The organism is Rehaibacterium terrae (genome assembly GCF_014202935.1).
Classification (GTDB): Bacteria; Pseudomonadota; Gammaproteobacteria; order Xanthomonadales; family Xanthomonadaceae; genus Rehaibacterium; species Rehaibacterium terrae.
Genome location: NZ_JACHHX010000003.1, coordinates 114,118 through 226,780, shown reverse-complemented (window position 1 = coordinate 226,780; position 112,663 = coordinate 114,118). Strand labels below are relative to the sequence as shown.

Below are 112,663 nucleotides of genomic sequence, written 5' to 3'. Positions count from 1 at the left end.
TGGCGTCATCCACCAGCAGACCCAGCGCAAGCACCAGCGCGCCGAGCGAGATCTTGTGCAGGCCGATGCCGAAGTGGTGCATGCCGGCGAAGGTCATCGCCAGCACCAGCGGGATCGTCACCGCCACCACCAGCCCGGTGCGAAAACCCAGCGAGAAGAAGCTCACCAGCAGCACGATCGCCACCGCCTCGGCCAGCACCTTGACGAACTCGCCGACCGAGGCGCGCACGGCGCGTGGCTGATCGGCCACCTTGTGCAGGCTCATGCCGACCGGCAGCGTCTCCTGCAGGCGCGCGAACTCGGCCTCCAGCCGCTTTCCGAGCTGGAGGATGTTGCCGCCGTCGCGCATCGCCACCGCGATCCCGATGGCGTCCTCGCCCATGAAGCGCATGCGCGGCGCCGGCGGGTCGGAAAAGCCGCGTCGCACCTCGGCCACGTCGCCGATGCGGAAATCGCGGCCGGCCACACGGATCGGGAACTCGCCGATCGCCTCCACCGACTCGAACCGGCCCGATACCCGCAAGTGCACGCGGTCGGTGGGTGTCTCGAAGAAGCCGGCCGGCAGCACCGCGTTCTGCTCGTCGAGCGCGCGCTGCACCTCGGCCAGCGGCACGCCGAGCGTCGCCAGCTTGGTGTTCGACAGCTCGATCCAGATTTTTTCTTCCTGCAGGCCGATCAGCTCGACCTTGCCCACGTCCGGCACCCGCTGCAGCTCCAGCTGCAGGCGCTCGGCGTAGTCCTTCATGGTGGCGTAGTCGAAGCCGTCCGCCGTCAGCGCGTAGATGTTGCCGAAGGTGTCGCCGAACTCGTCGTTGAAGAACGGACCCACCACGCCCGGCGGCAGCGTGTGGCGGATGTCGCCGACCTTCTTGCGGATCTGGTACCACAGATCGGGCAGATCCTTCGAAGTCAGCGAATCCTTCGCCACGAAGATCACCTGCGACTCGCCCGGCCGCGAATAGGCGCGGATGAACTCGTAGCGCCCGGTCTCCATCAGCTTCTTCTCGATGCGCTCGGTGACCTGGCGCGCCACTTCTTCCGCGCTGGCGCCCGGCCACAGCGTGCGGACGACCATCGCCTTGAAGGTGAACGGCGGGTCCTCGCTCCGCCCCAGATGCAGGTAGGAGTAAACCCCGGTGACCGCCAGCAGCAGCATGGCGTAGAGCACCAGGCCGCGGTTGCGCAGCGACCACTCGGACAGGTTGAAGCGTTCCATCACGCGGACCTCAGGGCTGACCGGCGACGAGGGCGACCTCACGGTTCTCGCGGTCCACCGGCCTGACCTGCTGGCCTTCGCGCAGCAGATGGACGCCGGCCGCCACGATCCAGTCACCCGGTTCCAGACCGGCGCGCACCGGCACCCGGTCCTCACCGTAGGGACCGAGGTCGACGGCCACCCGCCGTACGCGCCTACTGGCCGGATCCACCCGCCACACGAACGGCGCGCCATCCTCGGCATGGATGGCCGACAGCGGCACCGTCAACTCGACCTGGCCGTTGCGTGCGACATACACCCGCGCACTCTGGCCGAGCTCGACCGCCGCGTCGGCGGTGAAGGCCACCCGCGCGGCGAAGGTGCGCGACTGCGGGTCGGCCGCCGGCGCCAGCTCGCGCAGCGTGCCGGGGAAGCGCTCGTTCTCGCGCGACCACAACACCACCGTCACCGGCAGGCCGATGGCGAACTGCCCGACCCGTTGTTCGGGCAGGCTGATCACCACCTCACGCTCGCCGTCCTGCGCCAGCACGAACACCGTCTGACCCGCCGCCACCACCTGTCCGGCCTCGACCAGGCGCTGCGCGATGACGCCGTCGGCTGGTGCGGCCAGTCGCGTGTAACCGGCCTGGTTTCGCGCCACCTCGTACTGCGCGCGCGTCTGCTCGACCCTCGCCTGGGCGGCGCGAAACGCGTTGTCGCGGGCCTCGAACAGCGAGCGGCTGACCAGCTGCTGCCCGACCAAAGCCAGGTAGCGCTCGCGCTCGGCGCGGGCAAGTTCCAGATCGGCTTCGGCCGCATCGAGCTGGGCCCGCGCGGCCTCCACCTGCAGGCGCGCATCTTCCGGGTCCAGCTCGGCCAAGACCTGACCGGCACGCACGCGGTCGCCCACCTCGACGTGACGGCGCGCCACCTTGCCGCCGATGCGGAAGGCCAGCGCCGGCTCGTGGCGGGCACGCACCTCGCCGGCGAAGGACTCGAACGCCGCGGCCGTCGGCACGGGCTGCACGACCATCGCCGGCCGCACCGGCTCGACTTCGCCGTTGCCGTTGCCGCAGGCGGCCAGCAGCAGGCCCAGCGCCATCGCCGCGCCCGCGTGGAGCGGATGTCTGGACATCGGGATTTCCTCGCGTTCCGCACGGAACTGAAATTGAACCGCCGGGTATAGTATAATTACAAGACCAGACAGTCCACTATTTGCCTGCCACGGAACAGTGATGCCCAAGCCACGTGCCAAACCCGCCGGGCCCGGCCGCCCCAAGGACCTGGAGAAGCGCCAGGCCATCCTCGACGCCGCCAAGCGCCTGTTCCCCCGCCACGGCTACGACGGCATCACCATGGACGCGATCGCCACCGAGGCCGGCGTCTCCAAGCTCACCGTCTACAGCCACTTCACCGACAAGGACACCCTGTTCACCGAGGCGGTGAAGGCCAAGTGCGAGGAGATGCTGCCGCACGCGGTGTTCGAGCTCGGCCCGGATGCCGGCCCGATCCGCGAGGTGCTGCTGACCATCGCCCGCCGCTTCCACCGCCTGGTGACCAGCGACGAGGCGGTACGCCTGCACCGGATCATGGCCGCGCAGGCGCCGGACAGCCCCAAGCTGGCCAAGCTGTTCTACGAGGCCGGCCCGCGCCGCACCCTGGCCGAATTCGAGGCCCTGCTGCGCCATGCCCACGATGCCGGCGCCCTCGACGTGCCCGACCCGGTTCGCTCGGCCGAGCATTTCTTTTGCCTGATCAAGGGCCTAAACCATCTGCGCGTGCTGATCGGTTGCTGCGAACCGCTGTCGGCGGAAGCGGCCGAGGCACACCTGCACAGCGTGGTCGACCTGTTCGTGCGGGCGCACGCGCCGGCCGGCAACCGCCGCTGACGCAACCATGGCGTGCCCGCCGGCATCCGGAGGCCACGCCGTCGAGAGCCAAGGAAAGACTGTCCCGCCAGCCCCCGTTCCATGCCGTCGCCCGATGCCTAGACTCGCTCCCGTCCTTCGCCGCCCGTCCCGCCCCCTGGCCGATGGTCACGATGACCTCCGGCACTACGGCGGCGTACGGGGCCTGACGGAAGCTTCGCTTTCCCGTGCCGGCTCCCGGACGTAAACTCTTGCGTCTTTTCGCATCAAGGATTTGCGCCAGATGGCAATCGATTTCGAGCAGGCCCGTCACGCCATGATCGAGCAGCAGGTGCGGCCCTGGGAGGTGCTGGACCCGCGCGTGCTTGAGACCCTGTCCGTGGTCAAGCGCGAGGACTACGTGCCACCGCGCTACCGCAAGCTTGCCTTCGCAGACCTGGCACTGCCGCTGGAGCATGGCGAGTTCATGATGAAGCCGGTGGTCGAAGGCCGCATGCTGCAGGCGCTCGATCTCGCCCCCGAGGACGACGTGCTGGAGATCGGCACCGGCTCGGGCTTCATCACCGCCTGTCTGGCGCGGCTGGCGCGCGCGGTGACCAGCATCGACATCCACGCCGACTTCGTCGAACGTGCGCGCCAGCGGCTGCTCGCCGACGGCATCACCAACGTGCGGCTGGAGACGGCCGACGCGCTGGCGTACGACCCCAGCCACCAGTTCGACGCGGTCTGTGTGACTGGAGCGGTGGCCGAAATTCCGCCCCGCTTCCTCGAATGGGTGCGGCCGGAAGGCCGGCTGTTCGTCGTGCGCGGCCACTCGCCGGTGCAGGAGGCCGTGCGCCTGGTGCGCCATGGCGAGCGCTGGGCGGAAGAGAGCCTGTTCGAAACCGACCTCCCCTACCTGCAGGGTGCCGCGCCAGTGAAGCGCTTCACCCTCTGATCCCGCTGACGAAAGGAACCCGCATGCGCTTCCGCCTCCGCCCCCTCAGCCTCGCCATCCTGCTGGGCACCGTCGCCGGCACCGCCGGCGCGGCCGACCTGATGCAGGCCTACGACCTCGCCCGCCAGAGCGACCCGCAGCTGGCCGCCGCCGAGAGCCAGATGCTGTCGCAGCGCGAAGGCGTGAACATCTCGCGCGCCAGTCTGCTGCCGCAGATCGACGGTGAAGCCAGCCTCTCCGACTTCGAGGGCGACAGCAGCGGCATCAGTGCCCGTCCCAATCCCGACGGCACGGTCGGCTTCGGCCCCAGCAGCGGCAGCAGCGACGACCGCACCCGCAGCTACACGCTGACCCTGCGGCAGTCGATCTACAACCACGGCAACTACACCGGCCTGCGCGCCAGCCGCGCCCGCGCCGACCGCGCCGCCGCCGACTACGAGGCCGCCAACCACGCGCTGATGGTTCGCGTCGCCGAGGCCTACTTCAACGTGCTCACCGCGATCGAGACGCTGGCCTCGGCCCGCGCCGAGGAGCGCGCCGTCAAGCGCCAGCTCGACCAGGCCGAAAAGCGCCTTGAAGTCGGCCTGTCGCCGATCACCGACGTGCACGAGGCACGCGCCCGCCACGACAGCGCCCGTGCCGCCGCGATCTCCGCCGAAACCGCCCTGGACGACGCCCGCGAGGCGCTGGCCGAGATCACCGGCCGCGCCCTGTACGGCCTCAAGGGCCTGGGGCCGGACTTCCGGCCGACCGCGCCGACGCCGGAAGACGCCGAAGCCTGGGTGAAGCTGGCACTCGGCCAGAATCCGGCGCTGCGCTCGCGCCTGCTGGCGCTGCAGGCTGCCGACCACGACATCGGCACCGCCCGCGCCGGCCATCTGCCGACACTCAGCGCCTCGGTGCGCCGCTTCGACACCGCGACCTGGGGCGAGACCACCTCGAACACCGTGACCTTCCCCTCCACCAGCGCGCGCGACAACACCACCGTCGGCCTGACCCTGACCGTGCCGCTGTTCGCCGGCGGCGCCACCCAGGCCCGGGTGCGCCAGGCGATCCACAGCCGCGACGCGATCGCCGACCAGTACGAGCAGGAGCAGCGCGCGGTGATCCGCCAGACCCGCAACGCCTACCGCTCGCTGCTGGCCGGCCTGAGCGAGATCGACGCCCGCCAGCAGGCGCTGGTGTCGGCGCGCAGCGCGCTGGAGGCCACCGAGGCCGGCTTCGAGGTCGGCACCCGCACCATCGTCGACGTGCTGATCAGCCAGCAGCAGCTCTACCAGGCGCAGCGCGAATACGCCCGCGCCCGTCACGGCTTCCTGGTCAACGGGCTGCGCCTGAAGCAGGCCGCCGGCAACATCGAGATCGGCGACGTGCAGTCGGTGAACCGCCTGCTGGTGGCCGACGCCGAAGCCGCACTGGACACCGTCACCGAGTAAGCCGCCGCGGCCCGCCGCCCGCGCCTCAGCGGGCGGCGGGGAACACGTTCTCGATCAGCGCCAGCGTGCGCGCCAGCGCGCCGCGCTCGTGCTCGACCACACGCCGCCCGGCCTCGCCCATCGCCTGCCGCACGCCCGGCTCGCCGAGCAGCCGGATCAGTTCCCGCGCCAGCGCATCGGCATCCTCCACCGCATGCAGCGCGCCCTCGCGGGCCAGCATCGCGGTCGCCTCGGCAAAATTGAAGGTGTGCGGGCCGACCAGCGCCGGCACGCCCAGCGCCGCCGGCTCCATCACGTTGTGACCGCCGATCGCCTGCAGGCTGCCGCCGACGAAGGCGACGTCCGAGACGGCGTAGAAGTTCATCAGGTCGCCGAGCGTGTCGATCACGAAGCACTGCGTGTCCGGCCGTGGCAATTCGTCCTGGCTGCGGCAGGCGGTGACCAGGCCGGCGCTGCGCGCCGCTTCGATCACCTGCGCGAAACGCTCGGGATGGCGCGGCGCCCACAGCAGCAGCGCGTCGGGGAAGTGCTGGCGCACCCGCGCGTGGGCGCGCAGCACCAGCGGCTCTTCCTGCTCGTGGGTGCTGGCCGCCACCCAGACCGGCCGGTACGCGCCCCAGACGCTGCGCCAGGCCGCCGCCGCCGCCTCCAGCCCCTCGGGCACGCCCTGGTGGTACTTGAGGTTGCCGACCACGTGCAGCCGCGCCGGGTCGGCGCCGAGCGCGATCAACCGCTGCGCATCCGGCGCCGACTGCGCCGCGACCAGCGCCGCGCTGCGGATCGCCTCGCGCACCAGCGGGCGGACCGGCCCGTAACCGCGCAGCGACTTCTCGCTCAGGCGCGCGTTCGCCACCACCACCGGAATGCCGCGCAGCCGGCAGGCGTGGAACAGGTTCGGCCAGATCTCGGTCTCCATGATCACCGCCAGCGCCGGCCGCACGCGGTCGAGGAAGCGGTTCACCGGCCCGTGCAGGTCGTAGGGCAGATAGACGTGGAAGACCGAGTCGCCCCACAGCCTGCGTACCCGCGCCGAGCCGGTGGGGGTGATCGAGGTGACCACGATGCGCCGCTCCGGGTACCGTTCGCGCAGCGCCGCCAGCAGCGGCGCGGCGGCGTTGGTCTCGCCGACCGAGACCGCGTGCACCCAGATCGTGTCGCGCAGGCCGTGGTCGGGAAAGCGGCCGAAGCGCTCGCCCCAGCGGGCGAGGTAGTCGCGCTGGTCGAGGCCGCGCAACGCCAGGCGCAGCAGCATCAGCGGCATCAACAGCCGCAGCACCAGGGAGTAGAAGGCGCGCAGCAGGCGCAGGCCGAGGGGTTCTTGCATCGGCGAAGGATAGCCGCCGGCGACGATGCGAGGAACGGCGTGACTCGGGACTGGGGATAAGCGCATCGAAGCCTCGTCATCCAGGGCAGGCCGGAGTCCATGTCGGTCCTGGCTCCGGAGACATCCCCGGAATGGCTCCCGGCTCGCACCGGTGCGCCCGCTCACGCATCGCCGCATGGCCCCACACTGATCCGGCGCGCGGAACCCCTACAATGCCGCGATGGCATCGTCGTCCTCATCCCTGCCACCGCCCCCCCTGTCTCCCCGCCATTGGCCGACCTGGTTCGGCATCGGCCTGCTGTGGCTGCTCGCGCGCCTGCCCTGGCCGCTGCAGCGTGGCCTCGGGCATGCCTTGGGCGCGCTGCTGCACGCCGTGGCCGGCACGCGCCGCCGCGCCGCCGCGCGCAATCTGGAGGTGTGCTTCCCCGAGCTCGATGCGCAGGCCCGCGCGAGGCTGTTGCGCGAGCACTTCGCCGCGCTCGGCGTCGGCCTGTTCGAGTTCGCCCGCGCCTGGTGGGGCTCGGTGACGCCGATGCGGCGCACGGTGCGCATCGAGGGACTGGAAAACCTGGAAGCCGCCCGCGCCGGCGGCCGCGGCATGCTGCTGGTGTCCGGCCACTTCACCACCCTGGAGCTCTGCGGCCGGCTGCTCTGCGACCACGTGCCGCTGGCCGGCATGTACCGGCGGCACGACTCCCCGGCGATGGAGTGGGCGGTCAAGCGCGGCCGGTTGCGCTACGCCAGCGCCATGTTCACCAAGGACGAGCTGCGCGCCAGCGTGCGCCACCTCAAGCAGGGCGGCCTGCTGTGGTACGCGCCCGACCAGGACATGCAGGGCAAGGACACCGTGTTCGCGCCGTTCTTCGGCATCCCGGCCTCGACCATCACCGCCACCCATCAGCTCGCGCGGCTGACCGGCGCGGCGGTGGTGCCGTTCTTCCACCGCCGCCAGGGCGGACGCTACCTCCTGCGCATCGCGCCGGCCCTGGCGGACTTCCCCTCCGACGACCCGGTCGCCGACACCGCCCGCGTCAACGCCGCCATCGAGGCGATGGCACGCGAGGCGCCGGCGCAATACCTGTGGGTGCATCGCCGCTTCAAACGGCGGCCGCCGGGCGCGGCGCCGGTGTACTGATCAGCGCCGCGCCAGCAGCGCGCCGGCGTAAAGCCCGGCCAGCAGCAGCACCGTGCCGCCCCAGAAGGTCGAATACACCGCCAGGTGGGTGTTGAGCGGGAACAGCACCAGCACCAGCGCCAGCGCCGGCGCACGGGCGCGGGCGCGCGCCGCCGCCTCCGCGCGCCGCCACGCGCGCAGGCCGAAGGCGATGCCGGCGAACCACAGCGCCAGGCCGAGCAGGCCGGTCTCGGCCGCCACCTCCAGCAGCCACTGGTGCGCGTGCAGCGCCTCGCCCTCGCCCCAGGCCTGTTCGACATGGGGCGCGTAATCGGGATAGGCGACGCGATACCCGCGCACGCCGACGCCGTTGACCGGGTAATCGGCCAGCATCCGCAGCGCCGCCTCCCAGATCACCAGCCGCCCGGACAGCGCGTGGTCGAGGCCGCCGGCCGCGCCGTCGAACACGGCGGCGGTACGCTCCAGGCGCTCCGCCAGGCGCTCGGAGAACAGCGCGCCGGCGCCGACCGCCAACACGGCTGCCACCGCGCCGCCGAGCAGCACGCCGCGCAGGCCGAAGATCCGCCAGCCGGTCGCCGACAGCGCCAGCGCCAGCATCAGCCAGCCCGCACGCGCGCCGGCCAGCATCACCACCACGATCAGCGCGAGCGCGGCGGCACTCCAGCCCAGGCGGCCGTAACGCGCATGCGCGGCGTACAGCGTGAACGGCGACAGCGCCGCCAGCACCAGCCCGAGCTTGGGATTGTGCGCGCCGAAAATGCCGGTCAGGCGCACGCTGGATTCGCCGCCGAGACTGAAGCCGGTCACCGCCTGCACCAGCCCGTCGAGGCACCACAGCGTGGCGATCGCCGCCAGTCCGGAGAATGTCAGCCGGCGCAGGCGCGGCGTCGCCACCGCCAGCGCCGCCAGCCACAGGAACGGCAGGTAGCGCAGATCGACGATCACCTCGTGCCAGGCGCGGCGCGCGTCGAGCGCATCGACGGCCGAGAACAGCTGCGGCAGCCAGTAGGCGAGGAAGAACAGGCTGCACAGCGCCATCGCCTCCGGCGCGAGCGCAGCGCGGCGGGAAGCCAGCGCCAGCAACGCAGCCAGCCCGCCGAGCACCAGCACCGCCTCGGCCGGAGCACCGGTCGGCCACAACGCCACGAAGGCGAGCAGCGTCCAGGCCGGCCAGCGCGGCGCGTGTTCAGCCGGCGAGGCGTTCATACAGTTCGAGCGTGGCGCGCTGCATGGCCGCGAGCGTATACGGAATCGCCGCCGGCGGGGACGGCGGCGCGGCCAGCAGCGTCCGCGCCCGCGCGTGCAGGGCCGCCGCATCGCCCGGCGCCACGGCGCCGGCGGGATACAGCTCGCCCAGCAGCTCGCCGACACCGCCGTGCGCCCAGCCCAGCACCGGCCGGCCGCTCGCCAGCGCTTCGACCACGGTGCGCCCGAACGCCTCCGGCTTGGCGGAGAGCTGCAGCACCAGGTCGCTGACCGCATAGGCTTCGCGGATGTCGCTGCGCGGCGCGTCGATCGCCAGCGCGTCGTCCACGCCGAGCCGGCGCGCCTGCGCCCGCAGCTGGTCGAGGTAACGCTCGCGTCCCGCCTCGCGCGCCCCCAGCAGCCACAGCCGTGCGTCGATGCCCGCACCGCGCAGCGCGGCCAGCAGCGCGATCGCCTCGGCATGGCCCTTCAGCCGCGTGCCGCGCGCCGGCAACAGCAGCAGGCGGCCGCCCTGAAGCTGCGGGAACTCGGCGCGTAAGCGCGCCAGCCACTCCGCCTCGGGCGTGAAGCCACGCGGAAACTCGGCCGGATCGATGCCGCGCGGGATCACACACAGCCGCGCCGGGTCGGTGTCGGGATAGTGGCGCAACAGGTACTCGCGCACCGTCCGCGACACGCAGATCACGCGCTCGCCGCGCGCCATGATGCGGCTGTAGCGCGAAGGCGAATTCAGCCCGTGCACGGTGGTGAGGAAATGCGGACGACGCCCGCGCATGCCGTGCACGGCCAGCCAGGCCAGCCAGGCCGGCAGCCGCGAACGGGCGTGGACGATGTCCGGCGCCAGGTCGCCGAACAGCCGCCGCAGCGTGCGCACATGGCGCAGCGTGAGCAGCGACTTGCGGCCGATATCGAGCCTGACGTGCTCGCTGCCGCCCGCCTCCAGTGCGGCCTGCAGCCGGCCACCGGCGGAAACGACGATGGAACGGTGCCCGGCCGCGACCAGCGCGGCGGCGATCTCGAGGGTGGAGCGCTCGACGCCGCCGGACTCCAGCGCCGGCAGCAGCTGCATGACGGTGAGCCGGCGCACGCGCGGGGCGCCCGTGGCCGGTCAGTCCTTCAGCACGTACTGCGCGCCGCAGTACGGGCAGGTGCTGCGCCCGTCCTCGGCCTCGATCGGCAGGTAGACGCGCGGATGCGAGTTCCACAGCGCCATCGACGGCATCGGGCAGCTCAGCGGCAGGTCGGCGCGGGAGACCTCGTACACGCGCTCGGCGTTGGCCTGGCGGAGGCTGGAATCGGTCTGCGTCATGACGGCGACGGGTCTTCGGAAACGGGAGGCGGATTATAGCGCCGGGGCGGGGATCCGAGGCTCCGGACGGCGGCGGGAGGAGGTGGCCTGGCGGGCGTATCGTGCCCACTGGCCGCCAGCTCCACCCGTGCCGCAGGCGGCGACCGGAAACGCCGCGCCTCTGCCGCTCGCGGCCGGCGCCGCTCCCGGGGACCCGGGCATCGGCTGCACCCGCCGGCAGCCTTGGCCGTCGGGCCGTCGGGCCGTCGGTCTCCGGCAGACGATCGCGTCTTCCCGCCATGACCTTGGGCGGGCCTTGTGGCCGCCATCGTCCGCCCCCACTGAAGGATCTCATGCCAGCGGAGGCCCCATGCGCGACACCTTCCACGCCACCACCATCGTCTCGGTCCGCCGCAACGGCCGCGTCGTCGTCGCCGGCGACGGCCAGGTCACGCTCGGCAACACGGTGATGAAGGGCAATGCCCGCAAGGTGCGCCGCCTCGCCGACGGCAAGGTGCTGGCCGGCTTCGCCGGCGCCGCCGCCGATGCCTTCACCCTGTTCGAACTGTTCGAGGCCGAGCTGAACAAGCATGGCGGCCAGCTGGTGCGGGCCGCGGTGGAGCTGGCCAAGCAGTGGCGCACCGACCGCCGGCTGGGCAAGCTCGAAGCGCTGCTGGCGGTGGCCGACCGCGACACTTCGCTGATCGTCTCCGGCAACGGCGACATCATCGAGCCCGAGGACGGCCTGATCGCCATCGGCTCCGGCGGCCCGTTCGCGCTCAGCGCGGCGCGCGCCCTGCTCGGCCACACTTCGCTCGAAGCCCGCGCCGTCGCCGAGGAAGCGCTCAAGATCGCCGGCAGCATCTGCATCTACACCAACACCAACATCACGGTCGAAGAGTTGTGATGTCCCGCAGCGATGAAGGCAGGGCAGGCCCGCCTCTCGCTTCATCCCGCTCTTCCCGCTCCCGGCTCCCGGTGTCCCATTCCCGTCCGCGACCATGAACATGACCCCACGAGAGATCGTCCAGGAGCTCGACAAGTACATCGTCGGGCAGAACGCCGCCAAGCGCGCGGTCGCCATCGCGCTGCGCAACCGCTGGCGCCGCATGCAGCTCGACCCGGCCATGCGCGACGAGGTGATGCCGAAGAACATCCTGATGATCGGCCCCACCGGCGTGGGCAAGACCGAGATCGCGCGCCGCCTGGCGGCGCTGGCCAACGCACCGTTCGTCAAGGTCGAGGCCACCCGCTTCACCGAGGTCGGCTACGTCGGCAAGGACGTCGAGCAGATCATCCGCGACCTGGCCGACTCGGCGGTCAAGATGTTCCGCGAGCAGGCCAAGGCGCGGGTGCGCACCCAGGCCGAGGAGCGCGCCGAGGACCGCATCCTCGATGCGTTGCTGCCCAAGCGGCGTGGTCCTGGCTTCATCCGCGAGATCGAGCAGGACGGCGGCGACACCGAGACCCGCGCCAAGCTCCGCCGCGCGCTGCGCGCCGGCGAGCTCGACGAACGCGAGATCGAGCTGGAGTTCTCGCTCAGCGTCGGCGTCGACATCATGGCCCCGCCCGGCATGGAGGAGATGGGCCAGCAGCTCAGGCAGCTGTTCTCGCAGATCGGCGGACAGAAGTCGCAGACCCGCACGCTGGCGATCCGTGCCGCACGTCCGCTGCTGATCGAGGAGGAGGCCGCCAGGCTGGTCAACGAGGACGAGATCCGGCAGCAGGCCCTGGAAGCCTGCGAGCAGAACGGCATCGTCTTCATCGACGAGATCGACAAGGTCGCCAAGCGCGGCGAGGGCGTCGGCGCCGACGTCTCGCGCGAGGGCGTGCAGCGCGACCTGCTGCCGCTGGTGGAGGGCTCGGTGGTCAGCACCAAGTACGGCAGCGTGCGCACCGACCACATCCTGTTCATCGCCTCCGGCGCCTTCCATCTGGCCAAGCCGTCCGACCTGATCCCGGAGCTGCAGGGCCGCTTCCCGATCCGTGTCGAGCTGGGTGCGCTCGGCCGCGAGGATTTCGTGCGCATCCTCACCGAGCCGCACAACGCGCTGACCAGGCAGTACGTGGCCTTGCTGGGCACCGAGGGCGTCGGACTGGAATTCACCGCCGACGCCATCGAACGCATCGCCGAGATCGCGTTCCAGGTCAACGAGCGCCAGGAGAACATCGGCGCGCGACGCCTGCACACCGTGCTCGAGCGGCTGCTCGACGAACTCTCCTACGTCGCGCCCGACCGCAGCGGCGACCAGGTGACCATCGACGCCGCCTATGTCGACCGGCACCTCGGCGGCCTGGTGCAGGACGTCGATCTGTCGCGCTACATCCTCTGACCCGCCACCCCTGTGGGAGCGGCCTGGGTCGCGGCCGGAAGGCGGGGCACAGGTGAAGACGGGCGCGGCGAGGGAGAGCACGGGACTCGACGAGCCGGCATTTTTCCTCGTTTCTCACTCCTCTTCACTCACTCCTCAGGTTTTCCCGGTCACGGCTGAAGCCGCCCACCGCACAAGGCTCCGACATGACTGCGCCACACCCCACCGCCATCACCCTGCATCGCGCCTCGCACGTGCTGGAGGTCGCCTTCGACGACGGCGCGGTGTTCCGCCTGCCCTGCGAATACCTGCGGGTGGAGTCGCCCAGCGCCGAGGTGCAGGGCCACGGCCCCGGGCAGAAGGTGCTGGTGGCCGGCAAACGCGACGTCAACATCGCCGCCATCGAGCCGGTCGGCCACTACGCGGTGCTGCTGCGCTTCGACGACGGCCACGCCAGCGGCATCTACAGCTGGCAGACCCTGTACACGCTCGGCCGCGAGTACGACACGCGCTGGGCTGGCTACCTGAAGGCACTGCAGGCCGCGGGCCTGTCGCGTGATCCCTGAGCACGGCCGGGCCGCGCCGGCCGGTGCGATAATCGCGGCATGAACGCCAACGCCCCCCACACCGACCGCCGCGCCGACCGCCACGCCGACGGCCACGCCACCGACACCACCCACTTCGGCTTCCGCGAGGTGCCGGTCGCCGAGAAGCAGAGGCTGGTCGGCCAGGTGTTCAGCTCGGTCGCGCGCAGCTACGACCTGATGAACGACCTGATGTCGTTCGGCATCCACCGGCTGTGGAAGCGTTACTTCGTCGCCACCGCCGGCGTGCGCCGCGGCGACCGGGTACTCGACCTCGCCGGCGGCACCGGCGACATCGCCGCACTGCTGCACGAACGCGTCGGCGACACCGGCGAGGTGGTGCTGGGCGACATCAACGGCGACATGCTGCGGGTCGGCCGCGACCGGCTCACCGACCGCGGCCTGGTGCGCGGACTGCATTACGTGCAGCTCAACGCCGAGGCGCTGCCGTTCCCCGACGGCCATTTCGACACGGTCACCATCGCCTTCGGCCTGCGCAACGTCACCGACAAGCAGGCCGCGCTGGGCGAGATGCAGCGCGTGCTCAAGGTCGGCGGCCGCGCGTTGGTGCTGGAGTTCTCCGAGGTGAGGCCGGCCTGGTTCCGGCCGATCTACGACTTCCACTCCTTCCAGGTGCTGCCGCGCCTGGGCCGGCTGTTCGCCGGCGACGCCGACAGCTACCGCTACCTCGCCGAATCGATCCGCCGGCATCCGCCGCAGGATGCGCTCAAGGCGATGATGGAGCGGGCCGGCTTCTCCCGCTGCGGCTACCGCAACCTGTCCGGCGGCATCGTCGCGATCCACAGCGGCTGCAAGGCCTGAGCAACCGCCTTGGCCGCCGGGAGCGTCCCCGGAGGTGACCGCCGACCGCTTCTCTCCCGGCGCTCTCGGTTAGACTCGGCAGCGCCGCGTCCATGGAAAACCGATCATGCGTCAGTTGCTCGCGACCGCCTTCCTCGCCGCCAGCCTCGCCGCCGCGCCGGTGTCCGCCGAGCGCCGCAGCGACGAACACAGCTACGCCGAGCCGGACAAGGTCCGGATTGCCGACATCGGCCTGAACCTGCGCATCGACTTCGAGCAGCGGGTGCTGCGCGGCCGTGCCGACCTGCGGCTGGACTGGCAGGATCCGAAGCACCGCCAGCTGGTGCTCGACACCCGCGACCTCAACATCGAGCGCGTGCTCGGCAAGTCCGGCGATGGCGGCTGGCGCCGGCTCGACTTCGAACTGGCCGAGGCCGATCCGGTCTTCGGCAGCAAGCTCACCATCCGCATGGCGCGCCAGTACGAGCTGGTGCGCGTGCGCTACCGCACCTCGCCGGAGGCCTCCGGCCTGCAGTGGCTGACACCGGAAATGACCGCCGGCAAACAGCACCCCTTCATGTTCAGCCAGTCGCAGGCGATCCACGCCCGCAGCTGGGTGCCCTTGCAGGACACGCCCTCGGTTCGCTTCACCTACAGCGCCCGCATCAGCACGCCACCGCAGCTGATGGCGTTGATGAGCGCCGACAACGATCCCAACGCGGCGCGCACGGGCGACTACGTGTTCCGCATGCCGCAGCCGATCCCTTCCTACCTGCTGGCGATCGCCGCCGGCGACCTGGTGTTCCGGCCGATCAGCGCGCGCGCCGGTGTCTGGGCCGAACCGGTCATGGTGGAGGCCGCGGCGGACGAGTTCGCCGATACCGAGCGGATGATCCAGGTCGCCGAATCGCTCTACGGCCCCTACCGCTGGGAGCGCTACGACCTGCTGATCCTGCCGCCGAGCTTCCCGTTCGGCGGCATGGAGAACCCGCGCCTGAGCTTCATCACCCCGACGGTGATCGTCGGCGACCGCTCGCTCACCGGCCTGATCGCCCACGAGCTGGCGCACAGCTGGTCGGGCAACCTGGTCACCAATGCGAGCTGGAAGGACATCTGGCTCAACGAGGGTTTCACCACGTACGTCGAGAACCGCATCGTCGAAGCGGTGTACGGCGTCGAGCGCGCCCGGATGGAACGGGTCATCCGCCGCACCGGTCTGCTGGCCGAGCTGCAACGGCTGGAGCCCGCGCAACAGCTGCTGGTGCTGGCACCGATGCCGGGCGAGGACCCGGACGAGGCGCTGTCCTCGGTGCCCTATGCCAAGGGCGCGTGGTTCCTGGAGTTCCTGGAGCAGCGCTTCGGCCGCGAGCTGTTCGATCCGTTCCTGCGCGGCTGGTTCGATGCCCATGCCTTCCGCAGCGTGACCAGCGACGACTTCATCGCCTACCTGCGCGAGCACCTGATCAAGAAGAAGCCGCGGGCCGTCACCGAGGCCGAGCTGCAGGCCTGGCTGCACCAGCCCGGCGTGCCCGAGTCGGCGCCGGACACCGTCAGCGAACGCTTCGCGGCCATCGACCGCGCCCGCGCGCGCTGGCTCGAGGGCCGCCTCGCGGCGCGCGAGATCGCCACCGGCGACTGGTCCAGCCTGGAGTGGGTGCACTTCCTCGAAGGGCTGCCGGAGACCCTGCCGGCCAACCAGCTGATCGAACTGGACGAGGCGTTCCGCTTCACCAACACCGCCAACGGCGAGATCGCCATGCGCTGGTACCCACTGACCGTGCGCAGCGGGTACTTCGAAGCGCGGCCGGCGATCGCCGCCTTCCTGAAGAAGATCGGCCGCCGCAAGCTGATCATGCCGATCTACGAGGCGCTGGCGCAGTCGCCGGAGGGGCTGGAGTTCGCCCGCCAGGTGTTCGCCGAGGCGCGGCCGGGCTACCACCCGATCACCACCGGCGCGGTCGAAGCGCTGTTCGCCCGTGCCGCGCAGGCACTGTCGGAGTGAGCCGGTGCGCCGGCGCGCGGGCCGTCTCCTGCTCGCCGGCGCCGGCGTCCTGCTTGCGGCGGGCCTGCTCGTCGCCCTGCTGCGGCCGGAGTGGCTGCTGGAAGGCGAATACGCCCGCCTGCGCTGGCTGGCCGGCGCGCAGGAGAAGACCCTCCACGCCGCCGGCCATCGCTGGGCCTACCTCGAAAGCGGCCGGGCCGACGCACCGCTGATCGTGCTGGTGCACGGCTTCACCGGGCTCAAGGAGGGCTGGCTGCCGCTGATGCGCGAGCTGCAGGACGAATACCGCCTGATCGCGCCCGACCTGCCCGGCTGGAACGAGAGCGAACGCCAGCCCGGCGCCGACTACGGCGTCGAGGCACAGGCCGAGCGCCTGGCCGACTTCCTCGCCGCGCTGGACGCCCCGACCGCGCTGCTGGTCGGGCATTCGATGGGCGGCTTCACCGCCGGCCTGACCGCCGCCGCACACCCCGGGCGCGTCCCGAAGCTGGTGCTGATGTCGGCCGCCGGCGTGCGCTTCGAGATCAACGATTTCGCCCGCCAGGTGCTCGCCGGCGAGCACCCCTTCGCCGTCACCGACCGCGCCTCGCTGCACCGCTACCTGGCGCTGATCTTCAGCGATCCGCCGTTCGTGCCGTGGCCGGTCGACGAAGCGCTGGCGCGACGCCGCCGCGCCAGTCTCGAGTTCGAGCGCGAGGTGCTCGACCGCACCCACCGCGAGCCGCAGGCTTTCCTGCTCGAGACGCGGCTGCATGCGCTGACCATGCCGACCCTGCTGCTGTGGTGCCGTGACGACCGCGTGATCGACGTCAGTGCGGCGGACGTGTTCGCCGCCGGCCTGCCGCACAGCCAGACGGTGATCCTCGAAGGCTGCGGACACATGCCGCCGATGGAGCGGCCGGGCGAGGTGGCCGACGCACTGCGCCGGTTCGCGGGCGGAGCGCGCTGAGCGCGGGTGCTCGCTACCGCCCGGACGGTCGTGTCCGGGCGAATCCTGACGCGGTGGTCGTGCAGGGGGCGGTTCGTCGCGAACGCGCCGGCCTTCGGGTCGAGACAACGCCGATCGAGTCGCGCTGCCGCGCGTGATGGATGGCGTGTTGGGCCGCTGCGTGTCGCGCAGCGGCCGGACAAGTCCAGGATGGACTTGTCCAGACCTTGCCCGATGCCTCCGTCAGCCTGCCGGCGACCGGCCACTCGCGCGCGTTGCCCGCAAGGACGGCATCGACATGCCGCGTCAGGGCAGGAACATGCCGCAGCCGTCGAAGCGCTCCTCGCCGACGCGCAGTTCGACGCGGGTCTCGAAGGCCTCGCCGCTCATCGTGTCGTGGCAGGTTTCGCGGTGGATGCGCAACTCGACCGCCAGGCCATCGGCCATGCCGCGGTAACCGAAGCTGCGGTTGCCATCCTCATCGAAGGCTGTGCTCCGCGGCAGCGTCAGGCGGCGCTCGCCATAGTCGAGCAGCAGGCGGATGGCGGGCGCGTCGCCGCGTGCGACTTCGGCTAGCCAGCCGGGCTCCTGGCCGATGGCGCGGAAGCCGGGTGCCGGGTCCGCGGACGTGGGCCCGCCGTCTCGCGGCGCCGCGCCGTCCTGCGAGGCGGGCGAACAGGCGGCGGCGGACAACGCGACCAGGGCGGTCGCGGCGATGGCGCGCATGGCGGGCTCCCTCGGACTGGCGTGTCGCGGGCCAGTCTCGGAACGCGGCCATGAATCGCGGGTGAGCGTGGCCACGCGACCGGCAACGAAAACGGCGCCCGGAGGCGCCGTTTTCGCGTCATCGCGATGGCGCGATCAGTTCGCGCCGGCGTCTCGCATCGACGCCTCGCGGGCGGCGCGGAAGGGGTTGCCCTCGTACCACTCGGGCCAGCGGTCGGAGGTCACGAGCTCGCGGCCGACCTGATAGAGCGCGTCGAGGTCGTCGACGATGCCGCGCAGGTCCCAGTTCGGGTCGAAGTGGTCGCCGGGCTTGTGGTAGCGGTTGGCGGTGTAGTCGCGCACCAGCTCCATGCCGTACTCGCGGCCGTGCTCGCGGTGGTCGACGCCGCCCTTGGCGTAGAGCGAGGGCACGCCGGCCTTGGCGAAGTTGAAGTGGTCGGAGCGGAAATACATGCCGACTTCCGGCTGGCTCTCCTCGACCAGCACGCGACCCTGCGCGGCGGCGATCGGCGCGAGGATGTCCTCCAGCTCCGAGCTGCCCTTGCCGACCACGACGAAATCGCGGGTCGGGCCGATCGGCTGGATGGCATCGATGTTGATCGTGGCCACGGTCTTGTGCAGCGGGATCACCGGATTGGAGGCGTAGTACTTGGAGCCGAGCAGGCCGGACTCCTCCAGTGTCACCGCCAGGAACAGCACCGAGCGCTCCGGCGCCGGCTGGGTGGCGAACATCTCGGCGATCTCCAGGATGCCGGCCACGCCGGTGGCGTTGTCCACCGCGCCGTTGAAGATGCGGTCGCCGACGCCGCCGAAGCTGCGGCCCAGGTGGTCCCAGTGCGCCATGTAGATGACAACCTCGTCCGGGCGGGTGCGGCCGGGCAGCAGGCCGAGCACGTTGTTCGACACCGCCTCGCGGGTGCTGCTGCGCAGCGTGGTGCTGATCGCGGCGTTCAGCGGCACGGACTTGAAACCGCGCTGCGTGGCAGCCTGGTACTGCGCCCGCAGATCGAGACCGGCATGGGCGAACAGCGCCTGTGCCACCTCCTGGGTGATCCAGCCCTGCAGCGGGAGGCGCGGCTCGGGATCGACGCTGGTCGGCAGATCGAACTGCGGGCCGGTCCAGCTGTTCTCGACCACGCCCCAGCCGTAACCGGCGCCGGCGTCGTCGTGGACGATCAGCGCGCCGGTGGCGCCCTGGCGCGCGGCCTCCTCGAACTTGTAGGTCCAGCGGCCGTAGTAGGTCATGCGGCGGCCTTCGAACAGGCTCTCGTCGCCGGTGTGGAAGCCGGGGTCGTTGACGAACATGACCACCGTCTTGCCCTTGACGTCGAGGCCCTCGTAATCGTTCCAGCCCAGCTCCGGCGCATGCACACCGTAGCCGACGAAGACCAGCTCGCTGTGGTCGAGCACCACCTCCGGCTGCCCGGTACGGGTGCCGATCACCATCTCCTTGCCGAACACCAGCGCGCGGGCCTCGTCACCCAGGTGCAGGGTCAGCGAGGTGTCCGGTGCGGCGGTGGTTTCCACCATCGGCACCGCCTGCAGCCAGCTGTCGCCGTTGCCGGGCTGCAGGCCCAGGCGCTCGAAGTGGCCCTGGATGTACTCGATCGTCTTGCGCTCGCCGGGGCCGCCCGGGGCGCGGCCCTCGAACTCGTCGGAGGCCAGGGTCTGCACGTGGGCGGCGAAATCCTCGGCCGAGATCTCCGGGCCGAAGCTGTGGTCGGTGACCGGCGGTGGCGCCACGTGCGATACCGCGGGCGCCTCGGCGGCCGGCGGCGGCGCGTCTTCTTTCGAGCAGCCGGCCAGCGCGAGGCTGGCGACGGCGAGGGCGAGCAGGCTGCGTTGCATGATCCGGGGGTCTCCAGCGCGGACGTGGGAACCCCGGATTCTATCCACAACCCGCGGCCGCGGGCGCGGGACTTATGGCATATCGCCGGAGAAGCGGCGCGGGCTGGCGCCGCTGACGTTGCCGATCTTAGCGGTTTCGTGGACGAACAGCTCGACCTCGCGCTCGAACACCAGCTCGCCGAGCACGCTGGCGCCGGGGCCGATCACGATGCGCGGGTCGCGCGACTGGCCGCCGAACAGGTTCCAGCGGAAGCCGCTGCCGCTCGGCTTGCGCACCGTCAGCCCGCCACGCACGGTCGAGCCGGTGCCGACCGTGACATCGCCGTTGACGGTTTCCAGTCCGCCACCGACCTCGGTCGCCTCCATCTCGATGCGGCCATTGACGGTGCGCACCTCGCCGTCGACGCGGCTGTTGCGGTCGATCCGCACGCCGCCGTTGACGGTGGCGACATTGCCGGCGACCTGCACGCGCTCGCCCAGGCGGATGCCGCCGTTGACCGTCTCCAGCGCGCCGGCCTGGGCCTCGTCGTCGACGGTGATGCCGCCATTGACGGTCTCGGCCGAACGCACGACCGCGCCGGCGCGGATGCGGATGCCGCCGTTGACGGTGTCCAGCTTGCCGTAGTGCTTTCCGGCCTCGGCGGTGATGGCGCCGTTCAAGCGACTGATGTTCTCCTGGGCGGCGACGCTGCCACAGGCGACGGTCAGGGCCAGGGCGAGCAGGATGCGTTTCATCGGGTGTCCCTCCGGGTGGTGGTGGCGGTCCGGAACTTCGATGCCGACGTCACGGCGACGGTTTAAACGGCTCCGATACAATCCTTTTTTTCGACTTCACCGGCCCGTGCCGGAAGACCCGGATGACCGTGACCCGACCCAAGCCCGTGCTGCTGCTGATCCTGGATGGCTGGGGCCATCGCGAGGATCCCACCGACAACGCCATCGCTCAGGCCGATCCGCCACACTGGCGGCGCCTGCTGGCCGACTGCCCGCACACGCTGGTGCACACCGAAGGCCGGTTCGTCGGCCTGCCGGACGGGCAGATGGGCAATTCCGAAGTCGGCCACATGAACATCGGCGCCGGCCGCATCGTCTACCAGGACCTCACCCGCATCGACGCGGCGATCGAGGACGGCAGCTTCTTCGCCAACGCCGAGCTGGTCGCCGCCTGCGAGGCGGCGAAGCGGGCCGGCGGCACCCTGCATCTGTTCGGCCTGCTCTCGCCCGGCGGCGTGCACAGCCACGAGGCGCACATCCTCGCGATGCTGGAACTGGCGAAGCGGCAGGGCGTCGAGCGCGTCGCCGTGCACGCCTTCCTCGACGGCCGCGACATGCCGCCGCGCTCGGCCGGGCCCAGCCTGCGCGCCTTGCAGGCCAAGTGCGAGGAACTGGGCAACGCCCGCATCGCCAGCGTCATCGGCCGCTACTACGCGATGGACCGCGACCAGCGCTGGGACCGCGTCGAGGCCGCCTATCGCGCCATCGCCGAGGGCGAGGCCGAGTTCGCCGCCACCGATGCGCTGGCCGCGCTCGATGCCGCCTACGCCCGCGGCGAGAACGACGAATTCGTCAAGCCGACCGTGATCGCCGGCGGCGCGCCGATGCGCGACGGCGACGCGGTGGTGTTCATGAACTTCCGCGCCGACCGCGCACGGCAGATGACGGCAGCGTTCGTGAAGCCGGACTTCGACGGCTTCGCCCGCCCGCGCCCGATCGCGCTGTCCCGCTTCGTCTGCCTGACCGAGTATGACGCGAAGCTGCCGGCGCCGGTCGCCTTCCCGCCCGAGGATCTGCGCAACACGCTCGGCGACGTGCTCGCGGCGCACGGCCTGACCCAGCTGCGCATCGCCGAGACCGAGAAATACGCGCACGTCACCTTCTTCTTCTCCGGCGGCCGCGAGCGGCAGCTGCCTGGCGAGGAGCGCATCCTGGTGCCCAGCCCCAAGGTCGCCACCTACGACCTGAAGCCGGAGATGAGCTGTCCGGAAGTGACCGCGAAGCTGGTCGAGGCGATCCGCGCGCGGCGTTTCGACTTCATCGTCTGCAACATCGCCAACCCCGACATGGTCGGCCACAGCGGCGACATGCAGGCGGCGATCCGCGCGGTGCGCGCCGTGGACGACGCGCTGGGACAACTGCGCGCCGCGATCGAGGCGGTCGGCGGCGAGATGCTGGTCACCGCCGACCACGGCAACATCGAGATGATGCGCGACCCCGCCACCGGCCAGCCGCACACCGCCCACACCGTCGGCCCGGTGCCGTTCGTCTACCTCGGCCGCCCCGCCACGCTGCGCGCCGGCGGCGCACTGCGCGACATCGCCCCCACCGTGCTGCACCTGCTCGGCCTGCCCAAGCCGGCGGAGATGACGGGCGAGTCGCTGGTGGTGTTGGAGTGAAGCCGGGACTCGGGAATCGGAAATCGGAAGAAGCGTGCAGCCTGTCCCGCAAGGCCCCACCCCAGGGCCGGAGGCATGACGCACCCCTGCCAGCCGCCAGACCGGCTTTCGCCGCGATGACGAGTCTGTGATGCTCTTTCCCGCTTCCCGACTGCCGCCCCCCTGACATGACCCCTCGCCGCGTCCTGCTCGTCCTGCTGCTCGCCCTGCACGGCCTCCCGGCCGCCGGGGCGCAGGACCCCGCGCAGCGCAAGCGTCAGGAAACCGAAGCCGCGCAGAAACTCGAACAGGTACGCACGCAGATCCGCACGCTCACCCAGCAGCAACGCCAACTCGAGGGCGAACGCGGTGAGGCGGCGCGCGCGGTGCGCGAGGCCGACCAGCAGGTCGGCGCGGCGGCGCGCGCGTTGCGCCAGACCGAGGCCGGCATCGCCACCCGGGAGGCCGAACTGGCCAGGCTCGAGCGCGACAAGGCGACGCTCGAACAGCGCCTGTCCAGCCAGCGCGAGACGCTGGCGGCGCTCATGCGCTCGGCCTATGCGCTCGGCCGCCACGAGCAGCTCAAACTGCTGCTGGCGCAGGACCGGGTCGCCGACCTCGCCCGCGTGATGGCCTATCACCGGTACCTGCAGGCCGACCGCAGCGAACGCATCCGCGGTCTGCTCGACGAACTGCAGGCGCTGGCCGACCTGGCGAAGCAGGTCGAGGACAAGCGCGCCGATCTGCTCGCCACCCGCGACGCGCAGCAGCGCCAGCTGGCCGAGCTGGAGGACCAGCGCGCGCAGCGCCGCGCGCTCGTGGCCGAACTCGACGCCCGCCACAAGGACTCCGCTGCCCGCATCGCCGCGCTCGGCCGCGACGAGAAGGCGCTGGTGCAGCTGCTCGAACGCCTGCGCGACGCGCTCGCCGACGTGCCGCGCCAGATCGAGGACGGCCGCCCCTTCGCCCAGCGCCGCGGCACGCTGCCGTGGCCGCTGTCCGGTGCGCTGCTGACCGGCTTCGGCGGCAAACTGCCGGACGGCCGTGCCTCGGAAGGCTGGCTGATCGCCGGCACCGCCGGCGCCGAGGTGCGGGCGATTTCGCACGGCCGGGTCGCCTTCGCCGACTGGCTCAAGGGCTACGGCCTGATCGTGATCGTCGACCACGGCGACGGCTGGATGAGCCTGTACGCCCACAACGACGCCCTGCTCCGCGATGCCGGCGACTGGGTGCGCGCCGGCGACCCGCTCGCCAGCGTCGGCAGCTCCGGCGGCCAGGGCCGTGCCGCGCTGTACTTCGAGCTGCGCCAGAACAGCAAGCCGGTGGACCCGCGCAACTGGCTGCAGCGGCGGTAGGGCCGGGAGCCGGAAACCGGGGACCGGGATGACGGGACTGTGATGCTTTTTCCCGAATCCCGGCCTGCGTCTGGCATCCCCCGGACCCGCGCCACATAATCGACCGCATGAACAAACGCGCGCTCTGCCTGCTGCTCCCGCTGTCCTTCCCCGCGCCCGCCCTGGCCCAGGAGCCGCCGGAGATGGCGCCGCCGGCCGAGGCCGTGCCGCTGGAGGAAATCAAGCGCTACGTGTCGGTGTTCCGCACCGTCAAGCAGGCCTATGTCGACGAGGTCAGCGACGAGCGGTTGATGCAGGCGGCGATCCGTGGCCTGCTCACCGATCTCGACCCGCACAGCGCCTACCTCGACGCCGAGCAGACCCAGAGCCTGAACGAGGCAGCCACCGGCGCCTACGACGGCATCGGCCTGGAGCTGGTGCAGCAGCCCGACCGCAGCCTGCTGGTGATCGCGCCGATCGACGACACCCCGGCGGCGCGCGCCGGGATGCGCCCCGGCGACATCATCACCGCCATCGATGGCCGCCCGATCGAGGCCGACAGCGTCGAAGCCGCCGTCGCCATCCTGCGCGGCGAGCCCGGCACCACGGTCACCCTGACCGTACTGCGCGAGGGCCAGCCCGCACCGCTGGACGTGGCGGTGACGCGCGAGACCATCCGCATCACCAGCGTCCGTGCCCGCCTGCTCGAACCCGGCTACGGCTATCTGCGCATCAGCACCTTCCAGAGCGACACCGGCCCGGATCTGCGCAAGCGCCTGCGCGAGCTCGCCAAGAACGCGCCGTTGCACGGCCTGGTGCTCGACCTGCGCAGCAACCCGGGCGGCCTGCTCAACGCCGCCATCGAGGCCGCGGATGCCTTCCTCGACACCGGCGTGATCGTTTCCACCAAGGGCCGCCTGCCGTTCTCGGCCAGCGAGTTCAGGGCCACCCCGGGCGACCTGCTGGCCGGTGCGCCGATCGTGGCATTGATCGACAGCGGCACCGCCTCGGCCGCGGAAGTGCTCGCCGGCGCCCTGCGCGACCACCGCCGCGCGCTGGTGATGGGCAGCCGCAGCTTCGGCAAGGGCTCGGTGCAGACCGTGCTGCCGCTGGACAACGGCGACTCGATCAAGCTCACCACCGCGCGCTATTACACCCCCAGCGGCCGCTCGATCCAGGCCGCCGGCATCAAGCCCGACATCGTCCTGGCCGACGACTACGAGCGCCGCGCCGACACCCGCCCGCCCAGCCTGCGCGAGCGCGACCTGCCCGGCCACCTGCGCGGTGACGAGGAGGACAGCGTCCCGGCGGACGATGCGGGCGGCGAGGAGGTCGATTTTGCGGTCCGCGAGGCGCTGAACGTGCTCAAGGGTCTGAACGTGTTCGGCGCCCGCGATCCGGCACGGACCGGGGCGCAATGAACGCGCCGGGGCGCCACTGCCCGCCGGCTTGATCGAAGTCAAAAACGGGCGCGGCATCCGCGCCTAGAGTGCACTCGCAGCGACAGGTGCGGTGGCCCAGCCACCGCCAACGCGCGTGCATGCGCCGGGCAACGCGGCGGGGCGGCATGCGCACGCAACGGGCCAAGGCATCACGGGTCGTGGCCGATGGGGAGCGCGCCATGCGAGCCAGCATTTCACGGTTATGGCGATGGTTGCGGCGGCCGAGCGCCGGTGTCGCGGCGGGTACGCTGCTGGGGGCGGGCTTCATCGCGGCGATCGTCTTCGCGGCCGGGTTCACCGGCTTCGTCGAATACACCAACACGATGCCATTCTGCACCTCGTGCCACGAGATGCGCGAGTTCGTGTACGCCGAGTACCGCGAGTCGCCGCATTACCGCAACAACAGCGGCGTGAGCGCCACCTGCGCCGACTGCCATGTGCCGCGCGCCTTCGTTCCCAAGCTGGCACGCAAGATCAAGGCCACCTTCGTCGAAGTGCCGAGCCACCTGCTTGGCCGCATCGACACCCCGGAAAAATTCGAGGCGCACCGCGGCCGCTTGGCCGAGTCGGTCTGGGCGGCGATGAAGGCCAACGACTCGCGCGAATGCCGCGCCTGTCACGACCCCATGCAGATGACGCTGGAGACACAGAAACCACGCGCCCGCGCCAGGCACCTGGACGCGCAGGTCAGTGGCGAAACCTGTATCGACTGCCATCAGGGCATCGCCCACAAGCTCCCCGCCCGGCCCGAAGCGGCGGAGGAAGAAGACTTCACCCTTTGAAACGGCGGCGGCCCGGCCCGCGCGGAGGTGGACCCATGAACCGACAGGCACACGACATCCCGACCACGCACCTGCCCCACGCCGGCGCCTGGTTGCTGCTCCTGCTGGCTGCGTTGCCGGCGCAGGCGGTCGACTGGAGCCGGGTGCCCGAGCGCGAGCTGGTGCTGTTCTACCCCGGTCAGGCTTCATGGGAGTGGGTGTTGACCGAGCGCGACCACAGCGGCGGGCCGAAATTACGCGAGGGCCGCAGCTGCCGCAGCTGCCACGAAGGCGAGGAGCGCGACATCGGCGCCTCCATCGTCGGCGGCGGTGCGCTCGAACCGGCGCCGATCCCCGGCAAGGCCGGCAGCCTTGCCCTGCGGGTGAAGACCGCGCACGACGGCGAACGGCTGTACTTCCACCTGCGATGGAAAGCCGGCCCACCGCTGGCGAAAAAGCTCGACCCGGACGTGGCCAGCCGCGTCACCGTGATGCTCGACGACGGCAGCGTGCGCGAGGCCGGCCGCGCCGGCTGCTGGGGCAGCTGCCACGACGACGCCATGGGCATGGCCAGCGCGCCGACAGGCGGGCGCATCCAGAAATATCTCGGCGCCTCGCGGGTGCGGCTGACCCGCCAGGGCGGCGGCGAGAACCTCAAGCCGGACGCGGAACTCGAGCAGCTCATCGACCAGGGCGTGTTCCTGGAATATTGGCAGGCCAAGCTCAACCCGGGCCAGGCGGCGCAGGCGGTCGGCGCCTACATCCTCGAGCGGCGCCGCATGGATCCGCAGACGCCGGTGCGTGCCGACGCCAGCTTCGCCGATGGCGAGTGGACGGTGCTGCTCAGCCGGCCGCTCAAGGCCGTGGCGCGTGGGCAGAAGACGCTGGAACCGGGCAAGACCTACATGGTCGCGTTCGCCGTCCACGACGGCCATGCCGACCACCGCCACCACTACGTCTCGTTCGAGCACAGCCTGACGCTCGACGGCGGCAACGCCGACTTCGTCGCCGGCAAGCGCTGACCGGCGAAGCGGACCACCGGGGAGAAGCCCATGGACACATCGACGCGATCCGCCCACCTGCTGCTGCTCGCCCTGGCGCTGTGGCTGGCGCCCGCGCTGGCGCAGCCGCCGGTCCACGCGGAAAAGGAGGGCTTCCGCACCTGCACCCGCTGCCACGACGAGGCCGACGAGTACCCGGTGCTGTCGATCCTGAAGTCGCCGCACGCGGTGATGGCCGACCCGCGCACGCCGTTCGCCGACCAGGCCTGCGTGAGCTGCCACGGCCCCAGCGAGGCGCACATGCGTCCGCCACGCGATGGCCAGCGTGCGGCGCCGGACGTGCTGTTCCAGGGCGCGCAGTCGCATACCGCGGCCGGCAACCAGGTCTGCCTGCAATGCCACGAGGGCAGCGCGCGGATGCACTGGCAGGGCAGCGCGCACGACTTCGCGGACTTGAGCTGCAGCTCCTGCCACACCATCCACACCGGCGCCGACCCGGTGCTGGCCAAGGCCACCCAGGCCGACGTCTGCTACGCCTGCCACAAGACCCAGCGCGCCGAGATGCTGCGGCCGTTCTCGCATCCGGTGCACGAGGGCAAGGTCGCGTGCAGCGACTGCCACAACCCGCACGGCGGAAGCGGCCCGACCCTGCTGGCCGCCACCACCGTCAACGAAACCTGCTACACCTGCCACGCCGAGAAACGCGGCCCGTTCCTGTGGGAACACGCGCCGGTGCGCGAGGACTGCACCATCTGCCACCGCCCGCACGGCGCGGTGCATCCGGCCATGCTCAAGACGCGCGGGCCGTTCCTGTGCCAGCAGTGCCACCTGGCGCAGATGCATCCAAGCACCGCTTACAGCGGCACCGGCCTGCCGGGCACCGCCACCCCCTCCGGTGCCCAGCAACTGCTCGGCAAGAACTGCCTGAACTGCCATTCGCAGGTGCACGGCAGCAACCACCCGTCCGGCCCGCGCATCACGCGCTGACCGGCGCCCCACTCCGCGTCGAGGTGCGCCATGACCGCCAGAACGCTCCCACACCGCCCGCTGCTGCTGCGATCGGCGATCGCCGTCGCCCTGCTGACGCCGGCCCTCGCGCTGGCGCAGGAGGACGAATTCACGCTCGACGAGCCCACCACGTCGCCGCCCGACGCCGAGCAGCTCGCCGAGCTGACGCAGATCCGCAACACGCTCGAATTCGGCCTCGGCTACATCAGCGACGACGCCGTCCGCTTCGGCCGCCGGCGCGGCTTCGACGAACAGGGCGGCTACGGTGTGCTGCGGCTGGAGTATCTGCGTCGCGGCCCGCATGACGGGGCGAGCGCCGACTACGTGCGCGTGCGCGCCGACGACCTCGGCCTGCGCTCGCGCGAGGCGCGGGTGGAGTTCGGCCGCCAGGGCGACTACCGCGTGCGCATCGACTACGACCAGATGCCGACCCGTCGCGGCACGGTCAAGACGCCGTTCACCGGCATCGGCGGCAACACCCTCACCCTGCCGGCCGGCTGGGTCGCCGGTGCCAACACCGCCGCAATGACGCGGCTGCTGCCGAACCTGGGCGAGATCGAGCTGGAGGTGGAGCGCCGCCGCGTCGGCCTGGGCCTGGCCAAACTGCTGCCGGGCCGCTGGGAACTGACCGCAGGCATCCGCCACGAGGAGCGCGACGGCCTCAAGAGCCTGGGCGGCGTGATCGGCAACAGCGGCGGCAATCCGCGCGCCGCACTGCTGCCCGAGCCGATCGACCACCGCACCCGCGAATTCGACGCTGCCGCCCGCTACGCCGGCCGCAAGACCCAGTTCGAGCTGCGCTACCACCTGTCCGGGTTCGACAACGCCAACACCGCGCTGACCTGGCAGAACCCGTTCGCACAGATCGCCGGCTGGGCGCCGGGCGTGGGTTATCCGGGCGGGCAGGGACGGGCCGCGCTGCCGCCCGACAACCGCTTCCACCAGGCCAGCGCGCTGGGCGGCTGGAATGTTTCCGCGCGCACCCGCGTCACCGCCGACATCGCCCTCGGGCGCATGACCCAGAACGATCCCTTCCTGCCCTACACCGTCAACCCCGTACTGGCCGCCAGTATCGTGCAGCCCTTGCCGCGCGCCTCGCTCGACGGCCGCATCGACACCACCGTGGCCAACCTGCGCATCAGCTCGCGCCCGCACCCGCGGCTGCACTGGGCCGCCAGCTACCGCTACGACGACCGCGACAACCGCACCCCGCGCGACGAATACGTCTACATCGGCGGCGACTCGCAGAACCAGGACGCGTCCGCCACCAGCAGCCGGCGCCGCTTCAACGAGCCGGCCAGCTTCCGCGAACAGCGCCTGCGGGTGGAGGCCGGCTGGCGCATCGACGGCCGCACCCGGCTGTCGGGCGCGATCGAACGGCGCCAGACCAACCGCACCTACTCGGTGCGCGAGCGCGCCGACGAGGATCTGTTCTCGCTCTCGCTGCAGCGCGGCTTCGGCGAGCGCGTCGATGCCTCGCTGACGCTGTCGCGCGCCGACCGCAGCGGCTCGACCTACCACGGCAGCGAGCCGTTCCTGTCCGGCTACGCGCCGGCCTACACCGCCACCGTTCCCGGCCAATGGGACAACCCGCCCGGCCTGCGCCGCTGGTATCTGGCCGACCGCGAGCGCGAGCGCGCGCAGTTGCGGGTGAACTTCACCCCGACCCCGCGCTGGACCTTCGGCCTGGACGGCAGCTGGGCCGACGAGGACTACACGCGCTCGGAGCTCGGCCTGACCGCCGCCCGCGCCCGCGCGCTGACGCTGGATGCCGCCTTCGTGCCGGCCGAGGCGCTGTCCTTCCACGGCTTCTACAGCCGCGAGACCTTCGACTTCGACCAGACCGGCGCCAGCATCCGCACCGCCACCCGCTTGGCCGACGCCGTCGACCCGGCGCGGCGCTGGCGCGCCCGCCATCGCGACGAAGTCGACAGCGCCGGACTCGGCGTCGCCTTCAAGCCGCGTCCGGCCCGCTACCAGCTCGGCGCCGACCTGCTCTACGCCCGCTCCGACAACGCCATCGATCTGACCGCGGGCAGCGCGCTCAACGTTGCCGCGCTGCCGCCCAACACCACCCGGCTGGACTCGCTGAGCCTGCACGGCGGCTTGCGGCTGCAGGGCGACTGGTCGGTGCGCCTGCGCTACTGGTACGAGCGCTACCGCTCGACCGACTGGGCGCTGGACGGCGTCGCCGCCAACCAGCTCGCCAACGTGATCCTGCTGGCCGAGGACAGCCCCGACTACCGCGCCCACGTGGTCGCGGTGTCGCTGGTCTACCGGTTCTGATGCACGGTGTGCGCACGACGGGTCGGGGCGTACCGCCTCCGGCTTGGGATTCGCCGCCCCCGCCCCGATAATCGGAGCCATGACCATCCGCTCCGACAACCCCGGGCACGGCTTCCAGTTCCCCGGCACCTTCGAGATCAGCGCCATGGGCGCGGTCGAGGGCGAGCTGCACCTGCTCGTCCCCGCCCGCCTGCAGGCGGCCGGCCTGACCGTGCTGGAGGAGACCATGCGCATCCGCCCCTCCGCCAAGGGCAACTACGTCTCGGTGACGGTGAGCTTCGTGGCCCAGAGCCGCGAGGATTACGACGCCGCCCACGGCGCCCTGCGCGCCTGTCCGGAGGTCAGGTGGACGCTGTGACCGGACGCGCCTGGCGCGTCCGCGAGCTCGGCCGCCAGCCCTACGAGCCGGTCTGGCGCGCGATGCAGCGGCTCACCGACGCCCGCGGCGCGGACACCCCGGACGAACTGTGGCTGGTCGAGCACGACCCGGTCTTCACCCTCGGCCAGGCCGGGAAGATGGAGCACGTGCTGGCACCGGGCGAGATCCCGGTGATCCCGGTCGATCGCGGCGGCCAGGTGACCTACCACGGCCCCGGCCAGCTGGTCGCCTACCCGCTGCTGGATCTGCGCCGGCTCGGCCTCGGTGTGCGCGAGCTGGTCGAGCGCATCGAGCAGGCCGTCATCGACGTGCTGGCCGACTGGAACATCGCCGCCCACCGCAAGGACGGCGCCCCCGGCGTGTACGTCAATGGCGCCAAGGTGATGGCGCTGGGCCTGCGGGTGCGGCGGGGCTGCACCTTCCACGGCCTGGCCTTCAACATCGCCATGGATCTGGAGCCGTTCCGGCGCATCAACCCCTGCGGCTACCAGGGCCTGCAGGTGACCTCGGTGCTAGACTTGGGCGGCCCATCGGGCCTGGACGCGGTCAAGCCGCCGCTGGTCGCGGCATTGTCGCGCCAGCTCGGCCTGACGCCGGAATGGACACCGGAGCTCCCCGACCTGGCCGCCGCCTGATTTCCCCTGCAGGAGCGGCGTGAGCCGCGCCCGCACACCACGACGCCGCCCTCATGACCGACACCGCCGCCATCAAGTCCATTCCGCTGCAGATCGTCGACACCGGCGGCGCCGGTCCGCTCGAGGCGGGCCGCAAGCAGCTCGGCGAGGACAAGATCGCCCGCAGCCCGGTCAAGTTCGACCAGAACGCGCCGGTGCTGCGCAAGCCGAGCTGGATCCGCGTGCGCATCCCGTCCGGCAATGCGGTGCAGAAGCTCAAGGCCAAGCTGCGCGAGAACCGGCTGGTGACGGTCTGCGAGGAGGCGAGCTGCCCCAACATCCACGAGTGCTTCGGCCACGGCACCGCCACCTTCATGATCCTCGGCGAGGTCTGCACCCGCCGCTGCTCGTTCTGCGACGTCGCCCACGGCCGGCCCAAGCCGCCCGACCCCGGCGAGCCCGAGAGCCTGGCGCGCACCGTCGCCGACATGGGCCTGAAGTACGTCGTCATCACCTCGGTCGACCGTGACGACCTGCGCGACGGTGGCGCCCAGCACTTCGTCGACTGCATCACCCGGGTGCGCGCGCTGAGTCCCGGCACCAAGATCGAGATCCTCACGCCCGACTTCCGCGGCAAGGGCCGCATGGACCGGGCGCTGGAGATCCTCGCGGCCGCCCCGCCGGACGTGTTCAACCACAACATCGAGACCGTCCAGCCGCTGTATCCGAACGTGCGGCCGGGTGCCGACTACCGGTGGTCGCTGACCCTGCTGCAGCGCTTCAAGGCGCAGCACCCGGCGATCCCGACCAAGTCCGGCATCATGCTCGGCCTGGGCGAGACCTTCGAGCAGGTGGCCGAAGCGCTGCGCGACCTGCGCGCCCACGACGTCGACATGGTCACCATCGGCCAGTACCTGCAGCCGACGCCACACCACCACCCGGTGATGCGCTACTGGACCCCGGACGAATTCGCCGCGCTGGAGAAGCTCGGCTACGAACTCGGCTTCAGCCACGTCGCCTCCGGCCCGATGGTGCGCTCGTCCTACCACGCCGACCGGATGGCGGCGGAAGCGGGCGTCACGGGCTGAGAAGCCAGGGCTCGGGGCTCATCCCGGCTTTGCCGGGATGAGCCGCATCGGAGGCCTGCCGCTTGCGTGCCAGGCGGCCGTTTTTCCGGGTCCCGTGCCCCGAATCGCAGCTTTCCCGACGATTCAGCCATCGGCGCCGGAATGCGGCATAGTGGACGCGGGCGGTTACGTCTGGCACAGGCCCGGTCCGGACCCGCGGCGCAAGCTGACGGCCCGAACTCCGCGCCCCGTCCGGGATCGAAGGTTTCGGCCGTCATGGCCGCGAGGAAAGTACCGATGTTCAAGCGTCTTGGTTTGCTGCTGCTGGTCGCCCTGCTGCCGTTCACGATGGCGGCACAGAGCGGCCCCGGCCCCTCCGCCGACGTCGGGCTGGCGCCGACCGCCGACCAGGCAGGCGCGGCGCGGCTGGTCTACGGCCTGCTCAGCGACAGCCGCTACCACTACAAGCCGCGCCCACTCGATGACGCCCTCTCGGCCGAGATCCACAAGCGCTACCTCGACGCGCTCGACGGCGAGCGGCTGTTCTTCCTGGCCGAGGACATTCAGAAGTTCGACGTCTGGCGCACCCGCCTGGACGACGCCATCCGCGCCGGCAACCTGCAGCCGGCGTTCGACATCTTCAACGTCTACGTGCAGCGCGTCGGCGAGCGCGTCGCCCACGCCCGCGCGCTGGTCGGGAAGGACTTCGACTTCGGCAAGGACGAAACCTGGCGCCTGGATCGCAAGGACCAGCCCTGGGCCGCCGACCGCGCCGAGCTCGACGAGCTGTGGCGGCAGTACGTCAAGAACGACGTGCTGCGCCTGAAGCTGGCCGGACGCAAGGACGAGGAGATCCGCAAGACCCTGGACAAGCGCTACGCCAACCTCGAGTCACGGATCCGCCAGCTCAAGTCCGAGGACGTGTTCCAGACCTTCATGAACGCCTATGCGACGGCCATCGAGCCGCACACCGGCTACATGACCCCGCGCACCTCGGAGAACTTCAACATCTCCATGCGGCTGTCGCTGGAAGGCATCGGCGCGGTGCTGCAGCGGCAGGACGAGTTCATCGTCATCCGCTCGATCGTGCCGGGCGGCCCGGCGGCGATGAGCGGCAAGGTCAAGCCCGGCGACCGCATCGTCGCGGTCGGCCAGGGCCGCTCCGGCCCGATGACCGACGTGGTCGGCTGGCGCGTCGACGACGTGGTCGACCTGATCCGCGGCCCGAAGGACAGCGTGGTACGCCTCGAACTGCTGCCGGCCGAGGCCGGCCTCGACGGCAAGCACGAGCAGGTCGCCATCGTGCGCGACAAGATCAAGCTGGAGGAGCAGGCCGCCAAGCGCTCGATCCTCACCATCGACACCGGGGATGGCCAGCGCCGCATCGGCGTGATCACCCTGCCGACCTTCTACCAGGACTTCGACGCCCGCCGCCGCAACGACCCCGACTACACCTCGGCCACCCGCGACGTCGCCCGCCTGCTCGCCGAGCTGAAGGCCGAGCGGGTCGACGGCGTGGTCATGGACCTGCGCAACAACGGCGGCGGCTCGCTCAACGAGGCGATCGAGCTGACCGGCCTGTTCATCGACTCCGGCCCGGTGGTGCAGGTGCGCGAAGCCGGCGGCCGGGTCAGCGTCGAGTCCGACCGCAGCGGCGGCGTGGCCTGGGACGGCCCGCTGGCGGTGCTGACCAACCGCGCCTCGGCCTCGGCCTCGGAGATCTTCGCCGCCGCCATCCAGGACTACGGCCGCGGCCTGATCATCGGCGAGCAGACCTTCGGCAAGGGCACCGTGCAGAACCTGATCGACCTGGACCGCTGGCCGCGCAACGAGACCCCGCGCTTCGGCCAGGTGCGGCTGACGGTGGCGCAGTTCTTCCGGCCCACCGGCGGCAGCACACAGCACAAGGGCGTGCTGCCGGACATCCAGTTCCCGGTCACCCTCGACGCCAGCGAGTACGGCGAGAGCAGTTACGACAACGCGCTGCCGTGGACGAAGATCGCGCCCGTGCCACACCCGCGCCTGGGTGACTTCGGGCCGCTGCTGCCGCTGCTCGCCGAGCGCCACGAGGCGCGTGTGGCCGAGGACCCTGAATTCCAGTGGTGGCGCGAGGACGTGGCCGAGTACCGTGCCCAGCGTGCCCGCAAGGAGATCTCGCTGAACATCGACGTGCGCCGCGCCGAGCGCGAGCGCATCGAGGCCCGCCGCAGGGCGCGCGAGGAGGCGCGCAAGGCGCTGGGCATCGACGCCCCCAGCCTGGCCCGCAGCAGCGACGACGGCTTGCAGGCCGACGAGCGCGACGTCGCTGCCGACGCCGCCGCCGAACGCGAGGAGGAGCGCCGCCCCGACGCCCTGCTGCGCGAGTCGGCCGCGATCCTCGCCGACGCCATCGAGCTGCTCAGCCGCGACCACCAGCTGGCCAGCCGCGTGCACGCCCACGTGCAGGCCGAGCGGCGCGGCTTCGCCTGGGTCGATTGACGGCCCGGAATCGGGCGTCGGAAATCGCTGGGGAGCATCCTGGCGCCGCCGTCCGCAGGCAGGCCGACCGCTGCGGGTGCGGCCATGGCGGCGATGGCCGTTGCCGCAGCGGCGACCGCGGCCCGGGGCGCAAAACGCGGATAGTCGCCCCACCTGCCGCCGGCTAAGGTGACCGCATGTCCCAGGCCGCAGCCCACCTCAGCAACGATCCCGTCGAGCAGGCCCGCCGCCTGCTCGACCGCGACGACCACAGCCTGCAGCAGCTCGCCGATGCCATCGGCATCGGCCCGCACGCGCTGCTGCGCCGCTTCCGCGCCCGCTTCGGCCTCACGCCGGCCGAATACCGCGCCCAGCGCCGCCTGCAGGCGTTCAAGCGCGGACTGCGCGCAGGCGCCGACGTCACCACCGCGCTCTACGACGCCGGCTTCGGCTCGCCCAGCCGGATCTACGAGAACGGCGCGGCCAGGCTCGGCATGACACCCGCCCGCTACCGCCGCGGCGGCGAAGGCGAGACGCTCCGCTGGACCGTGATCGACACCCGCCTCGGCCGCGCCCTGGTCGCGGTGACCGCGCGCGGCGTCTGCGCGGTGTCCTTGGGCGAGGACGAGACCACGCTGGAGGCGGAACTGCGCGCCGAATTCCCGCACGCCACGCTCGAGCGCGTCGACGCCGGCGCCGACGAGTTCGTCGCCCCGCGCGTGCGCGCGGTCGCCGAGGCCCTGCAGGGTCGCCGCCTGCACGGGCAGCTGCCGCTGGAGGTCGTCGGCAGCGCCTTCCAGCACAAGGTCTGGCAGGCGCTGATGCGCATTCCACCCGGCCAGACGCGCAGCTACGGCGAGATCGCCGCCGCCATCGGCGCGCCGCGCGCGGTGCGCGCCGTCGCCCGCGCCTGCGCGCAGAACCGTCTGGCCGTGCTGGTGCCCTGCCACCGGGTGATCCGCGGCGACGGCAGCCTCGGCGGCTACCGCTGGGGCTTGCCGCGCAAGCAGGCCCTGCTCGCCGCCGAAAAGGCCGACGTGTAGGGCCATGGTCGTGTGGGAGCGGCCCTGGCCGCGATTGCGGCCCGGTGGTTCGCGCAACGCCGCCATGGCGACTGCCACAGCGGTGGCCGCAGCGACCCTGAAGCCCGCCCTGTTGCAGAACGACATGGTCGGCGGCCGGAGGCTGAGCCGAGAAGCGGGAAGCGGGGAAAGCGCCGGGCGTGGACGCGCCAATGCTCTCTCTGACTTCCCACTCCTCTCGACTCACTCCGCGTTTCCGGGGCGCGGCCGCAGCCGCGCCTGCAGTGGCGACACGGCTTGTCCGCATATCGCCGCTTTCCGTCCGCCGGATTGCGCCCGCCGCGACCTAGAATGCGCGTCCGGCGCGTTCCCCCAACGCCCAGCCCACGAGCCCGCGCATGTCCGTCGTCGTCCCGGCCGTTCCCCGGCCCGCCTCCACTGCCGCCGTCGTCTCCGCACTGCTGGCGGTGTATCTGATCTGGGGTTCGACCTACCTCGGCATCCGCTTCGGGCTGGAGGGTTTTCCGCCGCTGCTGATGGCCGGACTGCGCTTTCTCGCCGCCGGGCTGGCCTTCTACGCGCTGCTGCGCTGGCGCGGCTACGCCGCGCCGACCCGCGCACAGTGGAAGAACCTCGCGGTGATGGGCTTCCTGATGATGCTGATGGGCAACGGCCTGGTCTGCGTCGCCCAGCAGGAGGTGTCCTCCGGCCTGGCCGCGATCGCGGTCGCCAGCCTGCCGCTGTGGGCCGGGCTGTTCGGCTGGCTCAAGGGCCGCCATCCCAGCCGCGGCGAGTGGCTGGGCCTGGGCGTCGGCTTCGCCGGCGTGCTCTGGCTCAACGCCGGCAGCGACCTGAGCGCGTCGCCGCGCGGCGCCATCGCCCTGCTGGCGGCGCCGGCCGCCTGGGCCTGGGGTTCGATCTGGAGCCGCGACCGCGATCTGCCGACCGCCTTCATGAGCACCGCCGGGCAGATGCTGACCGGCGGCGTGCTGCTGGTCGCGCTCGGCTGGACGCTTGGCGAGCGCATCGTCGAATGGCCCGCCACCCGCCCGCTGCTGGCGGTGGGCTACCTGGCGGTGTTCGGCTCGATCGTCGCCTACAGCGCCTACGTGTGGCTGCTCGATCACGTGCGCCCGGCGCTGGCCACCAGCTACGCCTACGTCAACCCGCCGGTGGCGGTGCTGCTCGGCGCGCTGCTGGCCGGCGAGCGCTTCGGCGTGCATGCCATCGGCGCGATGGCGGTGATCCTCGCCGGCGTCGCCATCGTCATGCTGTCGCGGGCGAAGCGCTGAGGCGCGCGAGGCGACGCATCACAGCGAGCGCAGCGCGGTGGTCACCGGCAGGCGGGCGGCGCGCAGCGCCGGCATCAGGCCGCCGAGGAAACCGATGCCGAGCGCCCAGACCAGGCCCTGCAGCACCAGCCCCGGCGTCACCGCGAAGTTGAAGGCGACCTGGGTGAAGCCGCCGCCCAGCGTGGACACCGAGTAGCCGTTGAACAGGCCGTAGGCGATGCCGGCGCCGAGCAGGCCGCCGACCAGCGACAGCACCATGGCTTCGGCCATCACCGAGGCCACCACCGGCAGCCGGCCGAAGCCGAGCGCGCGCAGCGTGCCGATCTCCACCGTGCGTGCCGACACCGCCGAATACATCGTGTTGAGCGCGCCGAACAGCGCACCCACCGCCATGATCGCGGCGACGATGCCGGTGAGGAAGCCGATCTGCCGGGTCAGCCCGGCCGCCTGCGCGCCGAAGTAGTCACGCTCGCGGAACACGTCGACGTTGAGCTGCGGGTCGGTGGTCAGGCGCCGCTTGAGCGGCTCGAAGGCGTCGATGTCGGTGAGCTGCACCAGCACCGAGGACACCCCGGTGCGGTTGAAGGCCGACTGCGCGGTCTGGGTGTCGGTCCAAAGCTCCGAATCGTGCGCGTCGCCGCTTTCGAAGATGCCGACGATGCGCCAGTCCGAGCCGCGGAAGCGCAGCTCGCGGCCGACTTCCAGTCCCTCGAACTGTTCATGGGCGCCACGGCCGACGATGATCTCGCGCAGGCCGGGGCGGAAACGCCGGCCTTCCAGCAGGCGCACCTCCGGGCGCAGCACGAAACCGTTCGGCTCGACCCCGCGCAGGGTGATGTTGGCGCCGGTGCGCTGGCCGCGGCGCGGCACCTCGGTGATGACGATGATCTCGCCCGAGGCCAGCGGCAACCCGTCCGCGCCGCGCGCCACCGCCGGATCGTACTTGACCTGCGTCCACGCGGCGCGGTCGAGGAAGCTCGACAGCTCGGCATTGGCGCCGCCGCGCAGGATCACCACGCGGTCGTCACGACCGGTGGCGGTGAGCGTTTTCTGCAGCCCGGTGGACATCGACAGCATCGCCACCAGCACGCCGACCACGCCGCCGATACCGATCACGATCACCAGCGAGGCGCCCAGGCGCTGCGGAATGCTGAGCAGGTTCATCCAGACGATCTCGCGGACCTGGCGGAAGGTGCTCATGCCTGTACTCCCTCGTCGCCGTGCTTGCGGAAAGACGTGCGCATCGCTATCGCCCCGCCAGCGCATCGACGATCTTCAGCCGCATCGCGTGCAGCGCCGGCGGCAGGCCGACGGCGACGGCCAGCGCGACGGTGCTGACCGCGGCGAACAGCCAGACCTCGCCGCCCAGCCGCACCGCCGCGTATTCGGCCGGCAGCAGGCCGAGCGCGACCTTCGCCAGCAGCATGCCCGCCAGCGCGCCCAGCGCGCACAGCAGCAGCGCCTCGGCCAGCACCAGCGCCAGCACGGTGCGATCGGTGAAGCCCAGGCACTTGAGCACCGCCAGCTCGGGCACGCGCTCGCGCACCGCCTGGCTCATGGTGTAGCCGGTGAGGATCAGGATGGTGAAGAACACCGCCCCGGAAATCGCGTTGACGATGAAGCCGATGTCGCCGAGCTGGCGCAGGAAGCCGAGCTGGAATTCCTGCTCGGTCTGGGTCTTGGTCTCGTCGGGGGTGTTCTCGAAGCGGGCGTCGATGGCGGCGGCGACACGCTCGGACTCGGCCGGATCGGCCACCCGCACCACGTACACCCCGGCCAGGCCCTTGCCGCCGCTGCGCGCCTCGTCGAAGTAGGCGTAGTTGAGGTACATCAGGTTGGCGCGGTCCTGCCACTCGCGGTCGCGGCCGTCGAAGATGCCGACCAGCTTCCACTCCCAGACCCGGCTGCCGCCGCTGCGGGTCCAGATGAAGCTGGTCAGCGGGATGATGTCGCCGACCCTCCAGCCGTGCTTCTCGGCGAGGATGCGGCCGGCGATGGCGCCGTTGGCGGTGGAGATGAAGGCGCGCTTCTCGTCCTCGCCCAGCACCCACTCCGGGTAGGTGTCGAACAGCCGCTGCGGGTTGACCGCGAACTGCGGGAAGAAGTTGCGCGGATCCTGATAGACGCCGCCGAAGAACTGCGAGTGACCGACCCGCGACACACCGGGAATCGCCTCGATCTGCGGCAGCATCCGGATCGGCAGCGGCTGGGTGAAGCTGCTGCGCGCCTGCACGATCAGCCGGTCGGCGCCGAGGAAGTCGGCACCGCCGGCCAACACCGCGTTGACCGCCTGCAGCAGCCCGATCAGCAGAAAGGCCGTGGCCAGCGACAGCAGGGTGAACAGCGTGCGGGTCTTGCGGCGGAACAGGGCAGCCCAGATCAGAGGGAAGTATTTCATCCGCGTCTCTCCGGCGATGGCCCGTGGCCTGGCACGGCCGCAGCGGCTCCCGTCACGGCAGTCGACCGCCGTGGCAGGCGCAGGTTCCGCATCGGCTCAATGGGCCGGCACATCCACCAGCGTGCCCTTGTCCAGATGCACCACGCGGTTGGCATACTCGGCGGCCTTGGGGTCGTGGGTGACCATGACGATGGTCTTGCCGAAGCGGCGGTTGAGCGCCTGCAGCAGGGTGAGCACCTCGTCGGCGGTCTTGCGGTCGAGGTCGCCGGTGGGTTCGTCGCAGATCAGCAGGCGCGGGTCGGAGACCAGCGCGCGGGCGATGGCCACCCGCTGCTGCTGGCCGCCGGACAACTCGCTGGGCTTGTGCTCGGCGCGATCCTCCAGCCCGACCAGCGCCAGCGCCAGCGCGGCGCGCCGGCGGCGCTCGGCGGCGCCCATGTCGGTGAGCAGCAGCGGCAGCTCGACGTTCTTCTGCGCGGTCAGCACCGGCATCAGGTTGTAGCTCTGGAAGATGAAGCCGACCGTGTCGGCGCGCCAGCGCGCCAGCGCCTCGCCGTGGAGCCGGTCGATGCGCTCGCCGGCCACCACCAGCTCGCCGGTGGTGGGCGTGTCCAGTCCGCCGATCAGGTTGAGCAGGGTGGTCTTGCCCGAACCGGACGGCCCCATCAGCGCGACGAAATCGCCGTCGGGGATGTCCAGGTCGATGCCGTGCAGCACCTCGATCCGCTGCTGGCCACGCAGGTAGGTCTTGGTCAGGCCGCGGATGCGGACCAACACCGCGTCGGTGCCCGGCGAGCCGTTACGGGTATCCATCGCCATCGCGCTCAGGGCGACTTCGGCCGCACGCGGTCACCGTCGCCCAGCCGCGCCGGCGGCGACAGCACCACCTGCTCGCCGGCCGCCAGCCCCGCCGTGACGAAGCGGTCGTTGTCGCGTGTTTCCGCCACCGTCACCGCACGCTCGACCGCACGGCCGTCGATCACCACGAAGGCGACACTGCGGCCATCGCGGGTGACGATGGCGCGACCCGGCACCCACGCGCCCTGCGGCGCCGGCGCGTCGTCGGCGCGCGGCTCGGCGAGGAAGCTCACCCGCACGCCCATGTCCGGGACGATGCGCGGATCGCTGATCTTCAGCGCGATGCGCACGCGCACCGTCGCCTTGCTGCGGTCGGCGGCGGGGATGATGGCGATCACCTCGGCCGGAATCCGCCAGTCCGGGTAGGCGTTGAGCACCGCCTCCACCGGCTGGCCGGCGCGCACGCGGCCGATATAGGCCTCGTTGACGTCCACCTGCACTTCCAGCGAGTCCATGTCGACGATGGTGCCGATGCCGGTGCGGGTGAAGCCGCCGCCGGCCGAGATCGGCGAGATCATCTCGCCCGGTTGCGCCGCCTTCTCGATCACCACGCCGGCGAACGGCGCGCGGACGATGGTGTTCTCCACGCCGATCTCGGCGATCCGCAGCGCGTTCTCGGCGCTGGCGATCTGCCGCTGCACCGACACCCGGCGCGCGGCCAGCGCGTCGCGCTCGGCCTGGGCCTGGTCGAGCGCAGCCTGGCTGGTCAGCCGTTGCGCGAACAGCGCGCGCTGCCGCTGCAGCGTGCGCTCGGCCAGATCCAGGTTCGCCTGCACCTCGGTGAGCTGGGCGCGGGCGGCGGCCAGCTGCGCCGCCGAGAGCGCACGCTGCGCCTGCGCATCGACGTCGTCCAGGCGCGCCAGCACCTGGCCCTCGTCCACGCGCATGCCTTCCTCGATCAGCACCTCGGCGACCTTGCCGGTGATCTTGGCGGAGACGGTGGCCTGCCGGCGCGCGGTGACGTAGCCGCTGGCATCGAGCACCGAGGCGCTGGCCGGGTCGTCGGCCGGGCGCGCGGCAGTGGTTTCGACCTCGACCGGCCGGGTCGCGTCCAGCACCATCCACACCAGCAGCAGCGCAATCACGGCGCCGGCGATCCACGGCCAGCGGCGGCGCTTGCGCGGAGCGCCCTGACGACGCTCGATGCGCAGTTCCTTCAGGAGTTCTTCGGCGCGATCCATGGGGGCTCTCGGTGGTTGGCGGAGTTCGGGGTGGTTGTGGGACTCGGGAAAGAGCATCACAGCTTCGTCATCCTGGCGAAAGCCGGAATGACGGTGGGGAAGGATTCGCATCACCTCGCCGGTCATGGGTGCCTTGGAGACCCGGCTCGACGCTTTTCCCGGGTCCCGGGTCCCGGGTCCCCGGCCCCGGATTCCGGGGCCCGGCCCGATCCTCATCCTGCCCCCGCGCCGCCAGCCGCCCCAGTGGCCGCCGTCAGCGCGACGGCATGACGATCCTCACCCACCGCTCAAGGGCGCAAAGCGTGAGCGCAGCAGCGCGAAGGCGGCGCGAAGGCCCTGCGCTTCGCCGCCGGCTGGCCGGCCGGGACGATCGCTGTCGTTCCACGCATACACGTCCAGGTGCGCCCAGGGCAGATCCGGCGGCACGAAGCGGTCGAGGTAGAGCGCGGCGGTGATCGAGCCGGCCATGCGCGATCCGCCCGCGTTGGCCAGGTCGGCGACGTTGCTCTTGAGATAGCTGAGGTACGGCCGCCACAGCGGCATCCGCCACAGCGGGTCGCGGGCGGCCTCGGCCGCCGCCAGCCAGTCGCGCGCCAGCGCCTCGTCATTGGCGTACAGCGCCGGCAAGTCGGGGCCGAGGGCGATGCGCGCGGCGCCGGTGAGGGTGGCGAAATCGAGCAGCAGCGCGGGCGATTTCTCGGCCGCGTAGGTGAGCGCGTCGCACAGCACCACGCGGCCCTCAGCATCGGTGTTGTCGATCTCGACGCTCAGGCCCTTGCGGGTGGCGATCACCTCGCCGGGGCGGTAGGCGTTGCCGGCGATGGCGTTCTCGACCGCGGGAATCAGCAGGGTCAGCCGCACCGGCAGCTTGCGCATCATCACCAGCTTGGCCAGCGCCAGCGCGTGGGCGGCGCCGCCCATGTCCTTCTTCATGTTGCGCATGCCGTCGGCGGGCTTGATGTCGAGGCCGCCGGTGTCGAAGCACACGCCCTTGCCGACGATGGCGACGTGCGGATGCGACGGGTCGCCCCAGGTCAGCTCGATCAGCCGCGGCGCGCGATGGCTGGCGCGGCCGACGGCGTGGATGGCGGGGAAGTTCCCGGCCAGCAGCGCGTCGCCGACGACGGCGTGCATCTGCCCGCCGTAGAGTTCGGCGAGGCGGCGCGCCTCCTGTTCGAGCTGCTCGGGACCCATGTGCTCGCTGGGCGTGTTGACCAGGTCGCGCACCAGCACGCTGGCGCGCAGCAGCGCGGCGGCCTCGTCGTGGGCGGCGTCGCGCGGCGGCAGCGCCAGCCGCGCCGGCGCGCGGCCGGCGCGGCGGTAACGGTCGAAGCGGTAAGCGCCCAGGCCCCAGCCGAGCAGCGCGTCGCCCGCCGCGATGCGCAGGCCGCGCTGGGCGTCGAGCCGGTACAGCCCTTCGGGCAGCAGCATCGGCGCGTGGGCCAGCGCGAACGGATCGGCGGCGTCGGCGATGCCGATCAGCGCGTACAGCGGCACGCCGCCGTCGCCGGGTACCAGCAGCACGGTGCCGGGCTCGGCGCGGAAGCCGTTGGCCGCCACCCAGTGCCGCACCGCCTCCGGTTCGCCGCCGAGGAAGCTGTCGAGGGCGGCGCCGTCGAGCGCGATCACCGGGACGGCGGCGTCGAACGGGTCGGCGGGGGCGAAGCAGGGTGGCAGGTTCATCGGTGGGTCACTCCGGGGCAGGGGCGTCCGCCTCCAGCCAGTCGGCCAGGGCGGCGAGGTCGGAAAATTCCAGGTGCGGGCGCGCGCCGGGATGGACCCACGGCGCGCCATGGCGGTTGATCCAGCAGGCCGACAGGCCGGCGCCGATGGCGCCGACGACATCCATGTGCGGGTCGTCGCCGACGTGCAGCACCGCATGCGCCGGCTCGCCCAGACGCGCGCAGGCGGCGTGGAAGATGCAGGGCGAGGGCTTGGCCGCGCCATGCTCGCGGGCGCTGAGCTGGAACACGAAATGCGCGTCCAGGCCGATCCGCGCCAGCTCGGCATTGCCGTTGCTCAGCGCGGCGATGGGGACACGTCGGGCGATGCGGCGCAGCGCGTCGAGCGCGTCGTCGTAGAGCTCGACCTCGTGGCGGGCGGCGAAGTAGGCGGCGAACGCCGCGTCGGCCAGGGCGGGGTCGTCGCCGGCGGCCTCCAGCGCGAGCGCCAGCGACAGCCGGCGCTGCGCCGAGTAGTCATGCGCCAGCTGCGGGTTGTCGCGGGCGACGCGGTCGCGCAGTTCGCGCATCGCCGGCACCGGCCAGCGCGCGGCGGTGCGCGGCGCATGCGCGCGCAGCCAGGCGTCGAGCGCAGCTTCGGCGCGGGCGATCGCCGGGCCGATCGGCCACAGCGTGTCGTCGAGATCCAGGGTGATGGCGCGGGGGCGGTGAGGCACGCGGCAATGGTAACGCGCGCACGCCGCGCGTCAGTCCTCCATCACCTGCGCCCAGCCCTGCCAGCCGTCGATGCGGGCGGAGACGATCTTGAAGGTCACCAGCATCGGCACCGCCAGCAGCAGCCCGGCCACCCCCCACAGCCAGCCCCACAGCATCAGCCACAACAGCAGGATCAGCGGCGAGATCGCCATGCGCCGCCCCAGCACGATCGGGGTCACCAGCTGGCTCTCGACCAGATTGATCGCGAGGTAGGCCGCCGGCACCAGCAGGGCCTGGCCGAGCTCCTTGAAGGCGACCATGCCGACCAGGGTGAGCGCGATGGTGCCGACCAGCGGACCGAAGTAGGGCGCATAGTTGAGCAGGCCGACCACGGTGCCCCAGAGCAGCGCGTCGCCCGGCTTCAGCCCCAGCCCCCACAGCGCGGCGGCCGTGGCGGCGCCGAGGCCGATGTTGATCACGGTGATGGTGAGCACGTAGCGTGAGACCTCGCTCTCGATGGTGCGCAGGATCTCCACCGTCACCCGCTGCTTGGCGCGGTCGGGCAGCAGGGTGATCGCGCGCCGCTGCAGGTTCTCGCCGTAGAGCAGGAAGAAATAGGCCAGCAGCACGATGGCGCCGACGCTGGCGAGCGTGATCGGCGTACCCGACAACACCGACCACAGCCCGCTCGGCGCCGGCTCGACGATCTGCACCGGGCTGGGCGCCTGCGGCGCCTGGCCGGCGAGTTGGCTCAGCGATTCGGAGGCGGCGCGGTTGGCCTCCTCGAAGGGCTTGGTCAGGGCGCGCAGCTTGGGGGCGTGCTGGCGGATCTCGCTGGGCGCCTGTCGCACCCACTCGGCGGCGGGGCGCACCAGCACGCTGGCCAGCAGCACGGCGGCGGCGACGCCGCCGACCACCACCCCCAGCGCGCCCAACCAGCGCGGGATCCACAGCTTCTGCAGGCCGCGCACGATCGGGTTGGCGATCAGGCCGAGGAACATCGCCAGCACGATCGGAATCAGCAGACTGCTGGCCGCCCAGGCGGTGTACAGCAGCGCCAGCACCAGCAGCGTGCCCGCCAGCGCGCCGGGCTGGCGGGGACCCGCTGCCGGCGCGGGCGCCTGCCCACTCATCGGGCGCCCCCGGCAGTTGCCTTCGCGGCCGGCTCGGCGGCCGGCTCGGCGGCTGGCTCGGCGGCTGCCTTGGCCGCCCACAGCGGCGCCAGCGCGGGCATGCCGACGGCCAGCAGACGCAGCAGCTGGGTGAGCAAGTCGATGCCGCGGTCGAGCCCGGCCTTCAGCTCCGGCTGTTTCAGCGCCGGGGCGAGTTTGCCGCCGAGGTAGCCCAGCAGCAGCCCGGCGACGACGATGCGTCCCGGCGTGGCGGCGGCCAGGCTGCTGTCGCGCAGCACCTCCCAGCGCGCGCGCAGTGCGGCATGACTGAGCTCGACGCTGGCCTCGGCGGCGCGTACCGCGGCGAGCTGGCGCCGCAGGCTCATGGCGGCTCTCCGCCCAACCGCGCCAACTGCCGGCGGGTCGCCGCGAAGCTGGCGAGCCGGAACACCGCGCGCGCGCGCCAGCCGAGCAGCACGGTCAGCGCCAGCCCGAGCAGTGCGGCGAGCAGCAGCGCCCACGGCCAGTCCAGGCCGGCGCGCTGCACGGCGACCGCGAAGACGGCCAGGAGGTAGAGCAGCGTGGCCAGTGCGGCGACCATCGCCAGCACGCCGAGCACCAGCGCGCGCGGAACGGCTGCCCGGGCGAGGCCCAGCTCGGCGGCGGCGAGCGCCTTCAGCGCCGCGGCGGTGTCGGCGGCGGCGCGCGCGGCATCGCCGCCTTCCTCGTACAGGCGGCGGGCGGCTTCGCCGAGCGCGAGCGCCTCGGCGGCGGCATCCTCCTGCGGGCGCGCGGCCTCCTGCTCCGGCGCGGCCGTCACCATCAGCGGCGTCCGATGCGCGAGAGCAGGAAGCCGGCGGCGAAGGCGACGCCGAAGGCGGCCAGCGGGCGTTCGCGGATCAGCGCTTCGGCGCTGGCCAGGAATTCGCGGCCCTTGCCGAGCGCAGCCTCGAGCTTCTCGTCGGCCGCCTCGCGCGCCTCCTGCGCGGCGGCGCGGCCGGCCTTGCGGGCCTCCTCCAACTCCTCGCGCACCGCTTCGCCGCCGGCACGCAGTTCGTCGCGCGCGGCCTCGGCGGCGTGCCGGGCGCTGGTGCCGGCCAGGCTGGCGGCCTGTCGCAGGTGTTCGCCGGATTCCTTCAGATGGGCCTTGGCGGCGGCGGCATGGTCGCCGGCATTGGCGGACTCCACATTGGGCCGGGTGGTTTCGCTCATGGCGGTCACTCCCTGGGGACGATGGGCCTCCCAGTCTACGCTCCGGGCGCGAACCCGGCGTGTCGGCCGGCCGCACCCCGGAACCGGGCCGGCCGGCGCATGCCGTCTCGGCCGGTGAGACCGCGGCCCGGCAGGCTGTCTGCGTTCGCCCGCAAGGAGACGCCGCCATGCCGAGACTGCAGCCCACCCCACGCATCCTCGCCCCCGACCCGCGCCTCGCCCGCGCGCTGTGGCAATGGCTCGCGCTCGGCGCGCTGCTGCTCGTGCTGTTCCCCGCCGCGCGCGGCTACAGCGCCGCCGTCGGCTGGCTGCCGTTCTGGCTGCTGGTCGCGCCGGGCGTCTCGCTGTGCGTGCTGTACCGCCATCGTCTGCGCGATCGGCTGGCGGCGGCGCGGTCCCGGTTCCTCGTCCCCGGGTCGCGCCGTCGCCGCCTTCTCCGGCGCGGCCAGGCGCGGCGGGTCGGTGCCGGCCAGGCGCGCCGAACGCCGTTGCGCGCGGCGTGAGGCCGCGGTCGCGGGAACCAGGGGCCTGCGGAAACGGCCCTGACCGCGGCCGGCGCGTCCGCCAGCCACCATGGCCACGCCCGGCACCGCGGCCGCGATGGCAGGGAAAACCGCAGGCCGGGGAAGATCCGGGCCCGTGCCGCCATCCCCGCGACTTCGGGCCTCTGGAAGCAAATGCACAGGACTCGGCCGCTTCGCGGCCACGCCATCGCTGCACCCGGCCCCGCTTTCGCGGCAATGGCGGGCGCAGGCGGGCTTGTCCGCAGGCTCCCCGGTCAATCGTGGATGCCGAGCCGCTTGCGCTCCAGCCGGCGCAGGAACTCCTCCATGATCCGCCGGTACAGGTCCTCGCCGAGGTAGGCGTCCTCGACGCCGGCGTCGATGCTGGGGTTGTCGTTGACCTCGATGAGGGCGACGCGGTCCTTCATCGCCTTGATGTCGACGCCGTACAGGCCGTCGCCGATGGCGTTGCAGGCGCGCACCGCCAGCTTGACCACCTCGCCCGGCGCCTCGCGCACCGGCAGGGTCTTGAAGCCGCCCGACTTGGCCGCGCCCTTGGCGCTCCGGGCCGAGTGGTCGTAGATCTGCCAGTGCCCGCGCGACATGAAGTACTGGCAGGCGTACAGCGGCTGGCCGTCGAGCACGCCGATGCGCCAGTCGAATTCGGTGTAGAGGTATTCCTGCGCCAGCAGCAGCGCGGTGTGGTCGAACAGCTCGGCGGCGGCGGCCTTGAGCTGCTCGGGCGTCTCCACCTTGTGGATGCCGCGCGAGAAGCTGCCGTCCGGGATCTTCAGCACGATCGGGAAGCCCAGCAGTTCGGGCAGTGCGGCGAGCCGCTTCGCGTCGTCGCGGAACACCACCTCGGTGCGCGGCGTCGGCAGCTTCTTCGACTTCAGCAGGTCGTGCAGGTAGATCTTGTTGGTGCAGCGCAGGATCGAGGTCGGGTCGTCGATCACCACCATGTCCTCGCGCTCGGCACGGTGCGCGAAGCGGTAGGTGTGGTTGTCCAGCGCCGTGGTCTCGCGGATGAACAGGCCGTCGTACTCGGCCAGCCGCGCGAAGTCGTTGCGGGTGATCGGATCGACCTCGATGCCAAGCTCCTTGCCGGCCTCGATGAACTGCCTGAGCGCGCGCTTGTTGGAGGGCGGCATCGCCTCGGCCGGGTCGTGCAGCATGGCCAGGTCGTAGCGGTACTTCTTGCGCGCGCGCGGCTTGCGCCACAGCTTCTTGCTGAAGTGGTCGAGCGCGTCGGCGAAGGCGTCCTCCTGCGGGTCGGACAGCGTGTGCAGCCCGGCCGGCTTGATCGACGCGATCTGCCACACCTTCTGGCGCTCGAACTCCAGCCGCAGGATCGGGCAGGGAAAGGTCTCGAACACCTGCCGCGCCAGGTCGGCCAGCGGCGCGTAGTTGGTCTGCCCGAAGTACACCAGCAGGCCGAAGTCGGTGGCGTCGCGCGCACCTTCCGGCAGGAACCTCGCCAGCTTGGCGTTGAGATCCTCGATGTCCACGCCGTAGATCGAGCGCCGGCGCAGGTCGTTGATGGTGCGCACCGACGGGATCACCTTGTGACCGCGCGCCTCGGCCAGCAGCGACACGTAGTAGCCCAGGCCCAGGTATTTGTAGCTGCGGCACAGGTTGATGACCTGGGTGCGCTCGCCCTCGCCGCCGCCGAGCGGCTGCTTGAGGTAATCGACCGCGCTGACGATGTTCTCCGAAGGGTAGAACGCCCCCCAGTCGGAGGCTTTTTCCACGACGATGACGAGGCGGCTCATGGCGGGCGCTGGCAGTGGGCGGCACCAGTCTGACAGGTTCCCCGGTCGGCGTGGCGGGGCGGCGCGCACGCCGCGCCCGACACGCCGCCGGACGCGCGCTTTCCTGCCATCATCCGGCCATGCCCGACTCCGCCCCGCGCGACGCCACCCCCGCCGACCTGCCCGCCCTGCTGGCGCTTGAGGCGCAGTTTCCCGGCGACCGGATGAGCGCGCGCCAGTACCGGCGTCACCTCGCCAGCCCGCGCGCGCGGATCCGGGTCGCCGAGCGCGACGGCACCTTGGCCGGGGCGAGCGTGCTGCTGTTCCGCGCCGGCAGCGCGACGGCGCGACTGTATTCGATCGTCGTCGATCCCGCCCGGCGCGGGCAGGGCCTGGGCCGGCGGTTGCTCGACGATGCCGAAAACCTCGCCCGCGCCCGCGGCTGCACCCGCCTGCGGCTGGAGGTGCGCGCCGACAACCCGGCCGCGCTGGCGCTGTACGAAGGCGCCGGCTACCGCCGGCTCGCCGCCCTGCCCGGCTACTACGAGGACGGCGGCGACGGGCTGCGGCTGGAAAAGGCGCTGCCGACGCCCCCATGACCAAAGTCATGGTCGCCGGACTCGCACACCGTGCTAGCGTCGGCGTTTTCGTGGCATTCCCCGGAGGAAAACGATGCGCAAGGCGTCCCTCGCCTGTCTGCTGTCCGGCCTGGGCCTCGGCCTGGCCGCTCACGCCGCCGATGTCGCCACCCCGCCAGCGTCCGCCGCCGACCCCTACCTGTGGCTGGAGGACGTGACCGGCGAGCGGGCGCTGGACTGGGTGCGCAGCCGCAACGCGGTCACCGTCGAGAAGATGCAGGCCGACCCGGAGTTCGCGAAGCTGCAGGACGACCTGCTCGCCATCCTCGACTCCGACGCGCGCATCCCCGGCGTGACCAAGCTCGGCAGCCACTACTACAACTTCTGGCGCGACCGGAACCATGTCCGCGGCGTGTGGCGGCGCACCACGCTGGACGAATACCGCAAGGCCGAGCCCGCCTGGGAAACCGTGCTCGACCTCGACGCGCTGGCCGAGGCCGAGGGCGAGAACTGGGTCTGGGCCGGCGCCAACTGCCTGCGCCCGGACTACACCCGCTGCCTGATCGCGCTCTCGCGCGGCGGCGCCGACGCCAATGTCACCCGCGAATTCGACCTCGAAAGACGCGAGTTCGTCACCGACGGCTTCTTCCGCCCCGAGGCCAAGGGCGGCCTGCAGTGGATCGACCGCGACACCGTCTATGTCTACACCGACTTCGGCGCCGGTTCGCTGACCAGCTCGGGCTACCCGCGCATCGTCAAGCAGTGGAAGCGCGGCACCCCGATGAGCCAGGCGCAGCCGGTCTTCGAAGGCCGGGTGGAGGACATGTACATCGCCGCCTTCCGCGACCACACCCCGGGCCACGTGCGCGACTTCGTCAGCCGCACCCTGGCCTTCTACAACAACGAGCTGTACCTGCGCCGCGGCGACGGCTCGCTGGCGAAGATCGACGTGCCCAACAGCGCCAAGAAGGGCGTGTTCCGCGAATGGCTGAGCCTGGAGCTGCGCGAGCCGTGGGCCGTGGACGGCCGCCACTACGCCGCCGGCTCGCTGCTGGTGACGAAGTTCGACGACTTCATGGCCGGCAAGCGCGAATTCGAGGTGCTGTTCGAGCCCAGCGACACCACTTCGCTGGCCGATGTCGTGGTCACCCGCGACCACGTCATCCTCAACGTGCTCGACGACGTCAAGAACCGGCTCTACGTGCTGACCCCGGTGACGGAAGCAGGCCGCACGACCTGGCGACGCGAGCCGTTCGCCGGTGCGCCCGAGTTCGGCACGGTGTCGGTCTCGGCGATCGACCCGCACGCGTCCAACGACGTCTTCCTGACCGCCACCGACTTCATCACCCCGACCACGCTCCACCTCGGCACGGTCGGCCAGCCGCTGCAGAAGCTCAAGCAGATGCCGGCCTTCTTCGACGCCAGCCACCTCACCATCAGCCAGCACTTCGCCACCAGCCGGGACGGCACCCGCGTGCCGTACTTCCTGGTCGCGCCGAAGTTCCTGGAGACCCACGGCAAGAACCCGACCCTGCTCTACGCCTATGGCGGCTTCGAGATCTCGCAGCTGCCCAGCTACAGCCCGGTGGTCGGCCGCGCCTGGCTGCAACAGGGCGGCGTGTACGTGGTGGCCAACATCCGCGGTGGCGGCGAATACGGCCCGCGCTGGCACCAGGCCGCGCTCAAGGCCAACCGCCACCGCGCCTACGAGGATTTCGCCGCGGTCGCCGAGGATCTGATCGCCCGCGGCATCACCTCGCCGCCGCACCTGGGCATCCGTGGCGGCAGCAACGGCGGCCTGCTGGTCGGCAACATGATCACGCTCTACCCGCAGCTGTTCGGCGCCGCGGTGAGCGCGGTGCCGCTGCTCGACATGCAGCGCTACCACCTGCTGCTGGCCGGCGCCTCGTGGATGGCCGAGTACGGCAATCCCGACGACCCGGCCGAGTGGGAGTTCATCCGCACCTTCTCGCCCTATCACAACGTCCGTGCGGACGTGCGCTATCCGCCGACGCTGTTCACCACCTCCACCCGCGACGACCGCGTCCACCCCGGCCACGCCCGCAAGATGATGGCGCGGATGGAAGAACAGGGGCACGAGGTCCTCTACTACGAGAACATCGAGGGCGGCCACGGCGGCGCAGCCAACAACCGGCAGGCCGCCTTCATGCAGGCGCTGCAATACCAGTTCCTCAGGCAGCGCCTGTCCGCCAGCGAATGACCCGCCACCACCACCGTCGAAAGGAATCCGACATGAGTCCGATCCGTCGCGCTCTTCCCCTGCGCCACGCGCTCACGCTGTGTCTCGGCCTCGGCCTGCTGGCCGGTTGCAGCGGCCGGGACGACGCGCAGTCGCCATCGGTCACCGCCGCACCGGCCATCCCGCCGCTCAGCGCCGAGAGCCTGGCGCTGCCGCCGGCGCCGGTGGCCGAGAAGCGGTCCTACGAAGTGGTCGCCCCGCACGGCGCCACCCGCCAGGACGAGTACTACTGGCTGCGCGACGACAGCCGCCAGTCGCCCGAGGTGCTGGCCTACCTGAACGCCGAGAACGCCTACGCCGACGCGGTGATGGCGCCGTTGCGCGGCTTCGAGAACCGGCTGTACGAGGAGATGGTCGGCCGCATCAAGCAGGACGACGCCAGCGTGCCGTTCCAGTACAAGGACTACTGGTATTACACCCGCTTCGAGGAGGGCAAGGAGTACCCGATCCACGCCCGCCGCAAGGGCAGCATGGACGCCCCCGAGGAGATCCTGCTCGACCTCAACCGGCTCGCCGAGGGCAAGAGCTTCTACTCGGTCGCCAATTTCGAAGTCAGCCCGGATCAGCAGCTGCTGGCTTATGTCGAGGACACCGTCGGCCGCCGCCAGTACACCCTGCGCATCAAGAACCTCGCCACCGGCGAAACCTACGCCGACGAAGTGCCGGGCCTGTCCGCCAGTCTGGCCTGGGCCGGCGACAACCGTACCGTCTACTACATCGAGAACGACCCCGTCACGCTGCTGACCAAGCGCGTCAGGGCGCACACCCTCGGCAACGACCCGGCGGACGACCCGGTCGTCTACCACGAGCCCGACGACAGCTTCTACATGGGCCTGCTGACCACGCGCTCGGAGAAGTACCTGTGCATCGTCGTGCAGAGCACCGTCTCCAGCGAGCAGCGCTGCACCGAGCGCAACGCGCCCGGCGAGTTCCGCCTGATCGCCCCGCGCGAGCGCGACTTCGAATACCAGGCCGACCACCTCGGCGAGCGCTGGGTGGTGCGCACCAACTGGAACGCGAAGAACTTCAAGCTGATGCAGTTCGCCGACGGCCGGTGGGGCGACCGCACCCAGTGGCGCGACCTGCTCGGCCACGACGAGGCGGTGTTCATCAGCGGCTACGAGCTGTTCGACGACTTCCTCGCCGTCGGCGAGCGCTCCGACGGCCTCACCCGCATCCGCGTGCTGCGTGACGGCCAGGCCGAGTACGTCAAGGCCGACGAGCCGGCCTACGTGATGGCGCTGTCCACCAACGCCCAGCCCGGTACCGACTGGCTGCGCTACACCTACACCTCGCTGACCACCCCGGCCACCACCTACGAGCTCAATGTCAAAACCGGCGAGCGCAGGCTGCTCAAGGAGCAGCCGGTGCTGGGCGGCTTCGACAAGGCCGACTACGTCACCGACCGCGTCTGGGCCACCGCCCGCGACGGCACCCGCGTGCCGGTCTCGCTGCTGTACCGCAAGGGCTTCCGCAAGGACGGCAGCGCCGCCCTGCTGCAGGCCGGCTACGGCTCCTACGGCAGCAGCCGCGACCCCTTCTTCAACAGCAACGTGCTCAGCCTGGTGGACCGCGGCATGGTCTACGCCATCGCCCACATCCGCGGCGGCCAGGAGATGGGCCGGCACTGGTACGAGCAGGGCAAGCTGCTGAACAAGATCAACACCTTCACCGACTTCATCGATGTCACCGATCACCTGGTGAAGGAAGGCTATGCCGCCCCCGACCGCGTCGCCGCCATGGGCGGCAGCGCCGGCGGCCTGCTGATGGGTGCGATCGCCAACATGGCGCCGGAGAAGTACCGCGTGATCGTCTCGCTGGTGCCGTTCGTGGACGTGGTGACCACCATGCTCGACGAGAGCATCCCGCTCACCACCAACGAGTTCGACGAGTGGGGCAACCCCAAGGACCCGGTCTACTACGACTACATGCTGTCGTACTCGCCCTACGACCAGCTCAGCGCCCAGGCCTACCCCGCCATGTACATCGGCACCGGCCTGTGGGACTCGCAGGTGCAGTACTGGGAGCCGGCCAAGTACGTCGCCCGCCTGCGCGACCGCCGTACCGACGACAACCTGCTGGTCTTCCGCACCCAGATGGAAGCCGGCCACGGCGGCAGGTCCGGACGTTTCCAGCGCTTCCGCGAGACCGCCGAGCAGTACGCCTTCATGCTCAACCAGTTGGGCGTGGGCGAATAGCTCGCCCGCCCGCCTGCATCACGAGCCAAAGGCCGCCTCCGGGCGGCCTTTGTGCGTTCGAACGCATGTCGCGGCGGACCGGTCGCAGTGCACTCCGCGCCCTGCCAGCCGCCGTCCCGGCCTTGCCCGCGAAATGCCTCATGTTCCGCCCACGCAGCGCGTAGGCTGTCCATGGCGGCGCGACCATCCGCGCCCAGGAGGGATGGCGATGACGGGAGTCACGGAACACGGCACCGGCCGACGCAGCCGCCGCTGGCGGCTGGCGCTGTGGGGGGCGGCGGCCGGCCTGTGGCTGCTGCCGCTGCTGGCGATGCAGTTCACCACGGAGGTGGCCTGGGGCCCGCGCGATTTCGCCGTGTTCGGCGCCATGCTGGCCGCCGCCTGCGGCAGCTTCGAGCTGGCCGCGCGGGCGAGCGGCGACCGCACCTACCTGGCCGCCGTCGCCATCGCACTGGCGACGGCCTTCATGCTGGTCTGGGCCAACCTCGCCGTCGGCATCATCGGCAGCGAGGACGAGCCGGCCAATCTGCTGTACCACGGCGTGCCCGCGGTCGGCATCGTCGGCGCGCTGCTCGCCCGCTTCCGACCGCGCGGCATGGCGCGCGCACTGCTCGCGACCGCCGTCGCCCAGACGCTGGTCGCCCTGTTCGCGGGCACCCCCCAGACCCTGGCGCTGACAGCGCCGTTCATCATCCTGTGGCTCGCCTCGGCCGGGCTGTTCCGGCGCGCGGCGCGGAACACCGCCGGCATCACGTCCTGAGCGGTCGCTCAGTACGGCGCATCGCTCCCGCCGCACCGGTCACCCAGTCGCTGCAACGCACGCAGGGCGCGGTCCGCAGCAGCCAGCCGCCGGCCGGCGGCGCGATCGCAGGGCGCCTACTCGCGCCAGAACTGCGGCGTCAGCAGCACCAGCACGGAGAACACTTCCAGGCGCCCGAGCAGCATGCCGAGGATGCCGAGCCAGACGGCGCCGTAGTTGACCCCGCTCCAGGTGGCGGCGACCTCGCCCAGACCGGGGCCGAGGTTGGTCAGGGTGGCTGCGGCGGCACCAAAGCTGCTCAGGATGTCCAGCCCGGTGAGGTTCATCGCCAGCACCAGCACGACGAAGCACAGCATCCACAGCGCGATGAAGCCGCTCACCGACAGCACCACGCTCTCGGAGACGCGCTTGCCGCCCATCTTGACCAGGAACTGGCCCTTGGGATGCACCAGCTGCTTGACCTCGCGGAAGCCCTGTCGCAGCAGCATCACCACGCGCGCCACCTTCAGCCCGCCGACGGTGGAACCGGAGCAGCCGCCGATGAAGGCCAGGCAGATCAGCAACAGTGGCGCCACGCCGGCCCACTGGTCGAAACCGCCGGTGACGAAACCGGTGGTGGTGAGGTTGGAGACGGTCTGGAAGGCGGCGCGGCGGAAGGCCTCGCCGAAGCCGTCGAAGGTGCCGCCGATCAGCACCGCGGCGGTCACCACGGCGGTGGCGGCGGCGATGATGCGCAGGAAGGCGCGCAGTTCCGAGTCGCCGTAGTAGACCGAGGTGCTGGCGCGCCGCCAGGCGACGTAGTGCAGGCCGAAGTTGATGCCGCCGACGATCATGAACACGATCGCCACCCACTCGATCAGCGGACTGCCCCAGTGGTCGAGCGCGGCGTCCTTGGTCGAGAAGCCGGCGGTGGAGACCGTGCTCATCGCGTGGCAGATGGCGTCGAACAGGTCCATGCCGGCCACCCAGTACGCGCCTGCACACAGCAGCGTCAGCCCGAAGTACACCGCCCAGAGCGCCTTGGCGGTCTCGGCGATGCGCGGGGTGAGCTTGGCGTCCTTGCTGGGGCCGGTGCTCTCGGCGCGGAACAGCTGGGTGCCGCCGATCTTGAGCATCGGCAGGATGGCGACCGCGAGGATGACGATGCCCATGCCGCCGAGGAACTGCAGCAGCTGGCGATAGAACAGCACGCTGCGCGGCAGGCCGTCGAGGCCGGCGATCACCGTGGCGCCGGTGGTGGTGAGCCCCGAGGTGGCCTCGAACATGGCGTGGCTGAAGCTCAGGTACGGCGGCGCGTACATGAACGGCAGCGCCGACACCAGACTGGCCAGCACCCAGGTCATGGTGACGATCAGAAAGCCGTCGCGCAGGCGCAGCTCGTAGTGCACGTTGCGCAGCGGCCACCACAAGGCGGTGCCGATCGCCGCGGTGAGCGCGAAACTGGAGAAGAACACATGCGCGATGTCGCCCTCGCCCAGCGCCAGCGCCAGCGCGCCCGGGAGCAGCTTGGACAGCGAGGACAGGGCGACGATGATGCCCAGCACCCGCAGGATGGCGCGCAGGCGCAGGTTCACAGCCAGGTCGCTCCGGCCTGGAACAGCGCACTCACCTCGGGCAGATGGCGCTTGTCCATCAGGAACACGATGACGTGGTCCTCCGGTTCGATCACCACGTCGTGATGGGCGATCAGCAACTGGTCGCCGCGCACGATGCCGCCGATGGTGGCGGCCTCGGGCAGCTCCAGCTCGTCCAGCGAGCGGCCGATCACCCGCGAGGTGCGGCCATCACCGCGCGCCACCGCCTCGATGGCCTCGGCCGCGCCGCGGCGCAGCGAGTGCACCCGCGCCGGCGCGCCCTCGCGGATGTGCGCCAGCAGCGCGCCGAGGGTGATCTGCTGCGGGCTGATCGCGATGTCGATCGGCCCGCCCTCGACCAGCTCGGCGTAGGCCGGCCGGTTGATCAGCGACATCACCCGCGAGCAGCCCAAGCGCTTGGCCAGCATCGCCGACAGGATGTTGGCCTCGTCGTCGTTGGTGAGCGCACAGTAGACGTCGGTCTGGTCGATGTTCTCCTCGCGCAGCAACTCCTCGTCGGCGGCATCGCCGACCAGCACGATGGAGTTGACCAGGTCCTCGGCGATGCGTTTGGCACGGTCGCGGCTGCGTTCAAGGATCTTCACCGAGTAGCGGTTCTCCAGCGCGCGCGCCAGCGAGCGGCCGATGTTGCCGCCGCCGGCGATGAACACGCGGCGGGCGCGCTTGCTGTCCACCCGGCGCAGTTCGCTCATCACCAGCGGGATGTCGCGGCGGTTGGCGAGGAAGAACACCTCGTCGTCGGCCTCGATCACCGTGCCGCCCTCGGGCTTGACCGGCCGGCCGGCGCGGAAGATCGCCGCCACCCGCGCGTCCACGCTGGCCGGCAGATGGCTGCGCAGTTCCTTGATCTGGTGCCCGACCAGGGCGCCGCCGGCCACCGCGCGCACGCCGACCAGCTGGGCACGTCCGTTGGCGAAGTCCAGCACCTGCAGCGCGCCGGGATATTCGATCAACCGCTCGACATGACGGCACACGAGCTGCTCGGGGCTGATCGCGGCGCTCACCGCCGAGGTCTCGCCGTGGGTGAGGTTGGGGATCTCCAGGTACTCGGCCTCGCGCACCCGCGCCACCCGGGTGGGCGTGCGGTAGCGGGTCTGCGCGACCTGGCAGGCGATCAGGTTGACCTCGTCGCTGGAGGTTACGGCGACCACCAGCTCGGCATCCTCGGCACCGGCCTGGCCGAGCACGCTGGGCAACGAGGCGTGGCCGTTGACGGTGCGGATGTCCAGCCGCTCGGACAGCTCGCGCAGCTTGGCCGCGTCGGTATCGACCACGGTGATGTCGTTGTTCTCCGACGCCAGTGCCGCGGCCACCGAGGAGCCGACCTGGCCGGCGCCGAGAATCAGGATTTTCATTGCGCCCCCTGGAAGCCCCCCCGCCAACGGTAGCGGCAGCCGGCCCCGTGGTTTGAACGGCCGCGATTCTAGCCCGCCCGCATGCGAAAAAGCGCCTTCAGCGGCCGAGCCTCGCGAGACCCTCGCGGTAGAACGCCTCCACCTCGGCGCACTTGGCCTCGATGCGGAAATGCGACATCGGGTACTCGCAGCGCCGGCGACCGCGGGCGTGCATCGCGACCAGGGCATCGGCCAGCGCGTCGGCGTCGCCGACCGGCACCAGCGGCTGCTCGAAGTAGGGCGCCAGATGGCGTGCGCCCTCGCTAGCGCTGGCCACGACCGGCAGGCCGGCCTGCATGGCCTCCAGCAGCACCAGTCCGAACGGCTCGAAGCGAGACGGGCTGACGAAGCAGTCGAAGGCCGCCAACCAGTCCTCGGGGCGGTCGGCGAAACCCGGCATCACCACCTCGGGGGGCGCCTGCCGCCGCAGCGACTCCCATGCCTTGCCCTGGCCGACGATGGCCAGGCGCGCGCCAGGAATCGCCACGCGCGCGAATGCATCGACCAGCACGTCGAAACCCTTGCTACTCTCGACGCGGCCGAGCGCGCCGAACAGGAATTCATCCGGTGCGATGCCGTACAGGGCGCGGATCCGCTCGCGCGCGCCATCGGCAGGCGGGCGCGGCACGGTCCAGTTGTTGATCTGCGTGGAATGCGCGCGCAGTGGCGCGGGGATCGTCGGCAACTGCCAGGGCGCGATGGCGATCAGGCCGTCTAGACCGTCGTGGTGGTGCGGCTTGTAGGCGATGTGCAGCGTAGCCACGCGCAGGCAGACACCACCCAGTCCGTGCAACGCGCGGCAGGCCGAACCCAAGTGCGCATGCGCCACGTCCGGGCGCAACCGCCTCACCAGCCTCGCCGCGTCACGGCGCGCCGGCCAGCGGAACAGCCAGTCGGCGACCAGTTCCACCTTCACCCGCGGATCGACGCGATGGGCGATCGCGTCGGGACGCGACTGGGCCGCCTTGTGGCGCAGGACGAGCGTGACGTCGTGGCCATTGGCGGCCTGCGCCGCCGCCAGTTCGAGCACGTGGCGCTCAGTGCCGGCGAAGCGGCTGGTGAGAAGCAAGTGGACGATCCGCATGCGCGGCGTGGCTCCGTGGATGCTGGCGCGCCGAGGCGGCGCGGGCCGAACGCTATACTTTAACCGTGCCACCCGCCCACCCTTCCATGCGTGCCCGGCTGCCTCATCCCGTCCCGCTGTCCGGCGTCGTCATCACCCTCAACGAGGAAGACCGCATCGCGCGCTGCATCCGCTCGCTGCGGCCGGTCTGCCGCGAGGTGATCGTGCTCGACGCCGGCTCGGACGACGCCACCGTCGCCATCGCCCGCGCCGAGGGTGCGCGCGTCGAGCACCAGGAGTGGCTGGGCTTCTCGGCGCAGAAGAACACTGCGATTTCGCGCGCCACCCAGCCCTGGGTGCTGATGCTCGACGCCGACGAGTGGCTGGCGCCGAGCTCGCCCGAGCGCATCGCCGCGTTGTTCGAGAGCGGGCGCATCGAGCGCGCCGACGTGTGGTCGCTGCCGCGGCGCACGCGTTTCCTGGGTCGCACGCTGCAGTTCGGCGGCTGGGGCAACGAGTGGCTGCCGCGGCTGTTCCGCGCCGACTGCCGCTACGTGCCGACCCGCCACGGCGAGCGCCTGCACCTGGCCGGGCGCAAGCGCCGCCGCCACAAGGCGCGCATCGAGCACGAGAGCGCACGCTCGGTCGAGGAGCACCGCGCGCGCCTGCAGCGTAATGCCCGCGGCTTCGCCGAGGAACGGCTGGCGCAGGGCTACCACGCGCTACCGATCGACCCGTGGCTGCACAGCACCGCGTATGTGCTGAAGAACTACCTGCTGCGCGGCGGCTTCCTCGACGGCCGCGAGGGTTTCTGCTTCCACAAGGCGCAGGCGGGCTACGTCTACGACAAGTACCGGCTGCTGTTGCGCCGGCAGCGCGACGACGGCAGCCCCCCGTCCTGACTCAGGTCGCCGCCGCCCCGGCTCGCGGCATCCGCGTCCAGTCGTGACGCGCCCAGGCCAACCGCGCCGCCCGTACCCACCAGCCCCGGCGCAGGTACTGGCGCAGCATCCAGTGGCGCCCTTCGGTAATCGCCAGCCTCAGGCTCGTGTCCAGCCCGGCCAGCAGCGCCTCGTGCTCCGGCCATGGCGAGCGCCGCCGACAGACCGCGGTTGGCCGGATGCCGCAGGGCGTACTGCCGTCGCAGGTTCAGCCGGACTTGCGCAGCAGGGCGTAGAAGAAGCCGTCCATGCCGTCCTCGCCGGGAAAGCGCTGGCGGCCGGCGCCGTCGGGGTGACCGAAGCGCGCGTCCAGCGGCTGCGCGACGGCATCGGGGGTGCGGGCGAGGAAGGCGGCGATCTGCTCGGCGTTTTCGGCGCGCAGCAGCGAGCAGGTGGCGTACAGCAGGCGGCCGCCCGGCTTGAGCGTGGGCCAGAGCGCATCGAGCAGGCGCGCCTGCACGGTGCACAGCGCGGCGATGTCGTCCTCGCGGCGGTGCCATTTCACGTCGGGCTGGCGGCGAATGATGCCGGTGGCCGAGCAGGGCGCGTCGAGCAGGATGGCGTCGAACGGCGTGCCGTCCCACCACGCGGCGGTGTCGGCGGCGTCGGCCACCTTCAGCCTGGTGTTGCCGCCGAGCAGGCCGAGCCGGCGCAGGGTATCGCGCACGCGATCCAGACGCTGGGCATCGACGTCCAGTGCGGTCAGCGCGAGGCCGGGCGCGAGTTCGAGCAGGTGCGCGGCCTTGCCACCGGGGGCGGCGCAGGCGTCGAGCACGCGCTCGCCGTCGCACACGGCGAGCGCTTCGGCGGCGAGCTGGGCGGCGCCGTCCTGGATCGACAGCGCGCCCTCGTTCCAGCCGGGCAGGCGCGCGGTCGGCAGTGGTTCGTCGAGGCGGATGGCGTGCGCGGGAACGTCCGGCGCGATCGCCTCGATGCCGGCCTGCGCCAGCCGTGCGAGGTAGTCGGCGCGGGTGCCGTGGCGCGGGTTCACCCGCAGCCACATCGGCGCCGGGCGGTTGCCGGCGTCGAGGAGGGCGGCGACGCGCCCGGGCCAGTCGGCGCGCAGGCGGTCGATCAGCCAGTCGGGGTGGCTGAGGTCGATGCCTTCGGCGCCGGCGATCGGCCAGGCCTCGCGGGTGGCGCGGCGCAGCACGGCGTTGACCAGCCCGACCAGGTTCGGGCGCCGCAGCCCGCGCGCGGCCTCGGCGGTGGCGGCGAGCGCGGCGTGCGCCGGCAGGCGCAGGGCGTCGAGCTGGGCCAGCCCGGCCAGCAGCAGCGCCTGCACGGTGCGGTCGCGCGCCGGCAGCGGGCGCGGCAGCCACGCGGACAGCACGTACTCGTAGCGGCGCCGCCAGCGCAGCACCTCGAAGCAGATCGCCTCGACCAGGGCGCGGTCGCGCGGATCGGCCAGGGTCGGCAACTGCCGCGCCAGCTCGGCCTTGAGCGAATGGCCGTGCCACAGCACGGCAGCGAGGATGCGCGCCGCCAACACACGTGTGGCGGCGCCGGGTGCGGCCCGGCTCATCCCTGCCTCAGCGACGGGCGGGCGTTGAGGTAATCGGCAGCCGATACCGGCCGCCCGCCCTCGCGCTGCACGCGCAGCAGGCGCAGCGCGCCTTCGCCGCAGGCGACGTCGATGCCGTCGGCGGAGGCGGCGACCACTTCGCCGGGCGCCCGGCCGTGCGCCAGGGCGAGCGGCCGGGCGGCGTGGATGCGGATGCGCTCGCCGGCCAGCGTCGCCTCGGCGACCGGCCACGGGTGGTAGGCGCGCACCTTGCGCGCCAACGCCTCGGCGGATGCGGCCCAGTCGAGCTTCGCTTCCGCCTTGTCGAGCTTGTGGGCGTAGGTGACACCCTCGGCCGGCTGTGGCCGGGCAGGTGGCAGACGGCCATCGGCAAGCAGGCGCAGGCCGTCGGCGAGCACCTGCGCGCCGAGCTGGGCCAACCGGTCGTGCAAGTCGCCAGCGGTGTCGTCCGGACCGATCGGCGTGGCCTGCGACAGCAGCACCGGGCCGGTGTCCAAGCCCTTCTCCATCCGCATCAGGCACACGCCGGTCTCGGCGTCGCCGGCCTCGATGGCGCGCTGGATCGGCGCGGCGCCGCGCCAGCGCGGCAGCAGCGAGGCGTGGACGTTCCAGCAGCCGTGCTGCGGGATGTCCAGCACCGCCTGCGGCAGGATCAGGCCGTAGGCGACCACGATCATCAGGTCCGGCCGCAGGGCGCGCAGGGCCTCGCGCGTCTCGGCATGGCGCAGGCTCTCGGGCTGGCGCACCTCGATGCCCAGCGCCAGCGCGGCGCGCTTGACCGGCGAGGGCATGAGCTGGCGGCCGCGCCCGGCCGGGCGGTCGGGCTGGGTGTACACCGCCAGCACGTCGCCGCCGCGGGTCGCGGCGTGCAGGCTGGGGACGGCGAACTCCGGCGTGCCGGCGAAGACCAGCCGCAAGGGCGCCCCCATCAGGCCGCTTCGCCGCGCCGCTGCTTGGCCAGCTTCTTGCGCACCATCTCGCGCTTGAGCGGCGAGAGGTAATCGACGAACAGCTTGCCGGCGAGGTGGTCCATCTCATGCTGGATGCACACCGCCAGCAGGCCGTCGGCGACGATCTCGAACGGCCGGCCGTCGCGGTCGAGCGCGCGCACGGTGACCTGCGCGGCGCGCTTGACGTCGGCGAAGATGCCCGGCACCGACAGGCAGCCCTCCTGGCAGACCTCGGTGCCCTCGCTGGCGACGATCTCCGGGTTGATGAAGACCATTGGCCGGCTCTTGTCCTCGGATACGTCGAGCACCAGCAGGCGCTGGTGAACGTCGACCTGCGTCGCGGCCAGACCGATCCCGGGAGCGGCATACATGGTTTCGAACATGTCGTCGATCAGCCGCCGCAGGGCGTCGTCCACGCGCTCGACCGGCTTGGCGACGGTCCGCAGGCGCGGATCGGGGAATTCCAGGATGGTGAGCTTGGCCATGGCGGATATGTGGGGGCGTCGTGGCGCCCTGCAAGGTTTCAGAACCCCATTGTAACGCCCTGGGGCTTGCATTCCGCTTGCATGACAGTTGGGCTATAGTCCGAAACACCTGCCCGGGGAATCAGGTAGATGGCCGCCATGCTTGACAAGATTCTGAGAATCGGCGCCGTGGCGCTGCTCACGTTCGGATCCTTCACCCTGGCGGCGGACCTGCGCCGGGACCATCCCGATACTTACGTCGTCCGCAAGGGCGACACCCTCTGGGATATCGCCGCCCGTTTTCTCGAAAAACCGTGGCTGTGGCCGGAAATCTGGCAGGCCAATCCGCAGATCGAGAATCCGCACCTGATTTATCCGGGCGACGTGATCAGCCTGGCCTACTTGCGCGGCCAGCCGCGGCTGACCGCCGAACGCGGCCCGCAGGCGCGCAGCGACGAGCTGCCGATCGACACGATCCCGCTGTCCGAGGTCGAGCCGTTCCTGCGCAAGCTGCGCGTGGTCGACAGCATCGACGGCCTGCCGCACGTGGTGGCGCTGGAAGAGGAGCGCCTGCGCACCGCCGGCGGCGAGGTGATCTACGCCCGCGGCATCGCCGGCGCCCGGCCCGGCGACCTGTACGCCGTCGTGCGGCCCACCCAGCGCTACCACATCAGCAAGCGCCAGGGTGGCGGCTCGCACCTGGGACGCGCCACCGAGCTGGATTTCCGTGGCGACCGTTACCGCCGCGACTGGGAGGCCCATTGGCGCGAGGTCAACTACTACAACCGCGACCGCGTCGAGCTCGGCATCGAGCTGATGGAAATCAGCACCGCCCAGGTGACTCGCAGCGAAGGCGCCGGCATCGACGTCACCACCCTGCTGCTGATGGACCAGGACCGCGAGGTGCGCGAGGGCGACCGCTTGGTCCGCATCGAGCCGCGACCGTTCGACCTGCAGTTCTACCCGCATCCGCCCAAGCGCCAGCACGACTACGGCCGGATGCAGATCCTGTCGGTCGCCGACGGCCTGATGGGCGCCGGCCCACGCTACGTGGTCGCCCTGTCCGGCGGCCGCGCGGACGGCATCGAGAACGGCACCGTCTTCTCGATCTGGCACCCCGGCACCCTGGCCAAGGACCGGGTCCGCAACCGCCATCCGGCCAGCCAGGACGGCGACCGGGTGCGGCTGCCGGACGATTACGTCGGCACGGTGATGGTGTTCCGCACCTTCGACAAGGTCAGCTATGGCCTGGTGATGGACGGCATCCGCCCGGCCCGTGTCGGCGACGTGCTCAAGCACCCCGACGCCACCCGCTGAGCCCCTTCTTGGTGAAAGGCCCGCCCGGGCCTTCCGTCCCGCGTCCACGGATGGCCGCCGCCATGCCCCACGACAGCGCACTCCCCGCCTGGCCGCTGCTGCTGCGCGCGGCCGGCGGACGCGCCGCGTTGCGCCGGCTGGTCGAAGTGCATGGCGATGCCGAGGCGGCCGTGGCCGCCGGTCCACGCGCCTGGCGCGCGGCCGGCCTCGACGAGGACGCCGTCGCGCGGCTGCGCGCGCCCGACCCGGACCGGCTGGCCCGCGACCGCGACTGGCTGGCCCAGCCCGGCCACCACCTGATCGGCTGGGACAGCCCCGACTACCCCGCCCTGCTGCGGCGCATCCCCAGTCCGCCGCCGGCGCTGTGGGTGGTGGGCGATCCCGACTGGCTCTGGCACCCGCAGGTCGCCATCGTCGGCAGCCGCTCGCCGACCGCCACCGGCGCCGACAACGCCCACGCCTTCGCCCGGGCTTTCGCCCAGGCCGGGCTGACCGTCGCCAGCGGACTGGCGCGCGGCATCGACGCCGCCGCCCACCTCGGCGCGCTGGCCGGCGGCGGCGCGACGGTGGCCGTCATGGGCACCGGCCCGGACCAGGTCTACCCCGGCGCCCACCGCGAGCTGGCCGCGCGCATCGCCGCCCACGGCTGCCTGGTCAGCGAGCACCCGCCCGGCACCGGCCCGCGCCGCGAGCACTTCCCCAGCCGCAACCGCATCGTCGCCGGGCTGGCGCTGGGCGTGCTGGTGGTCGAGGCCGCCACCCGCTCCGGGGCGCTGATCACCGCCCGCCTGGCCGGCGAGGCCGGCCGCGAGGTGTTCGCCGTGCCCGGCTCGATCCACAACCCGCTGGCGCGCGGCTGTCACGCGCTGATCCGGCAGGGCGCGGCGCTGGTCGAGGAGGCCGGCGAAGTGGTCCAGGCCCTGGCCCCGGTCGCCGCCGAGCTGGCCGAGGCACTGCGCGGGCGCTTGTCTGCCGCGGCGGCCGCCCCCACGTTCACCGCGCAGACATCGGCGGCGGTCAAACTGCCCGCCGACCCCGACTACCAGCGCCTCTGGGATGCCCTCGGGCACGACCCGGCGGGGCTGGACGAACTGTCCGGGCGCACAGGATTGACGGTGGGTGTCCTGTCCTCCATGCTCCTGCTCATGGAACTCGAGGGCCTGGTGACCGCCGATCACGGCCGCTACGCCCGGAGGCCCTGACCTCCCCCACGCGCCGCAGCCGGCGCAGGCAGAGGGTGATGAAAGAGAATATTCTCGACGTACTGCTCTACCTGTTCGAACACTACTTCTACGACGACCCCGACGCCGTCCGCGACCGCGACTCCCTCCGCAACGGCCCCCTGCTCAGCGAGCTGACCCAGGCCGGTTTCTCCCCCGCGGAAATCAGCAAGGCCTTCGACTGGCTGGACGCACTGGCGAACCAGCGTCCGTCCGGCGGAGCACCGCGCGCCGGCGACGGCCCGGTGCGCGTGTATGCCGAGCCCGAGCTGGCCCGGCTCGACGGGGACTGCCGGGGCTTCCTGATGTTCCTGGAGCACAACGGCGTGCTCGATGCCCACCAGCGCGAACTGGTGCTGGACCGGGCCATGGCCCTGGACCAGGACGAGATCGATCTGGACGACCTCAAGTGGGTGGTGCTGATGGTGCTGTTCAACCAGCCGGGGTCCGAGGCGGCCTACGCCTGGATGGAGAGCCAGATGTTCGAGGACGAGCCCGAGCCGGTGCACTGACTGGCCGGCCCGGCGCCCTGCCTGCGTTGTCCGGCCGGGCGCCATGGCCACCCCGCCGGGGCCCTGAGCTTGACACCGCCCGCCCGAGTGGCTCCACTGAAATAGACCCAACGCCCGCGGCCCCGCGGGCGTCGCCTTCTTTGCGCGGCCTTCACGGAGGCGGCGGAGTATCCCGACCCATGGCCAAGAACCTCCTCATCGTCGAGTCGCCCGCCAAGGCCAAGACGATCAACAAGTACCTCGGCAAGGACTTCCAGGTCCTGGCCTCGTACGGCCACGTGCGCGACCTGGTGCCGAAGGAGGGCGCGGTCGACCCGACGCGCGGCTTCGCCATGAACTACACGCTGATCGACAAGAACGAGAAACACGTCGAGGCGATCGCCAAGGCCGCCAGGCAGGCCGAGGCCCTGTACCTGGCCACCGACCCGGACCGTGAGGGCGAGGCGATCTCCTGGCACATCGCCGAGATCCTGCGCGAGCGCGGCCTGCTCGAGGGCAAGCCGCTGCACCGGGTGGTGTTCACCGAGATCACCCCGCGCGCCATCCAGGAGGCCATCGCCCACCCGCGCGCCATCGCCAGCGAGCTGGTCGATGCCCAGCAGGCCCGCCGCGCGCTCGACTACCTGGTCGGCTTCAACCTGTCGCCGGTGCTCTGGCGCAAGGTGCAGCGCGGACTGTCCGCCGGCCGCGTGCAGTCGCCGGCGCTGCGCATGATCGTCGAGCGCGAGGAGGAGATCGAAGCCTTCCAGCCCCGCGAGTACTGGACCGTCGAAGCCGAACTCGTCCACCCGCAAGGCGTCTTCAGCGCGCGCCTGGTCAAGCTCGACGGCAAGAAGTTCGAGCAGTTCGACCTCACCAACCGCAAGGACGCCGAGGCCGCCCGTGCCCGCCTCGCCGCCGCCGGCGGCAACGCCCTGCGCGTCACCGACGTGCAGAGCAAGGAGCGCAAGCGCCGTCCGGCACCGCCGTTCATCACTTCCACCCTGCAACAGGAAGCCGCCCGCAAGCTCGGCTTCTCCACTTCGCGCACCATGCGCGTGGCGCAGAAGCTCTACGAGGGCGTGGCGCTGGGCGACGAGGGCACGGTCGGCCTGATCAGCTACATGCGTACCGACTCGGTCAACCTCTCCGCCGAGGCCATCGCCGAGCTGCGCGACGTGATCGCCCGCGACTTCGGCACCCATGCCCTGCCGGACAAGCCCAACCTCTACCAGACCAAGTCCAAGAACGCACAGGAAGCCCACGAGGCGATCCGGCCGACCTCGGCCCTGCGCACCCCGGCCAGCGTCGCCAAGTATCTCGACGACGACGCCCGCCGCCTCTACGAACTGATCTGGAAGCGCGCCGTGGCCTGCCAGATGGTGCCGGCCACCCTCAACACCGTCTCGGTCGAGCTGGCCTGCGGCAGCGAACACGCCTTCCGCGCCTCCGGCACCACCGTGGTCGACCCCGGCTTCCTCGCCGTGTACGAGGAGGGCAAGGACCAGAAGACCGCCGAGGACGAGGACGAGGGCCGCAAGCTGCCGCCGATGAAGCCCGGCGACATGGTGCCGCTGGGTGGCATCCGCACCGACCAGCACTTCACCGAGCCGCCGCCGCGCTACTCCGAGGCCTCGCTGGTCAAGGCGCTGGAGGAGTACGGCATCGGCCGCCCGTCCACCTACGCCAGCATCATCCAGACCCTGCTCAACCGCGACTACGTCTACCTCGACAGCCGCCGCTTCCGTCCCACCGACGTCGGTCGCGCCGTGGCCAGGTTCCTCACCGGCCACTTCACCCGCTATGTCGACTACGACTTCACCGCCAAGCTGGAGGACGAGCTCGACGCCGTCTCGCGCGGCGAGGAGGCCTGGGTGCCGTTGCTGGAGCGGTTCTGGGATGAGTTCAAGGCGCTGGTGGACGAGAAGGCCGAGACCGTCGACCGCGCCGAGGCCAGCGGTGCCCGTGAGCTCGGCATCGACCCGGCCAGCGGCAAGCCGGTGAGCGTGCGCCTGGGCCGCTACGGGCCGTTCGCCCAGATCGGCAGCAAGGACGACGAGGACAAGCCGCGCTTCGCCAGCCTGCGCCCCGGCCAGAGCATCCACACCATCACGCTGGAAGAGGCGCTGGAGCTGTTCAAGCTGCCGCGCGTGCTGGGCGAGCACGAGGGCGAGGAAGTCAGCGTCGGCATCGGCCGCTTCGGCCCCTTCGTCAAGCGTGGCAAGACCTACGCCTCGCTGAAGAAGGAAGACGATCCCTACACCCTCGGGCTCGACCGCGCCCTGGCGCTGATCCGCGAGAAGGAAGAGATCGCCGCCAACCGCATCATCAAGGCCTTCGAGGGCAGCACCGTGCAGGTGCTCAACGGCCGCTTCGGCCCCTACATCACCGACGGCGAGAAGAACGGCAAGATCCCCAAGGATCGCGAACCGGCCACGCTGACGCTGGAGGAGTGCCGGGCCATCCTGGCCGAGACCGGCAAGCCCGTCCGCAAGGGCGCCGGTGCCAGGAAGGCCGCGGCGAAGAAGACCACCGGCAAGGCCGAGGCCCCGGCCAAGAAGGCGGCCACCAGGAAGGCCGCGGCCAGGAAAGCCCCGACGAAGAAAGCCGCCACCGAGAAGGCGCCGGCCAGGAAGACTCGCGCGCGCAAGACCGCCGTCTGACAGGCCCACCGCCCTCCCGCGCCTGCGGGCGAGGGCGGCAAGACAACCGCATCCTTCTCCCGCCCCGCTGTGCGGGAGGCGCGTCACGCCGACTGCGCTCTTCTCCCTCCCCCTCAGGGCAGGGCTGGGGTGGGGGTGGTGTTCGCGACGTCATCCGCGAGCCCGCACACCATCTCCACCCAACCCTCCCCTTGAAAGGGAGGGCTCGACAGCGCCGCCGCCACGTGCCCCTGCCCGGAGAAGGTCGCGAGGGCGGCCGGGTCGATGCGATCAGGGTCGTGAGTCGCTCCGCCGACCGAGAGAAGCGAAGGCCTACCCCCGCAGCGGGCGAGCCCTCATCCCAACCGCTTCCCAGCGAGCGCGAGAGGGCTTCGAGGCGGCTGCATTTTCTCCCTCCCCCTCAGGGGGAGGGCTGGGGTGGGGGTGGTGTTCGCGACGTCATCCGCGAGCCCGCACGCCATCCCCACCCAACCCTCCCCTTGAAGGGGAGGGCTCTACAGCGCCCCGCATGGATGACGACCGCCCGGCCGGGCCGGTAGCATGGCGCCTTTCGTCGCCGTGAAAAGGAGTTCCCCGATGCGCAAGACCCTCCTGCTGCTGTTGTTGCTGGCCGCCATCGCCGCCGCCGGCACCTGGTGGTACCTCGGCCGCGACCGGATCGATCCGGACGCCCCGCTGGCCTTCGTTCCGGCCGACACGCCCTTCGTGTTCGCCAGCACCAACCCACCGCCGCCGGCCGCCATCGCGCAGTGGGAGGCGCAGATGGCTGCGATGGGCGAGGTCTACGCCAACCAGTTCGCCGACCTGCGCGCGATGCTGGCCGACAAGCCCGACAGCGACCCGCGCCTGCTCGCCGTGCTCGATGCGATCGAAGGCGAGTTCGCCGGCAAAACACCGATGCAGGCCTACACCGACCTCGGCCTCTCCATGCAGGCGCAGATGGCCGTCTACGGCCTCGGCCTGCTGCCGGTCGCCCGCATCGAGCTCGCCGACGCCGCGAAGATGCACGCCTTCCTCGGCCGCCTCGCCGACGCCGCCGGCGACCTGGCCAACGCGGCCGACATCGACGGCGCGGCCACCTGGACCTACGCGCCGCCCGAGGCCCCGCTCGCCGGCCTGATCGCCATCGTCGGCGACCACCTCGTCATCAGCCTGCTGCCGCGTACCGCCGACCGCGCCGTGCAGCGGCAGATCCTCGGCCTCGACCGCCCGGCGCGCTCGCTGGCCGACAGCCGCGGCCTGCACGCGCTCAACCGCGAGTTCGGCTACATCGACTTCGTCTCCGGCTACATCGACAGCGCGCGCCTGCTCGACGCCACCACCGGCGAGCCCGACGCCATCCAGGCCGCCTTCCTCGCCGCCATCGGCCTCACCAAGCCCAGCCTCGACGCCACCTGCCGCGGCGAGTTCGCCGCGCTCGCCGCCGCCTGGCCGCGCATGAGCTTCGGCTACACCGCGCTGGACGCCCGCCACGCCGCCGCCCGCGGCGTCATCGAAACCCGCACCGACATCGCCCAGGCGCTGATGAAACTGCGCGCCCCGATGCCGGGCCTGCCCGCCGTCGATGGCGACACCCTCGTCCACTTCGGCCTCAGCCTCAAACTCGCCGCCCTGCCCGAGGTCGTCCACGGCTTCGCCAAACAGGCCGGCGACGCCCCGTGGCAGTGCGACGCGCTCAAGCCGCTCAACGACGGCTTCGCCCAGGCCCGGCAGGCCGCGACCAACCCCGGCCTGTTCATGGCCGCCCCGGTGTTCCGCGGCTTCCACATCGCGCTGACGAAACTGACGCTTGGCGAGGGCGGCCTGCCCGAAGACATCGCCGCCGTCCTCACCCTCGGCTCCGACAACCCCGCCGCCCTGCTCGGCCTCGCCCAGAGCGTCGCCCCGCAGATCGCCGGCGCCGGCCTCGTGCCCGACGGCGAAGTCCGCGCCCTGCCGCCCCTGCCCAACCAGCCCATCGACGCCCCGCTGCACGCCGCGATGAGCGAACACACCCTCGCCCTCAGCCTCGGCGAAGGCGAACAGACCAGGCTCGCCAGGGCCCTGCAATCGAACGCCGCCGAACAACCCCTGCTGGTCATCGGCGCCAGCGCGCGGTTCTACACCCTGCTCGCCGACCTCATGGCCCGGCAGGCCGCCGACCTGCCCGCCGACGCCGACGCCGAAACCCGCGCCAAGCTCGAAGCCCTCAACACCCGCATGGCCCGCGAAGCCGACACCCTGCGCACCGTCTACGCCAACCTGTTCCAGCGCATGGACATGCGCATCGAATTCACCGAACGCGGCATCGAACTGCACCAGACCGTGGATTTACCCTGAGTTCGGGGCAAGCCCGATGCAAGCGCAGAAGGCCGGCGATTCGCCGGCCTTCTGCGTTCGGTCGAGTAACGTCTGTGCAATTCCGCCTCACTCGTCCCCCGCCGTCCCCGGCTGCGGCAAGGTCGTAATCCCCCGCTTGGCCTTTTCCTCCGCCACCATCCGGCGCACGTCGGCGAGCAGTGCGCGGGCGTCGAAGACGATGCCGTCCTTGACGGTGTACTTCACGCCGCCGACGCGGGTGGGTTGGCCGTCGGGCCCCAGGCGGATGTGGCCGGTGCCGTAGAGCACCTTGAGGTTGGCGAGGGGGTTTTCGTCGAGGATGACGAGGTCGGCGAGTTTGCCGGGTTCGATGCTGCCGATGCGGTCGGCGGCGCCGAGGGCCTGGGCGCCGTGGAGGGTGGCGGCGCGCAGCACTTCCAGCGGGTGGAAGCCGGCTTCGCGCAGCAGCTCCATCTCCTCGATGGTGCCGAAGCCGTAGGTCTTGTAGATGTAGCCGGAGTCGGAACCGACGGTGACGCGGCCGCCGCGGTTCTTGTAGTCGTTGACGAAGGCCATCCAGCGCCGGTAGTTGTCCTTCCAGGCGGTCTCCTCCTCGCTGCCCCAGTCGAAGAAGAAGCTGCCGTGGCTGTCGCGGTTGGGGCGGAAGAAGTCCCACAGCGCGGGCAGGGTGTAGTCGTCGTGCCACTCGGCGCGGCGGGCGCGCATCAGGTCGCGGGTGGCCTGGTAGATGTTGAAGGTGGGGTCGATGGTCAGGTCGAGCGCGAGCAGTTCCTTGATCACCGTCTCGTACTTGTCGCTGCCCTTCTCCGCTGCCTGCGCCCACAGCCGGCCGGCCTGGTGGAAGCGGTGCTGCTCGTTCATGTAGTTGTAGTCGGCCGGGTAGTCCTGCACGGTCTGGCCGTCGAACAGTGCCTCGGGCAGGCCGTACCAGTGCTCCATGGTGGTCAGGCCCCAGCGTGCGGTGGTGAGCACGTTGACGCGCGAGACGTCGAGCTGGGCGTGGTGACAGGCGCTGCCCATGCCCTGCTTGCGCAGCTCGTCGAAGGCGGCTTCGAGGATGTCGGGGCGGTAGCCGAAGCACTTCATGCCGAGCGCGCCGCGGCGCTTCATGTCGCGCACCCACTCGCGCGCTTCCTCCGGCCGCAGCATCGGCCGCGCGCGGCCCTGGCCGAAGAAGGCGTAGGGAAAGATGCGCGGCGCGGTGATCTGGTTGCGCTCGCTGCGACGCATCTCGCTCACGCACCAGTCGATACCGTTGCCGCAGCCGGGGTCGCGCACGCTGGTGATGCCGTGGCCCAGCCACAGTTTGTAGACGTACTCGGCCGGCGTGCCCTGGTCGCGGCCGCCGATGTGGCCGTGCATGTCGACGATGCCGGGCATCACGTAATGCCCGGACAGGTCGATCTCGTGGCCGCCTTCGGCCAGCCTGGGCCGGCGCGCCGGGTCGATCGGCGCGCCGGGGCTGCCGACGCTGCGCACCTCGGCGATGCGGTTGCCTTCGATGACGATGTCGACCGGGCCGTAGGCCGGCGCGCCGGTGCCGTTGATCAGCGTCACGCCGCGCAGGATCAGCTGCGGGTAGGGACCGTCGCCCTCGCGGCGGTCCGGCGCGGGCGGAATCGCGGCCTGCACGGGCAGTGCGAGCGCGAGGGCGGCGGTGAGCAGCAGGCGTTTCATGCGGGTCTCCGGTGGCGGATGCAGGACGCCGGGCGGACAATGTCCGCATGGCGGCGAAAACGCTCCGGAGCATAACGGCTTTGCTGCTGGCGGGCGTGTGGCTGTTCGCACAGGCCCAGCCGGTGACGGTGTACCGCTGCGTCGACGACGAGGGCCTGGTCAGCCTGCAGGACCAGCCCTGCCCGTCCGGCCAGCGGCAGGAGCGGCGCGAACTGGAGCGGCCGCTGGAGCCCGCGCGGCCGCCGCCAACATCGCTGGTACCGCCAGTACCGCCGCCCGCCGAGCCCGGGCCGGCACCCGCCCCTGCACCGCCGCCCGAACCACAGGCGGCGCTGTCGCCGCCGCCGTTGTGGGAATGCCAGACCTGGGACGGCAAGACCTACGACAGTGAAACCGGCGAAACGATCCCGCGCTGCGTGCCACTGGCGGTGCTGGGCTGGGACATGCGCGGCCTGCCGCCCGAGCAGGCCGCCGCCTGCCAGTGGGTACGCGACACCTGCCGGCGCCTGGACGATGCCGCGGCCTGCGCGCGCTGGCGCTTCCTGCGCGCCGAGGCCGAGCGCGACCTGCGCTTCGCCTTCAGCGACACCCGCGCGCAGGCGGAGGCCGAGTTCGCGCGGCGGGTGGATATCGTGGCTCGGTATTGCAGGTAGGGCCGGGACCCGGGAAAGAGCATCGGAGCACCGTCATTCCGGCGCAAGGCCGGGGTCCATGCTGCCTCGCGCATTGGTCGCGACGGAAGGACGGGATCCCGGCGCGGTAGCGTGCAGGTCGGCCAGGTTGAACAGGTGCGGGTTTCGCGACCAGCTCTCGTGGCGTGCGCTCCGCGCACGACCCGCCACGTTGCCGGAGAGCGCCCCTGCGTGTGGCGCACGCTGCCCTCTCCCCTCGGGGAGAGGACCCTGTGTGTGGCGGATCGCAGCAAGGTGATGCGGCACCGGACGCATCCGCCCGGGCGGGCGCCGCAGCCCGGACGCGCTCCGGCGCGATCCGGCCTCACAGCCCGGGCGCCCGGGCTGCGGCACCCGTGCGTCAGCGCTGGATGCGGGTGATCTTGGAACCCTCCAGCGTCGCGTTGTACATCAGGCCCTTCTCGCCGAGCACGAAGCCGAGCACGGGCTCGCGGGCGGTGTTGGTGTCGATGTTGCCGGCGGCGCCGAGATCGACCAGCACCACGCTGGCGTCGACGCCGGCCTTCCAGCCGTTGGTGGCCTTGAACCTGGCCAGGGCGTCGCGATCGGTGAAGACGATGATCTGCGCGCGGCGCTGCGCGCCGAGCTGGAAACCGACCGAGCCGGAGACGATGTTGTAGTAGCCGGTGGTGCGGCCACCTTCGAGCAACGCACCCTCGCCGTAGTCGCCGCCGATGCCGATGCCGGCCTTGTAGACGCGCGGGAACACCAGCACGCCGGCGGCGTTGTTCACCACCGGGCGCAGCGCCGGCGCATGCCGGTACAGGTTCTGCAGGGTCTCCTGCACGCGCTTGTCGATGGTGCGGGCGTCGGCGGCATGGCCCGTTTGGCCCAGGGCGAGCAGCGCGACGGCGAACAGAGCGATCAGAAGCTTGTTCATGCAAAGGCCTCCTTTTCCGTGCCTGTGATGGCGAGTATCGCCGGCCAAGCTGAACGCCCGCCGGCATGCATGAACCGGCGATTCAGCGATGTGAGCGCATCGATTCAGAAGCCGTAGCGCAGGAAACCGCCATCCACGGCGATGCATTCGCCGGTGATGTAGCTCGACGCCGGCAGGCACAGGAAGGCCACCGCCGCAGCGACTTCTTCCGGCTCGCCGACACGGCCCATCGGCGTGCGCGCGATCACTTCCTCGTAGTAGTCGGGCTCGGCCAGCTTGGGCGAGGTGCGGCGGGTACGGATGTACCAGGGCGCGACCGCGTTGACGCGGATGCCGTCGCCGGCCCATTCGCAGGCGAGGTTTTTCGTGAGCTGATGCAGCGCCGCCTTGCTCATGCCGTACACGGCGCCGGTGCGCACATGGGTCAGGCCGGAGACCGAGCCGATGTTGACGATGCTCGAGGACGCGTGGCGGGTCAGCAGCGGGTAGGCGTAGCGGCTCAGCTCCCAGGCCGAGAACAAATTGGTCTCGAACAGCGCGCGCCATTCGTCCTCGGCGTAGTCCATCGCCGCGCGGCTGTGGTTGTTGCCGACGTTGTTGACCAGGATGTTGAGCCCGCAGCCCAGGTCCTCCACCCAGTCGAACAGCTCGCGACGCTGCTCGCCGTCGGCGAGGTCGCCGGCGAAGGCGCGCACGGCGCGGCCGGGGAACTCCTCCTCCAGCTCGGTGCGGGCGGTTTCCAGATGGTCGGCGTCGCGCGCCGCCAGCAGCACGTCGGCGCCGAAGGCCAGCAGCTCGGCGGCGATAGCGCGGCCGATGCCGAAGCTGGCGCCGGTCACCAGCGCGACCTGCCCATCCAGCCTCCAGCGATGCGGGTTCATGCGAAATCCTCGTTCGGGTCGGCGGCGTTAGCATAGCCGCAGGCCTGCGCCATCGGAGCCGCCCATGCGCCGCACGATCCGCCACGCCCTGCTGCCGCCCACCGTCGCCCTGGCGCTGTGCGCCTGCGCCGACCCGCCGCCACCGCCCAACCCGCCCGAACGCCCGCAGACCGCCACCCGGTTGCGCGAGGCCATCCTGGCGCCGCAGGAACGCGCGCGCGCCGTCGAGCGGCAGGCGCTGGACGCCGCCGAGCGGCGGCGTGAGCAGATCGAGGCCGCGAGCGGAGATTGAGGGCGGAGATCGGGAATCGGAGATCAGCCGCTCGGCTTCGTCGTGCTCGATCGGAAAGGCCCTGGGTTTTTCCGATTTCCGATTCCTGAAACTACCGCACAGGCCGGCGGTAGACGATGAAGATCACCAGGTCCTCGTCGCCGGTCTGGCGCAGGGCGTGGCTGTCGCCGTCGCGGGTGAGGATGGCGTCGCCGGGCCCGACTTCGCGCTCGACGCCTTGCAGGCGAAGCAGGCCGCGACCGCTGAGCACGTAGTAGACCTCGTCCTTGTCGTTGACGTGCTCGCCGATGCTGGCGCCGGCGTGCAGGGCGCGCTTGCGGAACACGATGTCGAGGCCAGCGGCGTGTTCGAAGAACGGATACGCCGTGGTCGTGCCATCGCCTGCGTGCGGGCCTGGCTGGCCGACGGCGATGTCGCGCTCGTTCTCGACATGGGAATCGCTGCGTGCCGGCGCCTGCGCCGTGACCGGCGCGACGACGGAGAGCGTCACGGCGGAAAGAACGGCATTGATACGGGGCATGACCGTTCTCCGCTCCGGTATGGATCTCGAAGCGTCGGCAGCGACAGCGCTCACGGAGTGGGCAGGCCTCGATCTGGACGGCCTCAGCGCGCCAGCCAGCCGCCGTCGACCGGCAGCACGATGCCGTTGACGTAGTCGGAGGCGCGGCTGGCGAGGAACACCACCGCACCGCCGAGGTCGGCCGGCTCGCCCCAGCGCCCGGCCGGGATGCGGCCGAGAATCTCGGCGCTGCGCTTGGCGTCGGCGCGCAGCTGGGCGGTGTTGTCGGTGGCCATGTAGCCCGGCGCGATGGCGTTGACATTGACACCTTTTGCCGCCCACTCGTTGGCGAGCAGGCGGGTGATGCCGGCGATGCCGGACTTGCTGGCGGTGTATGAGGGCACGCGGATACCGCCCTGGAAGGACAGCATCGAGGCGATGTTGACGATCTTGCCGCGACCTTCGGCGATGAAATGCCGGCCGACGGCCTGACACAGAAAGAATGCCGACTTGAGGTTGACGTTCATCACCTCGTCCCAGTCCTTTTCGGTGAAATCGACCGCATCGGCGCGGCGGATCAGGCCGGCGTTGTTGACCAGGATGTCGAGCCGGCCGAGCCCGGCGAGCGTCTCCTGGACGATGCGCGGGATCGGCTCGATGCTGCCGAGGTTGGCCTCGATGTTGACGAAGCGGCGACCCAGGGCACGCACCTTCTCGCCGGTGTCGGTGGCCGGAGTGATACCGGCGGCGGCGATGTCGGCACCGGCCTCGGCCAGCGCGATCGCCATGCCCTGGCCCAGGCCGGTATTGGCCCCGGTGACCAGTGCGACCCGGCCGGTAAGATCGAATGGATGGCTCATCTCACGTCCTCACGCTGCAAGTGCGCACCTGCGTACGCGACTGAAAAACCCGGAAGCAACAACACACACGGAGTAAGGGAGAGAAGCGGAGGACACGGAGTAGGATCGATTGAAAACTCTCCGAGTCCTCCTGTTGTTTTCCGCTCTCTCCATGAGTGCTTTTCACTTGAGCTGGCAGATATCGAGCTGGTGCATGTCGGTGTAGTCGAGGTTCTCGCCGCCCATCGCCCAGATGAAACAGTAGTTCCTGGTGCCTGAGCCCATGTGGATCGACCACGGCGGCGACACCACGGCCTCCTCGTTGGCAACCACGATGTGGCGCATGTCCTGTGGCTCACCCATGAAGTGCATTACCTTCTGGTCGGCGAGGTCGAAGTAGAAGTAGACCTCCGAGCGACGGTCGTGCAGGTGCGGCGGCATTGTGTTCCAGACGCTTCCGGACTTCAGGATGGTCAGGCCGAGCAGCAGCTGGCACGACTTGCAGGTAGCCGGAACGATGTACTGGTAGATGGTGCGCTCGTTGGAAGTCTCCAGCGCGCCGCGCTCCAGCGGCACTGCCCGTTCGATCGAGATGTGCACGGTCTCGTGGCGGGCGTGCGCCGGCGTCGAGACGAGGTAGAAGCGCGCCGGATTGGCCGGATCGGCAGAGGCGAATACCACCTCGGCGCTGCCCATCGGCACATACAGACCGTCCTTCGGCACCAGCGCATACTCCCGGCCGTCGACGCGCACCGTGCCGATACCGGTACCGACGTTGACCACGCCCAGCTCACGCCGCTGCAGGAACGGCTGACCGGCGGCCGATGCCGGCTCACTCTGCGTCGGCAGACTGAGCGGGCGGTCGACCGGCACCGCGCCGCCGATCACGAAACGCTCGTAATGCAGGTAGTCGAGCGTGATCCGGTCGGTATGGAACAGTCCGTCGATGAGGTAGCGGTCGCGCAACTGCTGGTTGCTGACGCCGGCCATCATGTCGGGATGGGTAGCGTGGTAGGTCTTGCGGAACATCGCGGGACTCCTGGCAAGGTGGGCGCGAGGGCACGGGCGCGGCGCCCGGTGGAACGGGGCTCGGGTCGAGTGTAGCGACTCAGGAAACCGGTGTCATTCCGTGCCGCGACGAGGCGACCGAGCGGGGGCCCGCGTGCAGGAGCGGCGTCAGCCGCGAGGAGGACGCACTCAGCGCGGCGGCTGGCAGGAGTCGCGCACGATCAGGTGCGGCCGTACGCTCGCCGCCCGCATGGCGTCGCCGTCGGCGCGGATCAGCATGGTCGCGGCGATCCGCCCGGTGTCACGTGTGTGCCGGCGCACCGAAGTCAGCGAGGGCCACAGCCGCGAGGCCAGCGGGCTGTCGTCGAAGCCGATCACCGCCAGGTCACGCGGAATGTTGATGCCGGCGCGCATGGCCACCTTGTAGACGCCAGCAGCCATCTCGTCGTTCTCGGCGAAGATCGCGGTAGGCCGCTTCCTGCCCGCCAACAGCTTCTCGGCCGCAACCACGCCGGATTCGAACGTGTAACCGGCCTCGACGATGCGCGCCTTCGGGATGCCGATGCCACGCGCGGCCAGGGTCTCGACGAAACCGGCAGTCCTCTCCACCGCCGAGCGGTAACTCAGCGGGCCGGTGATCACGGCGATGTCGCGATGCCCGAGTGTCTGCAGGTAGTCGGCGGCCTCGGCGGCGCCGTCGCGGTCATGGGTCACCACCAGGCGGCCGTCGGTGGGGTCGTCGGCGACCGGCACGATGCGGCTGTAACGGCAGCCGATCTCCTCCAGCATCCGCGCGAGCGCCGGATCGTCGGATGCTCGTGGCACCAGCATTACGCCGTGCAGTTTCTGCTGCTGGACGAAGCGGCGCACGCCGTCGATATAGCCGGTGCTGCGGGTGTCGCAGGGGTGCACGACCAACTCGAAGCCGGAATCGCGCAGGGCGTCGAGCGCGCCGTACTGCATGTCGACGATGTACTGCGCGGTCGGGTTGTCGTAGACCATGCCGATGAGGAAGGCGCGGCGGAACGCCAGACCACGTGCCATCGGGTCGGGTACGTAGCCGACCTCGCGCATCAGCGCCTCGACCTTCTCGCGGGTGTCTTTGTGGACCAGCGGCGAGCGGTTGATGATCCGCGACACGGTCTTCTTCGAGACTCCGGCCAGGCGCGCGATGTCGTTGATGGTGGCGACCTTGCCGGGCGGGGTCGGCTTGTCGGCGGGCGTGCTAGTGTCCGGAGGCTTTCGCGTGGCCATGGCCGGTCCGTGGAGAGCTGGGCGTCCGATTCTAGCGTCCGCACCGACGCCCGGCGCCGGTCACGGCCGCAACAGCCCCGGCAGCCAGAGCGACAACCCGGGGAAGAAGGCCACGATCAGCAGCACACCCAGTGCAGCAAGCCAGAACGGCCAGATCGTGCGCATGCATTCGCCGACGCCGATCTTGCCGATCGCTGTGCCGATGAACAGCACCGAGCCGACCGGCGGGGTCACCAGGCCAATGCCGCCGGTGAGCACCAGCACCAGGCCGAAGTGCACCGGATCGATGCCGTAGGCGCGCGCCACCGGCAGGAAGATTGGCGTGCAGATCAGGATCATCGGCGCCAGATCCATGAAGGTGCCCAGCGCCAGCAGCAGCAGGATGATCAGCAGCAGCACAGTCAGTCGGTCGCTTGCGACCGCCTGCAGCAGCTCGACCGCCGCCGCCGGTACCTGCAGGTAGGCCAGCAGCCAGCCGAATGCCGCCGCCGACGCGATCACGAACAGGATCGCACCGGTGGTGCGCGCCGCGTGCACCACGGTATCCAGGAAGGTGCGCACGCCCATGCCGCGGTAGATCAGCGCGGTGACGGCGAGCGCGTACAGCACCGCCATCGCCGCGCTCTCGACCGCGGTGAAGATGCCGGCGCGGATGCCGACGAAGATCAGCACCACCAGGCCGAGGCCCGGGAGTGCCGCCACCAGCCGCACCAGCACGGCATGGAAGCCGGGGAAGGCCTCGGTGCCGTAGCCGCGCCGGCGCGCCACCGCCCAGCCGGTGAACATGATCGCCACCGTCATCATCAGCGCTGGCACGATGCCGGCCGCGAACAGTTCGATGATCGAGATGCCGCCGCCGGCCGCGGCCGAGTACAGGATCAGGTTGTGCGAGGGCGGCACCAGCAGCGCGACCAGCGCGGCGGTGATGCTGACATTGACAGCGTAGTCGCGGTCGTAGCCACGCTTGACCATCTGCGGAATCATCGTGCCGCCGACCGCCGAGACGTCGGCGATCGCGGAGCCGGACACGCCGCCGAAGAACAGCGAGGACAGCACACTGACCTGGCCGAGCCCGCCACGCAGCCGGCCGACCAGCGCCGCCGCCAGGCCGATCAGCCGCTCGGAGATGCCACCGCGCAGCATGATCTCGCCTGCGAAGATGAACAACGGGATCGCGATCAGCGTGGCCGAGCCGATGCCGGCGCCGAGCTGCTGCACCAGCACCACCAGCGGCAGATCGAGGTAGACCAGGGTGGCCAGTGCGGCGGCCGCGAGCGAGAAGGCCACCGGCACGCCGGCCAGCAGCAGTACGGCGAAGACCAGGAAGAGGATCGCCGTGGCCATCGCTCAGCCCTCCCCGGCCGCGGCGCGTGGACGCCATGCCCGCCGCAGCCGGTCGAGCGCGAACAGCGCGATCAGCGCGCCGCCGAGCGCGAGTGGCAGGAAATTGATGCTCTGAGGCAACGGCGCGCCGGCCAGCCGCACGTCCCAGCCGTCGAGCAGCAGTCGCGCGCTCCAGCCGGCGATCGCCATGCCGAGCAGCAGCATCACCGCCGCGCCGAGCAGCTCGAACAGCCGGCGTCCGCGCGGGCCGGCCGCCTCGGCCAGCAGGAAGAAGCCGAAGTGACGGTTGTCGCGCACGCCGGCCGCGGCGCCGAAGCCCATCGCCGTGGCCAGCAGCAGCAGCGTGACCGGCTCGGTCCAGCTCGGCGAGGCATTGAGCAGGTAGCGGGCGAAAACCTGCCAGCCCTGCACCACGACCAGGCCGAGCAGGGCGGCGGCGGCGAGCGCGATGGCCAGCCGTGCCAGCATGTCGAGGGCGCGACCGAGGGCGTCGCGGTCGGGGGTGGCGGAGGCGGTGTCGGTCATCTGGGCTCGTGGGCGCAGGTCAGGCGAGGTCGCGGATGCGACGGTACAGCTCGGCGATCCCCGGCCGGCGCAGGTGGTCGTCGAGCAGCGGCTGCGCGGCCTGCGCGAAGGCCACCATGTCGACGGTGTTGATGTGCACGCCGGCGTCGATCACGGCCTGGCGGGCGGCGGCCTCGGACTCGTCCCAAAGCCGCCGCATCACCGCCACCGAGCGCCGCGCGGTGTCGAGCAGCAAGGCGCGCTCGTCGGGGGCGAGCGCCTCGAAGCTGCGCCGCGAGATCAGCAGCACGTCGGGTGCGTAGGAGTGTTCGGTCTGCGACCAGTAGCGGGCGACCTCGAACTGGCGGCTGGAGTGAAAGCTGCGCATGTTGTTCTCGGCACCGTCGATCAGCCGGGTCTCCAGCGCCGAGAACACCTCGCCGAACGACAGCGGTGTCGGATTGGCACCGAACAGGCGCAGCATGCGGATGAAGATGTCCGAGGGCGGCGCGCGGAACTTCAATCCGTGCAGATCGGCCGGGGTATGCAGAGGTCGGCGGGTGTTGTAAAAACAGCGCGCACCGCTGTCGTAGATCGCCAGGCCGACCAGGCCGCGCGCCTCGAAGCCGCGCAGCACCGCCGTGCCGACCTCGCCGTCGATCACCCGGCGCATGTGCGCGACCGAGTCGAACACGTAGGGCAGGCACAGCGCCTGGGTCAGCGGAAAGGCGTTGTTCAGCGCACCCGAGTAGACACGTACGATGTCGATGGCACCGAAGCGTGCCATGTCGATCGCGTCCGACTCGCGGCCGAGCTGACCACCGTGGTACACGCGCAGGCCGAGCCGGCCGCCGGTTTCCCGTGTCAACTGCTCGCCGATCCAGCGCACGGCCGCCACCGTCGGGTAGTCGCGCACATGCACATCGGTGGCGGTGAGCACGCGCATCGGCGCCGGCTCCCAGGCGCGGCCGGCAAACGGCAGCGCACAGGCGGCTCCGAGCCCGGCAAGCAGGAACCGGCGACGACTGCTCATGCGCCCTGCTCTCCGTCGGCAGGCGAAGGCAACGCCGGCCGCGCCTCGCACTCGATGTCGGCCAGCCCGAGGAAGCGCACCCGCGCGCGCTGGCCGACGCGGATCTCGTGGATGCCGGTGGCGTTGCCGGTGGCGATCAGCTCGCCGGCCTTCAGCGGCCGGCCGCGTCGCGCTGAGCGCGTCAGGGCGAAAGCATAGGCCGCGCGCAAGCCGCCGGGCAGGCGGCCGGCGCCGCCACTGCCGACGTGGACGCCGTCGATCCAGGTCTCGGCCCGCAGGCTGGCCTCGTCGAGCCGCTGCCAGTCACGGATCTGCGGGCCTAGCACCAGGCCATTGTGGTTGCCGAAGTCCGAGACCACTGCGCAGGGCCCGAGCGCGTTGATCGTCGCCAGCGGGCTGCTGGCGATCTCGACGCCCAACCACAGGGTCGCCGGCAGCGCGGCAGCCTCTTCGGGAGTCCAGTCCAACTTGCCGGCAGGGGCATCGACGGCGAGCTGCAGCACGTACTCGGCCTCGATCGCGGCAAAGCCACCGGCGAACACCGGCACCGGCAAGATGTCGCCAGTGGCATGCCAGAGCGCGCGAGCGAACATCGGGCCGAGCAGGCGATCGTCGCCGGAGCCGTCGCGCCGTTCGGGTGCAATGTAGCCGACCTTCCAGCCGACCAGTCGGTCGGGCCACTGCGCGATGGCGAGATCCTGAACCCAGTAGGCGGTCTCCAGGTCGCACGGAATCGTCCCCGGAAACTCCGCCAACACCTCACCCCGCCGGCGCGCGGCGACGAAGCGGGCGGCGATCTGCGCCAGTTCCGGCGGCGCGGCCCCGGTATCGCGGGTGGTCGTGCTCAAGACTGCGTCTCCGTTCAGGTCCCGCCGCCGGTTTGTTGCAGTGCGCATCGACAGGGGCTTGGGTCGGTGTATATGGTAAACCGGTGTCATTGGCAATGTGCAGTGCGGCAAAGCCGTCGCCGAGAATGCGGCCTGTCGCGCGGAACCACCTTGGGAGGGCCCATGCAATCCACACTCGCCTATCGGGCGGCCGGCATCGGTCGTCGCCTCCTCGGCTCCCTGCTGGTCGCCGGCATGCTGGCCGTCGGCGGCCTGGCACACGCCGCCGACGGCGCGCGCAAGACGGCCTTCCCTGGCGCCCAGGGCTGGGCCGCGCACACCCCGGGCGGGCGCGGCGGCCAGATCCTGCGCGTCACCACCCTGCGCGCGGACGGCCCGGGCTCGCTGCTCGAAGCCCTGCGCACGCCGGGGCCGCGCATCGTCGTGTTCGAGGTGGCCGGGGTGATCGACCTGGGCCTGCGCGAGATCCGCATCGACCAGCCCTACCTGACCATCGCCGGCCAGACGGCACCATCGCCAGGCGTCACCCTGATCCGGGGCGGCCTGGTCATCGCCACCCACGACGTGGTGATCCGGCACATCCGCATCCGCCCCGGCGAGGGCGGGCTGCGCAAGGGCGCCGGCATCGACTTCGACGCCATCACCACCGTGGCCGGTGCCCGTGACGTGATCATCGACAACAACTCGCTGACCTGGGCCACCGACGAGAACCTTTCCGCATCCGGCACCCGCTTCATCGGCGACACCCCGGAGCAGTGGCGCGCCGGCACCTCGCACCGGATCACCTTCAGCAACAACATCATCGCCGAAGGCCTGGCGCACTCCACCCACGCAAAGGGCGAACATTCCAAAGGCTCGCTGATCCACGACAACGTCACCGACATCCTGATCGTGGGCAACCTCTATGCGCACAATTACGAACGCAGCCCGCTGTTCAAGGGTGGTGTGCGCGGGCAGGTGATCAACAACCTGATTTACGACCCGGGCCAGCGCGCCATCCACTACAACCTGATCGCCGAGGAGTGGGCCGGGCGCGAGTACCAGACCGGGCTGATGTCGATCCGCGGCAACGTCATGCGGGCCGGTCCTTCCACTGAGGACCTGGCCTTGTTCATGATCGGGGGCTCCGGCGACCTCGACCTGTACATGGAGGACAACATCGCCGTGGACCGCATCGGTCGATCGATTCCGCAGATCGGCCGCTACACGACCGCACCGATCCGACTCAACCGGCTGCGCCGGGCACCCGTGCTGCCGTTCGGCGTGCGCCTGCTGCGCGCCGAGCAGGTCCAGGACCACGTGATCCTGCATGCCGGCGCGCGTCCATGGGACCGCGACGACATCGACCGCCGCATCGTCGCCAACGTGATCGAGGGCCGCGGCACGATCATCGACAGCGAAGAGGAGGTCGGCGGCTACCCAGTGGTGCCCGAGGTGCGCGCGCCGTTCGTCGAGGCCGATTGGGACCTCGACACCATGGAGCCGCTGAAGGAGTTGCCGCGGCGGCCGCCGCCGGCATGAGTGCCTGGCGGGCACGAGCTGGGAACAGGGGCTGTGCTTCGGGGTCGGCATTCCCGCGAGGGCGGAACCGACCCCGGCCCCGATCCGGAGGGAAGGCGCGGACGGGCGGGCGGGACCTCCCCGCCGCGAATCGGCCGAACCCGCACCCCACACGCGAGCGATGACGAGGATGAGTCCGCCCAAGCCTCCTGCCAGCCGCGCCCCGCTGCAGTCCCCCACCCGCCGCGAGTTCCTGCACCAGGGCACCGCACTCGGCGCCGGCCTGCTCGTGGCAACGCTGCCATTCGGCGCACACGCCGCCATGCCGCGCACGACGCTCGCGAGCACGCGCAGCGGCCGCATCCGCGGCACGATCGAAGACGGCGTGCACGTGTTCCGCGGCATCCCCTACGGGGCCGACACCGCGCCGCGGCGCTTCCAGCCTGCACGGCCGGAAGTGCCGTGGCAAGGCGTGCGCGAGGCGACCGCTTACGGTGCCGTGGCGCCGCAGCGCGGCGCTGAGGGGCCGGGTTGCGAGAATTGCCTGTTCCTCAACGTGTGGACGCCCGGCCTGCGCGACGATGCGAAGCGGCCCGTGCTCGTCTACATCCACGGCGGCGGCTACAACACCGGCTCGTGCAGCGATCCGCTCTACGACGGCGGCAACCTGTGCCGGCGCGGCGACGTGGTCGTGGTCACCGTCAACCACCGTCTGAATGCCTTCGGTTACCTCTACCTGGGCCGACTCGGCGGACCGGAGCTCGCCAGCTCGGGCAACGTCGGCCAACTCGACCTGGTGCAGGCACTGCAATGGGTGCGGCAGCACGCGCGCGAATTCGGCGGCGATCCCGGCAACGTCACCGTGTTCGGCCAGTCCGGCGGCGGCGCCAAGATCGCCACCTTGATGGCGATGCCAGCCGCAGCCGGGCTGTTCCACCGCGCCTGGACCATGAGCGGGCAGCAGGTCACCGCCGCCGGGCCACGTGCGGCAACCCGACGTGCCCTGCGCTTTCTCGGGGCGCTCGGCTTCGGCCCGGACGACCTCCCAACCCTGCGCACCCTGCCGGCCGAGCGTCTGCTGGAAGCGAGCGCGGCCCACGACCCCTCCTGGGTCGAGGACACCACCCTCTACTTCGGCCCGGTGCTCGATGGCACGGTGCTGCAACGGCACCCGTTCTGGCCCGATGCACCGGCGCAGTCGGCGGCGGTTCCGATGGTGATCGGCAACACCCGCGACGAGACCCGCGCCCTGCTCGGCGGGGACCCGGCGAATTTCACGTTGTGCTGGGACACGCTGCCGGCCCGGCTCGAACGCGAGCAGTACGTCGATCTGCCGGTCGATCAGGTGATCGCCGAGTACCGCCGGCTCCATCCGCATTACACACCGTCCGAGGTGTTCTTCGCTGCGACCACGGCGGGCCGCTCGTGGCGTGGCGCGGTCGAGGAGCTCGAGGCACGCGCGCGGCAGGCCGGCGCCGACGTCGCGCCGACCTGGGCCTACCAGCTCGACTGGGCCTCGCCGCTGGAGCCCGAACTCGGCGCCTTCCACACCCTGGACATCGCGCTGGTGTTCGACAACACCGGCCGGGCCGGCGCGCGCAGCGGCGACGGCGCCGGGGCGCGCAGGCTCGCCGAGCGCATGAGCGAGGCGCTGCTTGCGTTCGCACGCTCCGGCAACCCGAACCACGCCGGCATCCCAGCCTGGCCGCCCTACTCGCTCGCGCACCGCGAAACACTGCTGTTCGACACCGAAACCCGGCTCGCGCACGACCCGCGCGGCGGCGAGCGCGAGCTGTGGCGCCGGGCGCCGTTCGTCCAGCGCGGCACCCTGTAGCCGACCGGCCGTTCGGCGGCCATGACCGGCGCGACATGTCCGGCTACCAGTCCATCGGCCCCGCCTTGCTCAACACGGTCTGCGGCACCACCCAGGCCGGTTGCAGCCCGGCCGCGAGGGTCGGCGTCCAGCCCGCGTCATTGCCGAGCGGCGGATCGTTGACCGCGTTGTAGGCGGCGACTATGTCCACCGGCCGCCGCGCCGGCACGCCGGTGTGCAGGTTGCCAACGGTGGTCAGGGCGGTGCCGCGGAATACCGCAATGAACCGGTCCGGCGTCACCGCGTGATCGCTGAAGAAGAAATTTCCCTCGGCGAAGATCTGCGATTCGATGCCGACACCCCAGCTGAAGCTGTAGTTGGCCGGGTCGCGGATCCGGTAGTAGTTGTTGTACAGATGCACCTGCCCGAAGCGCACCCGCGGCGCACGCTGGCCGATGTCGTCGAAGAGATTGTGGTGCAGTGTCACCCGCAGCCGTCCGCGGTCGGCGACCGCGCTGTCGGAAGAGCCGATCAGCATCAGCTTGTCATGCCGCTCGAAGCGGTTCCACGACACCGTGACCAGATCCGAGGTGTTGGTGATGTCGATCTGTCCGTCGTGCACCTGGTACTTGCGGCCGAAGTGGGTCGGCAGCAGGTCATCGGCCGTGGTCACGTTGCGAAAACGGTTGTGGTCGATCCAGACGTTGTCGACATCGCGCAGCGAAATCGCATCGTACTGGGCATTCCAGTTGCCGGCCGCGCCGTCGAGCGGATCCCAGGCCGGAAAGCAGTCGAAGGTGTCCTCGAAGGTGAGGTTGCGGATGATGATGTTGCCGCGACGATTAGTCGTGGAAGCACCGCGCAGGTCGAACCAGGCACCACGGATGGTGGCCTCCTTGCCGACTCCGACGATGGTCGTGTTGGAGCCGATGCGGATCCGCACCCGCGCCTGCTGACGATTGCGGGCGACGATGCGCGCGTCCTCGAGCGGCCCGCTCGGCCGGACCTCACGCCCCCAAGTCTCGGGATCGTAGGCCTCGAGGTAGGCCGCGAGCGAGTAACCGGTGCCCGCCGCGTAGTCGTCACAACCCAGTGGGTTGTTGGCGTCGTCGACGTTGGCGTCGATGATGCCATCGACGTAGATGATCTTCGGCGCGGCCGACGGGTTGGCCGGCGAGGTCGACGACGGGACGCCGTCGTTGAGCGCGGCGATCAGCTCGCGGCGGTTGCCGACGACATAGACCTGGTGCGGACCGGCGGCGGCGCCGCCGGTGGTGCCGGGCCCGGCCGCAGCCCAGCCGTCGCCGGGGGCGAGCACATCGCGCCCGAGGTCACGCTTGCCGGCCCAGGCCGGCGCGGAGAGTGCGGCGAGGACCATCAGGCCGACGCCGGAGACACGGGTCTTGCGGCTCATGCTGCTTCCCTCCCGAAAAAAAGCGCCGGAAGCCCGGCGCCCTGGGTGCACACACACTCGTGCAATGACTTCACGCTTCAGAAGCGGACCCGAACGCCGAAGATGTAGACGCGTCCGGTCTGGTGGTAGACCGATACTCGGTCGCCCACCGAATCGACCCACTGGTCGTTGAACTCGTTGGTCAGGTTCAGTCCCTCGAAGGTCAGCTCGATCCGCTCGTTGAGTTTGTAGGACGCCGAGGCATCGACGGTGGTGGTGCCCTTGGTGCCTTCGACGTCGTTGTTGTTGCGGCCCGGTACGTTGGTCAGGTAGTCGTCGCGATGGGCAAGCGAGACGCGCGCCCCGAAGCGCTCGTCCTCGTAGTACAGGGTCGCGTTGTAGGCCTTCTTCGACAGGCCGGTGAGGTTCTCGCGCGCGGCCAGTGCGCCGGTCGCGGTGAGGTAGCTGATCTGCGAATCGACGTAGGTGTAGTTGAGCTGGGTGCCGAAACGCTGCCAGATCCCGGGCAGGAAAGTAAACGGCTGCTGGTAGCCGACCTCGAACCCCTTGAGCGGCCCGCCCGGGGTATTGACCGGGAACGTGAACTCGAAGGTGTCCTGCGGCGAGACGCCCGGCGGCAGCAGGCTGATCGGCAGACCGAACGGATTCTGGTCGAAGGTGCCGGTCTGACGGGTGGTCTGCACGAAACTGTCGATGTCCTTGTAGAACAGCGCCAGCGACAGCAGCGACTCGGGCGCGAAGTACCACTCGAAGCCCAGGTCGTAGGTGGTGGCGCGGAACGGGTTGAGCAATGGGTTCTGGCCGCTGACCGTCCGCGCCGAACCCGAGACGCTGATGTTGACCCCGGGGCTGAGATTGCCCAGCCCCGGGCGTGCCATCACCTTGGCGGCGCCGAAACGAACGACGAAGTCGTCGGTGAGATCCAGACTCAGGTTCAGGGCCGGCAGGAGGTCGTCGTACTTGCGCCCGACCGTGATCTCGGTCGGCACGCCATTGATCAGCCCGATGCCGGTCGAGCGTTGCTCGGTCTCGACGTAGCGCACGCCGAAGTTGCCGCGCAGCGGTCGGCCGAGAGCCTCGGTCGAGAACTCGGCCTGCAGGTAGCCACCGAGATTCTCCTCCTCGACGCTGCGGTTGTTGCCGCGCGCGTTGTCCGGCGACAGCGCGAACATGCCGCAGTTGCAGTAGATGTCGAACAGGCCGGCGAATGCATTCAGGTTAGGAATCAGCCAGACCCTGGGCGTTCCCGCCGGCACGTTCAAGCCGCGCAGGCCGATCAGCCGTGTCAGTCCGGACAAGTCGGTACCCGGCGGCAGTGCCGGCACCACGGTCTCGGACGCGCGCCGCTGCTCGGTGGTTTCGAAGCTGTACTTCTTCCAGCTCGCGCCGCCCTTCAGGGTCCACGCATGACCTACATCCCAGGCCATGTCCAGGCGCGCGGTGCGGAAGCTGTTGTCGGCGGTCTGTGGCCGCAGCCGGATCTCGGACGTTTGGCTGTTGGCCGAAGTGTTGAGCCAGCCCCAGTTGGCCGGATTGGTGACGTCGAAGCCGTAGTCGATCAGCGGCAGCCGGTCGTTGCCGCGGTAGTCCCAGCGGTAACCGTTGCTGTTGGCGCGGTCCAGGGTGATGGTGGTCTGGATCGGGTTGTCGAACTCGCTCTTGGCGTAACCGACCAGGCCGCTGGCACGGAAGGTATCGCTGAACTCATGACTACCGTGAAGGGTAATCTGGCTGAAACGGGTGCTCATCTCGTCGTAGCGCGCCTCGGTACGCAGGTCGACGTTGTCGAACACGCCATAGACCAGGTTGTTGCGGCCATCGACCACGCCCTCACGGACGATCGTCTGCGGCTTTCCGTTGCCGGCGCGGCTGAACGACTGCGCCTGCAGGAAGTTCTCGGTGCGCGTGGCGTCGAACCTGGCGTACAAGCCGTCGAGGGTGAACAGCGTGCGCTCGCCGGTACGCCACTGCAGCGAGGTGGTGGCGCCGATGCGCTCCTGCGAGTGCTCGAGCACCCCATACCGCGGCAAGCGCGGATGGAAGACGTCGGCCGAACGCGCCTGGGCGAACGGCGAGGCGGCATTGAAGTTGCCGCTGCTGGTGCCGCGGTCCCAGCGCACCGTGCTGTGCCCTTCCTCGACCAGGTCGCGCTCGGTATAGGCGACCGAGAACAACGCGCCGAAGCGGCCGTCGCCCCAGACGTTGCTGATTAGCGCTGCTGCGCGCGGATTCCACTTCTCGGCCAGGTCGCCGTAGCTGGCCTGGGTCGAAGCCACCGCCGTGAAGCCAGGATAGTCGAAGGGCCGCGCGACCTGCAGGTCGACGGTCGCGCCGAGCGAGCCTTCGTCGACCTCGGCCGCCGAGGTCTTGCGCACGGTGATGCTGTTGAACAGCTCGGAGGCGAACACATTGAAATCGAAGCCGCGGTCGCGGTTGACGCCGCCGGACGCATCGGTGCCGCCGGTGGTGGTCAGTGCTTCCATGCCGTTGATGCGGATGCGGGTGAACTGCGGACCGAGGCCGCGCACCGAGATGTTGCGACCCTCGCCGGCGTCGCGGGTGATCGCGACACCCGGAATGCGCTGCAGCGATTCGGCCAGGTTGAGGTCGGGGAACTTGCCGATGTCCTCGGCCACGATCGCGTCGACCTGACCGACTTCGGCGCGCTTCTCGTTCAGTGCGGCGCTGAGGCTGGCGCGATAGGTCACCACGATGGCATCGAGCGTCTTCGCCTCGCCGGCATCGCCCGCGTCCTGTGCGCCGTCGGGCTGCTGCGGATCGGCCACGATTTCCTGCGCCTGCAGGCCGGGCGCCGTCGTCTGCAGCGCCAGTGCGATCGCTACCGAGAGGACGGCGACCAGCGGGCGGTTGCCGCGTGCATGAATGCTCACAGTTGGACCCTCCCTCAACGCGATGGACCGGTTCGCGGCCAACGCCTATAGTTGTGATGACACCGGTAGTAATCCTGTTGCGCAATGATTGACACCGGTAGCCAAGAAAGCTAGCAAACACCGCAGCGCAGCAGCAAGGCCGTGTGTCCGGCTCCGAGTTCGACACAATTAATCCAGCAAATTCAGATCATTGCCCGGCACTACCGGGATCGACCACAACTGATGCGCCGCAACATACTCCGGAGCGCTCCGGATCGGTTTGAATGACGGCCACGACATGGGAGGGAGCGATGCCGCACCGCATCGTGTGTTTAGGGGAACTGCTGCTGCGCCTGGGCGCGCCTGATCGACAGCTGCTGCTACAAACGCCGCAGTTCGAGGTCCACGTCGGCGGCGCCGAGGCCAACGTGGCCGTGTCGCTGGCGCGCTTCGGCCACACCGCCGCAATGGTCAGCGTGGTGCCCGACAACGCGCTCGGCGCAGCCGCGGTCGGCGAACTGCGCCGGCACGGCGTGGATACCGGCGCGGTGGTGACCGGCCCCGGCCGCATGGGCCTGTACTTTCTCGCCACCGGCGCCATCCAGCGACCGAGCGAGGTGCTCTACGACCGCGCCCACTCGGCCTTTGCCCTGGCCGCGCCGGAGCGATTCGACTGGGACGCGCTACTGACCGGCGCCGATGCTTTCCACCTGTCCGGGGTGACACCGGCGCTCGGTCCGGGCCCGGCTGCCGCCGCGCAGCGGGCGATCCACGCCGCGCGCGCACGCGGGCTCAATGTTTCGTTCGACGGCAACTTCCGTCCCAAGCTGTGGGATGCCTGGCGCGGCGACGCGCCTGCCATCCTGCGCACACTGATGGGCGAAGCCGATCTGCTGTTCGCCGATCACCGCGACATCGCCGTCGCACTCGGCGCCGAGTTCCCCCAAGTGACGCCGGCCGAACGGGTGATCGCCGCCGCGCAGGCGGCGTTCGCCGCGTTCCCGGCGCTGGGCCGGCTGGCGACCACCATCCGCGAGCAACACAGCGTCGATCATCACACGCTGTCGGCGCTGATGGTGACCCGCGACGGTGCCGTGCATGCCACGCCGGCCTATCCGCTCACGCCGATCGTCGACCGCATCGGCGCTGGCGACGCCTTCGCCGCCGGCGTCCTGCACGGCCGTTTCGCCGGGCTCGACGATGCGGCCTGCCTGCACTTCGGCTTGGCCGCGGCCTGCCTCAAGCATTCCCTGCCGGGCGACTTCAACCTGGTCGATGTCGACGACGTCGCCGCCTTCCTTGCCCAGGGGCGCTTCGATGTTCGCCGCTGAACACCCCATCGAGGCGATCCTGGCGCGGGCGCCGGTCGTGCCGGTGTACACGCCGGCCGACGCCGCCGAAGCGGTCGCGGTGGCGCGCGCGCTGGTGCGCGGCGGGCTGCCGGTGATCGAGATCACCCTGCGCGGGGCACACGCGCTGGAAGCGATGCGACGGGTCGTACGCGAGGTGCCGGAGGCGGTCGTCGGCGCCGGCACGGTGCTGACGCCGACGCAGCTGCAGGCGGTGCGCGAGGCCGGCGCGGCGTTCGCGGTCTCGCCGGGGGCGACCCCGGCGCTGCTGGCGGCGGCGCGCTCAGCCGACTTCCCCTACCTGCCCGCAGTGGCCACCGGCAGCGAGCTGATGGCCGGACTGGAAGCGGGCTACCGCTGTTTCAAGCTGTTCCCGGCAGTGGCGATCGGCGGCCCTGCACTGCTGCGCGCCTTCGCCGGGCCGTTCCCACAGGCACGCTTCTGCCCGACCGGCGGCATCACGCCGCAGACTGCGGCCGACTACCTCGCCCTGCCCAATGTCGTCACCCTCGGCGGCTCGTGGCTGACCCCGGCCCGGACGCTGGCCGCCGGCGACTTCGCGCACGTGGAAGCGCTGGCACGCGAAGCGGTGCGGCTCAGGCCCCGAGACAGATGAACCACGCCGCCCCGGGAATCCGGGGCGGCGCGGCCATGCGCCGCATCGCCCGCGGCTGCGTCCCTGACCACTCCCGCAGGAACGGCAGGCCCGGTCACAATCCGCAGAAGCAGTGCGCCACGCCCTGCAGCGGGCGGTCCTGCTGGCTGCGCAGCCACTCGATGTCGCGCGCGATCTGCTCCTGTGTCCGCTCGCCGACCAGCACACCCGCCAGCCCGGTCCAGCGCGCCAGCGCGCGCGCCTGCGCGCTGCCGCCGAGGCTGGCGAGAAACTTTTCGAAGGTCGACTTCGGCTTCTCGATCCAGGCCAGGCGGTACTGGTCCTTCTCCAGTCCCGCCAGCTCCGCGGCGTGGTCGATCGCGTCACGCAGGCCACCCAGGGTGTCGACCAGGCCGCGCTCGTGCGCCTGCGCGCCGCTCCAGACCCGGCCGCGGGCGACCGCATCGATCGCGTCCTCGTCGCGCTCGCGGGCGGCGGCGACCTTGCCGACGAAATCGCGATAGCCCTTGTCGATCACCGACTGGATCAGCTCGCCCACCGCCGGATCGAGTGGCCGGGTCGGGTCGAAGGCGCCGGCGAAGCGGGTGGTGCCGACGCCGCCGACGCGCACGCCGATCTTCTCCAGCGTGCGCGGCACGCTCATCCACAGGCCGAAGATGCCGATCGAGCCGGTGATGGTGGACGGGTCGGCGTAGATGGCATCGGCATCCATCGAGATCCAGTAGCCGCCGGAAGCGGCGACGCTGCCCATCGAGGCCACCACCGGCTTGCCGGCGGCGCGCAGCAGCTCGACTTCACGGCGGATCTGCTCGGACGGGAATACCCCGCCGCCGGGCGAATCCACCCGCAGCACCACCACCTTCACCTGGTCGTCCTCGCGCGCGTTTCGCAGCAGACGCGCGGTGGACTCGCCGCCGATCGTGCCGGGCGGCTGGTCGCCATCGGTGATCACGCCCTGCGCCACCACCACCGCCACCTGCGGGCGCTTGCCGATCGGCAGGCGCTCGCGGTCGACGAAGCCGAGGTAGTCGTCCAGCGACACCTGGCGGAAGGTGTGCTGACGCTCGTCGCGCACGCCGCGCTCGATCAGCAGCTCGCGCACCTGGTCGAGGGTCTTGAGGTCGTCGACCAGATCCTGTGCCAGCGCCAGCCTGGCCAGGTCGCCATCGGCGGCGCGCAGCCGCGCCGGCATGTCGTCGATCGCGGCCTGCAGCGCGGCGGCGTCGATGCCGCGGGCGGCGGCGATGTCGTCCAGGTGACGGCGCCAGACATCGTTCATCCAGAACAGGTTGGCGACGCGGTCCTCCTCCGAGGGAGCGTCGAGGATGTAGGGCTCGGCGGCCGACTTGTACTCGCCGACGCGGAACAGATGCACGTCCACGCCCAGCTTGTCCTGCAGACCCTCACGGTAGTACGGGCGGTAGCGGCTGAAGCCCTCCAGCATCACCGCACCGGACGGGTGCAGGTAGACCTCGTCGGCCTGCGCGGCGAGCAGATACTGGCGCTGGTCGAGGAAGTCGGCGTAGGCCACCACCTGCTTGCCCGATTCGCGGAACTCGCGCAGCGCGGCCGCGACCTCGCGCAGGGCTGCCAGTCCGGCCGAACGCAGGCCGTCCGCGCGGATCACCAGCCGCTCGATGCGGTCATCGTCCTTGGCCGCCTCGATCGCCCGCAGCAGGTCGCGCAGCTGCACCTCCGGCGCCTCCTCGCCCATCAGCCTGGCCAGCGCGCGCGAGGCCGGATCGACCGTGTATTGCTCGACCAGCGCGCCCTTGGGCGCGATCACCAGCGCGCTGCGCGGCTGCAGCTTGGGCGCGCCGGCGAAGAACACCGACAGCAGCCACAGCGCGAGCAGCAGGAACAGCAGATTGACGGTGAAGCGGCGGCTCGAATCGACGCCGCGCCAGAACCCGCGCAGCAGACGCACGATCAGGCCGGGTTTCTTGCCGCGGGGTGCGGTCTCGTCCATGTGAAGGCTCCTCGGAGAAGGGGGTTGGGCGGGACTCGGGGAAGCGCATCGGAGCCGCGTCATTCCCGCGCAAGCGGGAACCCGGCCGCTTTCACGACGCCTCACCGCGCCAAAGGCGCCGGACTCCCGCGTTCGCGGGAGCGACACAGCGACCCGGCTTCGACACCAGCATAACGGCTCGCGACGCCGGCGCCAGCACCGGAGGTCACAGCCCGGCGCGGCGCACGTAGCCGAGCGGGTCGCGGCCCAGACGCAGGAAGCGCCAGGTCAGCAGCACGGCGGCCGCGCTCAGACCGAAGATCAGCCCGACCCACAGGCCCTGCGGACCCCAGCCGAGCCGCAGCCCGAGCAGCCAGCCGACCGGCATGCCCAACAGCCAGTAGCTGAAGGCGGTGATCAGCATCGGCACGCGGGTGTCCTTCAGGCCGCGCAACGCGCCGTTCGACAGCACCTGCACGCCGTCCACGTACTGGAACGCCGCCGCGTACAGCAGCAGGCTGGCGGCCATGGCGGCCACGCCGGGATCGCGAGTGAACAGCCAGGCGATCCAGCCGCCACCCACCACCATCGCCAGCGCCGAGACGGTCTGGGTGAACAGGGCGATGAGGTAGCCGGCACCGGCCGCCCAGCGCACCGCCGGCGCATCGCCGGCGCCGACCGCGTGGCCGACCCGCACCGTGGTCGCCATCGCCACGCCCAGCGGCACCATGAAGGTGGTGCTGGCCAGCACCAGGGCGATCTGGTGGGCGGCCACCTCAGTCGCGCCGAGGGTGCCGATCAGCAGGCCGGTGACCACGAACAGGCTGCCCTCCATGAACACCGTCACGCCCATGGGCACGCCCACCCACAGCAACGCGCCGAGCGTGGCCCAACTCGGCCACTCGAACTGCGCGAACAGCCGCAGGTCGCGGAAGCGCGGCGAGCGCAGCAGGTAGCCGAGGAAACCGAGTGCCTGCCCCCACAGCACCAGCACCGTGGCCCAGGCCAGCCCCTCCGTGCCCAGGGCCGGGATGCCCAAGCCGCCGTAGAGGAAGACGTAGTTGGCCGGCACCAGCGCAACCAGACCCAGGAAGCTGCAGACCATGGTCGGCACCGTCCAGGCCACGCCGTCGCACAGGTAGCGCAGGGCGAAGAACAGCACCAGCGCCGGCGCGCCCCAGCTGATCGCGCGCAGGTAGGCGGTGGCGCCCGGACGTACCTCCTCGGCGATGCCGACCAGCGCCAGCAGCGCATCCGCCTGCCGGGTCAGCCAGAGCAGACCGATGCCCAGCGCCAGCGACAGCCACAGCGTCTGGCGGAACAGCGCGCCGATCTCGCCGCGCCGGTTGGCGCCGTTGAGCTGCGAGACGAACGGCGGGATCGCCATCAGCACGCCCAGCGCGAGCACGATCGCCAGCGACCACACCTGGGTGCCGACCGCGACCTCGGCCTGGGTCAGCCGGCCGTGGTGGCCGGCCATCACCGTGTCGACCAGGTTCATGGCGACCTGCGCCAGCTGGCCGATAACCAGCGGCAGCGACAGCACGAAGGTGGCGCGGGCCTCGCGCCGCAGGCGGGCGAGGCGGGATTCGGAGACGGACATGGGAGCGCGATCGGGCGGACGGCGACGGGACTGACGGCACGCGTCCCGCCACCCGGCCGGTGCAGTATCTTAGCCGCAGCGACCGGGCGCGCGGCGTCCGGCGACAGTCTGTCCCGGGGATCCGACGCATGACCGCCACCGCCACCGCGCCCGCCGGCGACCCCGGCCGCTGCCAGAACTGCGGCGTCGCGCTGCACGGCCCGCACTGCCACGCCTGCGGCCAGCCGGTGAAGGGCGCGGTGCGCCATTTCGGCAGCCTGATCGGCGATGTCCTCGACACCGTCTTCGAGTACGACAACCGGCTCTGGCGCACGCTGCTGCCGCTGGTGTTCCGTCCCGGCCACCTCAGCAACGAGTATCTGGCCGGGCGGCGGGTGCGCTACGTCAGCCCGTTCCGGCTGTTCTTCTTCATCACGGTCATCGCCTTCCTGCTCGCCCAGCTCTCATTCGATGTCGACGACGGCAACGGCGCGGTCATCCAGACCGGCGACAGCGCCGGTTTCAGCATCGACGGCGAGCGCATCGGCGACGCCACCACCGTGGACGAGGTCGAGCGCCGCCGCGACGCCATCCTCGCCCATCTCGACGAACGTCTGGCCGAGCTCGACGGCCCGGCGGCGATCGCCGCCCGCGCCGGCATCGAGGGTGCGCGCGCCGGTGTGGTCGCCGAGGCGCGCCGGCGCATCGCACAGATCGAGCGCGGCGAGGTCGATGCCGCGGCGCCGGCCACGGCGCACTCGTCCGGACCGCCGCAGATCCGCTTCGGCGGCGGCCTGCCCTGGGATCGCGAAACCAACCCGGTGCGGCTGCCGTGGCTGCCCGATGCCGGCAACGACTGGCTCAACCGGCAGATCGAACGCGGCCAGAAGAACATCGCACGCGTGCAGGAGGAGCCCAACCTGCTCAAGGACGCGATTCTCGGCGCCCTGCCGACCACGTTCTTCATCCTGCTGCCGCTGTTCGCGCTGCTGCTGAAATTCGCCTACCTGTTCAAGCGCCGGCTGTACATGGAGCACCTGATCGTGGCGCTGCACAGCCACGCCTTCCTGAGCATGGCGCTGCTGCTGATCCTGGTGCTCGACGCGCTGCGCGAGTGGACCGGGCAGGCCGTCTTCGGCTGGCTGGAGGTGGCGCTGGCGGCGTGGATGCCGCTGTATCTGCTGTTGACCCAGAAGCGTGTCTACCGGCAAGGCTGGTTGATGACCCTGCTCAAGTTCGCCGTCATCGGCATCGTTTACCTGAGCATGCTGACCACCGGCGTGGTGCTCACCGTGATGGCGGCGATCGTATGGCTGTGATCTACGAAGTGTCCCTGTCGGTCGACCGCGCCATCGAGGCCGAGTACCGGGCCTGGCTCGACGAACACATCCGCGCCATGCGCGCGCTGCCCGGTTTCACCTCGGCCGTGCTCTACGACGTGCTCGACCCGCCGCCGCCGGCCGGCCAGTTCGCCATCTGCGTGCGCTACCGGGTGCTCGACCAGGCTGCCCTCGAGACCTACCTGCGCGAACACGCCCCGCGCATGCGCGCCGAGGGCGAACGCCGGTTCGCCGGCCGCTTCCGCGCCAGCCGCCGGGTGCTGCGCTCGATCGCGGCCCACTGAGACCGGTTGCTCCGGTCCGAATCCGAGGCACGCCCGGAGGGAGCGGCTAGTCGGCCAGACGCGCCCGCAGCCGCGCCGCGCGCTGCGTCTCGGGCAGGGCGACCAGCTCGCGCCGCAACGCGTCCCACTCGGCCGGTGGCAGCCGGCGCAGCAGCACGATCAGGTCCTCGCGCGCGGCCGGCGTGAGACTGCGCAGCAGGGCCTGCGTCGCCGCGTGCTCTTCGGGCGGGACGAAGGCGAACAGGGGCCGCAGCCGGATGAAGTCGCGCCCGGCCTCCGGGCCGAGCAGCCAGGCGCGGCGAACGTCGAGATCGAGCGCGTCGAAGGCTTCGCGCCAGGCCGCCTGCCGCTCCGGCGTGGCCGCGGCGTAGCGCGCCGCGGCGGCGGCGACCGCGGCGCGCTCGCCGGCCTCCAGGCTGCGCCAGGCCGCATACGCCTCGCGTCGACGCGCACGCTCGGCCGGCGGCAGCGCCTCCCAGGCGGCGACCCGGGCGAGGAAGTCGATGCGCCCGGCCTCGTCCAGCGCCAGCCAGCGCCGGGCATTGCCTTGCAGGCGCGCGCGGGCGCCCGCGTCCAGGCTGTCCCAGCGCGCCAGCCAGGGCGCGAGCAGTTCGCGTAGCGCCGGGTCGAGGGTGGGGGGCGCGGCCAGCGCCAGCGCCGGCAGCAGCAGCCAGGCCAGCAGGCGACCGAGGCGATGATGCTCAGCGCGCATCGGCACCCCCGTCCTGCGCCGCCAGCCAGGCGTAGAAGGCCAGATCCAGGGCCAGCGCCTGTCCCTCGGGATCGGCCAGCAGTTCGAAATCCGGACTGGCCAGGGCGGCGGACTCCGGCGACAGCGCCGGCACGGCGGCCTCCGGCAGCGGCCGGCTCTCGCCCGGCGCCAGCGATTCGCCGGCCGGCGGCCACAGGAAGGTACCGAGCAACAGCACCGTCACCAGCGCCAGCGCGCCCCACAGCCAGCGCAACAGACGCGGCGGCGGTTCCTGGCGAGGCGTGCCCGTCGCCGCCGCGACCTCGCCGTGCAGACTGCGCTCGCGCAGCTCGGCCAGCCGGGCACGCTCGGCCTCGGGGAGGTCGCGCACGCGGGCATGCAGGGCGGCATCGAGCACGCGCAACGCCGCGCCCGCACCGGCATCGTCCGCGCCCAGCGCACGCACGGCGCGCGCCAGCGCCAACCGCGCCGCCGATTCGGAGACGCCGAGCACCGCCGCGACATGCGGCAGGTCCAGGCCGGCGGCCAGCCGCAGCAGCAGCGCGGCACGCGCGCCCGGCGAGAGAGCCGCCAAGGCGGCCTGTCCAGGCAACGGCCGGCGCGGCAGCCGGAAGTCGCGCAGCTCCGGTCGCGCAATCAGCCCGGCCCAGAAGCGCAACGGCCACTCGCGCAGCGGCAACGCCGCCGCCTCGTGCCGCAGCCGGGCGCAGCTCGCCGCCAGCGCGGCCCGGGCCAGGGCGGGATCGCCGCACTGGGCCTCGGCAAGCACGAAGGCGCGCCGCTCGATGCCGCGCAGGAAAGCCTGCAGTGCCGCAGGCGAAGGGGGGGAGGTGGAGCCGGGCATGGCGCAGGGAAACAGACGTGAGCCCGGATTCTAGGCGCTGTCGGTCCGCCCTGGGCAGGGTGGACCGGTCCGGCGGGCCGCCGCCGTGAAACGCTTGACCTGCCGGGATCCTGTCGCTCCACCCCTTGCCGCAAGGCCTGCAGCGGCAGGCGTTGTGCACAGCACCAGCCGGCGATGTTTCACGATCCTGTCATCGCCCTGAACAGGACTGCCGGAGCGCCTCAGGCATTAACTAACCCATTGAATTTCAAGACATATGACACTGTGGTTAAAAAATCACCAACTCGTCACAGAAGCCATAGCCGCCACAGATAGGGGCACCTGCCCCGCCGATCTTCCACAAACTTATCCACAGATCGTGTGGATAAGGGTTTTTTCCGATTGAAGACGGCGCCTTACGTCCGCTTTGTCACGAACGGAACAGCTTTGTCCGGTAAGTCTCATCCGTAGCCGCCAGCGGCTCGATCCAGACTGTCGGGAAACCGTCACCAACGCGCCGTCCGGCCGGGCTGGCGGGCGACCGGACCGCTGCATAGACTGCCCTCATGCCCACCCCTTCCGCTGCACCGGTGCTGCGTGTCGCCCTGCCGGTGCCCTTGCCGCGCCTGTTCGACTACCTGCCGCCGGCTGGCGGGCGCGCCGACGCGGACTGGATCGGCTGCCGGGTGCGGGTGCCGTTCGGCCGCCGCGAGCTGGTCGGCGTGGTCGCCGAGACCGGCCCGGCCGGCGACGACGCGCCCGAGCTGAAAGCGGCGCTCGCCCGGCTCGACCCCGAGCCGCTGCTGGCCGGCGAACTGCTCGACAGCCTGCGCTGGGCCGCGCGCTATTACCACGAGCCGCTCGGCCAGGTGTTGGCCACCGCCCTGCCGACTGCGCTGCGTGCCGGCCAGCCGCTGCCCGACACCTGTGCCCACGGCTGGACGCTGACCGAGGCCGGCCGCACCGGTCTGGCCGGGCTGCGCCCGCACAGCCGCCCGCGCCGGATCGCCGAGCGCCTGCGCGAGGGTGTGGTGGCCGAAGACCGGCTCGATCTCGAATCCGACGACTGGCGTCCGGTGATGCGCGCGCTGGCCAGGCGCGGCTACGTCGAACGGGTGGCGCTGCCGCCGCGGCACGCGGTGGCCGAGGCGACGCCCGGTCCGGCCCTGAACGGGGCCCAGCGCGCGGCGGTCGCGGAGATCACCGCCGCGTTCGGCCGCTTCCGCCCGCTGCTGCTGGAGGGCGTCACCGGCAGCGGCAAGACCGAGGTCTACCTGGAAGCCATCGCCGACACCCTGCGACGCGGCCGGCAGGCGCTGGTACTGGTGCCGGAGATCGGCCTGACCCCGCAGACCCTGCGCCGCTTCCGCGCCCGCCTGGGCGTGCCGGTGCACGCGCTGCACTCGGGCCTGGCCGACGGCGAGCGCGCCCGCGTGTGGGCGGCGATGTGGCGCGGGCAGGCGCGGGTGCTGGTCGGCACCCGCTCGGCGATCTTCTGCCCGCTGCCCGAGGCCGGGCTGATCGTCGTCGATGAGGAGCACGACGGCAGCTACAAGCAGCAGGACGGCTTGCGCTACTCCGCACGCGACCTGGCGCTGGTGCGCGGCAAGGCGCTGGGCGTGCCGGTGCTGCTGGGCAGCGCCACGCCTTCGCTCGAATCGCTGCACCACGCCCACGCCGGCCGCTACGGCCACTTGTCGCTGCGCCAGCGCGCCGGCGAGGCCAGGCCGCCATCGGTGCGCGTGCTCGACATCCGCAAGCGCAAGCTCGACGCCGGCCTGTCCGAGGAACTGCTCGCCGCCATCGACACCCGCCTGCGCCGTGGCGAGCAGGTGCTCGTCTTCAAGAACCGCCGCGGCTACGCGCCGGTGCTGCTCTGCCACGACTGCGGCTGGAGCGCGCAATGCCGCCGCTGCGACGCGCCGATGACCGTGCATGGCCGCGGCCGTCGGCTGATCTGCCACCACTGCGGCGCACGCCAAAGCGTGCCGCCGGCCTGCCCCGCCTGCGCCAGCCTGGCCCTGCAGCCGCAGGGCGCCGGCACCGAGCGGATCGAGGACGCGCTGGCCGCGCGCTTCCCGGATTACCCGCTGGTGCGCGTGGACCGCGAAACCACCCGCCACCGCGACGCGGTGGAGAAACACCTGGCCACGCTCGGCGACGGCCCCGGCCTGCTGGTCGGCACCCAGATCCTCGCCAAGGGCCACGACCTGCCGCGGCTGACCCTGGTGTGCGTGGTCGGCATCGACGAGGGCCTGTTCAGCGCCGACTTCCGCGCGCCGGAGCGGCTGGCGCAGCTGCTGATCCAGGTCGCCGGCCGCGCCGGCCGCGCCCAGGCGGCGGGCGAGGTGATCCTGCAGACGCACCACCCCGAGCACCCACTGCTGACCACCCTGCTGGCCGGCGGCTACCCCGCCTTCGCCGCGCTCGAACTGGCGCAGCGCGAGGCGGCCGGCTTCCCGCCGTTCGCGCACCTGGCGCTGCTGCGCGCCGAGGCGCCGGACGAGGGCGCGGTGACGGCCTTCCTGCGCGCCGCCCGCGCGGCGCTGGCGGGCGACGAGACGGTCGCCCTGCACGGCCCGCTGCCGGCGCCGATGGCGCGCCGCGCCGGCCGCCACCGCGGCCAGCTGCTGCTGTCCGCACCGCTGCGGCCGGCGCTGCAGGCACGGCTGCACGCCGGCGTGCCGCGGCTGTATGCGCTGCCGGAAGCGCGCCGGGTGCGCTGGTCGCTGGATGTCGATCCGCTGGATCTGTACTGACGCGCTCGCGGTTTGCCGCGCGGCTCCGCGCGCAGGAGCGGCATGCGCCGCGAGCGCCGACCCGGCACGCATGAAGCACCCGCGCGCTTGCCGTAAGCTTCCGGCTCCCGCTTTCCGGAACGCACGCCCATGCTGCGCAGCCTCGCCCTCGCCCTGACCCTCGCCCTGCTCGCCGCCTGCGGCGGCCAATCGCCGGACACCGCCGGCACGCCGGCCGCCGCGCCAGCCGCCGACACCGGCGACACCGCGGCACCGTCCGCCGATGCGCCCGCCGCCGAGGACACCGCCGCATCGGCCACGCCGACCGCCGAAGCCACCGCGCCGCCGCCCGGCCCGGCCCCGGTCGAGGGCGTCGACTACACCCGCATCGAGCCGGCCATGCCGGCGCAGCCGGTCGCCGGCAAGGTCGAGGTCGCCGAGGTGTTCGGCTACACCTGCATCCACTGCGCCAACCTGCAGCCGCACGTCAACGCGTGGAAGAAGCGCCTCCCGGCGCACGTCAATTTCGTCTACGTGCCGGCCGCGTTCGGCGGCTTCTGGACGCCCTATGCCCGTGCCTTCTACACCGCCGAGGCGATGGGCGTGCTCGACGCCACCCACGACGCCCTGTTCCACGCCATCCACGTCGAGCGCAGCCTGCCGATGACCGCCGACGCCGCGCCGCGTATCGCCCAGTGGTACGGCCGCCACGGCGTCGACCCGGCGGTGTTCGCCTCGACCATGGACTCGTTCGCGGTCAATGCGAAGATCGCCCGCTCGCAGCAGCTGCTGCAGCGCTGGGGCATCGAGGCCACGCCGACCTTCGTGGTCGCCGGCAAGTACAAGGTGATGGCGACCCGCGAGGGCGGCCTGGAAGGCATGCTGCGCACCGTCGACTGGCTGGTCGCCCGCGAGCACGCCGCGCAGGTGCGCTGAGCCACCGGCCCCGCCTCAGCCGCCCGCGAGCGCGAAGCCCTCGTCGAGCCAGCCGGTCACACCGCCGATCATCTCCTTCACCGGCCGTCCCAGCCGGGCGATCTTCAGCGCCGCCTTGGTCGAGCCGTTGCAGTGCGGCCCGGCGCAGTAGGTGACGAACACCGTCGCCGGCGGGAACGCCGCCAGCGTCTCCGCGCCGATCTGCCGTGCGGCAGATTCACCGCGCCCGGCAGGTGGCCGCGCGCGTACAGCTCGGGCGAGCGCACGTCGAGCAGCACGAAGTCGCGCTCGGGCTGCATCAGGCCGGCGTGGACGTCGGCGCAGTCGGTCTCGAAGGCCAGCCGGCCGGCGTAGTGCGCGGCGGCGAGGTCGGACGGGGCGGGCGGGACGAGGTTGACCAGGGTCTTCATCGGGCGCAGCGCTCCGGCGTGAACAGGCGGGTGGTCGAGGGCGGGTACTTGGCGGCGGTCGCCGGCAAGCGGCGCGGCCTGGGCCGCAGCTCGCCGCCGCAGCCGGGGCAGACGCCGCCGAGCCGGGCCTGCGCGCAGTCGGCGCAGTAGGTGCATTCCAGCGAGCAGATCCATGCCTGCGCCGACTCGGGCGGCAGGTCGGCGTCGCAGCACTGGCAGTTGGGGCGCATCTGGAGCATCGGATACCTCGCGTAGCGGACCAGGCCAGTGTCGCGCCGCCATGACGAACGGGCCATTGGCGTAATCGCCGACAAGGATCAATATTCCGCCAATGCCACGCCGCACCGACAGACCGCCGCACACCGTCGCCGTGCTCGCCTACGACGGGCTGTGCACGTTCGAGTTCGCCATCGCGGTGGAGATCTTCGGCCTGCCGCGCCCCGAACTGGGCCCGGACTGGTACCGCTTCGCCGTGCATCCGATACAGAGCGGCCCGTTGCGCGCCACCGGCGGCATCCGCATCTGCGCGCCGCAGCGCAATGCGCTGGCGCGCGCCGACACCATCGTGATCCCCGGCTGGTGCGATCCCGAAACCGATCCGCCACCCGCGCTGCTGTCCGCGCTGCGTCGTGCCCACGCCCGCGGCGCGCGGCTGCTGTCGATCTGCTCGGGCGTGTTCGTGCTCGCCGCCACCGGCCTGCTCGACGGCCGCCGCGCGACCACCCACTGGCTGCACGCCGAACGCCTGCGTGCGCGCTACCCGCGGATCGAGGTCGATCCCGGCGTGATCTACGTCGACGAAGGCCAGTTGCTCACCTCCGCCGGCAGCTCGGCCGGCATCGACCTGTGCCTGCACCTGGTGCGGCGCGACTACGGACCGGCCGTCGCCAACCAGATCGCGCGGCGGCTGGTGGTGCCGGCGCACCGCGAGGGCGGCCAGGCGCAGTACGTCGAGCAGCCGGTGCCGCGCCGCGAGCGCGCCGGGGTCGGTCCGCTGCTCGACCGCATCCGCGCCGGTCTCGACCAGCCCTGGCCGGTGCCGCGCATGGCCGAACAGATGCACATGAGCGAACGCAATTTCCTGCGCCGCTTCCGCGAGGCCACCGGCCGGCCACCGGGCGAGTGGCTGCTGGGCGAGCGGCTGGCGCGCGCCCGCGAGCTGCTCGAAACCACGACCCATCCGGTCGACGCCATCGCCGAGCGTTGCGGCTTCGGCACCGCCGCGGCCCTGCGCCATCATTTCGCCAGGCGGATCGGCCTCAGCCCGCAGCGCTACCGCGAGCGCTTCTCGCAGCGGGCGGAGTGAAGAACGATGGGAACCGCAGCAGCTTGCCGCGGGGACGAGCGGCGTCAGCCGCGCCCGGGTCGCGCGGCAGCGGCCAGCACAGCGCCGCCAGCGCGTAGAGCAGCCAGGCGATCAGCAGTGTCGCCGGCAGGCCAAGGTCGATCGCCAGCAGCAGCGCCAGCAGCGCCGCCAGCACCGAGGCGCAGCCGTTGATGCCCCAGGCCCAGGGCACGAAGGCCGGCTGGCTGCGCGCCAACCGCGACAATCCCAGCGGAAACGGCATGCCCATCAGGAAAGCCAGCGGCGCGATCGACAACAGCCCGAGCAGCGCGCGCCACGGCAGCGCCAGCGCGCCGCCCCAATGCAGCGCCAGCGCCACCACCAGCACGTGCCAGCCCAGCGCCAGCGCGATGCCGGCGACGATCCGCCGCAGCCACGCCGGAAATCGCGCCGGGTCGGGATCGAATCGCTGCGCCTGCAGGCTGCCGAGACCGGCGAAGCACAGGAAGCCGGCCAGCCCGACGGTGATCGCCAGCAGTGGCTGGCCGACCAACAGCTTCAGCCGCGCCAGGCAGGCGATCTCGATCAGCAGAAAGGCCAATCCGAGGCAGAGGAAGTACAGCGCCGGCCGCGCGCGGCTGCCGCCGGCGGCGGCACCGCGCGGCAAGGCCAGCAGCGGCGCCAGGATCAGCAGCAGCGACAGCGGCAGCGCCTGCGCCAGTGCCGCCAGCAGCAGCAGGTAGCCGGCGTCGAACAGCACCGCGGCGCCCTGTCCGCGCAGCGCCCACAGTTCGGGCAGCGCGCGCCAGCGGAAGAAATGCGCGAAGTACGGGCGGTCGTCGCTGGCCGGCCGCAGGTCGAACTTGTAGTCGCGCAGGAACTGCGCCCGCGCCGGCGACAGCAGCGCCCGCGCGCCCTCGAACGCCCACGGCTGCGCCAGCAGGTTGTAGCGGTTGGCCTCGTCGGCCGGCATGCCGGGGTAGTGCACGGGGTCGAAGCCCAGACCTTCGGCGAAGTCGCGCAGGCGCGCGATGCGCGCGGCGTCGAACGGATCGCGTGCGACCAGCAGGGTGCCGGTGCTCCAGCCGCGGATCGCCGCCAGCCGTGCGCCCGGCTCGGCGGCGCCTTCGCGTTCCAGCGCCGTGACGGCGGTGGCGAACAGCTTGAGCATGTCGCGCGGCGGCAGTTTCTCCCAGCGCGTCAGCGCCAGCAGCCCGCCCGGCGCCAGCCGGCGCAGCGCGGCGACGAAGGCCTCGACGGTGAGCGCGTAGTTCTCCTCGGCGGCGAAGGCGCCGGACGCGGCGCCGCCCAGCGACTCGGCCAGCGGCCAGACGATCAGTTCGTAGTCCGCGCCGCCGCCGCGCAGCGCGGTGCGGGCATCGCCGACCGTCATCCGCACACGCGGATCGGCGCAGGGCGCGCCAGCGTAGTCCGCGTAGTCCTCGCACAGCAGCGCCAGCAGTTGCGGGTTGGGCTCGACCGCATGCACGTGCTGCGCGCCAAGGTGCAGCGCCTGCAGCACGTCCATCCCGGCCCCGGCACCGAGCACCAGCACGCGCGGGCCATCCAGCAGCACGTAGGGCAGCGCGGATGTCATCCGGCCCAGCCAGTCCAGCCGCGCCGGATCGTCCACCGCGCGGGTGATCGCGCCGAGCGCGTCGCCGTCGACGAACACGCCCAACTGCGGCGGCGGCTCCTGGCTGTTGTGCAGGCTCAGCCCGGGCGCATGGCGCAGCGGCACGGTCGGACTTTCCACCACCGCCAGCCAGCCGTAGGGACTGTGGCGCTGGTCGATCACCGCCGCGTCGCGCAGCCGCAACGCCTGCGCCAGTCCCTTGTACTCGTTGAGCGGCGGCTGCAGCGCGGTCCCGTCCAGCACCGCCGCCAGCAGAACGCCGAGCGCCGCCAGCCCGGCCAGCCTGCGCAGGCGGCGCGCGCCCGCCAGCGCGGCCAGACCGGCGGCGACCAGGCCGAGCGCGGCCACCGCGGCCAGCGCCTGCGGCAACGGCAGCAGGAACAGCAGACCGATCGCCAGCGCCGCGCCGAGGCCGGCGCCGAACAGGTCGGCGCCGTACAGCCGCGGGATGTGTGCCGGGTGACGCGCGAAGGCCAGCCCGAAGCAACAGGCGGCGAAGAAGAACGGCAGCGCCAGGCACAGGTACAGCGCCGCCAGCCAGCCGAGCTGGCGTAGGTCCCAGACCAGCGCCAGGCCGTTGAACGGGATCGTCTGCGCCAGCGTCACGCAGCCCGGCGCAGCGAGTGCGAACGCCGCCGCGCACAGCGGATACAGCGCGTCGAAGCGCGCCACCGCCCAGCCGCGCAGCAGGCTCAGCGCGGTGCCGCTGGCGCCGTGGCCGAGCAGGGCCAGGCTGATGATCATCGCCGCGAACGGCTGCCAGTGCGCGATCGCCAGCCAGCGCATCAGCAGGATCTGGTAGCCCAGCGCCGCCGCCGACAGCAGCGCCACCGACAGCGCCAGCCACGGCCCGGCGCGCGCCTCGCTCATCGCCGCTCGCCGGCGCCGGTCAGCGGCACGAAGCGCACCGGCAGGATCTGCCGGCTGCGCACGCGGCCGTCGTCCTGCTTCTCCACCAGCATCAGCATCTGGGTATGGAACTGCCCGCCGACCGGGATCACCATCCGCCCGCCGGGCTTGAGCTGCTCGATCAGCGGCGGCGGGATCGAGGCCGCCGCCGCGGTTACCACGATGGCGTCGAACGGCGCGTGCTCGGGCCAGCCGTAGTAGCCGTCGCCCTCGCGCAGCTCGATGTTGGTGTAGCCCAGCGCCTGCAGGTCGGCGGCAGCGCGCCGCGCCAGCGGCGGAACGATCTCGATGCTGTACACGCGCTCGACCAGCTCGGCCAGCACTGCCGCCTGGTAGCCCGAGCCGGTGCCGATCTCCAGCACGCGATCGCCCGGCCGCGGCCGCGCCAGGTCGGTCATCAGCGCGACGATGTAGGGCTGCGAGATGGTCTGCCCGTGGCCGATCGGCAGCGGCCGGTTGGCATAGGCGTGGGCGCGCTGCGCTTCCGGCACCAGGCGGTGGCGCGGCACCCTGGCGAGTGCTTCGAGCACGCGCGGATCGAGCGCCGGCAGGCCGGTCCCGCGGCGCACCTCCTCGGCGTTGCGGCGCACCTCGTGCACCATCCGCGCGCGCCGGGTCGCCATCTCCGGGGCATCCGGCACGAGGCTGCCGGCCGGCGCGCCACTCCCGGCGCCGTCCCGGTCGGCAAGCGCTGCGGTGGCCGCCAGCGGCGCGCACATCAGCAGCGCGAGCGGCCAGGCCGCCCGCCAGCCCCATCGCCTCGCATGCCGCGTCCGGCCCATGCCGCCCGCTCCGCAGTCGCCGCCTGCCGGCGTCGATTCTACGCCCGCGCCGCCACACACCGGTTCACGCGCCGTGAACACCGCCGCCAACGCTGCAAACGAATGCAATGCGCGCCGCCCCACGAACGGTGCGGCGAAAACGGTAGGCTTGCCGACAGTCCGCAGGATGCCGTGCATGACCGCCCCCCTCGCCACCCACCTCACCATCTTCGGCGCTACCGGCGACCTCGCCCAGCGGATGCTGCTGCCCTCGCTGTACGGCCTGCAGCGCGAGGGCCTGCTGCCGCCGGCGCTGCGCATCCTCGGCAGTGCGCGTGGCGAGCTCGACGGCGAGGGTTTCCGCACCCTGGTCGCCGCCGCCATCGCGCGCCACGCGCCGGCCGGCGAGCGCGATCCGGCCAGCCTGCGCGCCTTCCTCGAACGCGTGGATTTCCAGCCGGCCGACGTCTCCTCGCCCGAGGCGATGGCCGCGCTCGCCCGCACCATCACGGCTGCCCGCGATGGCGGCGGCGCTGCCTACCACCTGTCCACCGCGCCGCGCTGGTACGCGCCAATCTGCGCCGCGCTCGGCGCCGCCGGTCTCAACGACCCCGGCGCGCGCGTGCTGCTGGAAAAACCCATCGGCCACGATCTCGCCAGCTCGGTCGCGATCAACGATGGCGTGGCAGCAGTGTTCGACGAGGATCGGGTGTTCCGCGTCGACCACTACCTCGGCAAGGAGGGCGTGCAGAACCTGCTGGCGCTGCGCTTCGGCAACGCCCTGTTCGAGCCGCTGTGGAACGCGCGCCACATCGAACAGGTGCAGATCACCGTCGCCGAGACGGTCGGGGTCGAGGGCCGCGCCGGCTACTACGACGAGGCCGGCGCACTGCGCGACATGCTGCAGAACCACCTGCTGCAGCTGCTGTGCCTGACCGCGATGGAGCCGCCGGCGCACTTCGAGCCGCACTCGGTGCGCAACGAGAAGATCAAGGTGCTGCGCTCGCTGCGGCCGCTCCGCGGCGGCGATGTGGCCAGCCACACCGTCGCCGGCCAGTACACGGCCGGCGCGGTCGGCGGCACGGCGGTGCCCGGTTACCGCGACGAGCTCGGTCGCGACAGCCGCACCGAGACCTTCGTCGCCGTGCGTGCCCACATCGACAACTGGCGCTGGTCGGGGGTGCCGTTCTACCTGCGCACCGGCAAGCGCATGCCGCGCCGCTGCACCGAGATCTACATCCAGTTCCGCGCCATCCCGCATTCGATCTTCGCCGGCGGCGGCGCGCGCGTCGCGCCGAACGCGCTGGTGATCGCCCTGCAGCCGGAAGAGCGCATCGCGCTGGCGCTGATGAACAAGACGCCCGGTCTGGATCGCGGCGGCGTCAAGCTCTCGCAGGTCGCCCTCGACCTGGACCTGCGCCATGCCTTCGCCGAGCAGCGCCGCTTCATCGCCTACGAGCGGCTCTACCTCGACGCGCTGGAAGGCAACGGCACCCTGTTCGTGCGCCGCGACGAGATTGAGGCGGCCTGGCAGTGGGTGGACGGCATCCATGCCGGCTGGCGTGACGCCGACCTGACCCCGAAATCCTACCCGGCCGGCACCTGGGGCCCCGCCAGTGCGGTCGTGCTGACCGAACGCCACGGGCACAGCTGGCGGGAGTGACGATGCGTCTCCACCCGATCACCGGCGCTGCCGGGCTTCCCTTCCCTCTCCCGGTGGGAGAGGGGCTGCAAAGCACCTCATGAGCTGGACCGAAGCCCTGCACGATCATGGCGACGCGCTGGTCGAGACGCTGGCCGCGCGGCTGGCCGGCATCTGCCGCGACGCCATCGCCGCCCGCGGCCATGCCTTGCTCGCCTTGGCCGGTGGCCGCACGCCGCTGCCGATCTACCGTCGGCTCGCCAAGGAAAACCTCGACTGGCACGCCGTCACCGTCGTACCAACCGACGAACGCTGGGTGGCGCACGACCATTCCGCCAGCAACCGGCGCGAACTCGCCGCCGCCTTCGCCGACGCGACCGGCATCCGCCTCGGCGCGCTGGTGCCGGCGCAGCCCGGCGACGTGCCCGACACCGCGCAGGCGCGACTGACGCTGGCCGACTGCCGCGGCGATTTCGACGCGGTGCTGCTCGGCATGGGCAACGACGGCCATTTCGCTTCGCTGTTCCCCGGCGCGACCAATCTCGGCGAGGCGCTCGCCTTCGACAACGCCGACGACGTCTGCGTGATCCATCCCGATCCGCTGCCCCCGGAAGCGCCGTTCGCGCGCGTCTCGCTCACCGCCGCGCGCCTGTTGCGCAGTCGCACGTCGTGGCTGGCGATCACCGGCGAGCGCAAACTGTCCGCGCTGCGCGACGCGCAAACCACGCGCGACCCGCAACGCCTGCCGATCGCGGCGCTGCTGCACGCACCGCAGGCGCATCTGCACATCCACTGGAGCCCGTGATGGCCCTGCACCCTGTCATCGAACGCGTCACCGCTCGCATCGCCGAGCGCAGCCGCCCGGACCGCGACGCCTATCTCGCGCTGATCGACGCCGCCGCGCAGCGCGCGCCGGCGCGCCGCCGCCTGAGCTGCGGCAACCTCGCCCATGCCTTCGCCGCCAGCGGCGACGACAAGCCGTGCCTGCGCGAAGCGCGCGCGCCCAACCTCGGCATCGTCACTGCCTACAACGACATGCTCTCGGCGCACCAGCCGTTCGAGCACTACCCGGCGCTGATCCGGATGGCCGCGCGCAACGCCGGCGCCACCGCGCAGGTGGCCGGCGGCGTGCCGGCGATGTGCGACGGCGTCACGCAAGGGCGCGCCGGCATGGAGCTGAGCCTGTTCTCGCGCGACACCATCGCGCTGGCCACCGCGGTGGCGTTGTCGCACGACGCCTTCGACGCCGCCGTGCTGCTCGGCGTCTGCGACAAGATCGTGCCTGGCCTGCTGATCGGCGCGCTGCGCTTCGGCCACCTGCCGGTGATCCTGATCCCGGCCGGCCCGATGCCCTCGGGCCTGCCGAACAGGGAGAAGGCCCGCGTCCGCCAGCTCTTCGCCGAGGGCAAGGCCACGCGCGAGCAACTGCTCGACGCCGAGGCCGCCTCCTACCACGCGCCCGGCACCTGCACCTTCTACGGCACCGCCAACTCCAACCAGATGCTGATGGAGGTGATGGGCCTGCACCTGCCCGGCACCGCCTTCGTCAACCCGAACACGCCGCTGCGCGACGCGCTCACCGTCGCCGCCGCCGAGCGCGCCTGCGCGATCACCGCGCTCGGCGACGCCTACACGCCGCTCGGCCGCAGCGTCGACGAAAAGGCCATCGTCAACGCCATGGTCGGGCTGGCCGCCACCGGCGGCTCGACCAACCACGCCATCCACCTGGTCGCCATCGCCCGCGCCGCCGGCATCCGCATCGACTGGAGCGACCTCGACGAGATCTCCCGCGCCACGCCGCTGCTGGCGCGGATCTATCCCAACGGCGCCGCCGACGTGAACCACTTCCACGCCGCCGGCGGGCTGGGCTTCGTGATCCGCGAGCTGCTCGACGCCGGCCTGCTGCATCCGGACATCCGCTGCGTGCACGGCGGCGACTTGCGCGCGCAGGCGCGCGAGCCGTATCTGGACGGCACCACGCTGCGCTGGCGCGATCCGCCGGCGGCCTCGCTGGACACGGACACCGTGCGCCCGGCAGCGTCGCCCTTCGACGCCGAGGGCGGGCTGCGCCTGCTCAGCGGCAACCTCGGCCGCGCCATCGTGAAGGTGTCCGCGGTGGCGCCCGCGCACCGCATCATCCAGGCGCCGGCGCGGGTGTTCGACTCGCAGGACGCACTGCTTGCCGCCTTCCAGGCCGGCACGCTGAGCGGCGACTTCGTCGCCGTGATCCGCGGCCAGGGGCCGCGCGCCAACGGCATGCCCGAACTGCACAAGCTCACGCCCACGCTGTCGGTGCTGCAAAACCGCGGCCAGCGCGTGGCCCTGCTGACCGACGGCCGCATGTCCGGCGCCTCCGGCACCGTGCTGGCGGCGATCCACGTCGTGCCCGAGGCCGCCTGCGGCGGCGCGATCGGCAAGCTGCGCGACGGCGACACCGTCCGCATCGACGCCGAGGCCGGCACCCTCGACGGCCTGGTCGACGCCGCCGCGTGGAACGCCCGCGACGCCATCGCGCCCGACCTCGCCCCCAACCGCCTCGGCCTCGGCCGCGAGCTGTTCGGCCTGCTGCGCGCCAACACCGGCTCGGCCGAGGAAGGCGCCTGCGCATTGTTCGCGGAGGGCTGAGGCGTGACCAGCCGTGACACCTCGCCCGCCCTGGTCGCCGACATCGGCGGCACCAATGCGCGCTTCGCGCTGGCCGACCTGTCGCCGCCGCGACCGGCGCTGCGCGAGCAGCGTTCGCTGAAGGCGGCCGACTTCGCCAGCCTGCAGCATGCCGTCGAGCATTACCTCGCCGAGGTCGGGGCGACGCCCAAGCGCGCGGCGATCGCGGTCGCCTGCCCGGTCGACGGCGACGAGATCCGGCTGACCAACCGCGCCTGGTCATTCGGCCGTGAGGCGTTGCGGCGCGCGCTCGGTCTGGACGCACTGCACCTGCTCAACGACTTCGGCGCCGTTGCCCATGCGGTGCCACGGCTGGCCGACGACGAGCGCACGCATCTGTACGGCCCGACCGACGCACCGCTGCGCGGGCCGGTGAGCGTGCTCGGCCCCGGCACCGGCCTCGGCGTGGCGCTGCTGGTCGGCGACGACGCGCACGGCTGGCAGGTCGTCGAGACCGAGGGCGGGCACGTCGGCTTCGCCCCGCAAGGCGAGGAGGAGCAGACGCTGGCGCGCTGGGTGACGGCGCGTTTCGGCCGCGCCTCCAACGAACGCCTGCTGTCCGGCGCCGGGCTGTCGCACATCGATGCGGCGCTGCGCGGGATCGACCCTTCGGTGTCGGTGCAGGACGGCGCACTGCGCGATCCGGCCTCGATAGTGAACGCCGCGCTCGACGGTCACGATGCCGTCGCCCGCCGCGCGCTGGCGCGCTTCTGCGCCGTGCTCGGCAGCGTCGCCGGCGACTGCGCGCTGATCCACGGCGCACGCACGGTGGCCATCGCCGGCGGCATCGTGCCGCGCTTCCTGCCGTTCTTGCGCGCCAGCGCCTTCCGCGAGCGCTTCCTCGCCAAGGGCCGCTTCGCCGCCCTGCTCGAAACGGTGACGGTGCGGCTCATCACCCATCCGCAGCCCGGCCTGCTCGGCGCGGCGGTCGCGCTGCGAGAGCGCCACGACAAGGGTTCCGCATGACCGCCTCCACCGATGCCCGGGCCGCTGCCCTCGACGCCATCCTCGTCCGCGCTCCGGTCTTGCCGGTGCTGGCGATCGCCCGCCTCGACGACGCCGTGCCGCTGGCGCGCGCGCTGGTCGCCGGCGGCCTGCCGGTGCTGGAAGTGACACTGCGCAGCGACATCGCGCTGGACGCCATCCGCCGCATCGCCGCCGAGGTGCCGGAGGCCGTGGTCGGCGCCGGCACGGTGCTCTCGCCGGCCGACCTGGACGCGGTGGCCCGCGCCGGCGCCACCTTCGCCATCGCGCCCGGCGCCACGCCGGCGCTGTACGCGGCGGCGGACGCGGCCGACCTCCCGTTCCTGCCCGCCGTCGCCACCGCCAGCGAGTTGATGCGCGGGCTGGAGCACGGCCATCGCCGCTTCAAGTTCTTCCCGGCCGCCGCGGCCGGCGGCGTGGCCGCGCTCAAGGCCTTCGCCGGCCCGTTCCCGCAGGCGCGTTTCTGCCCGACCGGCGGCATCGACGCGCGCAGCGCGCCGGACTACCTGGCGTTGCCGAACGTGATCACCGTCGGCGGCTCCTGGATGGTGCCGGCCGACGCCCTGGCCGCCGGCGACTTCGCCCGCATCGAGGCCCTGGCCCGCGCGGCGGCGGCCTTGGCACGGCGCTGAGCCCGGGCGGCACGGCGCGCCATGCCGGCGCCCGCCCTGGGCTACACTGCCGGCGATCTCCAGGGCAACCCCACCGCCGGGATGAAAGGCAAGGCCACCTCGTTCGACATCGCCTACCGGGCCGGTGTCTCGCAATCGACCGTATCGCGCGCGCTCAGCGGCAGCCCGCTGGTCAACGCGCAGACGCGCCAGCGCATCGAGCGGATCGCGCGCGAGCTCAACTACAAGGTCGACAAGAACGCCTCCAACCTGCGCTCGCAGCAGTCGGGCACGCTGGCGCTGCTGTTCTTCGAGGACCCGACGCCCGA

The 112,663-nt window shown here is 71.5% G+C and carries 98 protein-coding genes and 1 pseudogene (2 of these 99 running past the window's edge); 51 read left to right on the top strand and 48 right to left on the bottom strand.

Going from position 1 to position 112,663, the window contains the following annotated elements; all coding sequences use genetic code 11:
* Both HNQ58_RS03490 and HNQ58_RS03485 read right to left on the bottom strand, forming a co-directional pair.
* Positions 1–1,216: the beginning of an efflux RND transporter permease subunit gene (locus tag HNQ58_RS03490; protein WP_183947395.1), read on the bottom strand. Its footprint begins 1,844 nt before the window's first position; 1,216 of the gene's 3,060 nt are visible here — the first part of the coding sequence; the start codon lies at positions 1,214–1,216; its stop codon lies off the left edge, out of view.
* A gap of 10 nt (positions 1,217–1,226) precedes the next feature.
* Positions 1,227–2,330 carry an efflux RND transporter periplasmic adaptor subunit gene (locus HNQ58_RS03485; RefSeq protein WP_183947394.1) on the bottom strand — a complete coding sequence of 368 codons (1,104 nt, stop codon included), beginning with the start codon at positions 2,328–2,330 and terminating at the stop codon, positions 1,227–1,229.
* 100 nt (positions 2,331–2,430) lie between these two features.
* Here HNQ58_RS03485 and HNQ58_RS03480 point away from each other — a divergent pair, with 100 nt between their 5' ends.
* The 3 genes from HNQ58_RS03480 to HNQ58_RS03470 all read left to right on the top strand — a co-directional run bounded on the left by HNQ58_RS03480 (position 2,431) and on the right by HNQ58_RS03470 (position 5,436).
* Positions 2,431–3,084, top strand: a complete 654-nt coding sequence (locus HNQ58_RS03480; RefSeq protein ID WP_183947393.1) for a TetR/AcrR family transcriptional regulator — start codon at positions 2,431–2,433, stop codon at positions 3,082–3,084.
* 262 nt (positions 3,085–3,346) lie between these two features.
* Positions 3,347–4,000 carry a protein-L-isoaspartate O-methyltransferase family protein gene (locus HNQ58_RS03475; RefSeq protein ID WP_183947392.1) on the top strand — a complete coding sequence of 218 codons (654 nt, stop codon included), beginning with the start codon at positions 3,347–3,349 and terminating at the stop codon, positions 3,998–4,000.
* 23 nt (positions 4,001–4,023) lie between these two features.
* Entirely contained in the window at positions 4,024–5,436 is a 1,413-nt protein-coding gene (locus HNQ58_RS03470; protein ID WP_183947391.1) for a TolC family outer membrane protein, read from the top strand.
* 25 nt (positions 5,437–5,461) lie between these two features.
* Here the strand turns inward: HNQ58_RS03470 and waaA are convergent, their stop codons facing one another.
* A complete protein-coding gene (waaA, locus tag HNQ58_RS03465) occupies positions 5,462–6,760 on the bottom strand; it encodes a lipid IV(A) 3-deoxy-D-manno-octulosonic acid transferase (protein WP_183947390.1) in 1,299 nt (432 codons plus the stop codon).
* Positions 6,761–6,980: 220 nt separating this feature from the next.
* On the opposite strand from waaA, the gene lpxL reads away from it, so the two are divergent.
* Positions 6,981–7,895, top strand: coding sequence for an LpxL/LpxP family Kdo(2)-lipid IV(A) lauroyl/palmitoleoyl acyltransferase (gene lpxL / locus HNQ58_RS03460; protein ID WP_183947389.1), 915 nt, complete (start codon positions 6,981–6,983; stop codon positions 7,893–7,895).
* Here the strand turns inward: lpxL and HNQ58_RS03455 are convergent, their stop codons facing one another.
* The 3 genes from HNQ58_RS03455 to HNQ58_RS03445 are packed head-to-tail and all read right to left on the bottom strand — an operon-like array spanning position 7,896 to position 10,410.
* On the bottom strand, positions 7,896–9,101 hold the full coding sequence (locus tag HNQ58_RS03455; protein WP_183947388.1) for an O-antigen ligase family protein: 1,206 nt from the start codon (positions 9,099–9,101) through the stop codon (positions 7,896–7,898).
* Positions 9,082–10,188 (bottom strand): glycosyltransferase, encoded by a 1,107-nt coding sequence (locus HNQ58_RS03450; protein ID WP_183947387.1) that lies wholly within the window; start codon positions 10,186–10,188, stop codon positions 9,082–9,084. The genes HNQ58_RS03455 and HNQ58_RS03450 overlap by 20 nt, the downstream gene beginning before the upstream one ends.
* Before the next feature lie 21 nt (positions 10,189–10,209).
* Positions 10,210–10,410 (bottom strand): zinc-finger domain-containing protein, encoded by a 201-nt coding sequence (locus tag HNQ58_RS03445; RefSeq protein ID WP_183947386.1) that lies wholly within the window; start codon positions 10,408–10,410, stop codon positions 10,210–10,212.
* Between the two features lie 349 nt (positions 10,411–10,759).
* On the opposite strand from HNQ58_RS03445, the gene hslV reads away from it, so the two are divergent.
* The 6 genes from hslV (at position 10,760) to HNQ58_RS03415 (ending at position 17,037) form a co-directional block, all read left to right on the top strand.
* Positions 10,760–11,296 (top strand): ATP-dependent protease subunit HslV, encoded by a 537-nt coding sequence (gene hslV, locus HNQ58_RS03440; RefSeq protein ID WP_183947385.1) that lies wholly within the window; start codon positions 10,760–10,762, stop codon positions 11,294–11,296.
* Between the two features lie 100 nt (positions 11,297–11,396).
* Positions 11,397–12,722 carry an ATP-dependent protease ATPase subunit HslU gene (gene hslU / locus HNQ58_RS03435; RefSeq protein ID WP_484573256.1) on the top strand — a complete coding sequence of 442 codons (1,326 nt, stop codon included), beginning with the start codon at positions 11,397–11,399 and terminating at the stop codon, positions 12,720–12,722.
* A gap of 185 nt (positions 12,723–12,907) precedes the next feature.
* A complete protein-coding gene (locus HNQ58_RS03430) occupies positions 12,908–13,267 on the top strand; it encodes a gamma-butyrobetaine hydroxylase family protein (RefSeq protein ID WP_183947383.1) in 360 nt (119 codons plus the stop codon).
* Between the two features lie 39 nt (positions 13,268–13,306).
* Positions 13,307–14,107, top strand: coding sequence for a bifunctional demethylmenaquinone methyltransferase/2-methoxy-6-polyprenyl-1,4-benzoquinol methylase UbiE (ubiE, locus tag HNQ58_RS03425; RefSeq protein WP_183947382.1), 801 nt, complete (start codon positions 13,307–13,309; stop codon positions 14,105–14,107).
* A 106-nt stretch (positions 14,108–14,213) separates the two neighbouring features.
* Positions 14,214–16,088 carry a M1 family metallopeptidase gene (locus HNQ58_RS03420; RefSeq protein WP_183947381.1) on the top strand — a complete coding sequence of 625 codons (1,875 nt, stop codon included), beginning with the start codon at positions 14,214–14,216 and terminating at the stop codon, positions 16,086–16,088.
* 4 nt (positions 16,089–16,092) lie between these two features.
* Positions 16,093–17,037, top strand: a complete 945-nt coding sequence (locus HNQ58_RS03415) for an alpha/beta fold hydrolase (RefSeq protein ID WP_183947380.1) — start codon at positions 16,093–16,095, stop codon at positions 17,035–17,037.
* A gap of 285 nt (positions 17,038–17,322) precedes the next feature.
* Here HNQ58_RS03415 and HNQ58_RS03410 read toward each other — a convergent pair whose 3' ends face one another.
* The 3 genes from HNQ58_RS03410 to HNQ58_RS03400 all read right to left on the bottom strand — a co-directional run bounded on the left by HNQ58_RS03410 (position 17,323) and on the right by HNQ58_RS03400 (position 20,325).
* A complete protein-coding gene (locus tag HNQ58_RS03410) occupies positions 17,323–17,742 on the bottom strand; it encodes a hypothetical protein (protein ID WP_183947379.1) in 420 nt (139 codons plus the stop codon).
* Positions 17,743–17,877: 135 nt separating this feature from the next.
* Entirely contained in the window at positions 17,878–19,590 is a 1,713-nt protein-coding gene (locus tag HNQ58_RS03405) for a M28 family metallopeptidase (protein WP_183947378.1), read from the bottom strand.
* A gap of 72 nt (positions 19,591–19,662) precedes the next feature.
* On the bottom strand, positions 19,663–20,325 hold the full coding sequence (locus tag HNQ58_RS03400) for a DUF4097 family beta strand repeat-containing protein (RefSeq protein WP_183947377.1): 663 nt from the start codon (positions 20,323–20,325) through the stop codon (positions 19,663–19,665).
* 122 nt (positions 20,326–20,447) lie between these two features.
* On the opposite strand from HNQ58_RS03400, the gene gpmI reads away from it, so the two are divergent.
* The 13 genes and pseudogenes from gpmI to yedA all read left to right on the top strand — a co-directional run bounded on the left by gpmI (position 20,448) and on the right by yedA (position 36,625).
* The gene (gpmI, locus tag HNQ58_RS03395) at positions 20,448–21,983 is read left to right on the top strand and encodes a 2,3-bisphosphoglycerate-independent phosphoglycerate mutase (protein WP_183947376.1); all 1,536 of its coding nucleotides are present in this window, start codon (positions 20,448–20,450) and stop codon (positions 21,981–21,983) included.
* Positions 21,984–22,150: 167 nt separating this feature from the next.
* On the top strand, positions 22,151–23,317 hold the full coding sequence (locus HNQ58_RS03390) for a murein hydrolase activator EnvC family protein (protein ID WP_183947375.1): 1,167 nt from the start codon (positions 22,151–22,153) through the stop codon (positions 23,315–23,317).
* A 107-nt stretch (positions 23,318–23,424) separates the two neighbouring features.
* A pseudogene (locus tag HNQ58_RS03385) lies at positions 23,425–24,666 on the top strand (S41 family peptidase); the annotation flags it as partial.
* Between the two features lie 251 nt (positions 24,667–24,917).
* Positions 24,918–25,520 (top strand): NapC/NirT family cytochrome c, encoded by a 603-nt coding sequence (locus HNQ58_RS03380; protein ID WP_183947373.1) that lies wholly within the window; start codon positions 24,918–24,920, stop codon positions 25,518–25,520.
* A 35-nt stretch (positions 25,521–25,555) separates the two neighbouring features.
* A complete protein-coding gene (locus tag HNQ58_RS03375; protein ID WP_183947372.1) occupies positions 25,556–26,521 on the top strand; it encodes an ethylbenzene dehydrogenase-related protein in 966 nt (321 codons plus the stop codon).
* Positions 26,522–26,551: 30 nt separating this feature from the next.
* A complete protein-coding gene (locus HNQ58_RS03370) occupies positions 26,552–27,487 on the top strand; it encodes a DmsE family decaheme c-type cytochrome (RefSeq protein ID WP_221301126.1) in 936 nt (311 codons plus the stop codon).
* A 30-nt stretch (positions 27,488–27,517) separates the two neighbouring features.
* Positions 27,518–29,794: an MtrB/PioB family decaheme-associated outer membrane protein gene (locus HNQ58_RS03365; RefSeq protein WP_183947371.1), complete on the top strand. Its 2,277-nt coding sequence runs from the start codon at positions 27,518–27,520 to the stop codon at positions 29,792–29,794.
* Between the two features lie 79 nt (positions 29,795–29,873).
* Complete coding sequence (locus tag HNQ58_RS03360; RefSeq protein WP_183947370.1) at positions 29,874–30,152, top strand: DUF493 family protein; 279 nt, start codon at positions 29,874–29,876, stop codon at positions 30,150–30,152.
* Positions 30,140–30,808 (top strand): lipoyl(octanoyl) transferase LipB, encoded by a 669-nt coding sequence (gene lipB / locus HNQ58_RS03355; protein ID WP_343057160.1) that lies wholly within the window; start codon positions 30,140–30,142, stop codon positions 30,806–30,808. Before HNQ58_RS03360 ends, lipB begins: the two co-directional genes overlap by 13 nt.
* Before the next feature lie 53 nt (positions 30,809–30,861).
* Positions 30,862–31,875, top strand: coding sequence for a lipoyl synthase (gene lipA, locus HNQ58_RS03350; protein WP_183947369.1), 1,014 nt, complete (start codon positions 30,862–30,864; stop codon positions 31,873–31,875).
* 276 nt (positions 31,876–32,151) lie between these two features.
* Complete coding sequence (locus HNQ58_RS03345) at positions 32,152–34,332, top strand: carboxy terminal-processing peptidase (RefSeq protein WP_425504143.1); 2,181 nt, start codon at positions 32,152–32,154, stop codon at positions 34,330–34,332.
* A 176-nt stretch (positions 34,333–34,508) separates the two neighbouring features.
* Complete coding sequence (locus HNQ58_RS03340; RefSeq protein ID WP_183947367.1) at positions 34,509–35,354, top strand: methylated-DNA--[protein]-cysteine S-methyltransferase; 846 nt, start codon at positions 34,509–34,511, stop codon at positions 35,352–35,354.
* A gap of 377 nt (positions 35,355–35,731) precedes the next feature.
* Positions 35,732–36,625 carry a drug/metabolite exporter YedA gene (gene yedA / locus HNQ58_RS03335; RefSeq protein WP_183947366.1) on the top strand — a complete coding sequence of 298 codons (894 nt, stop codon included), beginning with the start codon at positions 35,732–35,734 and terminating at the stop codon, positions 36,623–36,625.
* An 18-nt stretch (positions 36,626–36,643) separates the two neighbouring features.
* Here the strand turns inward: yedA and HNQ58_RS03330 are convergent, their stop codons facing one another.
* From HNQ58_RS03330 to HNQ58_RS03285, 10 genes are all read right to left on the bottom strand, one after another.
* Entirely contained in the window at positions 36,644–37,825 is a 1,182-nt protein-coding gene (locus HNQ58_RS03330) for an ABC transporter permease (RefSeq protein WP_183947365.1), read from the bottom strand.
* A 46-nt stretch (positions 37,826–37,871) separates the two neighbouring features.
* Positions 37,872–39,023 (bottom strand): ABC transporter permease, encoded by a 1,152-nt coding sequence (locus HNQ58_RS03325; protein WP_183947364.1) that lies wholly within the window; start codon positions 39,021–39,023, stop codon positions 37,872–37,874.
* A gap of 96 nt (positions 39,024–39,119) precedes the next feature.
* Positions 39,120–39,836, bottom strand: coding sequence for an ABC transporter ATP-binding protein (locus HNQ58_RS03320; RefSeq protein ID WP_183947363.1), 717 nt, complete (start codon positions 39,834–39,836; stop codon positions 39,120–39,122).
* Between the two features lie 11 nt (positions 39,837–39,847).
* Positions 39,848–41,062: an efflux RND transporter periplasmic adaptor subunit gene (locus tag HNQ58_RS03315; RefSeq protein WP_183947362.1), complete on the bottom strand. Its 1,215-nt coding sequence runs from the start codon at positions 41,060–41,062 to the stop codon at positions 39,848–39,850.
* Between the two features lie 276 nt (positions 41,063–41,338).
* Positions 41,339–42,745 carry a leucyl aminopeptidase family protein gene (locus HNQ58_RS03310; protein ID WP_183947361.1) on the bottom strand — a complete coding sequence of 469 codons (1,407 nt, stop codon included), beginning with the start codon at positions 42,743–42,745 and terminating at the stop codon, positions 41,339–41,341.
* A gap of 7 nt (positions 42,746–42,752) precedes the next feature.
* A complete protein-coding gene (locus HNQ58_RS03305; protein ID WP_183947360.1) occupies positions 42,753–43,460 on the bottom strand; it encodes an HAD-IA family hydrolase in 708 nt (235 codons plus the stop codon).
* 30 nt (positions 43,461–43,490) lie between these two features.
* Positions 43,491–44,573: an AI-2E family transporter gene (locus tag HNQ58_RS03300; RefSeq protein ID WP_183947359.1), complete on the bottom strand. Its 1,083-nt coding sequence runs from the start codon at positions 44,571–44,573 to the stop codon at positions 43,491–43,493.
* Positions 44,570–44,938 (bottom strand): hypothetical protein, encoded by a 369-nt coding sequence (locus HNQ58_RS03295; RefSeq protein ID WP_183947358.1) that lies wholly within the window; start codon positions 44,936–44,938, stop codon positions 44,570–44,572. The genes HNQ58_RS03300 and HNQ58_RS03295 overlap by 4 nt, the downstream gene beginning before the upstream one ends.
* Complete coding sequence (locus tag HNQ58_RS03290; protein ID WP_183947357.1) at positions 44,935–45,375, bottom strand: hypothetical protein; 441 nt, start codon at positions 45,373–45,375, stop codon at positions 44,935–44,937. The genes HNQ58_RS03295 and HNQ58_RS03290 overlap by 4 nt, the downstream gene beginning before the upstream one ends.
* Positions 45,375–45,764 (bottom strand): hypothetical protein, encoded by a 390-nt coding sequence (locus HNQ58_RS03285; protein WP_246416887.1) that lies wholly within the window; start codon positions 45,762–45,764, stop codon positions 45,375–45,377. The genes HNQ58_RS03290 and HNQ58_RS03285 overlap by 1 nt, the downstream gene beginning before the upstream one ends.
* A gap of 167 nt (positions 45,765–45,931) precedes the next feature.
* On the opposite strand from HNQ58_RS03285, the gene HNQ58_RS03280 reads away from it, so the two are divergent.
* Positions 45,932–46,267, top strand: a complete 336-nt coding sequence (locus HNQ58_RS03280; RefSeq protein WP_183947356.1) for a hypothetical protein — start codon at positions 45,932–45,934, stop codon at positions 46,265–46,267.
* Between the two features lie 275 nt (positions 46,268–46,542).
* On the opposite strand, the gene HNQ58_RS03275 is transcribed toward HNQ58_RS03280, so the two are convergent.
* Positions 46,543–48,039, bottom strand: a complete 1,497-nt coding sequence (locus tag HNQ58_RS03275) for a RimK family protein (RefSeq protein WP_183947355.1) — start codon at positions 48,037–48,039, stop codon at positions 46,543–46,545.
* Between the two features lie 119 nt (positions 48,040–48,158).
* On the opposite strand from HNQ58_RS03275, the gene HNQ58_RS03270 reads away from it, so the two are divergent.
* The 4 genes from HNQ58_RS03270 to HNQ58_RS03255 all read left to right on the top strand — a co-directional run bounded on the left by HNQ58_RS03270 (position 48,159) and on the right by HNQ58_RS03255 (position 53,814).
* Entirely contained in the window at positions 48,159–48,617 is a 459-nt protein-coding gene (locus HNQ58_RS03270; protein ID WP_183947354.1) for a GNAT family N-acetyltransferase, read from the top strand.
* A 73-nt stretch (positions 48,618–48,690) separates the two neighbouring features.
* Positions 48,691–50,817 carry a prolyl oligopeptidase family serine peptidase gene (locus HNQ58_RS03265; RefSeq protein ID WP_183947353.1) on the top strand — a complete coding sequence of 709 codons (2,127 nt, stop codon included), beginning with the start codon at positions 48,691–48,693 and terminating at the stop codon, positions 50,815–50,817.
* Between the two features lie 32 nt (positions 50,818–50,849).
* The gene (locus HNQ58_RS03260; RefSeq protein ID WP_183947352.1) at positions 50,850–53,054 is read left to right on the top strand and encodes a S9 family peptidase; all 2,205 of its coding nucleotides are present in this window, start codon (positions 50,850–50,852) and stop codon (positions 53,052–53,054) included.
* A gap of 208 nt (positions 53,055–53,262) precedes the next feature.
* Entirely contained in the window at positions 53,263–53,814 is a 552-nt protein-coding gene (locus tag HNQ58_RS03255) for a hypothetical protein (RefSeq protein WP_183947351.1), read from the top strand.
* A 116-nt stretch (positions 53,815–53,930) separates the two neighbouring features.
* Here HNQ58_RS03255 and HNQ58_RS03250 read toward each other — a convergent pair whose 3' ends face one another.
* From HNQ58_RS03250 to HNQ58_RS03240, 3 genes are all read right to left on the bottom strand, one after another.
* On the bottom strand, positions 53,931–55,388 hold the full coding sequence (locus tag HNQ58_RS03250; RefSeq protein ID WP_221301125.1) for a potassium transporter TrkG: 1,458 nt from the start codon (positions 55,386–55,388) through the stop codon (positions 53,931–53,933).
* A complete protein-coding gene (gene trkA / locus HNQ58_RS03245; RefSeq protein WP_183947350.1) occupies positions 55,385–56,764 on the bottom strand; it encodes a Trk system potassium transporter TrkA in 1,380 nt (459 codons plus the stop codon). The genes HNQ58_RS03250 and trkA overlap by 4 nt, the downstream gene beginning before the upstream one ends.
* Before the next feature lie 97 nt (positions 56,765–56,861).
* On the bottom strand, positions 56,862–57,887 hold the full coding sequence (locus HNQ58_RS03240; protein WP_183947349.1) for a glycosyltransferase: 1,026 nt from the start codon (positions 57,885–57,887) through the stop codon (positions 56,862–56,864).
* 86 nt (positions 57,888–57,973) lie between these two features.
* Between HNQ58_RS03240 and HNQ58_RS03235 the strand changes: the two genes are divergently transcribed.
* Positions 57,974–58,768, top strand: a complete 795-nt coding sequence (locus tag HNQ58_RS03235; protein WP_183947348.1) for a glycosyltransferase family 2 protein — start codon at positions 57,974–57,976, stop codon at positions 58,766–58,768.
* 247 nt (positions 58,769–59,015) lie between these two features.
* On the opposite strand, the gene rsmB is transcribed toward HNQ58_RS03235, so the two are convergent.
* Genes rsmB through def form a run of 3 tightly spaced genes read right to left on the bottom strand, consistent with a single transcriptional unit; the run spans position 59,016 to position 61,767 of the window.
* Positions 59,016–60,332: a 16S rRNA (cytosine(967)-C(5))-methyltransferase RsmB gene (gene rsmB / locus HNQ58_RS03230; RefSeq protein WP_183947347.1), complete on the bottom strand. Its 1,317-nt coding sequence runs from the start codon at positions 60,330–60,332 to the stop codon at positions 59,016–59,018.
* Positions 60,329–61,249 (bottom strand): methionyl-tRNA formyltransferase, encoded by a 921-nt coding sequence (gene fmt / locus HNQ58_RS03225; RefSeq protein WP_183947407.1) that lies wholly within the window; start codon positions 61,247–61,249, stop codon positions 60,329–60,331. Before fmt ends, rsmB begins: the two co-directional genes overlap by 4 nt.
* An 11-nt stretch (positions 61,250–61,260) precedes the next feature.
* Positions 61,261–61,767, bottom strand: coding sequence for a peptide deformylase (def, locus tag HNQ58_RS03220; RefSeq protein ID WP_183947346.1), 507 nt, complete (start codon positions 61,765–61,767; stop codon positions 61,261–61,263).
* Positions 61,768–61,905: 138 nt separating this feature from the next.
* Here def and HNQ58_RS03215 point away from each other — a divergent pair, with 138 nt between their 5' ends.
* The 5 genes from HNQ58_RS03215 (at position 61,906) to HNQ58_RS03195 (ending at position 69,756) form a co-directional block, all read left to right on the top strand.
* Positions 61,906–63,063 (top strand): LysM peptidoglycan-binding domain-containing protein, encoded by a 1,158-nt coding sequence (locus HNQ58_RS03215; RefSeq protein ID WP_183947345.1) that lies wholly within the window; start codon positions 61,906–61,908, stop codon positions 63,061–63,063.
* Between the two features lie 50 nt (positions 63,064–63,113).
* A complete protein-coding gene (gene dprA / locus HNQ58_RS03210) occupies positions 63,114–64,265 on the top strand; it encodes a DNA-processing protein DprA (protein WP_425504142.1) in 1,152 nt (383 codons plus the stop codon).
* 38 nt (positions 64,266–64,303) lie between these two features.
* Positions 64,304–64,795, top strand: a complete 492-nt coding sequence (locus tag HNQ58_RS03205; protein ID WP_183947343.1) for a DUF494 family protein — start codon at positions 64,304–64,306, stop codon at positions 64,793–64,795.
* A gap of 179 nt (positions 64,796–64,974) precedes the next feature.
* Complete coding sequence (locus HNQ58_RS03200; RefSeq protein WP_183947342.1) at positions 64,975–67,437, top strand: DNA topoisomerase I; 2,463 nt, start codon at positions 64,975–64,977, stop codon at positions 67,435–67,437.
* 576 nt (positions 67,438–68,013) lie between these two features.
* Positions 68,014–69,756 carry a hypothetical protein gene (locus tag HNQ58_RS03195; RefSeq protein WP_183947341.1) on the top strand — a complete coding sequence of 581 codons (1,743 nt, stop codon included), beginning with the start codon at positions 68,014–68,016 and terminating at the stop codon, positions 69,754–69,756.
* An 87-nt stretch (positions 69,757–69,843) separates the two neighbouring features.
* On the opposite strand, the gene HNQ58_RS13590 is transcribed toward HNQ58_RS03195, so the two are convergent.
* Positions 69,844–71,433: an amidohydrolase family protein gene (locus tag HNQ58_RS13590; protein ID WP_183947340.1), complete on the bottom strand. Its 1,590-nt coding sequence runs from the start codon at positions 71,431–71,433 to the stop codon at positions 69,844–69,846.
* 80 nt (positions 71,434–71,513) lie between these two features.
* Between HNQ58_RS13590 and HNQ58_RS03185 the strand changes: the two genes are divergently transcribed.
* Complete coding sequence (locus HNQ58_RS03185) at positions 71,514–72,086, top strand: DUF4124 domain-containing protein (RefSeq protein ID WP_183947339.1); 573 nt, start codon at positions 71,514–71,516, stop codon at positions 72,084–72,086.
* Between the two features lie 379 nt (positions 72,087–72,465).
* On the opposite strand, the gene HNQ58_RS03180 is transcribed toward HNQ58_RS03185, so the two are convergent.
* Both HNQ58_RS03180 and HNQ58_RS03175 read right to left on the bottom strand, forming a co-directional pair.
* Positions 72,466–73,005, bottom strand: coding sequence for a BPSL1445 family SYLF domain-containing lipoprotein (locus HNQ58_RS03180; RefSeq protein ID WP_183947338.1), 540 nt, complete (start codon positions 73,003–73,005; stop codon positions 72,466–72,468).
* A 104-nt stretch (positions 73,006–73,109) separates the two neighbouring features.
* Positions 73,110–73,886 carry an SDR family oxidoreductase gene (locus HNQ58_RS03175; protein ID WP_183947337.1) on the bottom strand — a complete coding sequence of 259 codons (777 nt, stop codon included), beginning with the start codon at positions 73,884–73,886 and terminating at the stop codon, positions 73,110–73,112.
* Between the two features lie 64 nt (positions 73,887–73,950).
* Here HNQ58_RS03175 and HNQ58_RS03170 point away from each other — a divergent pair, with 64 nt between their 5' ends.
* Entirely contained in the window at positions 73,951–74,178 is a 228-nt protein-coding gene (locus HNQ58_RS03170; protein WP_183947336.1) for a hypothetical protein, read from the top strand.
* Positions 74,179–74,269: 91 nt separating this feature from the next.
* Here the strand turns inward: HNQ58_RS03170 and HNQ58_RS03165 are convergent, their stop codons facing one another.
* From HNQ58_RS03165 to HNQ58_RS03130, 8 genes are all read right to left on the bottom strand, one after another.
* A complete protein-coding gene (locus tag HNQ58_RS03165; RefSeq protein ID WP_183947335.1) occupies positions 74,270–74,698 on the bottom strand; it encodes a cupin domain-containing protein in 429 nt (142 codons plus the stop codon).
* Between the two features lie 83 nt (positions 74,699–74,781).
* Entirely contained in the window at positions 74,782–75,537 is a 756-nt protein-coding gene (gene kduD, locus HNQ58_RS03160) for a 2-dehydro-3-deoxy-D-gluconate 5-dehydrogenase KduD (protein ID WP_183947334.1), read from the bottom strand.
* A gap of 162 nt (positions 75,538–75,699) precedes the next feature.
* A complete protein-coding gene (gene kduI / locus HNQ58_RS03155) occupies positions 75,700–76,545 on the bottom strand; it encodes a 5-dehydro-4-deoxy-D-glucuronate isomerase (protein WP_183947333.1) in 846 nt (281 codons plus the stop codon).
* Positions 76,546–76,713: 168 nt separating this feature from the next.
* Complete coding sequence (locus tag HNQ58_RS03150) at positions 76,714–77,778, bottom strand: LacI family DNA-binding transcriptional regulator (protein WP_183947332.1); 1,065 nt, start codon at positions 77,776–77,778, stop codon at positions 76,714–76,716.
* Positions 77,779–77,838: 60 nt separating this feature from the next.
* Positions 77,839–79,122: a TRAP transporter large permease gene (locus HNQ58_RS03145; RefSeq protein WP_183947331.1), complete on the bottom strand. Its 1,284-nt coding sequence runs from the start codon at positions 79,120–79,122 to the stop codon at positions 77,839–77,841.
* 3 nt (positions 79,123–79,125) lie between these two features.
* On the bottom strand, positions 79,126–79,647 hold the full coding sequence (locus tag HNQ58_RS03140) for a TRAP transporter small permease (protein ID WP_183947330.1): 522 nt from the start codon (positions 79,645–79,647) through the stop codon (positions 79,126–79,128).
* A gap of 19 nt (positions 79,648–79,666) precedes the next feature.
* Entirely contained in the window at positions 79,667–80,659 is a 993-nt protein-coding gene (locus HNQ58_RS03135; protein WP_183947329.1) for a TRAP transporter substrate-binding protein, read from the bottom strand.
* Positions 80,656–81,465, bottom strand: coding sequence for a 2-keto-4-pentenoate hydratase (locus tag HNQ58_RS03130; protein ID WP_409617338.1), 810 nt, complete (start codon positions 81,463–81,465; stop codon positions 80,656–80,658). Before HNQ58_RS03130 ends, HNQ58_RS03135 begins: the two co-directional genes overlap by 4 nt.
* Positions 81,466–81,669: 204 nt before the next feature.
* On the opposite strand from HNQ58_RS03130, the gene HNQ58_RS03125 reads away from it, so the two are divergent.
* Positions 81,670–83,028 carry a pectate lyase family protein gene (locus HNQ58_RS03125; RefSeq protein WP_183947327.1) on the top strand — a complete coding sequence of 453 codons (1,359 nt, stop codon included), beginning with the start codon at positions 81,670–81,672 and terminating at the stop codon, positions 83,026–83,028.
* 160 nt (positions 83,029–83,188) lie between these two features.
* Positions 83,189–84,841: a carboxylesterase/lipase family protein gene (locus HNQ58_RS03120; RefSeq protein WP_425504141.1), complete on the top strand. Its 1,653-nt coding sequence runs from the start codon at positions 83,189–83,191 to the stop codon at positions 84,839–84,841.
* 43 nt (positions 84,842–84,884) lie between these two features.
* On the opposite strand, the gene HNQ58_RS03115 is transcribed toward HNQ58_RS03120, so the two are convergent.
* Both HNQ58_RS03115 and HNQ58_RS03110 read right to left on the bottom strand, forming a co-directional pair.
* Positions 84,885–86,234, bottom strand: a complete 1,350-nt coding sequence (locus tag HNQ58_RS03115; protein WP_183947325.1) for a pectate lyase family protein — start codon at positions 86,232–86,234, stop codon at positions 84,885–84,887.
* Positions 86,235–86,311: 77 nt separating this feature from the next.
* A complete protein-coding gene (locus tag HNQ58_RS03110) occupies positions 86,312–89,125 on the bottom strand; it encodes a TonB-dependent receptor (protein WP_343057157.1) in 2,814 nt (937 codons plus the stop codon).
* A 290-nt stretch (positions 89,126–89,415) separates the two neighbouring features.
* Here HNQ58_RS03110 and HNQ58_RS03105 point away from each other — a divergent pair, with 290 nt between their 5' ends.
* Together HNQ58_RS03105 and eda (HNQ58_RS03100) are read left to right on the top strand one after the other, a co-directional pair.
* Complete coding sequence (locus tag HNQ58_RS03105; RefSeq protein WP_183947324.1) at positions 89,416–90,435, top strand: sugar kinase; 1,020 nt, start codon at positions 89,416–89,418, stop codon at positions 90,433–90,435.
* The gene (gene eda, locus HNQ58_RS03100; RefSeq protein WP_183947323.1) at positions 90,422–91,069 is read left to right on the top strand and encodes a bifunctional 4-hydroxy-2-oxoglutarate aldolase/2-dehydro-3-deoxy-phosphogluconate aldolase; all 648 of its coding nucleotides are present in this window, start codon (positions 90,422–90,424) and stop codon (positions 91,067–91,069) included. Before HNQ58_RS03105 ends, eda (HNQ58_RS03100) begins: the two co-directional genes overlap by 14 nt.
* Positions 91,070–91,163: 94 nt before the next feature.
* Here eda (HNQ58_RS03100) and sppA read toward each other — a convergent pair whose 3' ends face one another.
* Together sppA and HNQ58_RS03090 are read right to left on the bottom strand one after the other, a co-directional pair.
* Positions 91,164–93,038, bottom strand: coding sequence for a signal peptide peptidase SppA (gene sppA, locus HNQ58_RS03095; RefSeq protein ID WP_183947322.1), 1,875 nt, complete (start codon positions 93,036–93,038; stop codon positions 91,164–91,166).
* Positions 93,039–93,243: 205 nt separating this feature from the next.
* Entirely contained in the window at positions 93,244–94,620 is a 1,377-nt protein-coding gene (locus HNQ58_RS03090; protein WP_183947321.1) for an MATE family efflux transporter, read from the bottom strand.
* A gap of 128 nt (positions 94,621–94,748) precedes the next feature.
* Here HNQ58_RS03090 and HNQ58_RS03085 point away from each other — a divergent pair, with 128 nt between their 5' ends.
* Both HNQ58_RS03085 and HNQ58_RS03080 read left to right on the top strand, forming a co-directional pair.
* A complete protein-coding gene (locus tag HNQ58_RS03085) occupies positions 94,749–95,918 on the top strand; it encodes a DUF3667 domain-containing protein (protein WP_183947320.1) in 1,170 nt (389 codons plus the stop codon).
* Positions 95,909–96,223: a DUF4286 family protein gene (locus tag HNQ58_RS03080; protein WP_183947319.1), complete on the top strand. Its 315-nt coding sequence runs from the start codon at positions 95,909–95,911 to the stop codon at positions 96,221–96,223. The genes HNQ58_RS03085 and HNQ58_RS03080 overlap by 10 nt, the downstream gene beginning before the upstream one ends.
* Positions 96,224–96,269: 46 nt before the next feature.
* On the opposite strand, the gene HNQ58_RS03075 is transcribed toward HNQ58_RS03080, so the two are convergent.
* Both HNQ58_RS03075 and HNQ58_RS03070 read right to left on the bottom strand, forming a co-directional pair.
* On the bottom strand, positions 96,270–96,935 hold the full coding sequence (locus HNQ58_RS03075; RefSeq protein WP_183947318.1) for a DUF3106 domain-containing protein: 666 nt from the start codon (positions 96,933–96,935) through the stop codon (positions 96,270–96,272).
* Complete coding sequence (locus HNQ58_RS03070; protein WP_183947317.1) at positions 96,925–97,779, bottom strand: sigma factor-like helix-turn-helix DNA-binding protein; 855 nt, start codon at positions 97,777–97,779, stop codon at positions 96,925–96,927. The genes HNQ58_RS03075 and HNQ58_RS03070 overlap by 11 nt, the downstream gene beginning before the upstream one ends.
* 545 nt (positions 97,780–98,324) lie before the next feature.
* Here HNQ58_RS03070 and HNQ58_RS03065 point away from each other — a divergent pair.
* Together HNQ58_RS03065 and HNQ58_RS03060 are read left to right on the top strand one after the other, a co-directional pair.
* A complete protein-coding gene (locus HNQ58_RS03065) occupies positions 98,325–100,517 on the top strand; it encodes a primosomal protein N' (protein WP_183947316.1) in 2,193 nt (730 codons plus the stop codon).
* A 129-nt stretch (positions 100,518–100,646) separates the two neighbouring features.
* A complete protein-coding gene (locus HNQ58_RS03060; protein WP_183947315.1) occupies positions 100,647–101,432 on the top strand; it encodes a thiol:disulfide interchange protein DsbA/DsbL in 786 nt (261 codons plus the stop codon).
* A gap of 15 nt (positions 101,433–101,447) precedes the next feature.
* On the opposite strand, the gene HNQ58_RS13310 is transcribed toward HNQ58_RS03060, so the two are convergent.
* From HNQ58_RS13310 to HNQ58_RS03050, 3 genes are all read right to left on the bottom strand, one after another.
* Complete coding sequence (locus HNQ58_RS13310; RefSeq protein WP_246416926.1) at positions 101,448–101,594, bottom strand: rhodanese-like domain-containing protein; 147 nt, start codon at positions 101,592–101,594, stop codon at positions 101,448–101,450.
* Positions 101,537–101,731, bottom strand: a complete 195-nt coding sequence (locus HNQ58_RS13305; protein ID WP_246416904.1) for a rhodanese-like domain-containing protein — start codon at positions 101,729–101,731, stop codon at positions 101,537–101,539. Before HNQ58_RS13305 ends, HNQ58_RS13310 begins: the two co-directional genes overlap by 58 nt.
* 107 nt (positions 101,732–101,838) lie before the next feature.
* Complete coding sequence (locus HNQ58_RS03050) at positions 101,839–102,081, bottom strand: DUF1272 domain-containing protein (protein WP_183947314.1); 243 nt, start codon at positions 102,079–102,081, stop codon at positions 101,839–101,841.
* 92 nt (positions 102,082–102,173) lie between these two features.
* On the opposite strand from HNQ58_RS03050, the gene ftrA reads away from it, so the two are divergent.
* Complete coding sequence (gene ftrA / locus HNQ58_RS03045; RefSeq protein WP_183947313.1) at positions 102,174–103,148, top strand: transcriptional regulator FtrA; 975 nt, start codon at positions 102,174–102,176, stop codon at positions 103,146–103,148.
* Here ftrA and HNQ58_RS03040 read toward each other — a convergent pair.
* Both HNQ58_RS03040 and HNQ58_RS03035 read right to left on the bottom strand, forming a co-directional pair.
* Entirely contained in the window at positions 103,102–105,633 is a 2,532-nt protein-coding gene (locus HNQ58_RS03040; RefSeq protein WP_183947312.1) for a spermidine synthase, read from the bottom strand. The genes ftrA and HNQ58_RS03040 overlap by 47 nt on opposite strands.
* On the bottom strand, positions 105,630–106,295 hold the full coding sequence (locus tag HNQ58_RS03035; RefSeq protein ID WP_221301124.1) for a protein-L-isoaspartate(D-aspartate) O-methyltransferase: 666 nt from the start codon (positions 106,293–106,295) through the stop codon (positions 105,630–105,632). The genes HNQ58_RS03040 and HNQ58_RS03035 overlap by 4 nt, the downstream gene beginning before the upstream one ends.
* Positions 106,296–106,629: 334 nt before the next feature.
* Here HNQ58_RS03035 and zwf point away from each other — a divergent pair, with 334 nt between their 5' ends.
* From zwf to HNQ58_RS03005, 6 genes are all read left to right on the top strand, one after another.
* A complete protein-coding gene (gene zwf, locus HNQ58_RS03030; protein WP_183947311.1) occupies positions 106,630–108,096 on the top strand; it encodes a glucose-6-phosphate dehydrogenase in 1,467 nt (488 codons plus the stop codon).
* 79 nt (positions 108,097–108,175) lie between these two features.
* The gene (gene pgl, locus HNQ58_RS03025) at positions 108,176–108,880 is read left to right on the top strand and encodes a 6-phosphogluconolactonase (protein WP_183947310.1); all 705 of its coding nucleotides are present in this window, start codon (positions 108,176–108,178) and stop codon (positions 108,878–108,880) included.
* Complete coding sequence (gene edd, locus HNQ58_RS03020) at positions 108,880–110,700, top strand: phosphogluconate dehydratase (protein WP_183947309.1); 1,821 nt, start codon at positions 108,880–108,882, stop codon at positions 110,698–110,700. The genes pgl and edd overlap by 1 nt, the downstream gene beginning before the upstream one ends.
* A gap of 3 nt (positions 110,701–110,703) precedes the next feature.
* Positions 110,704–111,705 (top strand): glucokinase, encoded by a 1,002-nt coding sequence (glk, locus tag HNQ58_RS03015; RefSeq protein ID WP_183947308.1) that lies wholly within the window; start codon positions 110,704–110,706, stop codon positions 111,703–111,705.
* On the top strand, positions 111,702–112,355 hold the full coding sequence (gene eda, locus HNQ58_RS03010; protein WP_183947307.1) for a bifunctional 4-hydroxy-2-oxoglutarate aldolase/2-dehydro-3-deoxy-phosphogluconate aldolase: 654 nt from the start codon (positions 111,702–111,704) through the stop codon (positions 112,353–112,355). The genes glk and eda (HNQ58_RS03010) overlap by 4 nt, the downstream gene beginning before the upstream one ends.
* Before the next feature lie 81 nt (positions 112,356–112,436).
* Positions 112,437–112,663 carry the start of a LacI family DNA-binding transcriptional regulator gene (locus HNQ58_RS03005; protein WP_246416900.1) on the top strand. The gene runs 922 nt beyond the window's last position, so the window shows 227 of its 1,149 coding nt (coding positions 1–227); it begins with the start codon at positions 112,437–112,439; the stop codon falls past the right edge of the window.

What these genes read in the sequence shown, in the direction of transcription:
- HNQ58_RS03485 (WP_183947394.1), bottom strand. Translation starts at nt 2,330, where the DNA reads ATGTCCAGACATCCGCTCCACGCGGGCGCGGCGATGGCGCTGGGCCTG.
- HNQ58_RS03480 (WP_183947393.1), top strand. Translation starts at nt 2,431, where the DNA reads ATGCCCAAGCCACGTGCCAAACCCGCCGGGCCCGGCCGCCCCAAGGAC.
- HNQ58_RS03475 (WP_183947392.1), top strand. Translation starts at nt 3,347, where the DNA reads ATGGCAATCGATTTCGAGCAGGCCCGTCACGCCATGATCGAGCAGCAG.
- HNQ58_RS03470 (WP_183947391.1), top strand. Translation starts at nt 4,024, where the DNA reads ATGCGCTTCCGCCTCCGCCCCCTCAGCCTCGCCATCCTGCTGGGCACC.
- waaA (WP_183947390.1), bottom strand. Translation starts at nt 6,760, where the DNA reads ATGCAAGAACCCCTCGGCCTGCGCCTGCTGCGCGCCTTCTACTCCCTG.
- lpxL (WP_183947389.1), top strand. Translation starts at nt 6,981, where the DNA reads ATGGCATCGTCGTCCTCATCCCTGCCACCGCCCCCCCTGTCTCCCCGC.
- HNQ58_RS03455 (WP_183947388.1), bottom strand. Translation starts at nt 9,101, where the DNA reads ATGAACGCCTCGCCGGCTGAACACGCGCCGCGCTGGCCGGCCTGGACG.
- HNQ58_RS03445 (WP_183947386.1), bottom strand. Translation starts at nt 10,410, where the DNA reads ATGACGCAGACCGATTCCAGCCTCCGCCAGGCCAACGCCGAGCGCGTG.
- hslV (WP_183947385.1), top strand. Translation starts at nt 10,760, where the DNA reads ATGCGCGACACCTTCCACGCCACCACCATCGTCTCGGTCCGCCGCAAC.
- hslU (WP_484573256.1), top strand. Translation starts at nt 11,397, where the DNA reads ATGACCCCACGAGAGATCGTCCAGGAGCTCGACAAGTACATCGTCGGG.
- HNQ58_RS03430 (WP_183947383.1), top strand. Translation starts at nt 12,908, where the DNA reads ATGACTGCGCCACACCCCACCGCCATCACCCTGCATCGCGCCTCGCAC.
- ubiE (WP_183947382.1), top strand. Translation starts at nt 13,307, where the DNA reads ATGAACGCCAACGCCCCCCACACCGACCGCCGCGCCGACCGCCACGCC.
- HNQ58_RS03420 (WP_183947381.1), top strand. Translation starts at nt 14,214, where the DNA reads ATGCGTCAGTTGCTCGCGACCGCCTTCCTCGCCGCCAGCCTCGCCGCC.
- HNQ58_RS03410 (WP_183947379.1), bottom strand. Translation starts at nt 17,742, where the DNA reads ATGCGCGCCATCGCCGCGACCGCCCTGGTCGCGTTGTCCGCCGCCGCC.
- HNQ58_RS03405 (WP_183947378.1), bottom strand. Translation starts at nt 19,590, where the DNA reads ATGCAACGCAGCCTGCTCGCCCTCGCCGTCGCCAGCCTCGCGCTGGCC.
- HNQ58_RS03400 (WP_183947377.1), bottom strand. Translation starts at nt 20,325, where the DNA reads ATGAAACGCATCCTGCTCGCCCTGGCCCTGACCGTCGCCTGTGGCAGC.
- gpmI (WP_183947376.1), top strand. Translation starts at nt 20,448, where the DNA reads ATGACCGTGACCCGACCCAAGCCCGTGCTGCTGCTGATCCTGGATGGC.
- HNQ58_RS03390 (WP_183947375.1), top strand. Translation starts at nt 22,151, where the DNA reads ATGACCCCTCGCCGCGTCCTGCTCGTCCTGCTGCTCGCCCTGCACGGC.
- HNQ58_RS03380 (WP_183947373.1), top strand. Translation starts at nt 24,918, where the DNA reads ATGCGAGCCAGCATTTCACGGTTATGGCGATGGTTGCGGCGGCCGAGC.
- HNQ58_RS03375 (WP_183947372.1), top strand. Translation starts at nt 25,556, where the DNA reads ATGAACCGACAGGCACACGACATCCCGACCACGCACCTGCCCCACGCC.
- HNQ58_RS03370 (WP_221301126.1), top strand. Translation starts at nt 26,552, where the DNA reads ATGGACACATCGACGCGATCCGCCCACCTGCTGCTGCTCGCCCTGGCG.
- HNQ58_RS03365 (WP_183947371.1), top strand. Translation starts at nt 27,518, where the DNA reads ATGACCGCCAGAACGCTCCCACACCGCCCGCTGCTGCTGCGATCGGCG.
- HNQ58_RS03360 (WP_183947370.1), top strand. Translation starts at nt 29,874, where the DNA reads ATGACCATCCGCTCCGACAACCCCGGGCACGGCTTCCAGTTCCCCGGC.
- lipA (WP_183947369.1), top strand. Translation starts at nt 30,862, where the DNA reads ATGACCGACACCGCCGCCATCAAGTCCATTCCGCTGCAGATCGTCGAC.
- HNQ58_RS03345 (WP_425504143.1), top strand. Translation starts at nt 32,152, where the DNA reads ATGTTCAAGCGTCTTGGTTTGCTGCTGCTGGTCGCCCTGCTGCCGTTC.
- HNQ58_RS03340 (WP_183947367.1), top strand. Translation starts at nt 34,509, where the DNA reads ATGTCCCAGGCCGCAGCCCACCTCAGCAACGATCCCGTCGAGCAGGCC.
- yedA (WP_183947366.1), top strand. Translation starts at nt 35,732, where the DNA reads ATGTCCGTCGTCGTCCCGGCCGTTCCCCGGCCCGCCTCCACTGCCGCC.
- HNQ58_RS03330 (WP_183947365.1), bottom strand. Translation starts at nt 37,825, where the DNA reads ATGAGCACCTTCCGCCAGGTCCGCGAGATCGTCTGGATGAACCTGCTC.
- HNQ58_RS03325 (WP_183947364.1), bottom strand. Translation starts at nt 39,023, where the DNA reads ATGAAATACTTCCCTCTGATCTGGGCTGCCCTGTTCCGCCGCAAGACC.
- HNQ58_RS03320 (WP_183947363.1), bottom strand. Translation starts at nt 39,836, where the DNA reads ATGGATACCCGTAACGGCTCGCCGGGCACCGACGCGGTGTTGGTCCGC.
- HNQ58_RS03315 (WP_183947362.1), bottom strand. Translation starts at nt 41,062, where the DNA reads ATGGATCGCGCCGAAGAACTCCTGAAGGAACTGCGCATCGAGCGTCGT.
- HNQ58_RS03310 (WP_183947361.1), bottom strand. Translation starts at nt 42,745, where the DNA reads ATGAACCTGCCACCCTGCTTCGCCCCCGCCGACCCGTTCGACGCCGCC.
- HNQ58_RS03300 (WP_183947359.1), bottom strand. Translation starts at nt 44,573, where the DNA reads ATGAGTGGGCAGGCGCCCGCGCCGGCAGCGGGTCCCCGCCAGCCCGGC.
- HNQ58_RS03295 (WP_183947358.1), bottom strand. Translation starts at nt 44,938, where the DNA reads ATGAGCCTGCGGCGCCAGCTCGCCGCGGTACGCGCCGCCGAGGCCAGC.
- HNQ58_RS03290 (WP_183947357.1), bottom strand. Translation starts at nt 45,375, where the DNA reads ATGGTGACGGCCGCGCCGGAGCAGGAGGCCGCGCGCCCGCAGGAGGAT.
- HNQ58_RS03285 (WP_246416887.1), bottom strand. Translation starts at nt 45,764, where the DNA reads ATGAGCGAAACCACCCGGCCCAATGTGGAGTCCGCCAATGCCGGCGAC.
- HNQ58_RS03280 (WP_183947356.1), top strand. Translation starts at nt 45,932, where the DNA reads ATGCCGAGACTGCAGCCCACCCCACGCATCCTCGCCCCCGACCCGCGC.
- HNQ58_RS03275 (WP_183947355.1), bottom strand. Translation starts at nt 48,039, where the DNA reads ATGAGCCGCCTCGTCATCGTCGTGGAAAAAGCCTCCGACTGGGGGGCG.
- HNQ58_RS03270 (WP_183947354.1), top strand. Translation starts at nt 48,159, where the DNA reads ATGCCCGACTCCGCCCCGCGCGACGCCACCCCCGCCGACCTGCCCGCC.
- HNQ58_RS03265 (WP_183947353.1), top strand. Translation starts at nt 48,691, where the DNA reads ATGCGCAAGGCGTCCCTCGCCTGTCTGCTGTCCGGCCTGGGCCTCGGC.
- HNQ58_RS03260 (WP_183947352.1), top strand. Translation starts at nt 50,850, where the DNA reads ATGAGTCCGATCCGTCGCGCTCTTCCCCTGCGCCACGCGCTCACGCTG.
- HNQ58_RS03255 (WP_183947351.1), top strand. Translation starts at nt 53,263, where the DNA reads ATGACGGGAGTCACGGAACACGGCACCGGCCGACGCAGCCGCCGCTGG.
- trkA (WP_183947350.1), bottom strand. Translation starts at nt 56,764, where the DNA reads ATGAAAATCCTGATTCTCGGCGCCGGCCAGGTCGGCTCCTCGGTGGCC.
- HNQ58_RS03240 (WP_183947349.1), bottom strand. Translation starts at nt 57,887, where the DNA reads ATGCGGATCGTCCACTTGCTTCTCACCAGCCGCTTCGCCGGCACTGAG.
- HNQ58_RS03235 (WP_183947348.1), top strand. Translation starts at nt 57,974, where the DNA reads ATGCGTGCCCGGCTGCCTCATCCCGTCCCGCTGTCCGGCGTCGTCATC.
- rsmB (WP_183947347.1), bottom strand. Translation starts at nt 60,332, where the DNA reads ATGAGCCGGGCCGCACCCGGCGCCGCCACACGTGTGTTGGCGGCGCGC.
- def (WP_183947346.1), bottom strand. Translation starts at nt 61,767, where the DNA reads ATGGCCAAGCTCACCATCCTGGAATTCCCCGATCCGCGCCTGCGGACC.
- HNQ58_RS03215 (WP_183947345.1), top strand. Translation starts at nt 61,906, where the DNA reads ATGCTTGACAAGATTCTGAGAATCGGCGCCGTGGCGCTGCTCACGTTC.
- dprA (WP_425504142.1), top strand. Translation starts at nt 63,114, where the DNA reads ATGGCCGCCGCCATGCCCCACGACAGCGCACTCCCCGCCTGGCCGCTG.
- HNQ58_RS03205 (WP_183947343.1), top strand. Translation starts at nt 64,304, where the DNA reads ATGAAAGAGAATATTCTCGACGTACTGCTCTACCTGTTCGAACACTAC.
- HNQ58_RS03200 (WP_183947342.1), top strand. Translation starts at nt 64,975, where the DNA reads ATGGCCAAGAACCTCCTCATCGTCGAGTCGCCCGCCAAGGCCAAGACG.
- HNQ58_RS03195 (WP_183947341.1), top strand. Translation starts at nt 68,014, where the DNA reads ATGCGCAAGACCCTCCTGCTGCTGTTGTTGCTGGCCGCCATCGCCGCC.
- HNQ58_RS13590 (WP_183947340.1), bottom strand. Translation starts at nt 71,433, where the DNA reads ATGAAACGCCTGCTGCTCACCGCCGCCCTCGCGCTCGCACTGCCCGTG.
- HNQ58_RS03180 (WP_183947338.1), bottom strand. Translation starts at nt 73,005, where the DNA reads ATGAACAAGCTTCTGATCGCTCTGTTCGCCGTCGCGCTGCTCGCCCTG.
- HNQ58_RS03175 (WP_183947337.1), bottom strand. Translation starts at nt 73,886, where the DNA reads ATGAACCCGCATCGCTGGAGGCTGGATGGGCAGGTCGCGCTGGTGACC.
- HNQ58_RS03170 (WP_183947336.1), top strand. Translation starts at nt 73,951, where the DNA reads ATGCGCCGCACGATCCGCCACGCCCTGCTGCCGCCCACCGTCGCCCTG.
- HNQ58_RS03165 (WP_183947335.1), bottom strand. Translation starts at nt 74,698, where the DNA reads ATGCCCCGTATCAATGCCGTTCTTTCCGCCGTGACGCTCTCCGTCGTC.
- kduD (WP_183947334.1), bottom strand. Translation starts at nt 75,537, where the DNA reads ATGAGCCATCCATTCGATCTTACCGGCCGGGTCGCACTGGTCACCGGG.
- kduI (WP_183947333.1), bottom strand. Translation starts at nt 76,545, where the DNA reads ATGTTCCGCAAGACCTACCACGCTACCCATCCCGACATGATGGCCGGC.
- HNQ58_RS03150 (WP_183947332.1), bottom strand. Translation starts at nt 77,778, where the DNA reads ATGGCCACGCGAAAGCCTCCGGACACTAGCACGCCCGCCGACAAGCCG.
- HNQ58_RS03145 (WP_183947331.1), bottom strand. Translation starts at nt 79,122, where the DNA reads ATGGCCACGGCGATCCTCTTCCTGGTCTTCGCCGTACTGCTGCTGGCC.
- HNQ58_RS03140 (WP_183947330.1), bottom strand. Translation starts at nt 79,647, where the DNA reads ATGACCGACACCGCCTCCGCCACCCCCGACCGCGACGCCCTCGGTCGC.
- HNQ58_RS03135 (WP_183947329.1), bottom strand. Translation starts at nt 80,659, where the DNA reads ATGAGCAGTCGTCGCCGGTTCCTGCTTGCCGGGCTCGGAGCCGCCTGT.
- HNQ58_RS03125 (WP_183947327.1), top strand. Translation starts at nt 81,670, where the DNA reads ATGCAATCCACACTCGCCTATCGGGCGGCCGGCATCGGTCGTCGCCTC.
- HNQ58_RS03120 (WP_425504141.1), top strand. Translation starts at nt 83,189, where the DNA reads ATGACGAGGATGAGTCCGCCCAAGCCTCCTGCCAGCCGCGCCCCGCTG.
- HNQ58_RS03115 (WP_183947325.1), bottom strand. Translation starts at nt 86,234, where the DNA reads ATGAGCCGCAAGACCCGTGTCTCCGGCGTCGGCCTGATGGTCCTCGCC.
- HNQ58_RS03105 (WP_183947324.1), top strand. Translation starts at nt 89,416, where the DNA reads ATGCCGCACCGCATCGTGTGTTTAGGGGAACTGCTGCTGCGCCTGGGC.
- eda (WP_183947323.1), top strand. Translation starts at nt 90,422, where the DNA reads ATGTTCGCCGCTGAACACCCCATCGAGGCGATCCTGGCGCGGGCGCCG.
- sppA (WP_183947322.1), bottom strand. Translation starts at nt 93,038, where the DNA reads ATGGACGAGACCGCACCCCGCGGCAAGAAACCCGGCCTGATCGTGCGT.
- HNQ58_RS03090 (WP_183947321.1), bottom strand. Translation starts at nt 94,620, where the DNA reads ATGTCCGTCTCCGAATCCCGCCTCGCCCGCCTGCGGCGCGAGGCCCGC.
- HNQ58_RS03085 (WP_183947320.1), top strand. Translation starts at nt 94,749, where the DNA reads ATGACCGCCACCGCCACCGCGCCCGCCGGCGACCCCGGCCGCTGCCAG.
- HNQ58_RS03080 (WP_183947319.1), top strand. Translation starts at nt 95,909, where the DNA reads ATGGCTGTGATCTACGAAGTGTCCCTGTCGGTCGACCGCGCCATCGAG.
- HNQ58_RS03075 (WP_183947318.1), bottom strand. Translation starts at nt 96,935, where the DNA reads ATGCGCGCTGAGCATCATCGCCTCGGTCGCCTGCTGGCCTGGCTGCTG.
- HNQ58_RS03070 (WP_183947317.1), bottom strand. Translation starts at nt 97,779, where the DNA reads ATGCCCGGCTCCACCTCCCCCCCTTCGCCTGCGGCACTGCAGGCTTTC.
- HNQ58_RS03065 (WP_183947316.1), top strand. Translation starts at nt 98,325, where the DNA reads ATGCCCACCCCTTCCGCTGCACCGGTGCTGCGTGTCGCCCTGCCGGTG.
- HNQ58_RS03060 (WP_183947315.1), top strand. Translation starts at nt 100,647, where the DNA reads ATGCTGCGCAGCCTCGCCCTCGCCCTGACCCTCGCCCTGCTCGCCGCC.
- HNQ58_RS13305 (WP_246416904.1), bottom strand. Translation starts at nt 101,731, where the DNA reads ATGCAGCCCGAGCGCGACTTCGTGCTGCTCGACGTGCGCTCGCCCGAG.
- HNQ58_RS03050 (WP_183947314.1), bottom strand. Translation starts at nt 102,081, where the DNA reads ATGCTCCAGATGCGCCCCAACTGCCAGTGCTGCGACGCCGACCTGCCG.
- ftrA (WP_183947313.1), top strand. Translation starts at nt 102,174, where the DNA reads ATGCCACGCCGCACCGACAGACCGCCGCACACCGTCGCCGTGCTCGCC.
- HNQ58_RS03040 (WP_183947312.1), bottom strand. Translation starts at nt 105,633, where the DNA reads ATGAGCGAGGCGCGCGCCGGGCCGTGGCTGGCGCTGTCGGTGGCGCTG.
- HNQ58_RS03035 (WP_221301124.1), bottom strand. Translation starts at nt 106,295, where the DNA reads ATGGCGACCCGGCGCGCGCGGATGGTGCACGAGGTGCGCCGCAACGCC.
- zwf (WP_183947311.1), top strand. Translation starts at nt 106,630, where the DNA reads ATGACCGCCCCCCTCGCCACCCACCTCACCATCTTCGGCGCTACCGGC.
- pgl (WP_183947310.1), top strand. Translation starts at nt 108,176, where the DNA reads ATGAGCTGGACCGAAGCCCTGCACGATCATGGCGACGCGCTGGTCGAG.
- edd (WP_183947309.1), top strand. Translation starts at nt 108,880, where the DNA reads ATGGCCCTGCACCCTGTCATCGAACGCGTCACCGCTCGCATCGCCGAG.
- eda (WP_183947307.1), top strand. Translation starts at nt 111,702, where the DNA reads ATGACCGCCTCCACCGATGCCCGGGCCGCTGCCCTCGACGCCATCCTC.